This is a genomic window from Clostridium sp. DL-VIII (assembly GCF_000230835.1).
GTDB lineage: Bacteria > Bacillota > Clostridia > Clostridiales > Clostridiaceae > Clostridium.
In genome coordinates this window covers 5,178,507-5,293,849 of the sequence record NZ_CM001240.1, presented here as the reverse complement: position 1 = coordinate 5,293,849, position 115,343 = coordinate 5,178,507, and the positions used below count along the sequence as shown (strand labels likewise).

Below are 115,343 nucleotides of genomic sequence, written 5' to 3'. Positions count from 1 at the left end.
AAAGAAAAATGAAGTTTTTTATATATGTAGAATTGAGAATAAAGGTGAATGTCATCTCAATAATTCTAATACAGATACATATAAAATCACAAGCTTAGACGAAATGATTACATTTAAACTTGATGACAGTAAGTATATCCAAGGCATAAAAAAAATACTTTCAGAAGGTTTTGAGGTAATACTCATAAATGAGGATAATATAATTGATGAATTAAAACTTATTGAAACAGATTTGTTAATAACAGATAGCTATTTTGTAAATGAAACGTATTTTGAAGAAACAAAGAAAATATTTAAGAAAACAGCTTACATAGATGATATAAATAAGTATTATTTCAATGTAGATTTTTTAATAAATCAGAATAGTGATGCTGAAGATTTTGATTATAAGACTAAAGATTACACAAAATTAATATTAGGAACAGATTACATATTGTTAAGAGATGAATTTAAAAATCTACCTAAAAAGCATATAAAGGAAAAAGCTTGTGATATAATGATCACTGTTGGAGGAGCTGATCCTGATAACATAACAGAAAATATTTTATCGTATATTGGTCAATTAGATTATGATTTTCATGTAGTAATTGGTCCTTCTTTTGGAGATATACCTTTTGCTGAAAAATATAAAAATGATAATATAAAATTCTATTATAATGCTAATATGCGTGAAATAATGCAAAAGTGTGATATAGCTATTTCAGCTTGTGGAAGCACCTTATATGAATTATCAGCAAGCGGAGTCCCGACTCTTGGTTTGATTATTGCTGATAATCAAAATGGAATTGCGAGTAAATTAAATGATCTAGAGATAATAAAAAGCTTAGGCTGGTATGATAAAATTAAGAAAAATGATTTAATAAATAACTTAAATAACTTTTCTAATAATTATAAACTAAGAAGTGCTTTAAGCGAAAAAGCATCTAAATTAGTTGATGGTAAAGGTGCAGAAAGAATAGCGAAAATATTATGTGAAGGAATTTAAATTTACGATATAATATTAATTTTAAAGGAGACAAGAGATGAATATATTAGTAACTGGCGGAGCAGGATTTATAGGAAGATGGGTTGTTAAGAGATTATTAGATGAAGGTCATAGAGTAGTTGCTTTAGATAATTTATCAAATGGACAAATTGAAAATATAGAAGAATTTAAGGAAAGAGATTTCAAATTTATAAAAGGTGATATAAAAAATGAAGCAGATCTAGAAGAAACATTTAAAGAAAAGTACGATATCATATATCATATGGGAGCTTCTATAAACGTGCAGGATAGTATAGATGATCCTAAAACTACTTTTTATAATGATACCGTAGGGACCTTTAATATTCTTGAAAGAGCAAAAGTTCAAATGTTTGGGAGAAATGCAAAAATGGAAGGGGAACAATGGGTATTAGATTCGAGTGAAAATACTCATCCATGTAAAGTAGTATTTATGAGTACATGTATGGTTTATGATATGGCTGGAGAAGAAGGAATTAGTGAGAGCCATTTAACTAAGCCTGTTTCACCATATGGCGGAAGTAAAATAGCAGCTGAAAACATGGTGCTTTCATACTATAATGCATACAAGCTTCCAACTGTTGTTATAAGACCTTTTAATACATATGGACCATTTCAAAAAACTGGTGGAGAAGGTGGCGTAGTAGCCATATTTATTAACAATTCTCTAGATGAAAAAGATATAAATATATATGGAACTGGAGAGCAGACTAGGGATTTATTATATGTAAAAGATTGTGCAAGATTTGTAGTAGAATCAGGTTATAATGATAAAGTAAATGGTGAAATTGTTAATGCTGGAACAGGAAGAGATGTAACTATTAATGAACTTGCTGAAATAATAGCTGATAACAGAGTGAAAATAAATCACGTTAAGCATATCCACCCTCAAAGTGAAATAATGAAGTTAAAATGCGATTATACTAAGGCTAAGGAACTTATTGGATGGGAGCCTGAATATACTTTAGAAGAAGGAATTAAAGAAACAGAAGAGTGGATAAGGGATATAAAGAGAAAATAATAATAATTATGTAGAAAAATAAATGTGAAACTAAAATTTCACATTTATTTTTGCCTTAAATATGGTAAAATATACTTATGTTTCTTTATAGATAATATTGTATATTATTGCAATATTATCTATAGATAAGCTTAATAACCATAGAAGAGGTAGTAAACATGATTATTAATCACAACATAAATGGAATTATTGCAAATAATAGAGCTAAGGAAGCAGGAAAAAAGAAAGCAGATGCTATGGCAAAACTTTCATCAGGTCTTAGAATAAATTCAGCATCTGATGATGCTGCTGGTTCTTCTATCTCACAAAAAATGAAAGCTCAAATAAGAGGGCTTGAACAAGCAGAAAGAAATATTCAGGATGGAGTTTCTCTCACTCAAACAGCAGAAGCAGGCCTTGGCTCAATTCAAGATCCGAATCTTTTAAGGATGAGAGAACTTGCATTGCAAGCTTTAAATGGAACGCTAACTCAAGCAGATAGAATGAATATTCAAAATGAATTTGATAATATACAGGCTAGCATAGATGATATTGCTAATAATACTGAATTTAATACGATAAAGGTTTTATCTCCTCCGGATAGTGATAATTATATTCCACCAAAGTGGACTCCGGGTACAGCTGATATAGTATTTATTATAGACAAAACTGGAAGTATGGGTGAGAAAATAAATCAAGTAGAAAGTAATATAGATGGATTTATAGATAAAATAACCCAGAATGGAATTGATGTAAATATGGGGTTAGTAACTTATGGAGATGTTAATCCATCTCAAGGTGGTGATTCGACTGTAAAAAATGATATGACATCTAATTTGGATACATTTAAAGAATATTTAAATTCTATAGTACCAAGCGGCGGAGGAGATGCGAATGAATCAGGTCTTGAGGGAATTGCAGATGCGGAAAATGGAGCTTTATCATATCCTTTAAGACCAGATTCTGCCAAACAATTTATTTTGGTAACCGATGCGTTTGTTCATGATAGTACAAGTGATGGAGGAGATGGGGAATCGACTTTGAATATAGATAATGTGGCGGCAGATCTTAAAAGTAAAGGGATTAAGCTTACAGTAATAAGTGAGGATTATACTAAATCACAGCTTGAAAGACTTTCTGATCCTACAGGTGGAGAGTACATTGATATAAACAGCAACTTTCAAAATCAATTAAGTGCATATGCAAGTAAAATATTAATTGATGCTGGCTGTAAAGAAGAGACTCAGATAGGTGAAATGCCAACATTAAAATTGCAAGTAGGTGCAAATTCTGGTGAGGAATTTAAAGTGAAGCTTTTTGATGCAAGAACACAAAAGTTAGGAATAAATGATATATCTGTTGATACTCCTGATAATGCTAAAAATGCACTTGATAAAATAGATGATGCAATGGAAATAGTATCCAAACAAAGAAGTAAGTTTGGCGCATATCAAAATGCGCTTGAGCATATAGGAAACAATGTTGGAAACTATGACAACAACATTACTTCAGCTGAATCAAGAATATCTGATGCAGATATGGCAAAAGAAATGATGGAAATGACAAAAAACAGTGTTATAGAACAATCAGCAGAGACAATGTCAAAACAATCAAATAACATGTCTCAAAGTATTATTGACTTAATGAGTAAATGGAATACAAAAGAATAAGATGCTGCTTTACATATAAAAAATAATTAGAAGTAGAGGTTAAACATGCTGAGTTTATGTATGATAGTTAAAGATGAAGAAGAAAATTTAAAAAAATGTTTATCTAAATTAACAACAATTGTAGATGAAATAATAATAGTTGATACAGGCTCTGCTGATAATACAAAAGATATAGCAAAGGTCTTTACAGATAAGATTTATGACTTTAAATGGTGCAATGATTTTTCAAAAGCTCGAAATTTTTCGGTATCTAAAGCATCGAATGACTGGATTTTAGTTTTAGATGCAGATGAATTTGTTATTGATTTTGATAAAAAGTACATAGAAGAATTTATAAAAAGTCATCTAAATGAAAAGAGAGTTGGCAGGATTAATAGAATAAATGCAATTGAAGATCTCAATGGGAATAAGAAGTACAGAGAAAAAATTAATCGACTTTTTAATAGAAAGTATTTTTACTATGAAGGTATAATTCATGAGCAGATTATAGCTTTAGATAGTGAAGATTATGAAACCGAGAGTTTAAATGTAACAGTGGAACATATTGGATATACGGAAGAGATTTTAAATAAAACTGATAAATTAAAAAGAAATATTGATTTGTTAGAAACTGCGGTAAAAAATGATTCGGAGGATCCATACCTGTACTTTCAGTTGGGTAAGTCTTATTATATGCTTAAGGATTACAGAAATTCAGCTTTGTATTTTGAAAAGGCTTTAACTTTTCAGTTGAATTTTAAGCTAGAGTATGTTGAAGATTTAATTGAAACATACGGCTATTCATTAATTAACGCTGGTAGATATTCGGATGCCATCAGTATAGAAAATTGTTTTGAAATGTATTCGAAATCAGCCGATTTCCATTTTCTTATGGGATTAATATATATGAATAATGCTATGTTCGAAAAGGCAGTAAATAGTTTTATTCAGTGTACTAAATTTGTAAATAGTAAAGTTGAGGGGTTAACAACTTATGCTGCTTATTATAATATAGGAGTTATATACGAGGTTCTTGGCTTTTCTGAAAAAGCTATAGGGTATTATAGAAAATGCGGAGATTATGAGCCGGCAAAAAATAGAATAAAATAGATAATTTTAATGATATCCTAAAGATATGTATTATACTTACGAAAATAAAATTAATGATAAGATTAAAGATTTCTTGAATAAATTTTAAGAAGCTAAAGAGAAAGGATTTGATTATATTATGGATATAGCTTTAATGTCAGTGCTTATGAATCAATCAGCTGTTCAAAATGCAGCCTCTATATCAGTTGTGAAACTTGCTATGAATAGCAGCACTGAAATGGCAACAACTCAAATTTCAGATATCATGAATAATAATATGGCTATTGATACAAGCAAGGGTACTAATATAGATGTAAGAGCTTAAATGATGATATAAAGGAGGTTTTATAAGGTGAGATTATCTCATAATATGTTTTCTCTAAGCATATATCAAGCTTACAAAAGTAGACTAAGTGAGAATGCTAAGGCTTTAAATAATGTGAGTACTGGAAGTAAGTTGAATTCTGCTAAAGATAACCCTGATAAAATAGGAAGAAATGAAACTTTGAAAATACAAGTATTAACTAATGATGCAGCTAGTAAAAATATTCAAGATGCAAATTCTATGATTCAAACTTTTGATGGCTCACTTCAGCAAATTAACGATAGCTTAAGCCGAATGAAAGAATTAGCTGTTAGCGCAGGTGCTGGAAGCTTATCAGATGACGATAAAAAAATTATTCAAAATGAGATTGATAGTATTAAAGCGGACATAAATGACATAGCAAATAATACGGAATTTAATGGAGTAAAATTAAATTCAACTAGTACATCACCATTAAATGAAAACCCTACAAAATTGGTAAAGACTGAGATTGGAAATATGGAAGGTGAGAGTGTAGAAATTCCATTTTTTGATGTGAGCTCATCTAATTTGGGAATTAGCGGTTTAGATATAAATGATGTTGGTGGTTCTATTAAAGCCGTAGATAATGCAACACAAATGGTAAGTAGAATAAGAAGCAAATATGGAGCATTACAGAGTAATTTAGAAGGAACAGTGGATTATTTAAGCAGTAAGGATATTGTTATTCAAAAAGCTCAAAGTACAATTGGAGATGCAGATATTGCTGAAGAAATAATGAATTATTCAAAAAGTCAAATATTAATTCAATCATCAATTGGATTAATAGCTCAAAGCAATAAATTCCCTCAAGATGCTTTGAATATATTAGGAAATGCCAGATAGTGTATAAATTAAAGGTAATTAAAAAAATGTTTAGTATGAATAGAAAAAAGTAAAAATGAAGTGATAGAATGAATATTTGCATAATCCAGACGGATTATGCAAATATTCATTTTTTTTCTATATGCTGTATAATAATAAAATTACAGCTAGCAGAGCTATATGCTAATTAAATATCTAGATGTAAAATGCGTAAAATTAATTTCAATATAATATATATATGTTGCAATAATAAAATTACATTTAGGATGTCTATCCGCTAAGTAAATATCTAAATGTTAAATGTAGAAAATCAATTGCAACATATATATATAAATAAAATGATGATTGCTGGAGCACATTGATGAATTATATCAAAATACATTGAATAATACTAATTATGAATTGTTTTTTGTTTCATATTTTATCAAAAAGATAATATTGATTTAAAAATAAATGTTATTTTTACATTAAAATAGTTTTTTTTTATAAAAATTTATAGATAAAAATATCTATTTATTTTATAATATAGAGTATAGTGAAAATAATAAGGTTTTATAAATAAAAATAAGATTAAAAAAAAGTAATACAAAAAAATGGTAATATTTTGTTTTACAAAGAGTAACTAATAATGTAAAATTAATAGTTATAAGGTATTTTTATTATATTTATGCAAAAAGTAAAGGGAAGGTAAGGGAGTGGGTTTATGGCAGTGCAGTTCATGGGTAATGATGATACATACAATTTAATTAAATTAGGAATTAATGCATCCAATGTTAGAGCCAAAGCAATTGCTAACAATATGGCGAATGTTAATACTAAGAATTACAAAAGATTCAATGTTGTATTTGAAGAAAATTTAAATAAAGATAATTCTTCAAGTTTAGAATTGAAGAAAACTAGAAAAGAACATATTTCTAATGGCGATGAGTCTCAAGATGGTATTTCAATTGAAAGAGATACTAGTACTAGCATGAGAAATGATGGGAATAATGTCGATTTAGATGTTGAAAAAGTTAATCAGGCAGCTAATACTTTAAAGTATAATGCTTTGATTACTGATATAAATAATAAATTTAATAATTTAAAAACTGTTATTAAGTAAAAAATGTAAGTATTTTATTAGGGTGGAAAAATTGAATTTAAGGGGGAAATATAAATGAATGCATTTAGTTCTATGCAAATAAGTGCAACAGGTCTTTCGGCAGAAAGATTAAGGATGGATACTATATCATCTAATATGGCAAATGCAAGTACCACAAGAAGTGCTGACGGTTCAGGCCCATATGTGAGGAAAGTAGCTGTATTTCAAGAAGCTCTTGATGCGAATAAGGATATGGCAGGGGTTAAGGCTGTGAAAATAGAAAAAGATCCATCACCACTAAGAAAGGTGTATGATCCAACTCATCCAGATGCGGATGCAGAAGGATACGTTACTATGCCAAACGTAAATGTATTAAATGAAATGGCAGATATGATGGTGGCAACAAGATCTTATGAGGCAAATGTAGATACGCTTAATGCGTTAAAAGGTATGTTTTCAAAAGCATTAGAAATTGGGAAATAGGGGGGATTAAGGCATGAGAATAGAGGATAAATTTGCACAAAATGAAATTTTGTTTAACAGCAAATTTGATAGTATTAGTAATAATAAAAATAAAGTCAAAGACGAAGAATCTGTTAGTTTTGGAGATGTTTTGGCAAAGACTCTAAATGACACTAATGATAAAATGATGCAAGCTGATTCAACTGCAACTAAATTTGTTAAGGGTGAAGATGTTGATGTTGATGATGTAATGATTAAGAATCAAGAAGCGAGTTTGAGTCTGCAATTTCTAACTCAGACAAGAGATAAATTATTAGACGGTTATAATCAATTGTCAAGGTTACAATTGTAGCAAGGTGAGGAGAGCTAAATAATGAAAAAACTTTTAGAAAAGATTAAGGGGCTTTTAGAAAAGTTTAAATCCCAGAACAGAAAGATAAAAATTGCCATTATAATAGCAGTGTTAGCGGTTATTATAGCAATTGGATGTGGGATTTTTTATTCTTCTTCTAATAAATACCAAGTTTTGTTTTCAAATCTTGATGAAGGAAATGCAAATACTGTAATTGATTATTTAAATAAAAATAAAATAGATGCAAAAGTCGATAATAATTCGAATACTATTATGGTGCCTCAAGATCAAGTTGATAAATTGAGACTAGCACTAGCTCCTAATCTTACAACACAAAGCCAGGGATTTGAACTTATGGATAGCGGAAATTCTTTTGGTATGACAGATGAAGAATTTAAGATTAAGAAGCAAAGAATGCAGCAGGGAGAATTGGAAAAGACTATAAAGAATTTTCCACAAATTCAGGATGCGAGAGTACATATTACGGAAGCACAGGATTCAGTATTTGCAAAGGACAAGCAGCCGGGTAAAGCTGCAGTTTATTTGAAGCTTAAGCAAGGTCAAACTATGAATGAAGACCAAGTTAAAGCTATAGTAGCTTTGGTGTCTGGAGCAACTGAAAATATTCCTAAAGAAAACATAGACGTTATTGATGACAAGATGAATTTATTAACAAAAGATATTAATAGTGATTCGACAGATGCGGTAAGTTCTAGTACTATATCAAAACAGCAGGATGCAGAAAAGGCTTATGAGGATAGGATGCAAAAGGCTATTATAGGTCTGCTCGAACCAGTTGTTGGTAAGGGAAAAGTAAAAGTATCGGTAAATGCAGATTTGGATTTTGATTCGAAACAAAAGACGCAAACAGTGGTTGATCCTAATAAGGTTATTGTAAGTCAGGAAAATTCTAAAGAAACAAATAGTGCAGGTACAGGTACAGATAGCCAGAGCCCTGTAGATAATAATATGAGTAATCAGATTTCTGGTAACACTACTAATAATTCAACTTCAAGTAAAGAAGATCAAAAAACCAACTATGATACAGGAAAAACGGAGTCGAAAGTTATTAGCGCTCCAGGAGAAGTTAAAAGGCTTACAGCATCAGTTATGATTGATGGAAATTTAGATGATGCAACTAGACAATCGCTTGAAACGCAGGTGGCTAATGCAATAGGACTTGATACACTTAGGGGAGATCAAGTTTCAGTGCTTGGAATGGCGTTTGATACAACTGCACAGGATCAAGCAAAGACAGAATTAGATGCAATGAATGCAGCAGAAGCAGCTGCAAGCAAGAATAGAATGATGGTTATTGCTGGCGTTCTAGGAGCAATAGTTTTAGCAGGAGCAATTGCAGGTGCAATAATTTTAATGAGAAGAAGAAGATCGAAGAGAGCGGAAGAAGAGCAAATATTAGATACATTAATAGATGATAGTATAATACCTAAGGAGCCGGATGCTTTTGAGTCGATAGAATTTGAGGCTAAAACTCAAAAATCTCATTTAGAGGATGAAATAAAGAAATATGCAACTGAAAAACCAGAACAAGTTGTAGAAATAATAAAGTCATGGTTGGCTGAGAGTGAGAGGTGATATGTAGATATGCCAAAGGAACAAAACCAATTAACAGGAGTGCATAAGGCTGCGATTCTATTTATAACACTTGGCCCAGAAGCCTCATCTGGTATATTGAAAAAATTGCCAGAAAGCGATATTCAAAAGATAACTTATGAAATTGCTAATATAACTTCTGTTACTTCGGAGCAAAGAGAAGAAATATTAAATGAATTTTTACAAATAAATAAGGCTAGAGATTACATAATTGAAGGTGGAATGGATTATGCTAAGACACTGCTTTCAAAAGCATTAGGAGCTCAAAGAGCTAGTGAAATATTGGAAAAGGTGTCTGAAGCTACAGCACAGTATAGACCTTTTTCAATTGCAAGGAAGGCAGATTCTCATCAATTATTAAATGTAATAATATCAGAACAGCCGCAGACAATAGCGCTTATATTATGTTATTTACAAGCAGATAAAGCTGCACAAGTAATGGCGGAATTACCAGAAGAGACACAAAGTGAAGTCGCTTATAGAATAGCAACTATGAATAACACATCTCCAATGGTAATTAAAGAAATAGAATCAGTGCTTGAAAGTAAATTATCTTCAGTGGTAAGAACTGAAATGACAAGCTTAGGTGGAGTAGAAACATTAGTTAATATCTTAAATGCAGTTGATAGAACAACTGAAAAGAATATTACTGAAGGTTTGGAAAGAGAAGATGCTGAACTTGCAGATAAAGTTAAGAGCTCCATGTTTGTATTTGAAGATATTGTTTCTCTTGATGATGTATCTATTCAAAGAATTCTTAGAGAAGTTGAGGCTTCAGATCTTGCGCTTGCGCTTAAAGGATGTTCTGATGAAGTTGCGAATTGTATTTATAGAAATCAATCTAAGAGAGCAGCTGCTGCATTAAAGGAAGATATGGAATTCTTAGGACCAGTAAGAATTACAGATGTTGAAAAAGCGCAACAAAAGATTGTTTCTGTTATTAGAAGGTTAGATGATGCTAATGAAATCATCATAGCAAGAGGTGGAGAAGATGCAATCATCGTATAGCTTAATAAAAAAGGGATTTGCAAAAGAGGGAAATAGCAAAGTTATTTCGACAGAATATGTTAGTAAGAAGACTGTATTAGAAGGCTTTGAGGAATTAAAAGAGGAAGAAAGCGAAGAAAAAGTACCTCAAATTGATCCAGAAGAACTTTTAAAAAAATATGAAGATATTGGTCAGAGAATAATAGAAGATGCAAAAAGAGAAAAGCAGGCAATAACTTTAAGAGCTCAGATGGAAGCTAACGCTGCTGAAAAAAGAGCTTATGAAAAAGGCTATGAGCAAGGGCTTAAAAATGGATATGATGACGGCTATAAAAAAGCCTATGATGAAACAATAGATTCGGCCAAAGCTGAAGCTGCTGAAATTGTAAATAAAGCTGAGATATTATTAAAATCAGCGCATGAAAATTATGAAAATTATTTAGAAGTAAAAAAAGTAGAAGTAGTAAAATTAGCATTAGAAATAGCAGAAAGCATTGTGCAAAAGGAATTAAGCAGAGATGATGCTATGAATGCAATTATTGAAGAAGCTTTTAAGATTTCAAAAGGAGAAGATAATGTTATTTTAAAGGTAAATTCGGTCCATGTAGAAGAATTAAAAGCTGAAGTTGAAAGATGGAAAGTATCTTATGGTATAAAGAACGAAATTTTTGTGATTACTGATGAATCTATTGAACCAGGAAATGCAGTTTTGGAAAAACCAAGCGGAATGGTAAAAGTGGGCATAGAAATCGGTATGGAACAGATACGAAAAGCGATACTAGGATAATTTATGCGATTTACAATTTGCAGTTTACACTTATGGAATAAGTTTCTACGAAGCTTATTAAAAGTAAATGATTTTAACATAATTGTTAATTGTACATTGTCAATTGTAAATTGCTATTGTAAAGGGGTAATTCTAAAATGCTTGATTTAGACTTGGATTTTAGTAGATTAATAAAAAAAGTAAATAATACTTCAACTATATATAGTGAGGGTATTGTTAAGAAAGTGATAGGTCTTACTATTGAAGTACAAGGCATTAAGGCATTTATTGGAGAGCTTTGTGTAATATACAACGAAAGAAATACTCCAATAAATTGCGAAGTTGTTGGATTTAAAGATGAATTTGTAATTTTAATGCCTCTTGATGAGCTTATAGGAATATCACCAGGTTGTAGAGTTGTACCGCAGCATAAACCATTAAGTGTTAGATGTTCAGATAAATTACTTGGGCACATAATTGATGGACTTGGAAAGCCGATTGATTGTGAAAGTATAGCGATGGATGGAGAAGAGTATCCTTTAGAAAATGATGCACCAGATCCTCTAAAGAGAAAAAGAATACAAGAAATAATGCCAACAGGGATAAGAGCTATAGATGGTTTTTTAACCTGTGGAGATGGGCAGAGAATTGGTATATTTGCAGGAAGTGGGGTTGGTAAAAGCACAACTCTCGGAATGATAGCAAGAGAAGCTAAGGCAGATGTAAATGTAATAGCTTTAATTGGAGAAAGAGGAAGAGAAGTAAGAGAATTTATAGAAAAAGATTTAGGACCGGAAGGTATGAAAAAATCTGTTGTAGTTTGTGCTACTTCAGATAAGCCTGCACTTATAAGAATCAAAGGAGCATTAACAGCGACTGCTATAGCAGAGTACTTTAGGGATAAAGGGAAAAAAGTGATTCTTATGATGGATTCAGTTACAAGATTTGCCATGGCTCAAAGAGAAGTTGGACTTGCAATAGGAGAACCACCAGCCACAAAAGGATATACTCCTTCGGTATTTGCAAAGCTTCCGAGGTTAATGGAAAGATCAGGAACATCAAGCGATGGATCTATAACTGCATTTTATACTGTACTTGTTGATGGTGATGATTTTAATGAACCAATAGCAGATGCTGTTAGAGGTATATTGGATGGGCATATAGTTTTATCTAGAGATTTAGCACATAAAAATCATTATCCAGCTATTGATATTTTAAATAGTGTCAGCAGACTTATGAGTCAAATAGCACCTAAAGAACATAAAGAAGCAGCATCAATTGCAAGAGATCTTTTAGCAACGTATAAGGACTCTGAAGACTTAATTAATATAGGCGCCTATGTTAAAGGAAGTAATAAAAAAATTGATATGGCTGTTAATTATAATGATCAGCTGAATAGTTTTTTATGTCAGGGAATTGATGAAAGATCAAGCTTTGAAGAAACAGAAAATATATTGTTGTCAATGTTTAGACAATAAGATTAGTACATAATTTGAAAAAAGTAAAATGTTGAAAAATGGTAATAAATTTTACGCTATGCGCATTGAGAAAAGAATTAAAGAAATCCAGAATAGATTTCATCCACAACTGTAAACTGTGCATTGTAAACTGTTAACTGATTAAGGAGGAGCTTCACTTTGGCTGAAAAATTTAGGTTTGGTTTAGAAAAACTTCTTGAAATGAGAATTGCAAAGGAAGAGGAAAGCAAAAGGTTATTTACTGAAAGTCAGAGAGAAAAAAATAAGATAGAGGAAAAGTTAGAAGAGCTTAACCAAAATTATCATAAATACAAGGGAATAACACCTCATGAAGATATAATATATCAAAAACTCAAAAGATATTATATTCAAGGAATTCAAAGTGGAATAAAGGCAACTGAAAAGGCTTTGTCTCTTAAAAATCAAGAAGTTGATAAGAGAAGAAGAGAATTAACAGTAAAGCAAATGGAAAGAAAGACGGTTCAAACATTAAAAGAGAAGAAATATACTGCATATGTAAAAGAGCAGGATAGAATAGAACAAATAAATTTAGATGAGTTAGCTCTTTACGCATATGTAAGAAATCAGGATGTTCAATAAATATTAATGAACTCATATTTAGTAAAATAGGGTATTTTACTTTTTGAAATTCAGTTAAGAAATTCTAATATAAGTTATTAATTGAACTTGAAAGGGGGTGAGAATAATGGGTATAAGTACAAATGCGTCAAATAATTATTCGGGAACTAGTAGTCTTGATATGTTTTCAACAAGTTATACATCAAGTGGCTTCTCCACTAAAGCCACTTATGACTCTAATTGGGGTTATAATGCAAAAGCAAGCAATAGACCTGATGACTTTAAAGAAATATTAAGTTCAAAGACTAATTCTAGAAGAGAAGATGATAATGAAAATGTAGATAGAATGAGTAGAACTGATGATGTGAATAAAGGTAGAGAGTCAAATGAAGTTACCAATAATGATGAGCTTGATGAATTAAAGAAAAAGCTTAAAGAATTAGAAGAGGATAGTAAATCTGACTCAGATTCTAAGGATAAGATAAAAGATGCATTAACAGAATTGTTAGATTTACTTTCAAAGCTAGGTATTAAGCAAGATGATTTAAAGTTAAATGGAAAAGTTAATTCAGATGCTCTAAAAAATCTTACAAATACTATTGATAAACTTACGAAATCCAATAGTAACTTAGATGACATTATGAGTAAAATAATGGAACTCTTAAAAGAAGATTCTGTAAAGGATAATTTAGATACTGATTCATTAAAATCAATACAAAAGCTTTTGGGGAATTTAAGTTCTAGTTTATCTGGTAATAATTCGAATGAGACAAAAGAAACTAAAAGTAATTTGAAAAATTTAATGTCGGAAATATCAAATATGCTGAATGACAAGCAAGGGCAAACTAAGAAGATTTTAACTCTTGAAGAGATGCTAAATAAAAATCATTCACAAAATAGCAATGAGGATTCAAGTAAAAATACAAGTGGAGAAGCTACGAAAGATAATAAGGCAGCTTCAAAAGAAGATAAATTTTTAAATTCACTACTTGATGATAAAAAAGATGATTCTTTAAACAAAATAAATTTGTTCGCATCAAGAAATTCTATAGTTCAAAATCAAGGAGTTGAAAATGTAAGAGGACTTTCGGTTAATAAGGCGACTTTTGTAGATGATTTAATACGGGATGTTAAATTCATGAGTTCAAATTCACTTAAAGAATTAACTGTAAAAGTAAATCCAGGTAATTTAGGAGAAATAACAATTAAATTAGTTCAGGAAGATGGTTTGATGAAAGCTGAACTAAAAGCCAATTCAAAGGAAACAACTGCTTTACTTTCACAAAATATAGCTGATATTAAAAAGCAGTTAAGCGAACAAAATATAAAAATGGCTGATGTAAATATCAATTTATATCAAGAAGATACTACATTCTTTACAGATCAAGGGTTTGGAAGACAACTTTCTGAAGAGCAAAGTAAAAACAATAATAGAACTAATGGTATGAATGAAGAAGATGCAACAATTGATGAAATATCAACAGCAGATAATGCTGAAAATGACAATAATTTAGACTTTTTTGCATAGGAGGTATTTATATGGCTGTATCAACAAATAATTCAGTTTCAGGTCAATACACAACTGACAGGGGAACGAAAATTGTAAAATCAAATACTGATTTTGATAAAAATTCTTTCTTAAAGATCTTGGCTGCTCAATTAAGTAATTTAGATCCGACCCAAAATCAAGATTCGAGTGCATATGTAGCTCAAATGGCTCAATTCGCATCATTAGAGCAAATGCAGAATTTAAATGGTACCATGTCTGACTATGCATATCAGCAAATGATTGGAAAGACGGTAACAATAAATTCGACAGATGATTCCGGGAAAAATCTTCAAGGATATGTAACAGGAATAATTAAGAAAGCTAGTGGAACTTATGCAGATATGATTGTTGGCGGAAAATCAGTGGAACTTGATGTATCTAATATAATAGGTGTTGTAGATGCTACAGACAGTAATACAGTAGCTAATAGCAGATCTGCACTAAATTCAGATTTCCTAGCTGCTTCGGCCTTAGCGCAAGGAAATGAAAATGTTGTTGTTGCAATATTGGATGACGATGGAAAGACTGTTACTGTAAAGGGAAAAGTAACTGGAGCTTATATAGATACAGTTTCTGGAGCCACAGTAAAAATAAAAGTTGCTACATTAGATGATGGTGGAAAGCCAACTGGAGAAACTAAGACCTACGATTATGGCGATATAGTAAGAGCAGGTAATTTATCAGATGATGATATGAATGTTGACTTAGGAAAGAATAGTAGTTCAGATTCGAGTGATTCTAAAGACGGTTCTGATGGTAAGGCGGCAGAATCTAGCAGTTCAGCTGATGATTCAAATGCTAATTCTGTTAACCAAAGTAGTTCTTCCAATGATAAATCTGTAAATACTATTGCAAGCAGTACTAATAGTTAAGCAAAGCGTTAGTAAAGAATAGGCTGAGAATGAGTTATAGGATTATTAATGGTCGAGCATATTCAGTAGGAAATATTAAACCAATTACAAGTTCATTAAATAATGTAGCTAAGACAACTAATAGTAAAGATGAAACAAGCTTTAAAAGTGTCCTTGAAGATCTTAAAAATAAAGATGAAGGATTTACTGTATCTAAACATGCAGCTATGCGATTAAATAATATAAATTTTACAGAAGAAGATATGAAAGAAATACAAAAGGGTTTTGAAATAGCAAAGGATAAAAATTCAAAAAATACAGTTATGTTATATAAGGATATAGCGTTAATTGCAAGTGTAGAAAATAAAACTTTAATAACAGCTGTAGAGAAAGATAGAGCAAAAGATAACATATTTACAAATGTAGATAGCGTAGTGATTTTATAGGCTGGACCTTAAAGCAGTTTGCAGTTTACAGTTTATAATTTACAGTTAAGGATAAAATTTTTTTAGAATTTTTTGAAGATGAAAATGTATAATTTTTATTCATTATTGTAAATTAGTAATTGTTAAATGTTGATTGGTAATCGGAAGCCTCAGCTTGCGGAATGACAGAAGCAAGTTAAATAAATGTATAATTAATATGTATAAATGGGAGGAACGTTTATGTTAAGATGTATGTATTCTGGAATAAGCGGAATGAAGGTTAATCAAACTAAATTAGATGTAATAGGTAACAATATTGCCAATGTTGGAACTACAGCATTTAAAGGGTCACAAGCTAGATTTACTGACATGCTTTATCAAAATGCTGGAGTTGCAACAGCGCCTACAAGTGTACTTGGAGGTACAAATTCTAAGCAGGTAGGTCTTGGAGCTAAACTTTCAAGTATTAATAAGTTAATGAGTCAAGGTAATGCGTTATCAACAGGAAGAGCTTTAGATGTATGCGTTGATGGAGAAGGATATTTAGTTGTTGCTAAAGGACCAGTAGATGGGACAATAGATACTACAGATGGTACAAGTACTGGTGGCGGTGCCGGCGGTGGAGGGACAACTACTAAGGAAATGTCAGAAACTTTGTATACTAGAGACGGGAATCTTACTTTAGATGAACAAGGAAATTTAGTAACAGCCGATGGACATAGGGTAATGGGCTATTACTTAACAGGGACATCCACAGGAACTAATCCTGCTAGTGCAACTGTAAGCGTGGATTATAGTACAGGTGAACCAGTAGTATCATATGTAGACTCAGATGCAGCTAATTTACATGCAACTGATACATCATTACATCCTTTAGCTATACCAGATAGTATAGAATATAATGGCAGTACGGAAAAGATAGCTTCATTTGAAATAGGTAAAGATGGTGTAATTACAGCAATTTTGGGAAATGGTAAAAGATCAGCAATAGGACAAATAGCTATGGCAGATTTTAAGAATCCAGAAGCTTTAAAAGATGTTGGCGGTAACATGAGTTTAGTATCTTCAAATTCAGGATCTGCAATTTATAAAACTGGTAAACTTGATGCTACAAGTACTTCAAGTACTACAGAGGATAATTCAGGGGGATTTGGAGATTTTGTTCAAGGAACTCTTGAAGCGTCAAATGTAGATTTAACAGAACAATTTACAGATATGATTACAGCAACAAGAAGTTTCCAAGCTGCATCAAAGATGATAAGCACAGGAGATGAAATTCTTCAAACTATTACGGGGTTAATAAGATAAAGTATGGACTAGAAAAATAAATGTAATTATAGAGCAAGTTGAGGGAAACTTCAGCTTGCCATAAATTACAATCTGCAAAATTTACTAGGGATAAGTTTTGCTATGCACAATGCACAATGCACAATTGAAGGGATTACCATTGTTGGAAAAGCATTATACTATAAAGAAAATGGAAATTATAATAAAATAAATTGTGTATTGTGAACTGTACAGATATTATTTAAAGGGGTGAGAATTTATGATAGACGTAACCGGAATGAATCATGAACATTTTGTATTGAATGCTGATCATATTGAAAAACTTGAGTCAGTACCAGAAACAATAATTACATTAACTAATGGGAAGAAGTATATAGTATTGGAAAGTATACAAGAAGTCAAAAATGCTGTTATAGAATATAAAAATAAGATTTTTACATTAAAATTATAAAGTACAATGAACAAAAAATGGGGAAAAGTACTTTTTATTTGTTGCGAATAGTGAGGAGTGATAATAATGGCTTTTGGAAGAAAAAAAGAAAAAGGCGAAGATTCAGAGAAAAGTAATAAGGGGATTATGGTGATTCTATTCATTTTAGGATTATTAGTAATAGGAGGAGCAGCCTTTGGTGGTGTGTATCTGTTTATGAAAACAAGCAAAACTGTAGATGCGCAAGAAGTTGTAGTAGAAAACACATATATGGATTTAAGTGAATTTACAGTAAACTTAGCGGATGAAGGTGGAAAGAGATATTTTAAAGGTGAATTATCCATAGGATATGATAAGAGTAAGACTAAATTAGGTGAAGAATTAACAGCAGATCAAGTAGTCGTAAGGGATGATATTATATTTTATTTTAAAAGTAAAAAGGCTGATTATATAAATAATGCAGCCAATAAGGATGAAATAAAGAAACAGCTTATGGAAGCAATTAATAAGGATTTAACAAAGGGCAAAATTACTGATGTAAGATTTAAGAGCATGATAGTTCAGTAGGTAAAAGAAGATGAATTTTGAATTTATAAAGATTATTGGACAGCTTATTTTAGCCTTAGGAATTACTTTCGGATTGATGTTTCTTTGTATCAGGGTAATGGGAACAAAAATTAACACCATGAACAATAATAAATATATTAAGGTAATTGAGAGAGTTCAAGTAACAAAAGAAAATGCAATTATAATAGTGCAGATAGGGAAAAAGGGATATGTAATGACTAGTACTGCAGGACATATGGAAAAGTTATCAGAACTATCAGAGGAAGAGATTAGTGATATTATAAAAGATAAAAAAAGGGCAGCAGAAGAAATGACCAAATATTATAGAGAGTTAGTATCAAAATCGAAGAAAAACTTTTCTGGCATAATAAAGAATATAAGATCGAAGGAAGAGAAACATGAAGAATAATAAAAGACGAGTTGCGTTGACTCTTATGATGGCCCTTGGCATTATGATGTTCTGCACCATAAATGCCTATGCTGCTCCAAGTAATACTGATTTACCCCAGTTAAATATTTCTCTAGGGAATGGGAACAGCACGCCTCAGGATTATGCATCGAGCATTAAGATATTAATATTTTTCACAATCATATCATTGTTACCTTCAATAGTAATAATGATGACATCATTTACCAGAATAGTAGTAGTATTTTCATTTCTTAAGAGTGCGATGGGAGTTCAGCAAGCTATTCCAAATCAAATTTTGACAGGACTAGCTATATTTTTAACTTTATTTATAATGCATCCTGTCTATAATGAAGTGAATACTAATGCAATTCAACCGTATTTAGATAATAAGATAACTCAGGAGGAGGCTTATACGGAAGCTTCAAAACCATTAAAGGAGTTTATGTTAAAGCAGACAAGACAAGAGGATTTGAAATTATTCCTTGATGTAAGTGGGGCTGATGAGGATAATGTGACAAGAGAAAATATACCATTTACCAGCTTAATTCCTGCTTTTTCAATAAGCGAATTAAAAACTGCATTTTTAATTGGATTTTTAATATACTTGCCATTTTTGGTTATTGATATGGTAATATCAAGTGTATTAATGTCAATGGGTATGTTTATGTTACCTCCTACCATGGTATCATTACCATTTAAACTAATTTTATTTGTTATGGTAGATGGATGGATGCTATTAACGAAGTCCTTGATACAGAGTTTTATGTGAGGTGAAATATTATGACACAAGCAATGCTTAACGCGGTTGTTAAAGAAACTATAATAACGGCAGCAAAAGTATCTGCACCTATTTTAATAGTAGTTCTTGTATTAGGCTTAGTTATAAGTATTATTCAGGCAACGACTCAGATACAAGAGCAAACACTAAGTTTTGTTCCTAAGTTAGTAGCAGCAGCAGTTGTCGGAATACTTTTAGGCAGCTGGATGCTTCAAACAATCATGTCTTTTACAACTAGAATTTTTGATTTAATTTCAAAGATTGTTACATAAGGAGGTAAACTACTATGGTGGATACGGCCTACTTTCTTGCTTTATTTTTAGTATTTTTACGGATAACTTCATATTTTATAACTGTAGGAGTATTTTTCCCAAGTGGAACACCTCAAATCATGCAAGGTACATTTTCGCTTATATTGGCATATGGAATCATATCTGGAGTAGATTATTCTAGTGTAAATGCTATAGATAGCGGATATATTCTAGCATTTTATGCTGTTAGTGAGGTACTGACTGGAGTTATATTAGGATATATAACTAATTTGGTTTTTCAAGCAGTAAGATTAGCTGGAGCATGGATGGATATTCATGCAGGATTTTCAATGGTATCTGTATTAGATCCGCAAAGTAATACTACATCAACTTTGCTTGGGAATTTTACATATTTTATTTCATTAGCATTTTTTTTTATAGTAGATGGCCATCATGTCATTATAAATATGCTTGTTGAAAGTACAAAGATAATACCTATTGGTAAAACCATTGTTTATCAAGAAACGTTAATGCAGGTGATGCAGACTATATTCAATTTTTTTGCACTAGGGATAGAGATAGCAATCCCAATAGTATTAATAATAGTATTAACTGATGTGTGTTTAGGATTGATTTCAAGGACAGTACCAACTATTCCAATTATGATTTTTGGTATGCCTATAAAAAACATGTTAGGTTTGATTACATTTATTATATTACTACCGCTTATGATGAAAATGGTAGGAACAGCTATATATAATCTGCCTAGTATTTTTAGAGATATAGTTAATTTGATACCAGCAGCTCCGCTAGTATTAATCTTTGCAAATGATGATAAAACGGAAGAAGCAACTCCAAAAAAGAAAAGCGAATCCAGAAAAAAAGGTCAGATAGCTAGAAGTAAGGATGTGTCAGTTGCAATAACAATGGTTGTGTGCACAATGTTAATATCTAGCTTATGGGGAATGTTAACTAACGGATTTAAAGACGTAATAATGTATTTTTTAAAATTTCCTATGCTGGAAGGATTTCAGATGGATACATTAAATAATATAGTGATTACTGTAATAATAAAGATAGCGAGTTATTTGCTGCCTTTTTCATTATCCATAATGGTTGGAGGAATTGTAGCAAGCTTACTGCAAACAGGATTCATAATAACGGCAGAGCCATTAAAACCTTCTTTAGGAAAGCTAAACCCTATATCAGGATTTAAGAATATATTTTCAAAAAGAAGCATAGTGGATTTATCTAAAAATATGGTTGTAATAATAATAGTAACAGTAATAGCATGTAACTATATTACAAAGAACTATCAAAACATATTAGGAATTTCAAATATATATTTACCTTCATTAAGTGATGAAGTGAAAAACTTAGTAGTGGGTATTTTTAAGCAAATATGTATAGTACTTGTTATTATTGCAGCTATAGATTATTTTTTACAATTCAGAATGCATAGTGAAGATATGAAAATGACAAAACAGGAAGTTAAAGATGAATATAAACAATCAGAAGGAGACCCTCAGCTTAAAGGAAAGATTAAGCAAAAGCAAAGGGAAATCGGAATGAGAAGAATGATGTCATCTGTTGCAGATGCTACTGTTGTAATAACAAACCCTACTCATTTAGCAATTGCTTTAAAGTATGAAGAGGGCGGGAATATGGAAGTTCCAAAGGTAGTAGCTAAAGGTGCTGATTATGTTGCTCTTAGAATAAAAAGCATTGCAAAAGAAAATGAGGTTCCGGTTATTGAGAATAAAGCACTTGCAAGATTAATGTATGACAGAGTAGAAATAGATGATGATATACCTAAAGATTTATATCAGGCAGTTGCTGAAATTTTAGTAGTTGTAATGAAGCTTAAGAAAAAGTAAAAATGGGAGGTTTAAGTTTTGGAGTTCGGTAATAAAAGGCTAAATGTAAAAGATAATTTAGACGTAGTAATATCATTTGCTGTAATTGCTATAGTTTTAATGATAATAATACCATTACCTAAACAAATGATTGATATACTTTTAGCATTAAATATAACAGTATCTATAGTTATAATTTTAATTACAATGTTTACAACCAGCGTGTTGCAGCTTTCAGTTTTTCCTACGTTATTGTTGGTTACAACATTGTTTAGACTAGCACTTAACATATCTTCAACAAGATTAATACTTACAGAAGCTGATGCAGGAACAATAATTCATGCTTTTGGTAACTTTGTAATAAGAGGAAACTATGTTGTTGGTATAGTAATATTTTTAATTATAGTTGTAATTCAATTTATGGTTATTACTAATGGTGCTGGAAGAGTATCAGAAGTATCGGCAAGATTTACACTTGATGCAATGCCAGGTAAACAAATGAGCATTGATGCGGATTTAAATTCTGGATTAATAGATGAGGCTGGCGCAAAGCAAAAAAGAAAAGATCTACAAGCTGAAGCTGATTTTTTTGGGGCTATGGATGGTGCGTCTAAATTTGTAAAGGGTGATGCTATAGCAGGGATTATAATTACAGTTATAAATATAATAGGCGGCATTATAATAGGTGTGCTTCAAAAAAACATGAGTGCAGCCGATGCAGCTCAGACATATACAATCTTAACTGTAGGAGATGGTCTTGTAAGCCAGGTACCAGCGCTTCTTATATCAACGGCTTCTGGTATTTTGGTTACACGTTCGAATAGTACAGAAAACCTTGGAGATACATTGTCTAAACAATTGACAGCATTTCCAATTGCAACAGGAATTGCAAGTGCTATAATGTTATTTTTGGGAATCATACCTAGTATGCCTAAAATTCCTTTCTTCGCAGCATCTTTAGCAATGGGGACATTAACTTATTTGCTGTATAAAGATGCAGCTGTCAAGGAAGCAGCAAGTTATGTATCTGAAGAAGAGGAAATTATTCAGGCAGAACGTAAGGAGCCAGAAAATGTTATGAATTTAGTCTCTGTTGAGCCAATGGAAGTTGAGATAGGTTATGGTCTTATACCACTTGCAGATGAAGCAACAGGCGGAGATTTACTTCAAAGAATTGCGTCTGTTAGAAGGCAGTGTGCTATAGAAATGGGAATTATAGTACAGCCTATAAGAATTAGGGATAATCTTCAACTCAAAACAAATGAGTACATAATAAAAATTAGAGGAACACTTATTGCTTCTTCAGAATTAATGCCAAGTATGTTATTATGCATGGACCCAACTGGAGAGAACTCGGATATACCTGGAATAAAAACAATTGAACCGACATTTGGACTTCCAGCAGTTTGGATTAATAAGGATCAAAGAGAAGAAGCAGAAATTAAAGGTTTAACTGTAGTTGACCCAACAACTGTTATGGTTACTCACTTGACAGAAACCATAAAGAGTCATTCTTATGAATTGCTCGGAAGGCAGGAAGTTAAACTTATTGTTGACAATGCAAAAGAAAAATACAGTGCAGTTGTTGAAGAACTCATACCAGACTTGTTGACAATTGGAGAGCTTCAAAAAGTATTACAAAATTTACTTAGAGAGAAAGTTCCTATTAAAGATATTGTTACCATAATGGAGTCGTTAGCAGATAATGCGAAAAATACTAGAGATTTAGAAGTTTTAACTGAGTATGTTAGATTCTCACTAGCCAGAACTATTTGCAACCAGGTAGTTGATGAAAATAGAGCAATTTCTGTTGTAACTTTAGATCCGAACTTAGAAGAAATTATAGCAAATAATACCCAAAAGTCAGTGCAGGGATCTTTCCCAACTGTAGATCCAGATACGACAACGAAAATACTTACAAGTATTAAAGATACTGTAGAGTCAGTATATTTTTATAATAATCAACCAATTATATTGGTTTCTCCAAATATAAGACCTGTGTTTAGAAAATTAATTGAAATGGTATTTCCTCATATAATGGTGATTTCATTAAATGAAGTGCCAAATGATGTTCAAATTAATAGTGAAGGAGTCGTAAGAATATAGATGATTATAAAAAAATATCTTGTAAAAAATATGAATGAAGGTCTGACTCGGATACGATATGAATTGGGAAAAGATGCTATTATAATAAGTCAGAGAAAAGTCAGGAGACCAGGAATTAAAGGCATGTTTTCTAAGAAGGTAATTGAAGTTACAGCAGCAGTTGAAAATTCTTCAAATGAAAATAAAGGCAATGCCAAACAAGAGAAAAGTTATAATAATAATGATGAAGAATTTCAAAACTCTTTAGAAAGTATAAAGAGACTAATGCAGGATGAAGTATTAGTTGCACCAAAGCCAGTTGAAGTTAAAGAAAGCATAAAACCAGCTGAAGGCTTAGCTGATAAAATATTAGAGCATAATTCTAATGTGGAAAAAGAAAGTATTCAAAATGGCAGAGAAGAGTATCAAGCAAATGGACGAGTAGGAAATTATATTAATAAATTAGATGATACCATTGAAGAAAAGACTGCTATAAAAAATACTAAAGAAGACATAAAAAATGAGGAAGCTAATATAGAAGCTATACACAAAGAGGTAAGTGAATTAAAGAATTTATTAAATAAAGTAATAAAGAGTTCTCCTTCTTATGAAGAAAGCTCTATAAGTTTTTCAAAGGATAGATTACATAAGTTAGATATCGATGAAGAATTTCAAGACGCTATTGTCAATATATTAGAGGAAAGTTCTGAAGAAGGTATTGATGAAACAGAAGCCCTAAGGGATATTTTTGAAAGAGATATTCTAATATCTAGGAAAAACTTAAATGGACGTGTTGTATTAGTTGGACCTACAGGGGTTGGGAAGACTACAACTATAGCAAAGCTTGCAGGAAGGCTTTCGCTTATTGAAAAGAAAAGAGTCGGGTTAATAACAGTAGATACATATAGAATCGGAGCTATAGAACAGTTAAAAACCTATGCTGAAATAATGAATATTCCTTTTAAAGTAGTAATTACTATGAAGGAAATGGAAGATGCAATTGAGCATATGAAAGATTGTGATGTTGTATTAATAGACACAACAGGAAGAAGCAGCAAGAATGCAATGCAAATTTCAGAACTCAGGGCTTTTGTTCAAAAAGCAAATCCTGATCATGTAAATATGGTAATAAGTGCAACAACTAAAAATAGTGATATAAAAGGTATATTGAAGGGTTATTCAGAACTTGAATATGATAATATTATAATAACGAAACTTGATGAAACCACTGTATATGGATCATTATATAATATAGTAAAGATTGCGAATAAACCGATTAGTTTTATAACTACAGGACAAAATGTACCTGATGATATAATGGTGCCAGAAAAAGAAGAAATTGCAAGTTTCATCCTAGGGGAGGAAATTCTATGCTAGATCAGGCAGAATCATTAAGAAAATTGATTAACAATGAGCAAGAAGAAAACAAACAAGTTTCTACTAAAATTATTACAGTAACATCAGGAAAAGGTGGAGTTGGTAAAAGTAATTTCGTTGTGAATTTAGCTATAACTCTTCAAAATAAAGGGAAAAAAGTATTGATTTTTGATGCAGATCTAGGGATGGGAAACGATGACGTACTAATGGGATTATATCCAAAACATAATATATTCGATATACTATTTACTGGCTTGGAAATTAAAGATATAATTATAGAAGGAACTAATGGAGTTCATTTAATTCCGGCTGGATCGGCTTTGACTAAAGCACAAGATTTAGAAGAAGATCAGAGAAAAATGTTCTTAGAAAAACTTGAGGCATTAGATGAGTATGACTATATTTTTATGGATACAGGTGCTGGAGTCAATAGGGATGTTTTATCTTTCGTAGCAGCCTCTGAGGAATTGATTATAGTAACTACTCCAGAACCTACATCATTAACAGATGGCTATAGTTTAATTAAAGCTACAGATCATTATAAGCTAAAAGATAAAGCAAAAATTGTTGTAAATAAGGCTTTTACTAAGGAAGAAGGCGAAGAAACCTTTAAAAAGTTTGACAGAGCAGTGAGCAGATTTTTAAAGATAAATATTGAGTATTTGGGAAGCATATTAGAAGATAAAAAGTTAGTGCAAAGCGTAAGACAACAAAAGCCTTTTGTTGTATTGTATCCGAATTGTGATGCAGCTAAGGATATTGAAAATATAGCTATGAGACTCATTGGACAAGATGTAAGTACTATGGATGGAGCAAAAGGGTTATTTAGAAGATTATTCAACATATTTTCGTAGGAGGAGTTAAAAGTGAATAATTTTAACTTAGAAGTAAATGATAAACTAGAAGTGGTGATGGGAGATAAAATATACAGGGCTTTAATAATAGATGTGCAGGAAGATTTTTTGAGAATAAATTTACCGGTGAATAATGGAGAGTATTTAATGCTTAATCCAAAAGAAGAGATTGAAATGAATTCGTACTTAGATGAGAATGGATGTTTTAATTTTTATTCTAAAATAATATCTAGAGGCAGGGAAGGAAATATAATATATTATGAAATATCCAAACCCTTTAATATAACTAAAATACAAAGAAGAAATTTCTTTAGAGTTAGTCTTGTTGATGAAGTAGAATACAAAATAATTACTAATGCTAAAGAAGAAGAGTTTGATAATATTCCTTATGAAAAGGGTCTTATGGTAGATCTAAGTGCTGGTGGATTAAAATTAAAGGGAAATGGAAAAATTGATGGGACGGATTTGATTTTAGTTAATTTCAAATTAAATTCAATTCAATTTGAAGTAAAGTGCGATATTGTAAGAATTGAGAATACAATGGATAAACAAAAATTATGCGGTCTAAGATTTTTAGATATAACAAATGCACAAAGTGAAAAAATTATTCAAGGTCTTTTTGAAATAGTGAGAAGACAAAGAGCAAATGCTTAAGTCTTTATAAATGGAAATAAGGCTTAAGGTATAGGCCATAATTATAGATGAGGGAAGTATATGGGGAGGGAATAGAATATGGAAGCGGTGGCCATGAAAGAGTTCGATGGAAAAGAGCAGATAATCCAGGAATATATTCCATTAGTAAAATATATTGCTTCAAGGGTTATGTTTGGAAAAAATAAGTATATGGAATATGAGGATTTAGTCAGCTATGGAATGATAGGACTTATGGATGCTTTAAATAAGTTTGATAATACTAAAGGAATGAAATTTTCATCATATGCATCAATAAGAATTAAGGGTGCAATGATAGATGAACTGAGAAAAAACAGGCCCATATCAAAAGGGGCCATGGACAAGTTAAATAGATATAATAAAGCTATTGACACCCTGCAGTTAGAGTTATTAAGAGAACCTACTAATATTGAAATAGCAGCACATTTGAAGATTTCTCTTAATGACGTTGCGGAAATTGAAAATTACATAAACTATATTTCAATGGTATCTCTGGAAAATGTGATTTTTTCAGATGATGAAGATGTAAATCTTATTGGAATAATAGAGGATAAAAATAGTCCAAGCCCTGATACATATTTGCAAGAAAAAGAACAATTAGAAATTTTAACGAAAGCAATAGATTTGCTTAAAGAGAAAGATAGAATCATATTGAATTTATATTACTATGAAGGGCTGACATTAAAGGAGATAGGCGTTGTGTTAAGTGTGTCTGAATCAAGGGTATGCCAGTTACATAGCAGGGCTATTATCAGCCTTAGGGAATGTATGAAAAAGCTGCATTATATGGACTAAATATTAATTGTATATAATAGTTTAACTTATGAATGACAAATATTTTCTATAAAATGAAAATAAGAGGTTAAATAGTTATAAGTTATGAATTATAACTCATGACTGACAAAGAGGTGTTTTATGCCAGTAATATTATTAATTATAGGTTTTGTTTTAGTAATTTATAATTATCGCGCTATTAAAAAAGACGAACGGACTAAAAAAGAAGATAGCAGTTTAAATACATCATTTCAAAGTGTATTACGAGATAATAAGGAAGAATTTAATGACTATAAAATGGAACTTGGAATATTAAGAAGAGATATAGCAGAGAGTTTAACTGAGTTGCAAGAAGAAATTGTTGATATAAAAAATAGTTTTTATGAACTTAAGAATTATAATAGATCATACGAAAATAAAGCAGAAGTAAAAAATAGCATAGATGAAGATTTAAGTGTTAATTCTAAAGCAGAAAATGAAGTAATGTCTGAAAATGATTATTTAGATAAAGATGATAGTGATAAGACTCAAAGAATTAAAGGTCTTTTAAAGGAAGGATTAACTGTAGAAGAAATATGTTATAAATTATCTGTGAGCAAGGGGGAAGTATTATTAGTAAAAGGTTTGTACAAAAAATAAAAAGTAATATTATATTTCTCATGGATAAAAAAATTTTATTTGGAATCGGTATAGGATTGATAATTGGAGTCGGATGTATGTTTTGGTATAAGTATACAGCAAACCTTTCAGATAGCCAAATAGAAGAAAAAGCTAGGGGATTAGGTATGATTTACGAAAATGAGAGTAAATCAATTATAAAAGGAGAGGATTAAAGTGATAAGAGGACTGTATACTTCTGTTTCAAGTCTAATAGCGCTTCAAAATGATCAAGAAGTAACGACTAATAATATAGCTAATGTTGATAATACAGGTTATAAAAAAAGAGCGCTTACCAAAAGCAGTTTTAATGATGTTATGATATCGAATAGACAGAAGCTTGTGGGAGATAAGTATGTTAGAAATAATATTGGCGATTTAAGTTTAGGAGTAAAGGTAAATGATGTAGATACAGTATTTACCCAAGGATCATTTAAAGCTACTGATAGTATGACAGATTTTGCAATAGATGGAAGGGGCTTTTTTGTAGCTCGAAACGGAAATAGAGAAGTCTATACAAGAGATGGAAATTTTAAAATAAATAATGAAGGTTATTTGATTACAAATGATGGAAGTGAAGTGCTGGGCATAAACAGTGCAACCGGAGAGAGAGAGCCAATATACATAGGTGATTCAAAATTCACTATAGATGGACAGAATAATATTAACATTGATGGGATTGGAACAACAGACAGGTTATTAACAGCGGATTTCCAAGATTATAAGAAGTTAGAACCACTTGGTGATAATTACATAACAACTGATAATCCGATTTATGATGCTAAAGTTAATGTTAGACAAAATTTTCTTGAAACATCTAATGTTGATCCTTCAGCAGAGTTGGTAAAACTTATGGAAATAAAGAGGCAATTTGAAACAAATCAGAAATTTGTTAAAATGCAGGATGAAACTGTTCAAAAGGCTGCAAATGAAATAGGACGTGTATAATAAGGGAAACTAAGGGGAGGAAAAAATTATGTTTAATATTTTTGCTATCGGAAAGAGTGGTATGTCAGCATATCAAGAAAAGCTTGATTATCTTTCAAATGATTTGGTAAATCAGCAAACAACAGGATATAAAAGTACAGATGTGGGTTTTAAAGATCTTTTAGCAGAATCCTTAAATAGAAGAGGAACTCCTCTTGTGAATGAAAAAGCTATAAGTGGTACAGGAGTTAAACTTGGTGTAAACTATGCGAATAATGAGCAAGGAAATTTGAAACAAACAGGTGAAAAGACTGATTTGGCTATTGATGGAGAAGGATATTTTGCAATTACTCAATCTGATGGAACTATAGCATATACAAGAGATGGTAATTTCAAAATAGATTCTAATGGAACTTTAGTTGATGCGAATGGTAAAAAAGTATATATTGAATATACAAATGGCTTTTCAGAGGGAAATCCTCAATTGGATAGTAAGAGTTTATCGATAGCAAAAGATGGAACTATATCAATGAATGTTGATGGACAACCAACTGATATAGGGACTATACCTGTTTTCACAGCAGTTGGCGATAAAAGTTTTATACCAATAGGAAATAGTTGTTTTATTCCAGCTTCAGATGCGCAAGTAACAATGAGTACTAATTATAATATTGAACAAGGTTTTTTAGAAGGATCGAATGTTGACCCAACTGAAGCGTTTTCAGATGTTATATTAACTCAGAGAGCTTTTCAACTAAGTTCGAAGGCAATAACAACTGCAGATGATATGTGGAGTATGATTAATAACATGAGATAATTTTATTTATTTGTAAGTAACAAGCCTTTATTCAGTGATGAGTGACTAGTTATGAGTTAAGGATGAAACTCAAAGGAAAGTCTAAGAGACCAAATACAAGATGCTCGCAGAGAATGTTCTGCTTACCAAATGCAAGATTTGGAGCATCACTTTTGGTCTCTCATTTTTTTCCGAATGGGATTTCTGAAATATATATTTTTGAAAGGCCTAAAAGATCTTCTTCCTAAACTTATAACTCATAACTTTTAATTCATAACTGGATAAGGCTTTTTTCGTTAACTTATAATTGTGAACTGTAAATTGTAAACTGTGTTCAATGGGGCTTTACATAAATAGGTTTTATAAGTACAATAAGTATGTGTGAATTATGATAATAAAATGTAGATTTATAGGAGGAATTGTTTTGGAAAATGTAGTTTATGTAACTGGACACAAAAATCCTGATTCAGATTCTATTTGTGCTGCATATGGCTATGCAGAATTTAAAAATAAGACTAGTGATCTTCCAGCTGTACCAGTAAGACTAGGAAATGTAAATCCAGAAACGCAATTTATTTTAGATTATTTTGGCGTTAAGGCCCCAAGATTATTAGAAACAGTTAAGCTTAAGGTGGAAGATTTAAACTTTGATACAATTAAGCCGATAAATGGAAATTACTCTTTAAGAATGGCATGGAACATTATGAGAGATAACCATATTAAATCTTTGCCTGTAGTAGATGATAAAGGTGGATTAATAGGAATTCTTTCAATTTCAAATTTAACATCAGCCTATATGGACATAGGAGATAATGACATTTTAGCAAAAAGTAAAACATCTATTGAAAATATTTTAGATACACTTTCTGCTACTAGCATATACATAAATGAAGCTTGCAAAGTATTTAATGGAAAAATCGTAGTATCAGCAATGCAGCCGGAAAGCTTAAAGGAAATCGTTGATGAAGGTGATATTGCAATTGTAGGAGATAGACCTGATGTACATGAAGCTTTAATTGATATAAAAACATCACTAATTATAATAACAGGTTCTCATAAACTTGCTGAAAACTTACTCTCAAAAGCTAAGGAGAATGGAGTCACTGTAATTAGCACACCACATGACTCATTTACAGCTTCAAGATTATTAATTCAAAGTATACCAGTAAGTTATGTTATGGCTACTAAAGATTTAATATCCTTTTCAAAGGATGAGTTAGCTGATGATATTAAGGATACTATGGCTGAAACTAGATATAATAGCTATCCAGTAGTTGATGAAGAGGGGAAAGTTATTGGAACTGTTTCAAGATATCATTTAATTTCAAACCACAAGAAAAAGGTTATTCAAGTAGATCATAATGAAAGAGGTCAATCTGTAGATGGATTAGAAGAAGCAGAAGTTCTTGAAATTATAGATCATCATAGAGTTGCTGATATTCAAACAAGCAATCCTATTTTCTTTAGAAATGAACCACTTGGAAGTTCATCAACTATAGTTGGTAAGAGCTATTTTGAACATAATATAACTCCATCTAAAGAAGTTGCAGGCTTATTATGTGGAGCTATAATATCAGATACTCTATTATTTAAGAGCCCAACTTGTACAGAACAAGATAAAGTTATATGTAGAAAACTTGCTGAAATCGCTGGAATATCAAGTCTAGAGGATTTTGCAAAGGAAATGTTTAAAGCAGGAACTTCATTAAAGGGAAAGAGTGTATCACAAATCTTTAATCAAGACTTTAAACCTTTTACAATGGGTGAGTCTAAAGTAGGAGTTGCTCAAGTTAACACAATGGATATTGAAGGATTTATGCCGTTAAAAGATGAGATGCTAAGCTTTATGAAGAGTGAAGCGGATAAAAAAGGGTATGATGTGGTAATGCTTCTTTTAACAGATATTTTAACTGAAGGTTCACAGGTACTAGTTGCAGGTGAAAGACAAGATTATGTTGAAAAAACATTTAATGTTGAATTAAAAGATTCAATGGCATTTTTACCAGGTGTGTTATCAAGAAAGAAACAAGTAATACCACCACTTACTAATGTAATTAATTCAATGAAATAGGTAATTCAGTCAAAAATTACGAGTTATAAGTTAAGAGTTTGGATTGAAAATTCTAAGACTTTTCGAAAAAAATCAAAATATTAATTATATATATTGCAATTAGCTTTCTACATTTTATATTCTAGTATTTATTTAGCTTACAGATGTTTTAAATGTAATTTTGTTATTTCAACATATATAGTATGAATTATATGCAATTTAATATATTGTTAAATAAGGTATCACAAAATATATGTCTGAGTATTTTGTGGTACCTTTTTTATCTTTAATTTGTCTCTTTAATTTATAACTAAAAAAACGTCATAACTTTTATAAAGGAAAATATATATAATTATATGAAGTTCTATATATAGGAGGAAAAGTTGTGATACAGGAAAAAGAGTTGACATCTGGTCTCAGTACGAAGGAAGCGGAAAAGAGAATTAAAGAATTTGGACTTAATGAATTGAAGCACCATAATAAGACTTCAGCAGTTAAAATATTCTTATCTCAATTTAATGATTTTATTGTGTGGGTATTAATAGCGTCTACAATAATTTCAGGGATTATAGGAGATAAAGCAGACGCAATAACTATACTTATAATAGTAGTTATTAATGCAGTACTAGGATTTGTTCAAGAGTTTAGAACAGAAAAGTCCCTAGAGGCATTGAAGGAATTAGCTGCTCCAACCTGCAAGGTATTAAGAGATTCAAGCATAAAGATAATTAATTCAATTTATTTGACAATAGGAGATATTGTAATTTTGGAAGCTGGAGATAGAATACCAGCAGATGGATTCTTTATTGAAAGTTCTGGAATAGTAGTTGATGAATCGTTACTAACTGGAGAATCGGTTGGTGTAAATAAAGAGTCCAGTAAATATGATACCATCACTAAGAAAACAAAAATAGAAAGTAATAAAGACAAAGATAAGAAAAAACTAAAGAAAAATAATGAAGGATTTATGGGGACTACTGTTGTAAAAGGAAAAGGCTTATTTAAGGTTGACTGTATAGGAATGAACACAGAAATGGGAAAGATAGCAGATTTAATTCAAAATATTGAAGAAGAAAAGTCTCCATTAAATAAGAGATTAGATTCATTAGGTAAAATATTAGTAATCATATGTGTCATAATATGTGCAATTGTCACTATAATGGGAATAATAAGAGGGAATGATATAACAGAAATGTTCTTGCTTGGAGTTAGTCTTGCAGTAGCAGCAATTCCAGAAGGCTTAGCAGCTATTGTCACAGTTTCATTAGCACTTGGGGTATCAAGAATGCTTAAGAAGAATGCACTTGTTAGGAAACTTCCTGCAGTAGAAACATTGGGCTGTACATCAATAATATGTTCTGATAAGACTGGAACTCTAACTCAAAATAAAATGACAGTAAAAGAAGTTTATTTAAATGGAAGAATTCATGAACTTGAAAGAGAAAAATTAAGTGATTATTCAAAGTTTATGAAGGCTCTTGTATATTGTAATGATTGTAATTACGACTTTACTAAAAAAAATATGAATGAAGCACTTCATGGAGATCCAACAGAAACAGCATTAATAAGTATGTTTTTTAACGATGTAAATAACTTAGAGAGTTTCGTAAATAATGCTGATAGAGTATTTGATATACCCTTTGATTCAACAAGAAAGATGATGTCAGTTGTAACGAAGGAAGGAGACAAAGAAACTTGTTACGTAAAAGGTGCTCCAGAAAGGGTAATAGAAAGGTGTAATTTCATATTAGAAAATAATAAGATTAAACCGTTCACATATCAAAAGAAAAAGCAAGTAATAGAATTTGTCATGGCAATGTCATCAAGAGCTTTAAGATGCATAGCAGCAGCATATAAAGAAGAAAATTTAAGTAAGGGAGATAATCTAGAGCAAAACTTGATTTTTATAGGTATAGCAGGGAGCATAGATCCTCCAAGGGAGGAAGCAAGGGATGCAGTTTTAAAATGTAAGCTTGCAGGAATAAAACCAGTTATGATAACAGGAGATCATCAAAATACTGCCCTTGCAATAGCTAAATCATTAAATATATGCAGTAGTGCAGAGCAGGTTATGACAGGTGAAGAAATAGAGGAAATAAGTGACTTAGAATTAGAAGAAAAGATAAAGAAGGTTAGAGTTTTTGCAAGAGTCTCACCTAATCATAAGTTAAGAATTGTAAGGGCCTTTAAGAAAAAAGGAAATATTGTTGCTATGACTGGAGATGGTGTAAATGATGCACCAGCTATTAAAGAGTCTGATATAGGAGTTGCAATGGGGATATCAGGTACGGATGTAACAAAAGAAGCATCTTCCATGATTTTAATGGATGATAATTTTTCTACCATAGTTTCAGCTGTAGAAGAAGGAAGAATAATATATGATAACATAAGAAAGTTCATTAGATATTTATTATCATGTAATCTTGGAGAGGTGCTCACAATGTTTTTGGCAACAGTATTCTATTTGCCAAATCCATTAAGCCCAATACAAATTCTACTTGTAAACTTAGCGACAGATGGACTTCCAGCTATAGCACTTGGAGTTGATCCACCAGAGCAGGATATAATGAGGCAGCCTCCAAGAGAGAAAAAAGAAAGTATATTTGCTAGAGGATTAGTTGAAAAAATAACTATTAGAGGGTCATTAATAGGATTATGTACACTATTGTCATTTATGGTAGGAAGATATTATAGGATGAATTTAGAAACCTGTAGAACAATAGCATTGTGTACACTAATAATGTCACAGCTTATACATGTATTTGAGTGTAGATCAGAAAGGCATTCAATATTCCAAATAAAATTACTTACAAATCCATATTTAGTAGCTGCTGTTTCAATATCAATGATATTAATGTGCTCTGTATTATATGTGCCATTCTTGCAAGAGATATTTCACACTGTAGCATTGTCGGTAAAGCAGTGGCTTATTGTAATATTCTTTTCTGGAATTATTGCATTGATCAATAGTGTTTATTTATTAATCAAGACAAAATAAAATAAATGTACAATTTGCAATTATCAATTTACAATTAAGGAACAAATTCCTACAGAATTTGAAAACATATATTCTAGAAATCCTTTTAGGATTTCATCCTTAATTGTACATTGTATATTGTTAATTGTACATTTAGTATTATCTTCTCATCATGTTTGTTGCTTGTTGACGTGATTTTCTTATTTGACTATGATCTATTGGTATTAAATCTTTTTTAGTTGTGAGATTTAGCAGGTTCATAATTTGAACTTCCTGTGAATTTTCTTTTTTACTTTCTCTATCACCCGTAACTCCCATAACTATAACTTTATTTCCTTGTTTTACAGGGATAAATTCAGGTTTTTTAAACCATCTATTCTTTTTGTACCAGCACTTAACAACTTTCTTACCAACTTCAGGCTTGATAACCATTTCAACCATTAATCTATTGAAGATAATGTAACTCTTCTCAATAAGTTTTGCAGATAAAACAGTTCCAGATATGCTTGTGAGTCTATCACCGTATTTTTCCATGTAAGCATTTTGAAAATAGTTACCAAATTTACCGCTTATTTTTTCTTTAAGACCCATAATAATTACTCCTTTACATAAAAATATCGCCAATAACGCTATTATTTTTAAAATACTTTATTATTATACCATATGTTGATTAGAATTAGATAGTTTTTTAAATATATTCTATATGTAAAAGTAAATTTAGATTATAATAGATAATATGAAATTGTAAGAAATAAGGCATATGAAAATAAATAACAGTCCGGCAAATAGACTTGCTATTTACTTGATTGTGCCTAATATGAGGTGGCTACGTAAATGAAAAATCAAATATTACATGTAGATATGGATGCTTTTTTTGCTTCTGTTGAGCAAAGAGACAATCCAGAACTTAAAGGTAAACCAGTTATCGTTGGTGGTGTAAGTGAAAGAGGGGTTGTATCTACGTGCTCTTATGAAGCGAGGAAGTTTGGAGTACATTCAGCTATGCCAATGTTTATGGCTAGAGAAAAATGTCCAAATGGAATTTTTGTATCAGGGAGATATGGCAGATATTCTAAGGTTTCTCAAGAAATATTTAAGATATTAAATGAAGTAACACCATTAGTGGAACCAGTATCTATTGATGAAGGCTTCTTAGATTTATCAGAAGGAAAGATCAAGGATGGAATGGAAGCTGCAAGATATATAAAAAATAGAGTTTTTAAGGAAATTGGATTAACTATATCTGTTGGAATATCCTATAATAAGTTTTTGGCAAAGCTCGCTTCAGATTGGAATAAACCAAATGGAATTAAGGAAATAAGTAAAGAAATGATTCCAGATATACTTTTTCCTCTTCCAATATCTCAAATTCATGGTCTAGGAAAAGTATCAGCAGCTAAATTAAATAACATGGGCATTTATTATATAAAGGATTTATATAATATGCCTAAAGAATTTTACATCGAATATTTCGGAAAAAATGGAATGGATATATATGATAGAATTAGAGGAATTGATAATAGAAAAGTTGAAATTGTGCGTGAAAGAAAATCTGTTGGAAAAGAAACGACACTAAAATTTGACACGAAAAATAAAGAAGAGCTCATTGAATACATAAAGGAATTTTCTTTTGAGATAGAGGAAATTTTAAATAGAAAAAATATTCTTGGAAAGACTGTAACTTTGAAGTTTAAGACTAAGAATTTTGAAAATCATACAAGAAGTAAAACTCTAAATAATTATATTGGAAATCAAAAAGAAATTTTTAAAGTTGCAGAAGAATTATTAGAAAGTGAAGAACTAAATGAAGAAGTAAGATTAATAGGAGTCAGCATATCCTCATTTAAAGAGCAAGAAATGGAGCAGATAAGCCTTTTCTAGTGTCAAGTTGATGTATATAAATCTGCATTTACTGCTTGTCATGAACTTGTTTTAGGAGCATGCAGAAATGGATGCATGCTCCAATTTAGAAACTTACAGCGAAAATTTCATAAGGCACATGGAAATAAATAACCTTGCAAGCGGACTTGTTATTTATTTGATAGTGCCTAAGTCCTGTGGAATAAAAATGTATGTTATTTCGGCAAGTTAGCACCACATAAGAGTCTAGGCTAAAGTGCGTATTCAACTATAGCTCTTAAAACACCATGTTCTATATTGCTTGCAGCTATATATTTTCCATGTTTTTTCATATCTTCAGGAGAATTCTCCATTACAAAGCTATATTCTGCTTGTTCAAGCATTTCTATATCATTATAGTAATCTCCGAAAGCCATAGTTTCCTCTCTGGATATATCGTCAGCTTCCATTAAATTTTTTAACGCAAGCCCTTTATTTACACCGTTATTTGAGATATCAATCCAGATATCTCCAGAACCTACTACATTTAATTTATCGTCAAATTTAGGTTTAAAGATGTTATTCAAATTTTCAAAAGAATTATTTAAATTGCAAATAGTAACTTTAATTATATCATCAGTAACATTTGCTAAGTTATCTACACGTTCTATGTTTGTATAATATTTTTTTATTTCGGCTAAATGTTCTTCAGAACAATCCTCTATGTAAGCACAATTTGCTGCACATAAGACAACAGCATTTCCTTCGATAGCTTTTGCAGAATTAAGTACTTCTGTAACAAGATTTTTATCGATAGCACTTTCATATATTATTTTATTATTATCCACAACTAAAGCTCCATTTTCACATATGAAAGATAAATGTCTTCCAACAGGTCCAAAGTTTGTTTGTAATGTGTAATAAGGTCTTCCACTGGCAATAACTAATTTTATATTTTTAGCGTTTAAGCGATTTAGTATTTCGGTAAAGCCTTCTGGTAAATGACCATTTTCATCTAATAATGTTCCATCCATATCTGTTGCAATTAATCTAATCATAAGAACTCCTTTCAATACTTTAATTTTAAAATATATCATTTTTAATAATACCATATATACATAATCAAATCAAAAACTTGATTTATCACAAACTGTAAACTGTTAACTGATAAAAGCTCTTGGTTTAAATTAAAAATAAAATATGGTACTATAAGAAATGGATAGGAATAATTTATAGTGGTAATTGTATTATATAAAACTATATATAAAAAAATAAAACGAGGTGATTTGATGAAATATGCATTAGATGTACATACTCACACAATAGCTAGTGGGCATGCTTACTCCACTTTAATGGAAAATGCTAAAGCAGCATCAGAAAAAGGAATTAAGGTACTTGGAACTACAGAACATGGAATTACAATGCCACATTCTCCACATATTTGGTATTTTAATAATTACAAAGTTTTACCTAGAGAAATGTATGGCGTTATTATGCTATATGGTACAGAAGCTAATATAATCGATTATGATGGGAATTTAGATATGGATGATCTTACACTAGGTAAGCTAGACATTGTAATTGGAAGCATACATGACGAGGTCTATAAGGTCGGGAGTATTGAAGAAAATACAAGAGCCTTTATAAATGTTATAAAGAGTGGAAAGGTAGATATAATAGGACATTTAGGAAATCCAGAAGTTCCAGTTGATTTTGAAAAGATAATAAAATGTGCCATTGAAAATCATGTTTTAATTGAAATTAATAATAGTTCATTTACAACATCTAGAATAGGAAGCTTAAGCAATTGTACCAAGATAGCATCATTATGCAAAAAACATAATGCTGAGCTAATAATAAATAGTGATGCACACTTTTGCACAAAGATAGGAGAATTTTCAGAAGCAGTAAATATGTTAGAATCTATAGAATTCCCAGAAGAACTCATAATAAATAAGGATCCAAATGAATTGTTACTTAGATTAAAGAAAAAAGGAAAGTTAAAAGATCTAGATATAAAATAGATAGTTTAAACTTATTCATAACTTTTAACTCATAATGGATTAAAGATTTTTCTACATTAACTTATTAAAAAATATCCTTTGCAAGTTTACATGTGGATATCTAGATATTGAAATATGTTGAAAAATGAATCGATAATTATCAAGGAATGAAAATTATCGATTCATTTTTTAATATTTAATTGTAAACTTCTTCTCATTTTCTATTAAATCAATTCTGCTTAGGTCAAGATCTTCAATTCTAGAAAAATTGTTACCAGCTTTTATGGCGGAAATAAATGAAAGAACATTTTTTTCTAAACCTTGTATTTCAATTTCTACAGCTCCATCCATAAGGTTCTTACACCAGCCAGTTAAATTTAGCTTATAAGCTGTAAGCTCTGCAAAATAGCGAAAACCAACGCCTTGTACTCGTCCTTTAGCAATTATTAAATATCTAAGCATATGTATTCCTCCAAATATAAATAGAGTTTTATTTAGTAAATGCGATTACAGCAATTATTATTTTTAATTATAGCATAATATAAGGAAAACATAATAAAATAATAAAAGTATTTGAAATTTTCAGAAAATTTAGTATACTATTCATAGTGAGTTATAATCATGAAATAAATCACAAGATATGGAGGCATTGAGATGATTGAGAGAAGTGTAGTATTAATTAAGCCAGACGGGGTAGAAAGGAATATAATAGGCAATATTTTAAGCTGTTATGAAGATAATGGATTAAAAATAGTGGAATTAAAATTAATGAAAGCTACAAAAGAAATTGCTGAAAGGCATTATTCTCAACACAAAGGAAAAGATTTTTATGAAGAGCTTATAACATTCATTACTAGAGGTCCTTTATGTGCGATGATACTAAAAGGAGAAGATGCAGTAGCTAAGATCCGTAAGATCAATGGAGCAACAAGTCCAAGTGATGCGGAAGAAGGAACTATAAGACATAGATATGCTAGAAGCAAAACAGAAAATTGCGTTCATGCCTCTGATAATATTGAAAGCGCTAATGAAGAAATGAAGCTTTGGTTTTCAGAAGTAAAAAATATAGATGAACTATTAAATTATTAAACATATTTAAAATTATAAATTACTATAAGTTAACTTATAGTAATTTATAATTTCTGAACATAATTAAGGCACATGAAAATAAATAACAGGGCCAAAGCTGACATGGATATTTTTCATTAGGCAAGGAGGCAAAATCCCTTCATAGCGGGCCTATTATGAATTTTGCTGACGAAGGATTATGTAAAATAGGCTGGCAGATGGGCTTGTTATTTTTTTGATTGTGCCTAAAGAAAGTTAATGCTTAAAAATTACTATCATTAGTAGTTTTTTTGATCTGCCCGCAAAACTCAAATACAGGTATTGATATATAAACTATGTTATAATATTAATAAGGGAATAACTTGTTAGAGGTGGGAGTTGATGAAATTAAAAAAAGCTAGTATTATAAGTGGAATAACTCTAATTTGCCTTCTTATAGCTGTAGGCATAATACTTTACAATTTTATTGGACCAGGTGCAAAGGATATTAAGGCTTCTAAAGAATTTATGGCCAAGTTGTACTTGATAAATGCAGTAAGTACTGAACAAAATTTAAATTCTATAAAATATAAAAGAAATAGAATAGTAAATAACCAAGATGAATTAATTTATAGGAGTATAGTTACTAAAAATTTTGGGATTGATTTAGATAAAAATAATAATGTAATAGGCTTTGCAAAAAAAGAAATACCAATTAATGAAACTAAAATTAACATACAAGATGCAAAGAATTTAGCAGAAGAATACTTAAAGAACATTTATGATGATAATATAGTATTAAAGTCAATCAAGAATGATGACGATTCGAAAAGTTTACCATATTATTCGTTTATATATACAAAAGAGAAAAATGGATATCCATTTTATTTTGATGAAATAAAAGTGAATATTGACAAGGAAACTGGTTTTTTAGATGGATATTCTAACTCCACAATGCAGAGGGAATGTAAAGAACCTGTAATAAACATTTCTGATACAGAAGCGAAGAAGATAGCTATAGATGCCTTCGATAATTATAATAAAGAAGGTGCTGCTAGGGCGGAAACCAATTTAGTTTATGCAGATAATAAGATGGACAAGGGCGCAAGTCCGGTATATGAAGTTTGCTATATAATAACTGTAGATGGTAAAAATGATAAAGATGACAATGTGAGTTGGAAAGTATTTGTGAGTTCTGAAAATGGAAATGTATTAAATATATTAAAAGACGGAGCAGAGAAAAAAGTAATAGCAAATTAGGCACAATGGGAGATTTGGATATGTTATTTATTTTCATGTGCTTTAAAGATAAAAAGATGATAATCAAATGAATGATTATCATCTTTTTTATAGGTTATCTTCTATCTTTATTAAAATTGTGCCTAATTTCTTGTTGGAATTGGAGGTGCACCATTAGCATTGGTACTGCCAGGTCCAGCAGAATTATGAGTATTGTTGTTGCTATTTGCAATACTATCATTACCATTACTATTATTAATATCATTACCATTGCTATTGCCATTTTTGCCTTGCAATGGAGAGGTGTCCTTAGCATTAGGAGGCACAAGTGCATTATTATTAGTTTCAGATTGAACTTTCTTATCATCATCTGTTGTAATATCTTTAGCATCAGGTGGTGGAAGCTGGCTATTTAATATACTCGAATTAGGAGTAGCATGTATTTGACAAGTAGTTGTCGGCTCAGTTCCATCAATGAATAATTCACTATAAACCCTATTACCTCTAATATCTTGGCTGCAGAATAGGGTAGGGAGGTCTCCAGAATCCTTACAAACATCAACACTTTTTATACCATCAGGTTTATCTATATCTTTTATAGGTAAATTCTCATGGGCTTTAGCCATTAATTTTCCCCATACAACAGCGCAGCCGCTTGAGCTGCCAAGAAGTTTAGTAGGTTTATCATATCCAATCCAAACGGAAGCAGATAAATAAGGGGAAAGTCCAGCAAACCATAAATCTGTTGAATTAGAAGTAGTACCAGTTTTACCAGCAACAGGCATATCGCTAAATCTTGCACCAGTAGCATTATATTCATTTACTGGTCCTTTTAACATGTCATATAAAATATATGCTGCCTGAGGTGAAAAGACTTTAGTTTCTTTAGGTTTAGTATTATCAAGTATTGTTTTACCAGAAGAATCAACAACTTTAGTATATAATATAGGTTTTGTATATGTTCCGTTATTACCAAAGGAACCATAAGCAGCTGCTAAAATAGAAGTATTGCCTCCATCCCTATCGTTAGGATTGTTATTAAACTGGCCTAAGGCAAGAGCTGCAATTGATGTTTTTGATGCAGAATTGTATTTTAAGCCTAATTTTTCCCCATATTCAATACCTGTTTTTAACCCGACTTTATCTTCAGTGAGTACTGCAGCTGTATTTTTTGAATGAGTAAGAGCGTCTCTTGAAGTCATTAGCCCATCATATTCATTAGGAGAATTTAATGGATTATAAGGTTCACCACTTGTACCATACTTTTTCCCGATTGCTTCAGGGATTGGAGCATCATTTACAGTTGTAGCTGCAGTTATAATTTTTTTATCAATACCAGGGCCATAAACAGTTAATGGTTTTGTTGAAGAACCAATTGGACGTAAATCATCATATGCTCTATTAAGTGATTGAGGCTGCTGTTTACCTCTGCCACCAACCATTGCAAGAACATGACCAGTTCTATAGTCCATTATAGTTGCCGATGCTTGAAGTAAAGGGACACCATCCTTATCGTAGGTTTCCTTATTGCTAATTCCTAAATTTTTATAATCATTTAAAGTTGACTGAGTAAAATCTTGAAGATTTCTATCCATTGTTGTATATATCTTAAGACCGCCATTAACTATTAATTTTGATACTTCGTCGTCTGAATAATTATATTTTTCCTTTAAGTCCTCTTTAACTTGATCCACAGCAGGATATACAAACCATTCATAATTTAAGCGATAATCTTTTTTGCTCGACTTAAATACTAAGCCTCCATTTTTTACATCATTAACAGCTTTAGAATACTCCGAATTATCTATATATCCAAGTTTATTCATCTGTTCTAAAACAGTTAGAGTTCTATTAATATATGGTGTAGGATCTTTCATATTACTTTCTGTATAAGCCATGTAATAAGTTGGAGCTTGTGTAACACCTGCGATATAGGCACATTCAATTAATGATAAATCAGAAGCACTTTTACCAAAGTAGTATAAAGCTGCAGCCTCAACTCCATACTCATGACCACCTAAAGGAATCGTATTTAAATAAGCTGTTAATATTTGATCTTTAGTCAAATTATCTTCTAGATTGATTGCTAAATAAGCTTCTCTTATTTTTCTTTCAAGGGTAACGTCATTGGTTAAAATTGTATTTTTTAATAATTGCTGCGTTATTGTAGAAGCGCCGTGTAACCCTTTTTGTCCAGTTATCATTCTTTTTACATCTAGATAGGCGGAACTTGCAATTCTTTGAATATCTATTCCATTGTGTTTATAGAATCTCTCATCCTCAATAGACACAAAGGCATTTTTTAAATTAGCAGGAATTTTACTTGAATCTATAACATAACGTTCTTCATCTGTTTGAATATTGTCCATAAAGTCTCCATTACTATCATATATGCTTGAAGGTTGATTTAATGATAATACAGCTTCAACATTTAGTGGTGGAGTAGTCTTTATAACAGCAAATGCATAACCTGCACCTACTATCATAATTGCTAGGAAACAAAATAGTAAACCAAATAATATGCCCTTAAATAATGTTTTAGTTTTCTTTGGCTTTTTTGATTTTTTATGATTAGTGGGCTTTTCAGATCTTTTGCTTTTTGGAGTACTATTCGTCCTTTTTGCTTTATCGTTAATTGCCATTTTATCCTCCTAAAAAAATATAAGGTTAATTATTTAATAATATTTCATACCATTATAGCATAATTATAGTATTATTAAATATAGAACTCAATATAAAGGTGTTAATGATGCAATATTATACCAAACGTAAGGGTCATAAGTATATATCATTTATAGTGGTAATTATTTTCATAATTGTCGTTTTTAATGTAACAATAGTATTTTTTGACGAAAGAGTTATGCCTTCAGTAATTGAAATAGCCACAATGATGGCGAAGTCTCAAACCTTGAATATAATAAATGAAAAAAGTGTTGAGATTCTGTCACAGGATTTTAAATATGATGAAATGGTGAAAATACAAAAAAATAGTGAAGGAAATATAATTTTAGTTCAAGCTGATACTGTGAAATTAAATTATATCGCAGCAAAACTAGCCACTGAATGCAATACCGCACTAAGTAATATGGAAAATTCTCCTGTAAAAGTTCCATTAGGCTGGATGAGCGGTAAGAGTGCATTTTTTAGTCTAGGACCGAAAATAACCGTAGAAATAGAACCTATTGGAAATATAAGTACGAGTTATGAATCAAAATTTGAAAGTGCTGGAATAAATCAAACTAGACATAAGATATATTTAAATGTTATGGCTAAAATAAGATTAAAGTTACCACTTAGGAATCAGGATGTTGATGTAACAACACAAATTCCAGTATCAGATACAATAATCGTCGGAAAGATCCCAAATACAACCCTAGGCTTGCCAGATAATACAGTTAAAAATTAAAAGCTATGAGTCCGGGGGAAAAGGTCTTTAAGCTTTAAAAAAACAAAAAATGTTTTTAAAATCCCCCTAAAAAGGAAAAGTGAGAATCCAAAAGTGATGCTCAAAGTCTTGCATTTGATCAGCAGAACTTTCTCTACGAGCATCTTTTATTTGGATTCTCAAACTTTCTTTTTGAATTTCATCATTTAACTCTTAAGTTATAATTCATAACGTATGGCTTGATTAACTTTCCCAATTAAATACATAAGGTACATTTCTATAGAAATCACCGTAGTTTAATCCATATCCTACTACAAATACATCTTCTATTTCAAAACAGCAATAATCAGGCTTGATATCTATCTTTCTTCTTGATGGTTTATCAAGAAGAACACAAGTTTTTACAGAAGCTGGATTTAAGCTCTTTACGTGATTGTAAACAAAATCCATTGTAATTCCAGTATCAACAATATCGTCGACTATAAGAACATCCCATCCTTTAATATCATCAGAAATATCTTGAACTACTTTAACAGATCCAGAAGAAGTTTCACTATGACCATAACTAGAGGTAGTCATAAAGCCTATTTTAGTATTTAAATCTATGGCTCTAACTAAATCAGCAGCATATACAAAACTCCCACGAAGTAAAGATAGAACATAAAGGTTTTTACCTTTATAATCTTCAGTAATAATTTTACCCAATTCCTTTATTCTAGAATTGATTTGTTCTTCAGAAAAAAGAATGTTTCGTTTCTTATCTTCCATTTGTTTAAAAACTCCTTTTATATTTATTAAATTATTATAATTCGATTAACTTATTAGGCACATGAAAAATTTGGAGCATAGAATCAAGTCTAATATTTACAAAAATTCTTTGCATATGTAAAGTTAATCTAAAAAGTTTCACAAAAATATGTTCCTAATTATTATATTATACATTGTCAATTATCAATTGTATAAGTTATAATTAATGAATTAATAGTATAAAATTATATGAAAATTGTCAAGATAGGGACATAGAAGAAGTTGAGAGTTATGAGCTATGAGTTAAGGTAGAAAAGCTGTTGGATTTTCTTAAGATAGATAATGTTTTTAGAAATCCTAAAGGGATTTTGTTCTTAATTTACAACTTATCATTCATAGCTTGTCACTAATTAAAAGATGTCCCATGGCTTATGTGAGGTGTTTATTATGATATATGGAAATATTGAAGGTATTAGAAAATCAATATTGGATGAATTAGAGAGTATTTATTCCATTAGAAATTTAAAAGATGAAGTATGTAATATAGAAATCTTAAATATAATTTCAAAAATATCTAGCCTAATTGAAAGAGAAGTAAGTATAGGAATAAATAGAAAAGGTAATGTTACTTCAGTAGCTATTGGAGATTCTACATCAGTTGAAATTCCTCTAATAGATATTGAAGAAAAAAGGTTGGCAGGAGTCAGGGTGATTCATACTCATCCAAATGGATACTGCAATCTTTCAGCTTTGGATTTAACAGCTCTTTTAAAGTTAAAATTAGATGCAATTATATCAGTTGCTGTAATAGATGGAAATATAGTGGATTTTTCTTTAGGGATGCTTGCTTTATATAATAATAAATTGGAAACTGAAGAAAAAAGCAATCTTTCACTAGAAGAGATTTTATCTATAAATATATTGGATAGGATAAGATTTATAGAAAATTTAATTAAAACAAATGATGTTATAGAGGAAACAGAAGAAAAAGCAATTTTGGTAGGCTCTGATACTAAGGAAAGTTTAGAAGAATTGAGTGAACTTACAGAAGCTTGTAACATACCAGTATTAAAAACAGTGTTTCAAAGCAGAAATAAAGTTGATGCAGCATATTTTATAGGTAGAGGTAAAGTGTTAGAAATTGCATCTATGAGGCAGGTAGAAAGAGCTAATGTAATAATATTCGATGATGAACTTTCAGGCTCTCAAGTTAGGAATTTAGAGGCAGCAATAGGTGCTAAAGTAATTGATAGAACTACATTGATTTTAGAAATATTTGCAACAAGAGCTAAAACTAAAGAAGCAAAAATACAAGTTGAATTAGCTCAGTTAAAATATAGACTAGGAAGACTGCAGGGATTAGGTACTATACTATCTAGAACTGGTGGAGGAATAGGAACTAGAGGTCCTGGAGAAAAGAAACTTGAAACTGATAGACGTCATATAATGGAGACAATATATGATTTAAAGGATGAGCTTAAAAAAATAAAGAAAACCAGAGATGTCCAAAGAGAAAAAAGAAATAAGGAGAATATCCCTAAAGTATCTTTAGTTGGTTACACTAATGCAGGAAAATCTACCTTAAGAAATGCTCTTTGCGATTTAGCTGCGAAAAAAGAAAATAAAACGAAAGAAAAAGTATTTGAAGCAAATATGCTTTTTGCAACCCTAGATACTACAACAAGAGCAATAACCTTAAGTAAAAAAGGCGTAATAACTCTTACAGATACAGTTGGATTTGTAAGAAAGTTACCTCATGACTTAGTAGAAGCTTTTAAGTCTACATTAGAAGAAGTGATTTTTTCAGATCTTTTATGTCATGTAATAGATGCATCTTCAGATAGTGCGATAGATCAATATAGGGTTGTAAATGAAGTGCTAAGTGAGCTTGGTGCTATAAATAAGGAAACAATATTAGTATTAAATAAAATAGATATGGCAACAGAAGAACAAATAACAGCTCTAAAAGAAATAATAGAAAATCATGAAGTAATAGAGATTTCAGCTAAAGAAAAAATCAATTTAGAAGAACTTCTAAATCTAATAGAGGAGAAACTACCTTATAACTATAGAAAAGTAGAATACCTAATACCATATGAAAAGAGTGATGTTTCATCATATTTACATAGAAATGGAAGAGTATTAGAAGAAGAATATAAGGATAATGGAACCTACATGGTCGTTGAAGTGGATGATGAGGTTTATAACAAGACCGTAGAGCATGTTGTGAAAGAATAATAAGACATTTTAATTAATATATTATATATAAGTATTAATTAAGGAATGCATAGTCATGGGCAGAAGAAAATCCAAACGTGGTACTAAGAAAAGCAATTCAAAAAAAAACAATTTAAACAAGAATAGAGCAAATAGTAATGAAACTAGCTCTTTTCATGAACAAGAAAGTAAGCAAAAAACAAGTTTTGATGAAATTGCTGAAATTTTTTTAGGTAGTAATACAGAGCAAAAAGAAAGTAGTGCAAAATCAACTGGAAGTAAAGCTAAAGCAAGTACTGCTGAAAATAATACATCAGAGGCTTCTGGTAATAATGAAGATGCGTCTAAAGGTAATTATTCAGAGAGCGATAAAGCTTATGAAGAAATGAAAGCAAGACAGCAGGAGCTTTTGAATAATATCAAAAATTTAAGTGAAGCTATAGTAGCTATGACTTTAATTAGGGATAACATTGCATCGCTTAAAATTGAAGTATTAAGTAATATTTATTTTACTAGAGAAGTAAGGCCACTAATCGATGCTGTAAATCTTATTGCTTTTGCATCCTCTAATATGTCAATTGTTGCACAAAATCTTAATATTAATGCATCAGGAGATAGAAAAGAAGTTAAAGATGCCTTCAAATTATGCTATAAAATGAATGATGAAATAGGTGATATGCTGGGTGTCCTAACTAGAAGGATAAAATTGTATGTTGCACAGTTAAATAATATGGATAGAAACTGCCCTCCATTTAGTTTTGATGAAGATTCTCGAGATTAATTATTTTGAGAATCTTTATTTAATTTATGAGAAAGATTTATAGATTAATAAAATGTTATTAAAGCAGGAATTCTTTAAATAAGTTCTTGTTTCAGTTATAATGATAATAAGTTTTACTAAGATGCCCTTGCGGTAATTTAAAATGATAGATAATTATTACCTTAGGCGAAAAAAGGTGGAGATAAGATGGCAAAATCCATATTAGATTATCAGAAAGCTTCTGAGAAATTAATTAATACATTAAAAGGCAACAAAAAAGTATTAGCTATATTTGCATTTGGAAGCATAATTAGTGGAGATCTTTGGGAAGAATCTGATATAGATCTATTTGTTGTGTATAAAGATGTGTTTGAAGAAGTGAGAGATATATATTCAGAAATACTAGGTGTACCAGTACATATGAAAGTATTAAATAAAGATAAATTTTTGGAGTCATATGAAAGCAATGGTAATAAAGGACTTATAAGAAACTTACTCCTATCTTCAAAGATAATTTTTTCTAGAGACGATGAAATTGAAAGCATTTTTAATAAGGCAAAATATAGTTTAGATAAATATAGAGAAACTTGGAATCTTGTGTATTTGGGTAATGCTATAAAAGATATAAGGGTGACTAAAAAGTATCTACAAAATGATAATACATTTACATCCTATGAGGTATTAATTAGAACATTAGACAGTTTTGCAAAATTGTATTTAAACCTAAATGGATATAGTGTAAGTAAAGATTCTGTGAAAATGGCTACAAATTTAAATAATAAATTTAATATAATAATTGAAAATTTATTTAATAATAAATGTACAAAAGAAAGTATACAGGAAACTGTAGATTATATAGAAAATTTTTTAGATGAAAACATAAATGAGGCGTCTAAATCTTTATTAGATTATTTATTTGAGAAAAATATGTTTTTAAGTTCATATGAAATAAAAAATAGTGATTTATTCAAAGAATTTAACATAAAAATTGAAGATATATTGAAGGAATTATACAAGCGAAAATTGGTAGCAAAAGAGACTAAGAAGTTGGAATTACCATGCAATGAAAAGCTAGTAAGTGAAAATGTATATTCATATAAGATTTATAATTAAGGCACATTGTTAGTATAAGGGGAAGTTTATGAATATTTATAAAGATTTTAAGTTCAAAGATGAAGAGGTACCTAAGTATATTCAAATAGCTAATTATATAAAGAATTTAATTGATAAAAGAAAAATTAAAGATGGAGATAAACTCCCAACCATAAGAGAATTATCAAAAACGTTAGGCGTAAATAATGTCACAATAGTAAGTGCTTATAATAAATTAAAGGCTGAGGGATATGCCTATCAAAAAGTAGGAAGCGGAAGCTTTGCTAAAAGAAAAGAAGTTGCTTCGAATTTAAGAAGAGAATATTCAAATACGTTAAAAAAATTATCTTTAGGGGATTTAAATGAGATAATTGATTTTACAGGTGAAACCACAAAGGAAGTACTGTTTCCAATAGATGATTTGAAATATATTATAAATGAAGTTCTAGAAAGAGATGGAGCGAACGCGCTTTTATCAGATAATAGAAATGGATATACGGATCTTATATATACCATAAATAGAGCTTTTTGGAATAACAAATTAAATATTGAAGACATAATAATTGTATCAGGTGCACAACAAGGAATTGATATTGCATCAAAAGGAATATTGAATATAAATGATAATATAATAGTTGAAAAGCCAACTTATGTTGGAGCGTTATCAGTATTTAAGTGGAGAAAAGTTAATTTATTTGAGGTACCAGTTGAAGAAGATGGAATAAACTTAAATAAATTTGAAAAAATACTTCAAAAGAACGAAATAAAATGTTTCTTTACAATGAGTTATTTTCAAAATCCTACAGGTATAAGTTACAGTTTGGAAAAGAAAAAGAGAATTTTAGATCTTGCAGAAATTTATGATTTTTACATAATAGAAGATGATTATTTATCTGAGCTTATATATGAAAAATCTTTAGAATATGTACCTTTTAAATGGCTCGATAAGAATGATAGAGTTATTTATATAAAAAGTTTTTCAAAAATATTTCTTCCTGGAATAAGGCTAGGGTATTTAGTGGCACCAACAATATTTAGAGAAACGCTTCAAAGTTCAAAACATAATACAGATATAACAACCTCAAGTTTAATGCAAAGGGCATTAGAATTATACATTTCAAGTGAAAAGTGGAAAACAAATATTAAAAATTTAAATGATGAATATATAGAACGATATAAACTTGTGAAATCTATATTGGAAAAAGATTTTAAAGATATATTAACATATGAAGATCCAAGAGGTGGATTAAATTTTTATGTAACACTAAAAGAAAATTTTATGATAAGCACAACAGAACTTTTCATGCGATTGAGAAAAAGAAAAGTATATATTACTCCTGGAGCAATCTTTTTTACATCACAAAGCGATGGACAAGATTCTTTTAGAATATCTTTCTATCAAACGGATAAAGAAAAAATAGAAAGCGGCATGAGAATGCTTAGAGAAGAAATAATTTCTGTAAAGAATGATTGATTATCAAAGTTATGGAATTAAATTGATAAACTCAAGTATAATTTAATATAGTAAGGCACAATCAAATAAATAACAAGTCTATTTGTCAGCCTATTTTCCATTAGAGGAAGCTCGACTTGCTACGATTGCTGAGTACTCACAGAGTAAGCGACCATCATCAAATCATAGATTTGAGATGTCTGCTTAACCGATTCACACCAAATCATAGATTTGGGTTCTCTGCTCATCGGCAAATTGACCTAATAGGCCCACTATGAGGTAAATTTACCTCCTTGCCTGATGCAAAATATTCAAGACAACCTTAGACCTGTTATTTATTTTCATGTGCCTAACTAAAATTGCAAAGGAGCTGGATAGAGATGTCTTACATTACAATAAGAGATTTTGGAGAAGATAGATTTGAAGAAAAAAAATCAGAATTTATTGGATATGCAAAAAGAGTAGAAAGTGAAGATGAAGCTAAGGCTTTTATAAATGAGATAAAGAATAAGCATAAGCAAGCGAGACATAATTGTTCAGCTTATATTATAGGGGAAAATATGAATATTCAAAGATACTCTGATGACGGGGAGCCTCAAGGAACAGCAGGAATACCGATTCTAGAAGTAATGAAAAAAAGCAGAGTGACAGATTGCGCTGTTGTTGTAACAAGATACTTTGGCGGGATACTTCTAGGTACAGGAGGACTAACTAGGGCGTATACAAAAGGGGCAAGCATAGCAATAAAAGCAGCAGGAATTGTTGAAAAGGTTGGAGGACTAAAATTAAGCTTTGAAATGGAGTATGACTTATTTGGAAAGGTACAGTATCTTTGCGGACAGAATTCATGGCATATAGAAGATACTGAATACAGTGATAAGGTAATTGTTCATATATTAGCAGAAAAAGCAATTGCAGAAAATATTGAAAATGAAGTTGTGGAAATAACAAATGGAAAAATAATAGTTCGAAAAAGTGAAGAAGGTATCTATTTTAAAGAGGGAAACAGACTATATTTAAGCATATAAATAAACAAAATTTTGAAGCTAGAGTTTAAGTGGTATCTTACCGAAATCATAAATATTGTTGTTTCGAAAAACTATGAAAATATCACTGAAGGTTCTAAGTTAAAGGTTGCATCTATTTTAGCATGCTCCCATTTTCAATGTGACAAGCTAAAATAGAACAACCTTTAACTAAGAACCTTTAACAGTTCATTTTCAAATGTTTTCTGCACAAAAATATTTATGATTTCTAGTGAAGATATCCGCTTAAAATTTAGCAAGCATGTAAAATAATATTTATATATATTGCAATAATTTTATATTTTAAGAAATCCTCTAAAGAAAAGTGCGAAAAAATTTTCAAAAATATATGTGATTTTTAAGATTAAAGCATATATCCTATATAGAAATTATATTTATGTAGGGGTGTGTTAAAAATGAGGGAAAGAAAATTTGTTAAATTAAGAGTTGATATGCATGAAGATACTAAATTTAAGATAATAGATAGAATGGAGCAGAGAGACCTTATTCATTATATTTGGATAAGGCTCATTGCTTTGGCTGGAAAGGTTAATTTAGGGGGCGAATTATTTTTATCTAGGAATATTCCCTATACACTAGAAACTTTGTCCATAGAATTTAATAGGGAAGTTTCACAGGTGGAGCTTGCCATAAAAACTTTTATAAAGTTAGAAATGGTTGAGCTTACTGAAGACAACATATACAGAGTTAAAAACTTTGCAAAACATCAAAATATTAAGATAGAGGAAAAAGTTAAAAGAGAAGATAAAATTGACTTAAACTCTAAAATTTCTGAGGATAAACCTTCAAACAATACAGCACAGAATGAAAAGCAATTAAAAGATAACTCTGAAGCAGCAGTAGATTTAAATGATAAGGTTATTCCATTAAATAATAGCAATGCAGAAGAAAGCACGAAGGCTAAGAATAATCTAAATATGATAAATAATATTGGAAATTCTAGTGGTAATAGTTTCATAAACCATGATGTTTCTAAGGAAGTTATAACCGATAAGGTTTTGAATATGAATAATGGGAATAAAATTAATTGTATTGATAAAACTGTTAATGATTCTAAGACCTGTATGAAAGGCATTCTTGCAGGAAAACAGGAGTTCAATGTTTCAAGAACTGGAGAAAAAAATATAAATAAGGGTAAGCGGAAAAACAATATAGCCACAAATGAGATTAATAGTGTCGAAGATGATAATGAAGAAGTGATAGAATTACAAAGTGGTGAAATAACGTGTGGTAAAGGGGAACAGATTATAAGTAGTTTTAGTTTTTGATTTATCGCGATGTAATTGTTAACTTATGAAAATTGTGGTATAATAGCTGTTGGATTTTTGTATTGAAAAATAATTAATTATATTGTAAATTTATATAAGTGCATGCTTAAAAACCATACTATATATTGTAATAGCGATTCTACAATAATGAATTTAAGAAATCCTATAAGAATTTTAATTGTGATTGCTAAATAGTATAATGTTAAGTGTTAATTGTAACTTGTAGGTTTATATTACGAATTATTTCTTAAAATAGAGTAAGGAGGAAAACACATGTCAGGACACTCAAAATGGCATAACATTCAAGCAAAAAAAGGCAAGACAGATGCAAAAAGAGGTAAGATTTTTACTAAGATAGGTAAAGAAATTGTGATGGCTGTTAAGAATGGTGGAGCTAATCAAGATACAAATGCAAAATTAAGAGATGTAGTTGCAAAAGCGAAGGCAGCAAACATGCCTAATGATACTATTTCAAAAGCAATAAAAAAAGCATCTGGTGAATTATCATCAGTTAATTATGAAAATATAGTTTATGAAGGTTATGGTCCTAACGGAGTAGCTGTAATAGTAGAAACTCTTACTGATAATAAAAATAGATCTGCTGGAAATGTAAGAAGTGCATTTACAAAAGGCGGCGGAAATATGGGAACAACAGGATGTGTATCTTTCATGTTCCAAGAAAAGGGAGAAATCGTCATTGAAAAAGTTGATAAAGATGAAGAAGAAATGATGATGATGGCTTTAGATGCAGGAGCAGAAGATTTTTCAGCTGATGAAGATGAAGTGTTTGTAGTAACAACTGCACCAGAAGATTTCGGACAGGTGAGAGAAGCATTAGAAGCACAAGGTGTTGAATTCTTAGAGGCTTCAGTTAAGATGATTCCTGATACATACACAGCAATAGATGAAGCAGATGCTAAGAAATTCCAAAAGATGTTAGACTTACTTGATGATGATGACGATGTTCAAGATGTTTATCATAATGCTGAATTCCCTGAAGGATGGGATGAATAATAGCTGAAACTATTGATACAACTTGGTTTTGGGAGTTTGAGAAAAATTGTAAAAACTAATATTGATTACGATGTACATTCAATTTTACATGATTTGATTGATGTATGTTGTATTTTAGAAACCATTTTCTATCTTAATTAGATGGGAGATGGTTTTTTTTTGTTGTCAAAAGATATTTTAGAGGGATTATAGGGAATTATGAAATGTTTTAGAGCATTCTTCAAATTTGCAGCAAATGAAGAAATAGTAGAAAATAATCCAATGCTAAATATATGTCGGTTAAGAGATACAAAAACACTAATTCATTCATTTACAGATAAAATAAGTATCTAATTGTATGTTAAAAAAAAGAGTGCTATACTTTTCATATAGGGTACTGAAGTACTTTGCTCGAAGATTTCTGGAATATATCTAAGTAATCTTCAGATCATTGACTGGATCAGTCTTGGCCGCTGTTTCAGCAAAAGGGATATGTAAAATTAACTATAGATGATGTGGCTAACTCATGCTGCAAAAGCAAATAAAAACGCTATTTACCGACGCTGGACTTTAAAAGGCAATCTTATTTTTGTTGCAATAGGCCGATAAGCACCATTCATAAACTTGAATATAGAATATATTTTTACAGTGAAAAAATTACAGAAAATTTCAAAATTCTCTTTGGAAAATTCTCATTACAAGGAATAAAATAGGCTGATGTATGTGAGAAAGTTAAAGTCTTCGTTAATTTAAGCTATAACTTTGACTGTGGAAGAGAAAATTTATTGAAGCAGCTCGGAGGTACAAAAGTGCAAAAGAAGATATTAGTTGTAGATGATGATAAAGATATAGTAAAACTTATAACAAAGAGTTTAAGCTATGAGGGATTTGAAATTATTTCGGCATATTCTGGGAAAGAAGCCTTATATGTATTGAAAGAAAATAACATTGATTTTATCATTCTTGATATAATGATGCCTGATATGGATGGCCTTGATGTCTGTAGAAGCATCAGAAAATCGTATAATACTCCAATTCTGTTTTTAAGCGCCCGGGATAAGGATATTGATAAAATCGTTGGGCTCGAAATAGGGGCAGATGATTACATGACAAAGCCCTTTAGTATTCAGGAGCTTAATTCCAGGATAAGGGCCAACTTCAGGAAAGTTGACAGGATGTTTAAAGAATGGAATGAACTTAGTCCTAATAGAGAAAGGAATGATTCTCCTCTCATTTTGAATGATAAGACCTTTGAAGCATTTCTAAATAACAAAAAGCTTAACTTATCAACAAAGGAATTTCAAATATTGTCAATGCTCATGCATAACCCCAATAATGTATTGACTCGTGAGCGGATATATGAATATGTCTGGGGAGATGAATACGGGGAATTAAATACTGTAACGGTTCATATAAAAAATATCCGTAAGAAATTTGGCCCTGAATATGACTTTATTAAAACAATTTGGGGAATTGGATATAAGTACAAGGAAAGAGAGTGATAGTATGAAATTGAAAATAAAGCTTCCTTTACTGTTCCTAGTTATGTTTATAGTTTTTATGGCTTCAATTGGAATCTATTTAAAGTTTATCTTTGCAGAATATTCACCTATATCTAGTTCGTTACTAGATCCCTCATATATAGTATTACTCCTTCCTATATTTGCTATTGCCTGTTTCATCTTTATTATTTTAATTATGTATATCCATTTTTGTATAGAGGAACCAATAGGACTGCTTAATGCCAGATTAGAAAGAATAAATATTGTGCATCCATTGCCGCCACTTGCTCTAAGAAGTAATGATGAAATTGGAGACCTTTATAATCACTTTAATAATATGGAAAAGAGGCTCCAACTAGCACACAAAGAGCAAATGGATATGATTGCTGCCATTGCTCATGATCTAAAAGCACCATTAACATCTATTAATGGTTTTGCTGAACTGTTAGCTATGCAAAAGGGTATCTCAGAAAATGAAAAGCAGGAATATTATGAGTTGATTCAAAAAAAGTCAAAATATATGGCTGAACTCATCAATGACTTTGTAAGCTTCACCAAAGAGAAACTTAATTTAGAATCCATGACCGTGAAACCCATTAATGCATCAAAATTATTTGAAAACATTGCCCTAGAATATGAACATGAGCTATCAGGACTTGACTATGAGCTTATTTACAAACATTTATTCACGGAAAATATGATGCTTATGGTTAATGAGATTATGATAGGTCGGGTCTTTGGTAATTTATTCAGTAATGTTGTAAGATATGGAGGGAAAAATGAGCTGAAAGTGTATATGACTGGATACTCACAAGGGTCTTATGCTTATTTTGAAATTGAGGATAATGGGATTGGAGTACCGGATAAGGATATATCTTCACTATTCCTTAAATTTTTCACTGTGGATAAATCCAGGCAAATTGAAAATGGTGGGATAGGACTTGGGCTCGCAAGCTGTAAATCAATTATTGAATATCATGGTGGAGAAATTTATGCATATTCTTCTGATTATGGCGGTTTGGGTATAAAGTTTAGCCTTCCACTTGCACAACACTAATTTTATTTTTCTAAAATGAATTAAAGGACACTGTTGGCTGAAAGTATAGAACACCGGCAGTGGCTTTTTTGCTTCTTAGCGCTTTATAATTTTTTACATTCTCTTTATAAAAATTTATTTTCCTTTTAGGACAGCTTTATTTTTATATCGTAAAATTTACTTGTAGCTTAAAAACCACAAGTAAATTGATAGGAGGAAATGATATGGTAGAGAATCAAGTTTGTGGCCCTGAAATAGATCGATGCTACTATTTCGAAACATACACTCTTATGCTTAATAAGAGAATGAATGAAGTAATAAATATAACTAGAGAAGGAGGATACTGCAATGTCAATTGAATTCAGCCGTTGGCCAAATAACTATATGATGTCATATCAAGTAACTAAAGCTCTAGGCTTGGCAAGTCTTGGTGCTGCTGACGTCACCGAGATTTATGAAGCATGCAAAAAAATAGATCCAAATGATAAGGAAACATGGCATAGGGAATGGCTCATAACAGCAGATGCTTTGGAAAGGCATGGTAAGGAGGCAGAAGCGGTTGGAAACTGGTATACAGCACGTAACTGTTACATTCGTGCTTGCAATTACCACCGAATCGCTGAATATGCTGTGATGGATAATGATGCCGAGAAACTTCGTATATTTAGGAAAGTAAATGAACTCTTTGAAGCTGCTGGAAAGTACTTTGATGTAAAACCAGAGAAAATCCAAGTAGATTATGAGGATGTCAAGTTGGATGGGTACTTTTTCTCACCTCCTTGGATAAAAGGTCCGAAGCCCACAATTTTGGCCCTCAATGGTGGTGATGAGTGGTCAATTGAGAACTATTTCTGGTTAGGACCTGCCTTTATTTCGTGTGGATATAACTTTATGGTCTATGATCAGCCTGGAACTGGTCTTTCAATGTACGAAAAGGGAAAGGGCAGAAGAGCTGACAGCGAGGCTTTTCATTCAAGAGCAATCGACTTTCTTCTAACTAGACCGGAAGTGGATCCTAACAAGATTATTGTTCATGGTGAGAGCTTTGCTGCATACGACTCCCTTAGATTTGCTTCCTTCGATCACAGGATTGCTGCAGTCATCTCTGATGGAGGTACCCACGCATTCGACTGGGAAGCAATGCTAAAATGGATGCCACCAAGTTTAGCTGCTCACGGCATGAGAATCTTGGGTGCAAAAAGCTTGGATGACTTTGCTGAAAATCCTCGTTTTGCCTACAATCTTGAGGGTGTGCTTCACCAGATAGAATGCCCACTTCTTGTGATGCACGGTGCGGAAGAGATATTGGTTCAGCCCAATCCGCTAACACAAGCTCTTAAAAATTACGAGCAGGCTGGTTCGAAAAACAAGACGTTCTTCGCCATAGAGGATAGAAGACTTGGCGGATTAGAACACTGCCAGGTAGACAACATAAATGTGCTGCATGAGGTAGTACTGAATTGGCTTTGTTCTATTGGTCTTGGACCTTCTGCACCTAGACCAAGTGATTTCTAGGAAATTTTTAAGTCAATTAGAAGGTGGAGCTTATGAAACTTACATTTATACAGGTTGAACCGTGCTTGTTAGAAAGCATATAGGGAGACATTTTAATTTAAGGATACGGAAGCTATTAATGATAGAATTGGGAAATTTGCAATAAAAAAGGAAGAAGTTGTATTAAGGCTTTCGACAGAAGCTAAGTTTTCTGGAGTGTAAGTTGGGATATATTAGCAAATTAAAAAATATAATCAAATATATATAATTTGGTATAAAAGGAATACTTAAGGTAATATGAGCTTTGAGTATTCCTTTTCCTATTTGACAAGAATTCCAAGTAATATACAATTGAGATATAAATAAAATATGAGGAATAGGTAATTTAAAATGAAAAAGAAGCTGTATTATGAAATATTTATAACTATTTTATCACTATTAGCCTCTGTGGTGATTTTAGTCGAATTAACATTAGAGCTGCCTGATAATATTGCTTATATATTAGACACTTTAGATAATATTGTTTTGGTTGTTTTTATATTTGATTACGTAGTAAGGTTGATTTTAAGTGAAAATAAACTTAGTTTTATAAAAAATAATAAAATTGATCTTATATCAATAATACCATTTAATGGTATATTTCAATCTTTAAGAATATTTAGAGTTGCAAGAGTATTAAAATTAGCAAAGTTAACTAGATTGGGTAAACTAGTAAACTTTGTAGTATTAATATACAAATTTAAGAGTAGAGCAGATAGATTTTTAAAAACCAATAATTTTGAATACATATTAATAATAACTATTGTAACTATTTTTTTGGGTGCATATGGATTATCAGTTACAGAAGATAAAACATTTCTGGATTCTCTCTGGTGGAGCTTCGTAACAGCGACAACTGTAGGATATGGAGATATAAGTCCAAGAACCACAGCAGGCAGAATTATAGCTTCGATATTAATGCTAGTAGGAATAGGCTTTGTAGGTATGCTAACAGGAACTATATCAACTTATTTTTTGACAGGTAATAAAAATAATAAATCATATAGAGGAGAAATTATTGAAACAATTCAAGAAAAATTAAATGACTTTGAGTCACTAAGTAAAGAAGATTTAGAAGATATGCATAAAGTATTACTAAGCTTGAAAGAGCAAGAATAAAAACGGCATGTAGTTTAACAAAATAGAATGTTTTAAGCATCTAAAGTTATTTGAATATTTCTATGAAAATAAAGGGATTATTGCCAATGTGTAGAAGTTTAAATATAACAATATTAAAGTTCTATGAGAGGTGGTAGTTGTAATATATGAATATGGAAGCAGGCAGTTTACTTTTAGCTTGGATTATGCCTTTAGCTATATTTGCATTTTGGGGTCTAGGTTTTTATGCACTTATTTTAGTAATTAAAGCATTAAAAATATATATTGATAAAAATTCTTAGGAGAGAATTATATAAAAATTGTACTAATTAATACTTTTATGTGGGGATGAGATGTGTAATGTTATTCAAATTAATTAGTAACGTAAGAATAATTTCAAAAACTACACAAAAAGAAGAATGTATTGTAAAGAGTTGCGAGATATCTTTTCATCCGTATAAAGATTTTAGTTGTGTAAAGGAAGGCATGAGTAAAATTGAATTTAAGCTAGATAATTATACTTTTATTAATTTATCTAACTTAGAAATAGAAAAAATAGATTTTAATTATTGTAATATCGACCATTTAAATCCATACACAGTTGAATTTGATGCACTAATAGAAATAAATAATACATTACATTTATATAAAGGTTTCTTTGAAAGAGTTTTATTAAACCATAAATATGATACATTAAATGAAAATAATACATTAATTAAATTAAAAAATTCTGGTAAATCAAGATTATTCTTAAATGAACTAGTACAAAAAGAAAACTAATAAGTAAAATTTACATTTGATGCTATAAAATAAACATGCTTATATATTATCAATGAATTTAAAATATAGTATATACTTATACCGAAAATTAGACAATCATGGTATAATATAGTTGATATAAAATCAAAAGGAAGTGCATGGTAATGAAATTAAAAACAATAGCATTAACAATAGCTTGTACTAGTATGCTCATAGCGTTGCCAGTTAGTACAAGTGCTGAGTGTAGACAAGATAATGATGTATGGCAACAAGTTGGACAAGAATTACATAATCCTAATACAAATCTTAATGATTATAAATTCAACTCCAATGATGGAAATGTATATGGCAACTTGACTATAATTAATATAAATGATACTACTGGTTCAGCAGTAAGCATATCTTTTAACAATACAACGGCATCGGCAGTAACCATTCCTATCGATGTAACTACAGATTCAGCAATTAGTATGCCGCTTGATACTACTACAGCTCCAGAAGTAGATTTCACACTTGATAATATTCCTAATTTTGATTATATTGCAAATCAATATAATGAAGAAGAAAATAAAATTGATGATATGATGCAAGATATTAATAACAAAGTTAATAAACAATTTGATGAGATGCAAAAACAAGAAGAGAGAATTTTAAAGTTTATGTATAGATAAAGACATTTAAGGCTTAGAAAAATATTTCTAGGTCTTTTTTTTTGTGTGTCAATTATGGGAACTTACTAATGGGTGAAAGCCCGTAATGGGGACTGATAGTGCAAACCATTATCTTAAGACAAGGTGTTCAGCGTTATGTGGAATCTGAAGGAAGAAGCCTTGGTGTGAGGTATACGAATTGCATTTGGTACTAGTAGATTACTTGAAGAAGTTCTAAAAAATAAATATAACCTGTCGAATTTATTAATATCGAAAGTGTTTTTTCTTTCAAAATTATTGCTTTTTTTACCTTTTAATGATAATATGGACATATAAATACATAAATTTACATAATCATACACGGATTGGGAACTGTGAGGGATTCTCTCTATTTGGGCATCTGGAGGATTCTTAGTTAATGATGCAACCCGCCAATCAAAACTAATTACAAACAAAAATTAATTAGTTTTGATTGTTTTTTTTTCTTATAACGTGACAATTAGCAAGGATTAACAAGATAATATCAGTTATTGTTCATGGATATTCCTTTTATACAGAGACTTTTATAAATTAATTATATGAAATGATAAAAAATAAATAAATAGAATGTAGAATTTGCAAAATTATTATGTGAGGGAGAGAATATGGTATGAATACAAACAATGAAATTATAAAGGCGATAAATAATAGTTTATTAAAAAACTTAGAGTTTGAATTTATTGCTAAGTTAGAAGATTTAACATTATCTGATATTGATGATATCGAAAAGATGTCTAATGTAAATAATAAATATAATTTGACATATCAAATAATAGATAATATCTATATAAAGATTTATTACTCTCTTCAATCGGTATGTTAAAATGAGGTGCAAATATGGAGTACACAATTAAAATTACACTAAGAAAGATAGAGAAAAATGGAGAGGATAATAGCAAGGATAGTAAGGATACTAATAAAAAATAGAATAAATTTGTAGTAAGCATATCTTTTGACAATACAACGGCATCGGTTGTAACCATTCTTATAGATGTAACTACAGATTCAATAATTAGTCTGCCACTTGATGCTACTACATAAAAAAGAAATGACTTAAATTTAGGGAAATAAGTCATTTCTATTCCATATTATTTATCATAAAATAAAAAATATGTTAAAAGAATTACAATGTTATTATATAAAGAAATTGTTACAGTATTGTGTCAACATAATTAATTTACAGACATTTTATTGAATATTTCAAGGAAAATAATTAAAACAAGCCTTTCAGCATATCTATAAACTGGATTAGATGATGTGCTAGGGTCAATGGAAAAATTAAGATGAGATAAAGCTTCATAAGGTAAAGGAGACGTGAATTAAAAATGTGTTTCATTGATATTTTGATATCAATACTTCAAAGTATGTTATTTGTTTTTGTAATAAGTTATTGTTTAGATATAAATAAATTATTAGATATAAAAAAGGTTATGTGTATAATCATGCTTACAGTTAATGGATTTGCTATTCCATATGTATTTGGAAATACTTCTATTTGCATATTTGCTACACATATAGTATCTATAGCTATAATATCATTATTATTTAGAAATGAGTACAATAAAGCTATTATTGGATACAGCTTAATATATTCAATACTGGCTGTATGGTTATTTGTATTTGGTAATTTAGTATATGGAATATTTAATACAAATGATTTGTTTACTGAATATATTAATATAATAAATATAATTCTTCTTTATATATCACAATTAGTTCTAATGATTTTGTGTTTGAAATTTATAAATAATATTAAGCAGATATATGAGATTTTATCCCATGAAAATATATCAATTAGTTATGGAATTATATTAGGCTTTCTTCCAGATTTTCTAATTTCTTTACATTTGATTTCTTACGATAAAGATAATGCAATATTGAGCGATGGTGTATTTGCAGCTTTATTTATTTTTTTGGGATTTATTATCGTAATCTTTGGCAAAACATCATTAAAAGCTAAAGAGATATCTGGACTAAATAGAATTTTATCAAGCAAAAATAAAGAATTAAAGAGTATTAAAAACAACTATGGCTTACAAATGGTCTCGTTATATGAGTTAGTAGATATGGAGAAATATAACGGGGCAGCCTGGCTTTTGAAAAGTATTATAAATCAGAATAATCCAAATGGAACTGATGACAGTTTAGAGCAAGCTTCTTTGCTTTCACTTGCAACTAAACATGCTGTTGGAGAAGGCATGAATGTTATAGTTGAAGACAGTGCAAATTTCAAATTGGTTACAATAGATGAAATGGAATTGTATAGAATAATAATTAACATTACTAATAATGCAATAAGAGCAATGAACAAGGGTGGTACTTTAGTAGCAAAATCATTTCAAGATTTAAGTAATATAGTAATAACAATAGAAAACGATGGTGAAAAGATTCCGGAAGAAATTATTTATGAAATTTTTAATTCTGGTTTTACTACTAAGAGTAATAATGGCGAAAATCACGGGTATGGGTTATGTATAACAAAAGAATTAATTGAAAAGCACGGTGGTAAGATATCAGTTGAGAGTGATGATAATATAACTAAATTTACAATTAAGTTACCATTTAAGGAAGAGGTATAATTTTAATGTTTTCTTATTGAGGCAAGAGCATAGAGATAGATTATTTTCTGATTACCTTGCAAAAGAGTATAGAATTAAAGCAAAAATTTAATCTATGATTATGAAATAAAAGCAAAATAGATATTAAACAATAATATTTATTAATAAGTATTGATTGTGTATTAATGGTATGTTAAAATTATAGTAATCTAATATTAATATATATTCCTAAGTAAAGTTAGTAAACAAACTTTATTCAAACATTCCAAGAATAAGAGTAATAGGCAGTAGAAATATTGTTTATTACTCTTATTTTTGCATCTATAGATTTAATTGTGGAATTTAGCTTGAAATTTTATTTGGTGATAATTCATAGCGTTACGTAAAATAAAGGATAACTTGATAAGGGGGAACAAGTTATCCTGAAAACTGATTTATATATTATATTTCATATAAAAACAATTCATATAAATTGTTTATGATATTATTATAAACGGTATTTGTTACAACATTATGTCTAAAATATTAATTTAATATAAAAACTATTTCAAGAAAAGAAATAGTTAAATTTAATGTATTATATAAATTAACTTAAAACTTTATATATGCTATTTATATATAATTATGAGACCATGAATACTATATTAATACGACTGCGCGCTTCATCGTTAGGTTGTTGAATTCTTGACTGATTTGAAACCTGGCCAGTTTGAGTTCCAAGATCCAAGAGAATAACTCAATTGAGTAAAATAATGGATATTGACAATTTTAGTGAAAATATTATATGTTGTATATAGTAAAATATACAAAAATTGTTTTATGTAACATTAGGGAGGAATAATATGTCAAGGATAGACACGCTAATTAATGATATGGATATAAGTAATGTATCAGATATACATATTACATCAGGATTACGACCGATGGTAAGGATAGATGGAAATTTAGTGAATGTTTTTGAAAGAAGTATTCCCCATGAGGCTGTGGAGGAATGCATTAAAGAGTTAATACCAGAAAGTTATAATTATTTCTTAGAAAATGGTGAAATAGACTTTAAGTATAATAGAAAAGGTATTGGTAATTTCAGAGTAAATGCTTATAAGTGCAGGGAAGGATATTCTATATGTCTTAGAGTAATTAAAGAGACTATACCTAAACTAAAAGATTTAACAATGGCTCCTGCTCTTAAAAAATTCACGGAATTAAGTGATGGACTAGTGTTAGTTACTGGACCAACAGGATCAGGGAAAAGTACTACTCTTGCAGCAATGGTTAATGAAATAAATATGAGTAAAGAAAAACATATAATAACTTTAGAAGAACCAATTGAATATATATATGAGAACAATAGATCTATGGTAAACCAAAGAGAAATTGGGCAGGACACTAAGAGTTATGCAGATGGATTAAGAGCAGCACTTAGACAAGACCCAGATGTTATATTAGTTGGAGAAATGAGAGATCCAGAAACAATAGAAATAGCTTTAAGGGCAGCCCAAACTGGACATTTAGTTTTTTCGACTTTACATAACATGGGGGCAGCTAACAGTATATATAGAATTATAAACTCTTTTGAAGCTGGACATCAAAATGAAGTGAAGATTCAGTTATCGTCGCTATTAAAGGGAGTTGTTTCTCAAATTTTATTACCTAATGCATCGGGAGTAGGTAGAGTTGCAGCAATGGAAATAATGGTGTGTACTCCTAGCATAAGAAATTTAATTAGAGAAGGAAACTATGAACAAATAAATAGCTTCATTCAAATGGGTTCTAAGTTTGGAATGCAGACAATAGAGATGGATTTAAGAAGGCTTGTAAATGACAATTTTATATCCAGACAAGAGTATGAAAAGTGGGTACAAAATGATAGGTAGATATAATATATAAGTTTGAGTTAAATTTTAGTAAAAATCTATAGAAATTATGGAATGATTAGATATAATATGGTAATATGTAAATAAATTATATTTTATATATAATTATAAAATATAATTTATAAGAAATTGCTATAATATTGGTAAATATATATAAAATTAAATAATTATTGAAATTTGTAAATATTATTATTTATAAGAAATCAATATGGAAACAATGATTCATATATTTATTTTGGGCACTTTATATATGAGGAGTTAGTAGTGCAACCGGCCTTTGTTTTTTATTAAGGTCGGTATTTTTTTGCGCAAAAGTGGAAGTAAGCATTTAAAGAGATATTATTTATTGATAAATAATATTTAAATTCAAAACAATATCAAAAATATTGAAAAAATGTAATTTAAAGTATAAAATATAAATATGAAAATATTACATAATATTTTAAAAAATGGTAAAAAGGAGAGGTGATAGATTGGAAGTTGTCTTCATAGCTGTTTTAGGATTGGTTATAGGAAGTTTTTTGAATGTATGTATTTATAGAATCCCGATGGAACAATCAATTGCGTTTCCACCGTCACATTGTACAAACTGTAATCACAAATTAATGTCTTTAGATTTGATTCCGGTAATCAGCTATCTTTTTCTTGGAGGAAAGTGTAGATATTGCAAGGAGAAAATATCAGTAAGATATCCTCTTATAGAAATTCTTAATGCAGTATTATATTTACTAATATATTTTAAATTTGGATTAACCTTAATTACATTAAAGTATTGCATATTAGCATCAATTTTAATTGTAATTGGAATGATAGATTATGATACTCAATTTGTTTATACAAGTACAACACTTTTTGGTGGCATTATGGCATGTGTATTTATAATAATTCAAGCTGTTGTTTATAAAAATGGAATTCTTGACTTGATTTTAGGTGGAGCAATAGGATTCGTCATCATAGGTTTAATAGTATTTTTAACTAAAGGAATGGGTGAAGGTGATATTGAAATAGCAGCTATTTGTGGATTATTCCTAGGAGTTAAAGGGATTTTAATTGGATTATTTTTAGCAATAATAATAGGTGGGGGCATAGGAATAGTTATATTATTACTAAAATTAAAAAAAGCAAAGGAAAAGATAGCGTTTGGGCCATTTATAGCAGTTGGAAGTTTGATTTCTATGCTGTGGGGCGTTGAAATATTAAAAAGTTATTGGAGTTTTTTTGAGTAAAATGTAACATAATATTCACTTTCTTAACACTTACATGATTGAAAAATATTAGAAAAAATTTCAACTTATAAACATTAGGAAAAAAATTTTGTAAATAGAAAAGAAAGGTACGACCCAAAATGGCAACTGAAAAAAGAAGATTGGGAAATATTCTGGTAAATGCAGGCAAAATTACAGGATATCAACTACAAGAAGCGTTAAAATCTCAGAAAGCCTTAGGTAAGAAGCTTGGAGAAATATTAGTAGAAAGTAAGATAATCACAGAAGAAGACATAATAGAGGCAATAGAGCAGCAAACAGGAATTAAAAAAGTAGATTTAAATTTGATAAATTTTGATAGAAAAGCAATAACGTTAATACCACAAAATTTATGCGACAAATATATCTTAATTCCTTTTGGTTTTGATAATAATAGAATTAAAATTGCTCTCGCAGATCCATTAAACATTTTCGCAATTGATGATGTTGCAATATCTACAGGGTTTGAAATAGAATCCTTTATCTCTAAAAAAGACGATATTAAAAAATTTATAGGTATATACTATAGCAGTCAACAAGTTAATAATGCAGCCATGCAACTTTCTAAAGAAAGCACTAAAACAAGCAAAAGCATTAAAGCAGTAGATGAAATGAATGAAGTTAATAGTGCACCAGTTGTAAAGATGGTTGATTACCTTTTTAAGAATTCAATAGAGATGAAAACATCTGATATTCATATAGAACCATTTGAGCATGAAATAAGAATAAGATATAGAATAGACGGAAAGCTCCAAACGGTAAATACTCTAGGAATAGAAAGTTTGGGACCGCTAGTTACAAGAATAAAGATACTTGCAGGACTTAATATAGCAGAAAAAAGAATACCACAAGACGGAAGAATAATGGTTAATGTTGATGGTATGGAAATAGACCTTAGAGTTTCTATACTTCCAGTAGTTAATGGTGAAAAGATTGTTATAAGAATTCTAAATACAGGAGGATCTGTATTAGATAAAAAACAACTGGGAATGAGTGATGATAATATAAATAAATTGAATAGAATAGTATCAAATCCTCATGGAATAATTTTGGTTACAGGACCAACAGGAAGTGGAAAATCTACAACTCTATATTCTATATTAAATGAATTGAACTCTAGCAGTGTAAATATAATCACAGTAGAAGATCCGGTTGAATATACAATGAATGGAATAAATCAAGTAAGTGTTAATGAAAAAGCAGGATTAACATTTGCAAGTGGACTTAGAAGTATACTAAGACAAGACCCAGATATAATCATGATAGGAGAAATTAGAGATGAAGAAACCGCAGAAATAGCAACCAGAGCAGCAATTACAGGTCATTTAGTTTTAAGCACTCTTCATACTAATGATGCACCGTCATCCATAGCAAGACTTGTAGATATGGGAGTTAAACCATATTTAGTTTCTACTTCTGTTGTTGGGGTAATGGCTCAAAGATTAGTTAGAAAAATATGCAATAACTGCAAAAAAGAATACGAAGCTAGTGAATATGAAAAAGAAATTTTAGGACAAGATGTAAATGAGCCGTTAATTTTGTATAAGGGCAAAGGCTGTGGCTATTGCAATCAAACTGGATATTTAGGGAGAATTGGAATTTATGAAATTATGGAAATGACAAGAAAACATAGAGAAGCCATAAATTCGGGTGCAAATTCAGATATCATAAGAGATATTTCAATAGAAAATGGAATGAAAACTTTGGAAAGCGAATGTAAAGATCTGGTATTGCAAGGAATGACAACTATTGAAGAACTTTCAACAATAGCAACTTTATCAATTGACATTTGAAAAGAGGTGAGGGACATTGGGAAAATTTAAATATAGAGTTATGAACTCAGATGGGGAAAAAGTAGAAGGAACTTATGAGGCAAATTCTAAAAATGAGGTTATAGACTTTATTTCAGGTAATGGATATTATCCTTTAATGGTTGAGGAAATAACAGAAAGTGCTAGTATAAAAATAAAGTTTAATAAGAAAGTGAAAATTAAAGATATATCAATATTTTGTAGGCAATTTTACACTATGCTAAATGCAGGAGTACCAATTTTGGCATGTTTAGAGATATTATCGGATCAAGTAGAAAATCAAAAATTAAAGGAAACAATAAAAGCGGTAAATGAAGACGTTGAAAAAGGTGAAGTATTATCAGATTCCATGAGAAAACATCTAGATGTATTTCCAGAATTATTAATTTCTTTAGTAGCATCAGGAGAAGCAAGTGGTAACTTAGATGCAATAATGTTTAGAATGTCAACTCATTATGAAAAAGAAAATAAAATTAATAATAAAGTAAAAAGTGCAATGATTTATCCAATAATATTAAGTTTCGTAGCAGTTATAGCAGTTATATTTATATTAACTTATGTAATGCCAACATTTACTCAAATATTTGAAGATACTGGTACAAGCTTGCCTTGGAGTACTAAACTTTTACTTGGAGCAAGTAGTGGCATAAAAAACAACCTTATCTTTATCATAATATTTGTAATATTACTTACATTCGGACTTAATATATTTTTGAAGAGTGATAATGGAATATTGTTTACAAGCAATTTAAAATTAAAATTGCCTTTGTTAAAAAAGCTTAATCAAATGATTATAGTATCAAGATTTACTAGAACATTGTCTACGTTGATAGCAAGTGGATTACCACTTATAGATTCAATAGAAATTGTTTCAAATGTCGTAGGAAATAAAGTTGCTGAAGCTGCACTACTTAAGATAAAAGATAATGTAATGAGAGGGGAAAGCTTATATTCATCAATGAAAGAAAGTGAAGTTTTTCCGTCAATGTTATATTCAATGGTAAAAATAGGAGAAGAGACAGGTTCACTAGATGATATATTAAATAAAACAGCAGATTTTTATGATGAAGAATTAGAATCAATTATTCAATCTTCAGTAGCAATGATTGAACCAATTTTAATAATTGTCATGGGGATTGTACTTGGATTTATGATTATATCAATAATGTTACCAATGTTTGATAGTTACACTAAAATTCAATAAAATTGTTGATAATGCATAATGTGAGATCCAGAGTGCATTAAAATATATGAAATTTAGGAGGGTTAAAAATGAATTCATTACTAAACAAAAGGAAAAATGAATTACAAACAAATAAAAAGAAAGGATTTACGTTAGTAGAACTTATTATAGTTATTGCGATTATTGCAATATTAGTAGCATTAGCTATTCCTAAGTTTGGAGCTGTTATAGAAAATTCTAATGAAAAAGCAGATCAAGCAACAGCTAAGAATATTGCTACAATAGTAGCACAAGAAATAGCTAATGGAACAGCGCTTACTCCAGGACCAGTTACAACTGATGATGATGATGTGATAGGATCTAAACTAGATGGAACTAAAACACCAAAAGCTAAAAAGGCTGGAGAGGCAACAACTTTTACTTATGCAGTTGATGCTACTACAGGTAATATTACTGTAAGTTATACAAATGGGAAGGAAGTATATCCAGACTACGCAGCTGGCTCTAAGTAATTCATAATAAGGAATCAATCAAAACCATCTAAAATTCACGTGTAAGATTTAGTCTTACACGTGAAACTTAATCAATTAAAATGTATTTGGAGGGCTATATGAATATTAAAAATAAGAAAGATGATACAAAAGGAAATAAAAAAAAATTAGATATCAGAAATTTGTTAAACATGGATATAAGAGATTTGAAAATAAAGTTTTCAAAAAAAATAACTGTGCAAAACAACTTTGGTAGATACGAGAAAAAAAGAAAAATTATAGCCTTCGATATAGGAAGTTTTAATATAAAAATAGTAGTTGGGATGTACTATAAAAATGATTTAACTATAGATAAATATATTGTAATACCAACTCCAAAAGATGCAATCGTAGATGGAGAAATTAAAAAAGAAGAAGAACTAGTAATTAGATTAAGGAAAGCCTTAAATGAAAATGTAATAAAAGCAAAAGATGCAATTTGTACTACTAATTCTACTTTAATTATAAATAGGGAAATTATAATTCCCAAAGTAGAAGAGGAAGAAATGAATACAGTTGTAAGATATGAAATTCAACAATATCTACCTATAAATTTAGATGATTATGTATTACAAGTTACTATATTAAATGAAGAAGAAATAGGTGGAGTAGAAAAGCTTAATGTACGTGTTATAGCATACCCAGAAAAAATAGCTAGGGAATATTATAACTTTTTGACAAAGTTAGATTTAAAACCTTATGTTTTAGATGTTAATTATAATGCAGTAAATAAATTTATTAATATGACAGAAATGAATAATAAATACGAATATAATTCAAGAGATTCAGTTGCTTTTATTGATATGGGAGCGAGCTTTATCGATGTTAATATATATAGAAATGGACAATTAGATTTTACCAGAATAATAAAAGCTGGTGGAAATGATATTAATAATTTTTTTTATGAAATCAATGGATCAAAATTTGAAGAAATAGAAGAACTAAAATTAGAAAGAGTAGATTTATTAGATGAAGAAGATTCCATAAATATAGAAGTTAAACATATTGTAGATGAATGGATAGACAAGATAGAAAAGATAATTCAATTTTATAAAAATAAGAGTGTAGATAATAATATTGAGAGAATTCTTATTTTTGGTGGTTGTTCAAAACTAAGGGGTTTTGAGACATATATGACAAATAAAATAGGAATAAATACAAAGAGAATAAAAGGAATTTCTAGAATGACCTTTAAGTTTGATGATGATAATAAACCTGTTGATGATTTTATCAATGTCATTGGATCAGTCATAAGACTTTAATAGGGGGAAGTAGTTATGAAAGATTTAAATTTTTTTGAACCTTACCAAGGAAAGAAGAAAGAAAAAACTAATGCGAAAATTTATATTTATGGAGCTATGGGAATAGTAGGAGTATTAATAGTTATAACATTAACTATTAATACTGTTAGTATAATAATGTTAAATAGGAGTATAGAAGATTATAATAAAAAATTATCGAATTCACAAACACAACAGGAACTAAAAGAAGCCGAAGATATAAATAAGCAAATAACTACATTAAAACAATATGATAGCGCTTTGACTGATGTTGCAGTATCTGTTAAGGAAAGAGATAATGTCTCTGATACATTATTAAATGATATAAGCTCAACAGTACCAAGCGAAGTTTCATTTAAGAATTTAGATATAGAAAATAATACAGTATCTATAAAAGGCGTATCAACGAATAGAACCGCAGTTGCAGAATTAAAACATAATTTAAGTGAGTTATCAAATATGCAAGATGTTTATGTAAACTCAATAGATAATTCAAGTGCAGTAGAAGGAGAATACTCCTTTGATATAAAATGCGTGTTAAAGGATGTTGAGTAATATGAAGATAAGTAATAAAGAAAAAATAATGTTATATATTTTAGGAATTATACTAATAGGTTTTGGATATTACAACTTTGTGTACTCTGTTCAAATAAATAAAATTCAAGAAAAAACTAAACAAAAAAATGAACTTGAGCAAAAGTATACTACTACAATGAATACAATAAATTCGATTGAAGATAGAAGAAGTGATGTGAAAATATTAAAAGCAAAAATAAGTGATGAATCATTGCCTTTTTATCCGACAATAAGCGAGGAACATATAATATTAGAATTAGATACATTGTTAAAAGATAGCGGATTAGATGGAGGAATTAAGTTTAATCCTATAGTGTCTGACAGTGTAGAAAGTGTAGATAAAAAAAATCAAACATTAGCTGAAAGTTCATTACAAGGAATAGTCGATCAATATAATAGTGCAGCTGGAGGCATAGATGAAGGCAACAATACAAATGAAAAATCAAATCAGAATAATAATGTAAGTTCAGGAAATTCTAACAAAAGCGAAGCTAGCAGTAATACTAAGGATTCCAATAATGATGATAAAACAAGTACTACCAGTAATAATTCTAATCCCAATAACTCAAATACAAGTAATACAAACAACTCGAATGCAAATACTTCAAAGAATTCAAAAGACCAAAAGAAAAATACAGTACAATATGTTAAATTTGAAGTGAATTTTGAAGGAAGCTTCGATGGCTTAAATAAATTATTAAATACGATTGGAAAAAATGAAAAGAAAATAGTAGTAAATTCAATAAAAATAAATGAAGATACTTTGGATACAGTAAAAGGAACAATTAACCTTGAAATTTATGCTATTCCTAAAATTAATGATGAACTAGAAAGTTATTTAAAATGGGATTTAGCTAATACTTATGGAAAGAGTGTACCATTTAGTACAGGCGCAGCAAGTGGAATTGTAGAAGAAAAAAAAGATACTAGTGATTTTGCAGTTTCAGTAAAATCTATAAATTCTGATTTACCAACAATAATGATGGGTAAGACAAATGATGATTTAAGAACAACTTATGTTTATGCAGATAGTAATTCAGAGGAACAAGCAGAAATAGTATTTACTCAAAATGGAGATAAATACTATTATAAATATAAAACCTCAAAAGGAACATACCCAGCTAACTATGAAGGCCTTGGAGCGGAGTTTACGACAACGTCAAAAAATATAGTTTTGAATATTTCAAGTGAAAACAGAATAACTTCAAATGATAAGTCTGAACTTAAGTTAAAGATAATAAATAAGACGGATAAGCTGGTAAATGTAGATATAAGCGGAGATGATTCAGCAGATCCGCGGGTAACAGTTGAAGGTGATGGAAGTAATATAAGCGTTAATCAAAAGTAGGTGAGGACTTATAAAAAGAAATTCCAAAAAACATGAAGGGTTTACTTTGCTAGAGGTAATAATAAGTATGACCATTATAGCAATAATTTCAATTGGTATATATAATGGGTACGTATTACTTATAAGACAGACCAAAGTTGGACAAGAGAAACAAATGGCGGCTATAACAGGGAAAAGAATTATTGAAGAATTTAAGAATGTTAATAGTATTAATGATGAAAATGGAGAAGTAACATTACAACAAGATGATAAAGAGATAGTATTGAATAAAGCAACAGATGATTCTCACTATGAAAAAACTCTGCATTTAGATAATGATTTTAATATTTGCGCTGATCAGAATAGCAATAATTATTCATATATTCAGGAAATCACACTAACATCAACTAAGAATTCAGATAATGAGGGTATAAATATAGATAAGAATAATAATTCTAGTGGTTTAAGTAATGCAAATACATTAGAAGATCATTTATATTTGAGTAAAAGCGGAATGACAATATATATAAATGATGATATTAGTAATAAGGCAATTGAAAGCCAAGGTAATAATATAAGATTATATATATATTTAAAAACTAATGATGATAATAAAAAGGTTATGACTATTAAGGGTTATCAAGGAAATACTCTCTTAGAAAAAGAATTAGGAACTGTTTTAGATGAATCAACTAATAAAGAAAATGTAATAAATTTGTATATTAATTTTAACAATTATAGTACTAATAGTACTAGCTCTGATCTGAAAAACTTTGAAATATATATAAGTAATAAAAATGAAGAAGAAAATTCTGAAACCAATATGTATCTACAAAAGTCCAATAATTTAAATGTAAATTTAAGTTTTGATGAGGGTCATGCATATATATATAATAATCAAGCAGAAGACGGTAATAAAATTGGGGGATTATATGATATAGAAGTTAAAATAAAGAAAAAGGATAGCGAAGATTATATATTCACAGGATATTCAAATCAAAATATAAATATAAATTACATAAACAAGGGGTGAGAATGGTGAGAAGAAAAAAAGAGGGATCTAGTTTAATATATGTAATTATCATATTTATGTTTGTAACTACTGTATCAACAGCCATGTTATCGATGATATCTGCCAATTATAAATCTAGAGTAATTGAAAATAAAAGAATAGAAAACTTATATGGTTCAGATTCTGGAATAGATGTTGCCTATAATATAATTGGGAAAACATTTGATGCAGCAACCAAGTATGGATATTATAGGGTAAAAACTCTTACAGATGCAACAATAACAGATAAATCAAAGTGTACCTATGCAGAAGAATATGCAAAATTTAATACTGATATTAATGATCTAAATGCAAGAATTAATGAGTTGAAAGAAGAAAATAATGCAGATAATACCACTAAAGCAACAATACAAGATAACAATACAAAAATAGACCAATTTAATGAATTAATAGAAGATGATAAAAACTTCATGAAAGTTTTATTAAATGAAGAATTTAAAAGTGGATTTAAGGCATTCTTTGATGATAATGATAGTAAGCTGAATGATGATTTCAAGCTTAAAAATTCCGTTCAAAATAAACAATATGTTTATCAAGTTAGTAGCTTGAATAGTATGCAGACAACAATGGTTAAATATGAGGCAAATAATGATGTTGATAAACAAGCAGCCTTAGTTGCAGATATTTCAACACCATATAATACAAACGGAAATGATACTCTTAATTATGGAATAGAATCGTCTACAGATGGGCATACACAAACTATACAATTCACTAAAACTGCTGATAAAGCTTATACTGTAAAAATAACATCTGACTTTGAATCTAAAAATGCTCCTATTAGTGTTGATAATAATAATAGAACAATACAAGCAAATTATGTAATTAAAATTCCAAATTATGATGATATATTCTTTGGTAATGGTACTTCAAATGATAAATATTTAGCTTTGCAAGATAGAGGACTTACAGTTAAGGGAAATATGAATGTTGATAATGTTAGGAAACTTACTGTTAGTGGAGATGCGTTTGTAGAAGGAGAATACCCGAACGTAAATGAAAGTGACAATGATAGAACTTATGAAAAATATAGCGGTGGGATAAAGATAAATAACAGCAATAACATTGAATTTAAAAAAGATGTTATTACTAGAAATACATTTAATATTCAAGATTACACAACTGCAATTGTTGATGGTAATTTATATGCAAGAAATGCTTACATTGGCAATATTGTGGACGGAGATAATGGATTTGCAGAAGACTCAAAGTTAGATATCAATACTGCTGGAGCGGGAAAAGTTATTTTAGACAATGACTTAACAGTAAAGGCTAAAGATTCAGAAGTAAATATGAATGATTTTTATGGAATTAATGATAAAAATATAAAATATAAAGATTCAAATGGAATAGAACATACTGGAAAAATTGATGACATTACTAAATCTTCTAGCAGTATCATAATTAATGGATACAAGGGAGGGAGTTCTGATTCAAAAGTAAGTATAAGTAATTCAGCTTACATTATGGGGACAGCACATATTGCTACAGACAATAATTATCAAACTGGAGAATCTGGAGCTGTTAAAGGAAATTATATAGCATACTCAGTTCTAGATCCTAATAATACATCTGAGAAATTTAGTTATCATGATCCATTGTATCTCTTAGATGAAGATAATGTCTTTAATAAAGCAAAACATTTTAAAGAGTACTGGGATAAACGAGGAAATGCTGATACTGGAGGTATAATCTGGCCAAGCAATACAGATAATATATATTCTGTAGGAGCTCTAGTATATACAGATGGTGAAAACACTTTTGTAAAAGAACCAAATTATTCTCTATCATTAGAACATGCGGGATTAACCTATAATGATAGTGGAGAAATATGTAAAAAGAGAATTGATTTTGCGAGTAAAGTATATAAATTTGGTCAGCCAGCTGAAATAGGAGAATATAATCAGTCAGTATTAACAGATTTTGATTCATTAGTAAATTTTAATTCAATATCTGAATATCAGGATTTAGGTGATAATGAGAGAACAATATTAAATCCAGATAAAGATATAACAATAGTTTTGAAAAATAAAGATATAGATGACAATAGAGAATATGAAGATTCAGATGGAAAGATAATTGAATCAAGTAAACTTAGAATTGTTAAGGCTAATAGTAATAATGAGATAAATGCAGTGATTGCTACAAAAGGTAATGTAATTATTGATGGTGATGTTATATTAAATGGAACCCTAATCTGCACAGGAAATTTAAACATTAGCGGAAATGATGAAGTGAACATTAATTATGATTCAGATGTAATATCGAGATTGCAATCTCAAAATAAAGGTCTATTTAAAGATGTATTTGGTGGAATGATAGTTAATAATGATGAAACTTCAATTTTAAATAAATCAGAAGATGAAATATTAGATAGTAAGTATGATATAAATAAATTCTTAGAATCAAAATTATGGAAGCTTACGAAATAGTCGAGGTGGGACTGAATGATTAAAAAGAAAAAAAACGGATTTACTTTAATGGAAATGATAATTGTACTAGCAATAATAATAATTGTTTTAGTTATTACAACGTCTATATTTATTACTGGGAATAAGGTTTTTTCTGAATCAGATGCAAAATCCACTTTGCAAATAGAAGCTAAAGATATTCAAGAAGAGCTGACTAAAGTTGGTATACAAAGTGTAAATATCACTGACATAGAGATAGATGGTATTGATGGAAATGATGAAGGACAATATGTGGATAAAGAATATTCAGAGCTAGATTCTAGTAAAATAAATGGAATTGAAATGCAAGGTTATGATAGGGATAGTGTATATTCAAATGATGGTACAGTGAGCAATGAAAAATATTATAATATCATATATGAAGATGGAGAACTAAAAATTGTATATGATAATGGAGAGTATAAAATACTTTCAAAACATGTTAACAGCTTTAGGATAGTACCTCAAGACATTAATAAGAGTTTTGCAGAGTCATCTTCAATTCAATTTAATATTAATTTACATGAAGAAAAAGCATTTAGTAAGGTTAATTATCCTATTAGCGTTAAGATTACTTTTAGGAATAAAAATAAATAAAGAAAGGAGGAGAAAATTTGGAGAAAATAAGAAATAAAAAAAATTATTTAAAAAAATTAAGCATACTAATATGTTTTATATTATTAATTACATTAATAAATATTGGTTCAAAAAACGTAAATGCAACTGATGATATAGTAGCAAGTGAACCAACATTTAAAATAGAAATGAATCCTGTTATGCCGAATCCTGCTATGGTTGGCGAAGATGTTACCGTTAGTGGAAAAATAATACCACAACCTTTTGAAAATGATATTCCTAAAAAGGAAATCGTTTTGGTTTTAGATGTATCTGGAAGTATGGATGAAAGAGCACTATGTACAAATCCAAGAGTAAGGCATAAAGTAGAGCAAGGGGAGTGGGAGTGGAGTTGGTCAAAGTTTAAATTTGTATGGGTAGACACTAGTTATTATATAGATGATTATTGTGAAGAACATAATAAAGCTGGTGAGCATCAGGTTACTAGTGGAAATACTAAAATAGAACAATTAAAAATTGCTGCTGATAATTTTATTGATAAAATGAAAAGTGTGCAGAATTTAGAAATAGCAATAGTAGCATATTCAAGTAATGCTACTATAAAGACATATAATTCGACTAATAGCTTCTTAAGTTCAAATCAAGATAAAGATTTAAAGGCAATTATTGATGGATTAAAGGCAGATGGTGGCACCAATACAGGAGAGGGGTTAAGAAAAGCTGAATATTTGTTAGAAAAGAATAGTGATGAAAATGCGAATAAGGATATTATTTTTATGTCAGACGGGCTCCCTACTTTTTATTCTGTAAAAAATAATAATTATTATACCAATATTGATAATAGCGATCCTAAATATGCTGGAAAAGGTAGTGATTATGATGAGGATGCAAAAGAATATGCAACTCAAATAGGCAATAAAATTAGAGATACCAAAAAACCTAATGTATTTTCAATAGGATATGGTTTGGGTAATGAAAGTAGCACTGGAAATACTACGATGCAAGAAATTCATGAATCGATGGGTGGAGCTACAGATAATGGAACGTTTTATGCCACAGATGTAGGAGCAATAGATGGAGTTTTTAGTAAAATAGCTGATAATATATTAGAGAGTTATACTATTACTAATGTAAAAATAAATTTAAACTTTGATTCTAATTTTACTTTAAATGTTGGAGGAAACGTAGTAAATATAAACAATATAAAATATACTCTTACATCTCAAGCTAATGGAAAAGTTAGATATGAAGCATCAGAGATACCGTTTGAATTTACAATTAAAGGTAATATTCCGAATATTTATGATAATATGTTTGAAAATTCTAAATTATCTGTTCCATGGAATGGAAGCATTAAAAATACGGATATACCTAAAACAAGTATAACCATAAAGAGTAGTGGATTGCCAGATATAGAAGCGGAGAAAAAAAGTCTAGAATCTGAACCTTATCAAGTAGGAAAAGACATTAATGTAACTTACACAATTACTCCCAAAAGTTTTGATTTTCAAGGTAGCGATGATGATTCAAAACCTAAAGATGTAGTTATTTTATTAGATGTATCTAATTCTATGAATAGGGATGGATTGTTTGCAAGTATTAAACAAGCTATAAGTGATAAAATATTTCATGATAATGAACTTCAAACGTGTAAGAGTCGGTACTCAGTAATAACTTATAGTGATGATGCAGTGTATAATAAATTAGATGAAAATGATGCGGATATAAAAGAAAAGTGTAATAGTGAATCAAATTATTCAGACCTAATGAGGCAAAAAGTTCTTGATAAAATAAATGTATCTGATTCCAGTAGTCGAAATGTATCAAAGGCGTTAAAGTTAGCACAAGATATTTTAGATAATGGAAGAAATGAACCTGCTACTAGTCAGATTGATATAAACCGTGGTACTGGAAGTAAAAATATAATAATTATAGGTGGGGGAAGTATAACAGATGAAGGTAGTAGTTCGTTAATAACTGAGATAAATAATATTAAGAATAAAAATTATAATATAATTACTTTAAATGTTGGACAAGTTATTAGCGAAGATGAGGAACCTAATAATAATTTAAAAAATCTTCATTACAGTTTAATAAATAAACAAGAAAGTAATTCGGAAAACTTATTAGAAAAAGAAAATAATAATTATTACATTAATGTAAACTATGGAAAATTTGATATAAGTGATCCGCATAAACTTTTTGAGGATTCTAATAATATAAATTCTAATAATACTATAGAAGACCCCATAATGCCCCAAATAGCAAGTAAATTAAAAAGTGGAATGAAGCAATCATATACATTCAATGCAAAACTTAAATTTAACAAGGGAGAAAAATTTGACATTGTTTCAGGACTTAACACATGTTCTGATGGAAATTATAATGTTGAAACAAATGAATTTAGTGTGGTATACACATTGAAAAATGGAACTTATAGCGCTGAACCATTTGATATATCATTCAAAATAAAACCAAATGAAACTGGAACATTAGAGTTTGGAAATCCAGGATTTATTTCGTATACTAATTTAGAAAATGAATTAACTGGAAATAATATCAATCCTTTTAGTATTACAGTAGGCTCAGAGTTGAAAATTTTAAATTATGGATTATATGAAGGTGTGAAAAACAACATACCCAATATAGATAATCGAGGAAGTTTCAATATTGTTAGAGGTTCATCTTTGAGAATAGGGGCAACTCTCTTGGGATCTATAAGTAGTCAGGATGATGCAAATTTAGAAATACCTCAAGGTGTAGAGATAAACGGAGAAATTGAAGTTTTTAAATATGATAGTATTGGAACTTTTGCAAAAATTGGAACAATGACTCAATCCGATATTAAAAACAGCAAAGTAATATATAAATATACCAGTAATGGTGCTAATGTGAGTACTAACGAAAAAATATTAATACTATATAATGAGAAATTGCCAACAGATTCTACAGAAAATCAATATATAAATACTTTATTGGTACCAGGAGATAGTAGGAATATTACAATGAATATACCTGATAAATCTCCAGATTTATTTTAGTAATGGATTTTACGCTGATAAGTCCGAGTGTGCGAAAAATAAAATCATCGGTTGTACTGGTAGAAAAACAATTAACTATAAGAGTATATTTATACTGAAGTTTAGACAGGAAGTAACTTGTAATAAAGAGTGTGTAGGAGATATAAGTATTTATGAATTACAGAAAGAATATGAGTAGAATTAAAGAAAAACTTAATTCACAAGTAAAATTTAATTTATATACTTCAAAAATAGATCTTAATAAATTAATAAAATATGCTGAAGCACAGTATATTTTATTAGCCGGCTCGGTTATATTTTTTATAGCTTATATTTGCTTCAGAAATTTAGGTACATTTCCAATTAATAATTGGGATGAGGCAAGACATGGTATAAGTGGATATGAGATGATAAAGAACAATCAGTATATAATTAATACATATGCTTATGAAAAAGATTATTGGAATTTAAAACCTCCATTAAGTTTTTGGATAATAGCTTTATGTATTAAAAGCTTTGGAGTATCTATGTTCTCTATAAGGTTTTATTCAGCTATATCATTATTAATATTAACAACATTGATTGGAATATTTGTTTTAAAAAGATATGGAAAAATAGAATCTCTAGTATCATTATTAAGCTTCTCTGCATCTACTCAATTATATGTAAAACATGTAGGAAGACATGCGGATGCAGATGCTTTATTTATATTACTTTTTACAATATCTATGATATCAATGTTATATATAAAGGATAATAAAAAATTTTTATATATAAGTGGGTTATCATTTGGGCTTGCGTTTCTTACAAAAAGTTTTCATTCATTTTTACTTGTAATTATAGGGGGATTATTTATATTGTTTACTGGTGAAATAAAAAGAATCAAACAAAAAGAATGGTTTCTTTTTATTCTTTCATTTTCAGTACCGATAGGCTTATGGGTTATAGCTAGAATTAGAAGCGATGGATTTTTTTTCTTTAAAGAAATGATTAAATATGATTTGTTAGAAAGGACTATGGAAGGCGTAGAAAATAATACTCCAGGATTCTTTTATTATTTCCAATATTTCTTTGTTGGAACAGGTTCAAGTTTAAGAGTTGTTCTTATTATAATAATTATGCTGGGGTTAAGTTTAAACTTTAAGAAGTTAAAAAAAGACGAATCTATAGCATATATATTGTGGATATTTATACCATTAATTATCTATACTATTTCAAAAACTAAATTAGATTGGTACATAATGCCAATATATATACCAATAATAATAGTTGCGTCAACAATGTTTGGGAATATAATAAGATCTGTGAAATTAAGTAGAATTTTTAAAATATTCCTTGTTTTGTTGTTTATAAGTGTAGTAATTATACATGGTATGTATATGATTAACTTTGTTGAAAATCCACCAGGTAATGATTTACAGGCTTTTATTATGAATGACTTATCAAATAAAAATGAAATCCAAGGGGAAGATGCATATATTGATTATGGTATTGGAAAATTGGAACAGAGTGTAGTAATGGCAGCAGAAATAAGTGCAGATTTAAAATGTAAAGAAGGTGGAGTTGAAGGATTCTTAGAAAATAATCATCAAGGTATTTTGATTATAAATTCTACTATGTATAAAATACATAAAGAAGAATTAAAAAAGTTTAATTTAATATTACAAAATGAAGAATATTATGTTATAGCTAAAACCTAATTTAGTATATAGTATTAAAAGCATAAAAAGATTTAAATGTTGATATATGACGTTCATATTTTGATTTTAATAAGTTTTATTTAAAGCAATAATTTATATAGTGTAGTAGTAATTTATAAATTATAAAATACGGCAAGGGTAATTTTAATAAAATCTTAATTTTACTTTTTTTATTAATACGATATAATAACATATGATAAACAACTTAATAAAATGTAAATGTTATATTTGCATATGGGAGGAAACAAATGAATATAATAGATATATTTTTACATCTTGATAAGTATTTAGCAGCTGTTGTTGGAAATTATGGAGTTGAAACGTATTTAATGTTATTTATTATAATTTTCTTAGAAACAGGATTAGTGATAACACCATTTTTGCCTGGAGATTCTTTAATTTTTGCGGCAGCAGCATTAGCAGCAGAGGGAGCGCTCAATATATATATGCTCATAGGAATTTTGATGATTGCAGCGATTCTTGGAGATACATCAAATTACGAAATTGGAAGGCTCTTTGGTCATAAAATCTTAAAAAGCGGAAGATTCATAAAACAAGAACATCTTGACAAAACCAATAAATTCTACGAGAAATATGGTGGGAAAACCATAATTTTTGCTAGGTTTATACCTATTGTAAGAACAATTGCTCCGTTTGTGGCAGGAATAGGTGAAATGAGTTATAAGAAATTTATTTCATTTAATGCAATTGGAGGCGTTCTGTGGGTATTAGTTGTGTCAGCTTTAGGATACTTTTTCGGAAGCATTCCAATAGTTAAAAATAACTTTGAATTGGTGATAATTGCAATAATATTAATTTCAATATTGCCGATAATAATTGAATTTATTAGAAGTAAAGCAAAAAAAACTGATGAAGTTATGTAGTATTTCAATTGACTAGTAGAAAAGTAAGGCACATGAAAATAAATAACGAGTCCAAAATAGCCTTGCAAGCGGACTTATTATTTATTTGATAGTGCCTACTAATAAGAATATAGCATGAAATAAAAATAGACCAGCATACTGGTCTATTTTTATTTATATATTTTAATTAAATGCATTATAAATTGCAGTAATTCCCTTTTCAAAATCATCATTTTCAATACCGACTAAAATATTCATTTCACTAGAACCTTGATCAATCATTCTTATATTTACTTTGGCATCTGAAAGAGCTGTGAAGATTTTTGCAGCAGTTCCCATTTGTTTAGCCATTCCACGTCCAACAGTTGCAATCATAGCCAAGTTTGGATGAACTTCTATTGTATCTGGAGTACAAGTCCTTTTAATTTCGTCTATTACAGCATCCTTTTTATGTTTTAGCTGTGAATCTGAAATAACGAGACATACTGTATCAATTCCAGAAGGCATATTTTCAAAAGAAATATTGTGCTGTTCAAGAATTGATAATAGCTTTCTACAAAAACCAAGTTCTGAATTCATTGAAGCTTTAGCTATTGAGATTACTGTAAAATCTTTTTTGCCTGCAATACCAGTTACAGTAGTTGGGTTAGTTGAAATATCACAATCCTTAACTATAAAAGTACCTTCGTCCTGTGGACTATTTGTGTTCTTAATATTTATTGGAATTCCAATCTCTCTTACTGGGAATATAGCATCTTCATGAAGTACTGAAGCCCCCATATAAGATAATTCTCTCAGTTCTGAATAAGTTATTCTGCTTATTGGCTTCGGATTTTTAATTATTCTAGGATCTGCCATCAAAAAGCCAGATACATCTGTCCAGTTTTCATAAAGGTCAGCACTTACACTTGCAGCAACCAATGCGCCTGTTACGTCTGAGCCGCCCCTTGAAAATGTTATTATATTGCCATCACAATCTGCCCCATAAAATCCTGGAATTACAGCTTTAGATATTTTTGATAGTTTGGCATTAAGAGCAGAGTTTGTAGCCTCAGCATCTAGTGAACCATCTGTATCAAAAACCATAACATCTTTAGCATCGACAAATTCAAAATTTAAATAATTAGCAAGTATTAGTCCGTTTAGGTATTCGCCCCTGCTTGCAGCATAATCACTTGAAGCCCCTTCTTCAAGATCTTTTTTTACAATATCTAAATGTTTTTCGATATCAAAATCTAAGTTCAAATCTTTAACAATACCACAATATCTGTCTTTTATGTGATTGAAAACATCATCAAAAGCTATTCCCGTAGAAACATGGGCGTGGCAAAGGTATAAAAGGTCAGTTATCTTTGAATCTTTAGAATTTCTTTTACCAGGTGCTGAAGGAATTACATATTTTCTTTCATTATTAGAAAATATTATATCCTTAACCTTTTTGAATTGATTAGCGTCTGCTAGTGAGCTTCCACCAAATTTTGTTACAATTGTGTTCATAATCATAGCCCCCATATTTTTATGTTTTTTTATAAATTTACACATAAGATTGTAGCAATTTATCTAAAAATGTTCAAGTTAATTATTGAGAATACTTTAGGAACATGAAAATATACTGGCAAACGGACCTACTATTTATTTGATTGTGCCTTAATTCAAATACTAATACTTAATAATGTATAATTGTAAGCAAAAAAATGCATAATAAATATTGGATGGAACTAATAATAAAAAAAGAATATAGAATGCCTTTAAAATATGTGAAAAAAAATTAACATTATTCATGAAGTGATTTTACAGTTTGATTGACATGGTTAAATTTGATTTGTATAATGAAGATATAAATTTAGATAACTTTTGACAACGGAGTCATGGAATGAATAATTCGCAGTGATTTCGTTTATTTTTTTGCTATAAAATATTTTGCCTTATATGCAGAAAAGTTGTAACTTAAAGATTTCCAATTTATAATCATTTTATTTAAATAATAAAGAAAATGATATTTATTTCTTTATTATTTAAAGTTTTTGATATAAAAATATTTATTTTTTTAAAAAATCACTTGATTTGAAGTAAATATTATTATATAATTTCATTATTAAAAGAATTGAGCAAAGGCGTTCAATAGATGGTATATATCTCTATTGTGCGCTTTTTTTTAAGAAAAGGGGGGAGTGTAAATGGCAAAATACACAAAGGAAGATGTCATTAACTTAGTAAGAGAAAATGGAGTGAAATTCATAAGGCTTCAATTTACTGATATTTTCGGCACATTAAAAAATGTAGCAATTACTGATAAGCAATTAGAAAAGGCACTAAATAATGAGTGCATGTTTGATGGATCATCTATTGATGGTTTTGTTAGAATTGAAGAATCAGATATGAATCTAAGACCTAACTTAGACAGCTTTGTAATTTTTCCATGGAGACCACAACAAGGTAAGGTTGCAAGATTAATTTGTGACATCTACAGACCAGATGGAACACCATTTGAAGGAGATCCAAGATATATCTTAAAGAAAGCTGTAGCAGAAGCAGCTGAGCTTGGATATTCAATGAATGTTGGACCAGAATGTGAATTTTTCTTGTTTGAAACAGATGAAAATGGAAATGCAACAACTAACACTCAAGATAAAGGCGGATATTTTGATCTAGCACCTACTGATCTAGGAGAAAATGCTAGGCGTGATATGACTTTAGCTTTAGAAGAAATGGGATTTGAAATTGAAGCTTCTCATCATGAAGTTGCTGAAGGTCAAAATGAAATTGACTTTAAGTATGGAGATGCTTTAACTACAGCTGATAACATTATGACTTTTAAGTTAGTTGTTAAATCTATTGCTCAAAGACATGGACTACATGCATCATTTATGCCTAAACCAATCTTTGGAATCAATGGTTCAGGAATGCACGTTAATATGTCATTATTCAAAGATGGAAAGAATGCTTTCGTTGATGAAAATGATAAAAATGGATTAAGTAAAGTGGCCTATCAATTTATTGCTGGTTTATTAAAGAATGTTAAGGGGCTTGCAGCAGTAACTAATCCACTAGTTAATTCATATAAGAGATTGGTACCAGGATATGAAGCACCAGTTTACTTAGCTTGGTCTTGCAAAAACAGAACTGCATTAATAAGAGTGCCAGCTGCAAGAGGCGCTGGAACAAGGGTAGAGCTTAGATGTCCAGATCCAAGTTCTAATCCATACTTAGTATTAGCGGTACTTCTACAAGCTGGTTTAGATGGAATTAAGAATAATTTAACACCACCAGATGAAATAGAAGCAAACATTTTCGCTATGACTGATGATGAAAGAAAAGCTAATGGAATTGATAATCTACCAAACAATTTATATGAAGCAGTTAAGTTTATGGAAGAAAGTGAATTAGCTAAGACAGCTTTAGGAGAACATATTTACGCTAACTATATTTCTGGAAAAGCTGCTGAATGGGATGATTACAGAACCAAAGTGCATGATTGGGAAATAGAGAACTATCTTAATAAATATTAATCTAGTGATATTGAGTTACTAATTTAAGGTGGGGATTGCGATGGCTCAAAATGGAAAACTTATTATAGCGCTAAGCAATATTGAGACTGCAAAGAAATTAAAGAGTTTACTAATACAAGAAGGCTATGAAATACTAGCGTTGTGTACCTCAGGAAATGAATTAATTAGATTAGTTATGCAATATTCCCCAGACCTAGTCTTAGTTGGATATAAATTTAAAGATATGAGTTTACTAGATGTTTATGAAAATTTAGTGGATTATACTAGCTTTTTAGCTATTGTAAATGAACCATATAAATCATTTATAGAGGAAGATACCGATATATATTGTATTGGCACTAAAATTTCTAATGTACTACTGACTAATGCTATTGATCTAATATTTCAAAGCAAAAAGAGAATTAAGAAGCTAAGAGCACAAGTAGAAAAATTAGAGCATACTTTAGAAGACAGAAAGCTTATAGAAAAGGCTAAAGGTCATCTTATGGCAACGTCGGGACTTACAGAAAATGAAGCATTTAGATATATGCAGAAGATAAGTATGGATTCTGGGAAAAGGATGAAAGATATTGCTAGTTTAATATTGAGTGAAGCAGAATAATTTGTAAATTACTGTAAAGATGCGGGTAACTATATCGTAAAAGGATATTTTTACTCGTTGTTTTACTATAAATGAGTATTTGGAACATATTTTAAGTAAAACCAATTATATGCACCTATTTGATTTAAAACAAAGGAATAATGTGCAAATAAATATATTATTACAGGGGGAATTGAAATGGAAAATAATAATCCAAATGCACAAGGGCTATATAATCCATGTTTTGAACATGATGCTTGTGGAATTGGGACAATAGTTAACATTGATGGTGAAAAATCTCATGATATACTATCAGACTGCCTAACTATACTTGAAAAATTAGAACATAGAGGTGGGACAGGCGCTGATGAGCATACAGGAGATGGAGCAGGAGTATTATTCAACATACCTCACAAATTCTTTGAAGAAGAATTGAAAGCAAAGGGGTTAACTCTTGGTAATGAAGGCGACTATGCAGTTGCAATGGTATTTTTACCACAGGAAGAGAAGGCAAGAAAAGAAGCTATGAGCCTTTTTGAAGATATATGTAAAGATGAGAATTTTGAACTGATTGGGTGGAGAGAAGTTCAAACAAATTCTTCAATACTTGGAAAAGCATCTTTAGAAGCTATGCCTGCAATAATGCAAGCTTTTGTAAAGAGACCTAATGGCATAAAACCAGGAAAAGATTTTGAAAGAAATTTATATATTGTTAGAAGAAATATAGAGAAGAGAGCAGGATGGATAAGTAAATTCTTAAATGAGACTTTTTATATTGCATCTTTCTCATCAAAAACAATTGTGTATAAAGGAATGCTTTTATCTACACAACTTAGAGAATTCTATAAGGATTTAGACGATGAAAGAGTTGAAACCTCTTTAGCATTAGTACATTCAAGATATAGTACTAATACATTCCCAAGCTGGGAAAGAGCGCATCCAAACAGATTTATGATTCATAATGGTGAAATAAATACACTCCGTGGAAATGTAAATAAGGTTTATTCTAGAGAAACAAATGTAAAATCTAGAGCGCTTGGAAAAGATTTAAACAGAGTATTACCTATTATAAATAAAGAAGGATCAGACTCTGCGATCTTTGACAATAACTTAGAATTCTTATATATGAATGGTATGGATTTAACTAGAGCAGTTATGATGGCAATTCCAGAACCATGGTATAAGAGTAAGACTATGAGTAAAGAAAAGAAAGCTTTTTATGAATATAACGCTACACTAATGGAACCATGGGATGGTCCAGCAGCTATCGTATTTACAGATGGTGAAAAAGTTGGTGCAGTTTTAGATAGAAATGGTCTAAGACCGTCAAGATATTATATTACTAAAGATAGAAGATTAATTCTTTCTTCAGAAGTTGGCGCTTTAGATGTGCCTCCTGAAATTGTAGAAAAGAAAGATAGATTAAAACCAGGTAGAATGCTTCTTGTAGATACAGTTAAGAAAGAAGTTATAGATGATGAACAATTAAAGCAGGAATATGCAGCTGAGCATCCATATGGAGAATGGTTAAAGGAAAATTTAGTTACATTAGACAAAATAAAAGATAGCAAAAAGCTTAGAATTGAGTATGACAGGGAAACTAGAAAGAGATTAGAAAAGACATTTGGATATACATACGAGGAAGTTAAGACAACTATGCTTCCAATGGCTGAAAGCGGAGCAGAACCACTTGCAGCAATGGGGGTAGATGTTCCACTTGCAGTATTATCTAAAGAATCTCAACCACTATTTAACTATTTTAAGCAATTATTTGCACAAGTAACTAATCCGCCTATAGATGCAATTAGAGAAGAAATAATAACAGCTTCTAATGTTTATTTAGGACCAGAAGGAAATATATTAGAAGACAAGCCTTCCAATTGTGAAATGTTAAAGCTTGATTCACCAATATTAAATGATGAAGAATTAGCTAAAATAAAAACACTTAATGACGGAAATTTAAAAGCAAAAGTTATAGATATCGTATTTGATAAAGGTAGTTCTTTAGAAAATGCCTTAGATGAAATGTTTGAAAAAGCGCAGGATGCATATGAAAAAGGATATACTGTATTAGTATTATCTGATAGAAATGTATGCGAAGCTAAAGTGCCTATTCCATCATTGCTTGCAGTGTCGGCACTTCATCAATATATGGTTAAAAAAGGGACAAGAACATCTGTTGGAATAGTATTAGAAAGTGGAGAACCAAGAGAAATTCATCATTTTGCTACATTGATTGGATTTGGTGCATCTGCTGTAAATCCATATATGGCTTATGAATCTTTAAGAGGACTAATTGAAGAAAAATTACTTGATGTAGAATATGATAAGGCTGTTTATAATTACAACAAAGCTGTACTTAAAGGAATAATTAAGATTCTTTCTAAAATGGGTATTTCTACAATACAATCTTATCAAGGAGCTCAAATATTTGAAGCTATAGGTATTGGAAAAGAAGTTATTGATAAATACTTCACTAATACTATAAGCAGAATTGATGGAATTGGACTAAAAGAAATACAAAAAGAAGCAGAAATAAATCATGAAAAAGGCTTTAGAGAGAAGACTTATGCAGCTGACTTTTCATTAGATTCACCTGGATATGAAAAATTAAGATCTGGTGAAGGAAATCAAGAGAAGCATTTATATAACCCATTAACTATTCATAAGCTTCAAGAAGCAACAAGAACAGGAAATTATGAATTATTTAAGGAATGTACTTCATTAATAGATGATGAAAAAGCTGAAATAACCTTAAGAGGATTATTAGATTTCAATTATAATTCTAATGAAATTCCTCTAGATGAAGTTGAACCAGTATCAGAAATAGTTAAGAGATTTAAAACAGGAGCTATGTCTTATGGATCAATTTCTAAGGAAGCTCATGAAGCTCTAGCTATTGCAATGAACAGAATTGGCGGAAAGTCTAATACTGGTGAAGGTGGAGAAGATAAAGACAGATGGACAGTAGATAAAAACGGAGATTCAAGAAGATCTTCAATAAAACAAGTTGCATCTGGTAGATTTGGAGTAACTTCAGAATACTTAGTAAATGCTGATGAACTTCAAATAAAACTTGCACAAGGAGCAAAACCAGGGGAAGGTGGACAATTACCTGGAACTAAGGTATATCCATGGATTGCTAAGACTAGACATTCAACTACAGGAGTTGGGCTTATATCACCACCACCACATCATGATATATATTCAATAGAAGATTTAGCACAATTAATTTATGACTTAAAGAATGCAAACACTGGTGCTAGAGTATCTGTTAAACTAGTTTCTGAATGTGGAGTTGGAACTGTTGCTGCTGGAGTTGCTAAAGGTGGAGCAGAAGTAATATTAATTTCAGGATATGATGGAGGAACTGGTGCATCACCAAAGAACTCAATTAAAAATGCAGGTCTTCCTTGGGAGCTTGGACTAGCTGAAGCTCATCAAACTTTATTACTTAATGATTTAAGAGAAAGAGTTAGAGTTGAAGTTGATGGTAAATTAATGAGTGGAAGAGATGTTGCTATTGCAGCACTTCTTGGAGCAGAAGAATTTGGATTTGCAACTGCACCTCTTGTAGCACTTGGCTGTGTTATGATGAGAGTTTGTAATTTAGATACATGCCCAGTTGGTGTGGCAACTCAAAATGAAGAGCTTAGAAAGAGATTTAAAGGAAAACCAGAATATGTTGTTAACTTTATGTACTTTATAGCTGAAGAACTTAGAGAAATCATGGCTAAGCTTGGATTTAGAAAACTCGATGAAATGATTGGTAGAGTAGATAAGCTTAAGCAAAAAGAGAGTGCTCACGGCTGGAAAGCTAAGAGTATTGATTTAAGCTCTATACTTTATACTCCAGATAAGTATAAAGGTAAAGTTGTTAAATTTGATCAAACTAAGAAGTATGATTTTAAGTTACATAAAGTAATGGACGAAAAATTATTCTTAGATAAATGTAAGGAAGCTATAACTGAAGGTAAAAAGACAGACTTAGAAGTTGATATAACTAATACTGATAGAACTCTTGGAACTATTTTAGGTTCTGAGGTAACTAAAGTACATGGTACAGAAGGATTACCAGAAGATACTATTACTATTAAGTGTAATGGTGCAGCAGGTCAAAGTTTTGGTTCATTCATTCCAAAGGGATTAACTTTTGAAATTGAAGGAGATGCTAATGACTACTTTGGTAAGGGATTATCAGGTGGTAAACTTATTGTATATCCTCCAAAGAAATCGACTTTTGTAGCTGAAGATAACATCTTAATAGGAAATGTTGCTTTATATGGTGCGACTTCAGGAAAAGTATTTATAAATGGTATTGCAGGTGAAAGATTCTGTGTAAGAAATTCAGGTGCAACAGCAGTTGTTGAAGGTGTTGGAGCTCATGGATTAGAATACATGACTGGTGGAAAAGTTGTTGTTTTAGGTAAAACAGGTATTAACTTTGCAGCAGGTATGAGTGGTGGAGTTGCTTATATATATGAAGAAGATCCAAACTTTAGAATTAACTTAAATGAAGAAATGATTTTATTAGAAGAGTTAGATATAGACGATGAAGAAGAATTAAAGAGCTTAATTGAAGAACATGTGAAAGTTACAGGCTCTCCTAAAGGAAATAAGATATTATATAACTTTGAAACAGAAAAATCTAAATTCCACAAGATAATTCCAAAGGATTATAAGAGAGTTTTAGAAACTGTTGAGAAGTACAAAAATCTTGGATGTGATGAGGATGAAGCATTAATAAAAACATTCCAAGAAATTAAAGGAAATTAGGAGGGATAGACGAATGGGTAAACCAACTGGATTTTTAGAGTATGATAGAGAAGTAGGCAAAAACAGAGAACCAAAGGAAAGATTACAAGATTATAACGAATTTCATACAAGACTTCCTTTAGATAAACAATGTATCCAAGGTGCTAGATGTATGGATTGTGGCGTTCCGTTTTGTCAATCAGGAGTATTATTTTCAGGCATGGTATCAGGATGTCCACTTCACAACCTAATTCCTGAATGGAATGACCTAGTATATAAGGGAAAATGGGATTTAGCTTACGAAAGATTAAATAAGACTAATCCATTTCCTGAATTTACAGGAAGAGTATGTCCAGCACCATGTGAAGCTGGATGTACAGCAGGATTAAATGGTCCTTCAGTTACTATAAAAGAAAATGAAAGAGCTATAATTGATACAGCTTTTGATAATGGAATAGTTAAGGCAAATTCACCTTTAAAGAGAACAGGGAAGAAGGTTGCTGTAATAGGTTCAGGTCCAGCAGGGCTTGCAGCAGCAAATACATTAAATAAATGTGGTCATAAGGTTACTGTATTTGAAAGAAGTGACAGGCCAGGTGGATTATTAATGTATGGAATTCCTAACATGAAGCTTGATAAGGAAGTTATTTTAAGAAGAATAAATCTTATGGCAGAAGAAGGTGTTAGATTTGTAACTAATGCAAATGTAGGTGAAAACTATAATGCTAAGGAAATCTTAGATGAATATGATGCTGTAGTTCTTGCTACAGGAGCATCACAGCCTAGAGATCTTGTAGCAGAAGGAAGAAATGACGTTAAAGGCATTCATTTTGCTGTAGATTTCTTAAAAGCTAATACTAAGAGCCTTTTAGATTCAAAGCATGCAGATAATAATTATATATCTGCAGAAGGTAAGAATGTAATTGTAATTGGTGGTGGAGATACAGGTACAGACTGCGTTGGAACTTCACTTAGACATGGATGTAAGTCATTAGTTCAATTTGAAATAATGGGTGAGCCTTCTAAGGAAAGAGCTGCAAATAATCCATGGCCAGAATGGCCTAAGATTCTTAAGGTCGATTATGGACAAGAAGAATTTATAGATTTGTATGGCAGAGATCCTAGAGAATATCTAACAACAGTTACGGCTATCCATGCTGATAAAGATGGAAATCTTGAAAGTGTTGATACTGTAAAAGTAGAATGGAAAAAAGACGAAAATGGAAGATTTGGACCAGTGCCAGTTAAAGGATCAGAGAAGACTTACCAGGCAGAACTAGTATTACTTGCAATGGGATTCACAGGTTCACAAAGTTATATTAAGGAAGCATTTGGAGTTGAATCAGATGCAAGAACTAATATAAAAGCATCAAATGAAGACTTTGAAACTAATATTCCTAAAGTGTTTGCAACAGGTGATGCAAGACGTGGACAATCATTAGTTGTAACAGCAATAAGTGAAGGAATACAAGCAGGAATAGCTGTTAATGAATTCTTAAGAAAATAGAATTAGGCACATGAAAATAATAAGAGTAATCCCCCTAGAAATTCTAGGGGGATTTTATTGTGCAGGAAATTATAGGATTTTTTCAGTCAAGAAAGACCATGAATAAGGAAGTAAAAATATTTTAATTGTTAATTATAAAGTAGATTATATGTTTCTATATTATGGAAAGGTATCATAATATATTATAAGTATATAAAAGATGTATATGTAAAGAGGAATATCTTAAAGAAAAGAATGGAGGAAAGTAATGAAAATTCTAAAGTGCAATAATAAGTTAATAAAATCTTTATTAAAAATAGGAGGTCTTTTTTTAGCTTTCTATATAACGCTAAACATACTGTCTGATATTTTTTTTATGATCTATAAAGCAGTTATTTTAGCTGTAAATCCAGAATTTGCAGTTAATAATGCTCTGTATGCAAATTATTTGAATAAACAGCTTTCAAGTATTAGCAGTTTTCCATCTGTGTGTTTAATATTAATTCAATGTATTTGTATGATATTTTATGTTATTCTATTTTGGGGAATATTTGAAAGGAAGAGTATCAAAGATATAGGTCTTACTAAGACAAAAGGCAGTTTGAGTGATTTATGCTTTGGAGTAATTATAGGTGCAATGTCATTTATAATAGTTGCTCTTGTACTTATATGTACTAAGTCAGTAAAATTACAAAGTGGCTTGAGTAAGACAAGTATTTTATACCCATTAATTATACAACTAATTATTTTTATTTTTGTTGGAATAAGTGAAGAACTTTTTTCTAGAGGATATTGTATGAATATTTTAAAAGAAGGCCGAAAGTCTTGGTTTATTCCGATTATAGTTTCATCTGTGATTTTTTCGTTGTTACATTCAATGAATCAAGGTATAAGTCTCTTAGCGTATATTAATTTGTTCTTATTTGCAGTTTTTATGGCAGGAATATATATTAAGACTAAAAACTTATGGATGTGTATAGGCTATCATACAGCGTGGAACTATTTTCAAGGTCCTATTTTCGGATTTTCAGTAAGTGGTGCTGAGACAGATTCTTTATACAATATAAGAGTGATAAGTTCTAATATAATTAATGGAGGGAGTTTTGGGCCGGAAGGTGGATTAGTAGTTACAATGGTGCTTGTAATTAGTATATTTATAACCTATAAGTTTTCATCTCATAGGTAAGAGATAATTTTATTTTATACATTGTAAATTATACAGTCTTAAGGTATAATTGTAACCGATTAAGAAAGTTTTTTTATTCTTTAGGAATTTATAATAAAGTCAAAGCTGTGGATAACTTATTCAAAAGGTCAATTAAGTAGGTTCGGTGTGTCAAAAAGAATAAAAAATAAATTAGTTTTGCCTATAATGTTTTTTACGCATAGTATTCTACTTTGATAAGAGAAAATCACTACATATGTGATAAAAATTAAGTAATACAGAGGTTTAAGTATGATGAATGGAAATATAAAAAGATATATATATATTGGCGTCAGCGTTTTCATAGTATTTTTTGTGTTATCAATAATATTAAAAATGCTTCCATGGCTTTTATTAGTTGGAATTATAGGATATATAGTTATGAAAATTGTTGGATTTGTAAAGAAAAAGAGTAAAAATAATAAAGTAAAGAATAATAAAGATAATAACGATAATTACCAGAGTTATGAACAATCAACTGATGACTACACTAATGGAGAAGTTATAGACGTTGAATTTGAAGATGTAGGAAATAAGGCACAATCAAAAAAATAACAAGTCTATCTGCCAGATTTGGAGTTGTTATTTCTTTTCATGTGCCTAAGAAAACTGATATTTTATTAATTAATATTTTCTGATTAAAAATATACAATAAAGGTAAATAATGAATAATTGTGGAAAATGTGCAATTTATGTTTATAATAATAAAATATTAGTCGAAATAAAATTTCAGTATTGAACAACCCTTAACAATATAGTATAATTAACATATGATATATTTAAAGCTATGTTAGCTTTTATGTATTGATGAAAAAAACTTGGTTTAGTATTAATTGAATAAAATTTTAGCAATGGAGCTAGAGAATATTGTTTTAATAATATATCTTTGGCTTTTTATTTTTTTATATGCATTTTATTCCAAATTTTCATATGAAAGGAAAATAACTGCTGTTTTATTCTATATTTCTTGTTGACAATATAATATTTATATTCTAAAATTTTTATAAAATTATTAATTTAAAAATGTGCAAAAAGCAATTTAAACAATAAATTGTATATCTGAAAGGGGATCTTATTAATGAACAAAATTAATGAAATTTTTGCTTCAAATGTATTCAGCGATGCTGTAATGAAAGAACGTCTTCCAAAGGCTACTTATAAAGCTTTAAAAAAGACAATTGAAAAAGGAACTTCTCTTGATCCAGAAGTTGCAGATGTTGTTGCTGCTGCAATGAGAGATTGGGCTGTTGAAAAAGGGGCGACTCATTTTACTCACTGGTTCCAACCAATGACTGGAATCACTGCTGAAAAACATGATTCTTTCATAAGTCCAACTGCTGATGGAAAAGTTATATTAGAATTCTCAGGTAAGGAATTAATTAAAGGTGAACCTGATGCATCATCATTCCCTTCTGGAGGACTCCGAGCTACTTTTGAAGCTAGAGGATATACTGCATGGGATTGTACTTCACCAGCATTTATCAAGGATGGTTCATTATGTATACCTACTGCATTCTGTTCTTATAATGGAGAAGCTTTAGATAAGAAAACTCCATTATTACGTTCAATGGAAGCTTTAGATAAACAAGCCCTACGTGTTTTAAGAGTACTAGGTAATACTACTACTCAAAAAGTTATTACAACAGTAGGTCCGGAGCAAGAATATTTCTTAATTGATAAGAAAATGTATGATGCTCGTAAAGACCTTATATTAACAGGAAGAACATTATTCGGAGCAAAACCTTCAAAAGGACAAGAACTTGAAGATCATTACTTCGGAACAATAAAAGAAAGAGTTTCTGATTTCATGAAAGAAGTAGATGAAGAACTTTGGAAGCTTGGAATATTAGCTAAAACTAAGCATAATGAAGTTGCACCTGCTCAACATGAATTAGCTCCTATATTTAGTACAACTAATATATCAACTGATCATAACCAATTGACAATGGAAGTAATGAAGAAAGTTGCAGAAAAACATGGCTTATATTGCTTACTTCATGAAAAACCATTTGCTGGGGTAAATGGATCAGGAAAGCACAATAACTGGTCAATGGGAACTAATGATGGAATGAATCTTCTTGAACCAGGTAAATCTCCACATGATAATAAACAATTCCTTTTATTCCTTTGTGCTGTAATAAAAGCTGTTGATGAGTATCCAGATTTATTAAGAGTATCAGCTGCTAATGCTGGAAATGATCATAGATTAGGTGCAAACGAAGCTCCACCAGCTATAATCTCTATATTCTTAGGAGATCAATTAGAAGATGTATTAGAACAAATTGAAAAGGGTCCTGCTACAAGTTCTAAATCTGCAAGTGAGTTAACTATTGGAGTAAATACATTACCTCCACTTCCTAAGGATGCAACTGATAGAAACAGAACTTCTCCATTTGCATTTACTGGAAACAAGTTTGAATTTAGAATGGTTCCATCATCAGCATCAATTGCTGGATGTAACTTCGTTTTAAATACAATAGTTGCTGAAACTTTATCTGAAATTGCAGATAAATTAGAAAGTGCTACTGATTTAGATGCAGAAATCCAAACAATCTTAACTGATATTGTTAAGAACCATAAGAAAGTAATCTTTAATGGTAATGGATATTCAGATGAATGGGTTGCTGAAGCTGAAAGAAGAGGACTTCCAAACATAAAGTCTACAGTAGAATCAGCTAAAGCTATGATTTCTGAAAAGAATCAAGCAGTACTTGAAAAACATGGAGTATTAACTAAAGTAGAAGCAACATCTCGTTATGAAATTACTCTTGAAAACTACAACAAGACTATAAATATAGAAGCGTTAACAACACTTGAAATGGCAAAACGTCAAATTATACCTGCTGTAATTAAGTTTGCTACAAGTCTTGCAACATCAATAAATACAATTAAGGCTACTGGAGTTAGTGCTGATATATCAGTTCAAACAGAATTATTAACTGAAGTTTCAACATTAACAGCTTCATTAAATAAAAATGTAGCTCTTCTTGAAAAATTAGTTGAAAAGGCTGATAATTTCGAAGGTGATATCTTCGATTTAGGAATGTTGTACAGATACGAAGTATTTGAGCAAATGAATACTTTAAGAGCAGATGCTGATAAGCTAGAAACTCTAGTAGATAAAGAATTCTGGCCACTTCCAACTTATAGCGATATGTTATTCAACGTTTAATTGACATATAGTAATATAAAATAAAAAATAGGGTACTTCAGAAATGAGGTACCCTATTTTTTTATATTACATAAGACTATAATAAAATCAAATTTGTGAGCAGTGTGCTCATTGCGGATATAACATATATCATATATAAAGTTATTATCTAACTAGAGTTTAATACCATAAAAAGAATAAAAATGTTGCTGCTTATTATTTTATTGCTATTAATATATATCAGAAAGCTTTATCAATAGAGGCTGTTAAATTCATAATAATTTTACCGATTTGCTCTCTTTGAGTTATAGGTAACATATGCCTTTCATTTGGAAATATAATAAGCTCAGAGCCTTTTATATGTCTATTAAGATATTCCGAATATTCTACAAGTGTTAATATTTCATCTTCTCCAGTAATTATAATAGTAGGGACATTTATATCTTTTAAACAATATTCAACATTCACCATTTCATCTATTAAAAAGTCTTCTATGATTGTTTCAGGGGGGCCGATATAGCTTATAGCTTCTATAGCTAAAGGGTCATTTGGATTACCAGTGCATTCAATTAAATAATTCATATCTATTATTCCAGCATGAATTTTTTCCATAAAAGTTTTATCAAGTTTATAAAAATTTGCTGTAGAACTAATAATTACACTTCCTTTTATATCTGGAAGTTTTTTTGATAAAACCGATAACGCAAGTGTTCCACCTAGGGAGTGTCCTATTAGGATTACATTTTTTAGATCTTTTACAAAGCTATATATAGAATTAATATAGTTATCTACAGTATAGCCAGTATCATCAGAACCGCCATGTCCAGGCAAGTCCAGTAAGTAACAATCATATTCGTTTGTTTGATCTGCAAGTGCACGTAAAAAACGTTTATCACAGCCAGAACCATGAATATAAACTAAATTTATATCACTTTTTTTGCTTCCATTTAATAATTCGAATTCTAAGTCATCTTTTTTAAAAATCATTTTAATGCCTCCTAAAAAATATAGTTATTTAAATTTATTCTATCATACATAAAATTACAATTACACCGCAATAAAACCTCGAGCCATAGGGAATTAACTTCCGTAAAAGCAAGAGTTAATCGGCTTGTTGAATGCTATTTACTATATTTCGTAATACATAATTAAAGAAATTTAACATAATTTAACATTGGCGTTACCATAATGGCTAATACACTTTACAATAGATTTGTATAATAAAATAACAAAAACACTATATATGCATTGCAATTTGCAATTAGCAATTTTTGAAGGAATCCTTATAAGAAAAGTGAGGGTCAAAATCTTTCATTTGGTCTCTCTACCTTTTTCTTTGAGCTTCAACTATAATTGGTCACAGACTACGAATAAAGGGCATCAATTGTACATTGTAAATTTCAACATATACATTATAAAAAATTGGAGGTAGAAAAATGAAGCATTACAATATTAAAATTAAGGATATAGCTGTCTATTATCCTTATAATGTGGTTGGAAATGAACATTTTATTGAACATTTTGAAGCTATTAATGTAGACGTAAATGGATTAATGACTCATCTAGGAAGAGAACAAAGATATCTAGCAGATGAAGAGGAAACCTCTCTTACAATGGCTTTTGAAGCTTGTAGCAAAGTTTTGCGCTATTCTAACGTTAGTGCGGAAAGTATTGATATGATAATATTATCTTCAGAAACACCCGAATACACTTCTCCAAGTAATGCCTTAAAATTAAATAATATGCTGGGAGCTAAAAATGCTCATATAGTTTATGACATAAATAATAATTGTATTGGTATGCTTACAGCGTTGGATCTAGCAAGTACATATGCTAAAATCAAAAAAAATATTAAAAATATTTTGGTAGTTGGAACTTTGTTGATAAGTTCAGTTGTAAATAAAAATGACCCAGTTACATATTCTAATTTTGGAGATTCAGCAGCGGCTGTATTATTAGAAGCTATTGAAGAAGATAAGGAAAGTGGTTTTATTGATTCGAATTTTTTTACAGATTCAAGTTATCATGATTCAATTGTTATGCCAGCGTGCGGCTATTCAAAAATCTATGACGATAAGATTAGTGAAGAAAGCAAAAGATGGAGCTGGAATCCATTTGATTTTAGTTTTTTAGCTGAAAAATGGAGTGAATTAATTTTAGAGTTAGTAAGCAAAAACGATCTTAAAGCAGCAGATATAGATCATTTTGTATTTTCCCAATTTTCAAAGCCTGATGCTATTAAAACTTTAGAAATATTAAATGTTGATAGTGAAAATTTTTCATATGTTGGCGATGAATTTGGATATACTGGAACTACCAGTCCAATTTTCGGTTTAAGAAATGCTATAAGATTAGGAAAAGTTAAAGAAGGAGCAAAGGTTATCCTTTGCTCTGTTGGTGCAGGGTATACAATGAGTTGTTTATTATACAAATTCTAATATCATATATAAAAAAAGACGATCTATATTATGCAAAACGGAGTGTGAAGGATGAATAGTAATAAAGTTATCAGTATAAAAAATATTATTGTTGTAATTTCATTAATAGGATCAATAGCAACAAGGATAATACTCAATTTTCTATTTAAAGTGCCAGCAGAGGCAAGTATTTCATTGGGGTTAGCAGGATTAATAACATTACCTATTTTGGGGATATTTATATGGAAGAAGGTTAATCCTAAAATTACTATGTGTGGTGCATGTGTGTCAATGATAATATATATAGTTATTATGATGACTACAAATCCTAATTTATCGAACTATTGTATCATTTTTTATGCAATGTTTGTAGCAGTTCTTTATGAAGATATTAGAGCAATAATGATTATGGGAGTAAGTGGTTTATTTTTAATTATATCTCTCTTTCTCAGATACAAAGATACAGTATTTAGTGGAATGGATACTATGCAGAATTTACCGTTTTTAGTCTTGTATATAGTATTAGGTGTAATAATGTTCTGTATTTTAGGATATTTAAGTAAAAGCACATATAATAAGTTAGAAAATTCAATGATTGAAAGCGAAGAAAATAAAAAGAAGAATGAAAGACTTTTAGAAAAAACAAAAATAAATTCAATTGAATTGAACAGCAATAATAATGACATAAAAGTCAGTATTGAAGCTACTAGTGAGGCGTCAAAGCAAATGCTTAAGGCGAGTGACCAGGTTGCTAGCAATGTTATGAATGAAGTCACTGGAGTTAATGAAATAAAAACACATATTAATCATGGTGTAAATGAAATTACTGAGATTAAGAAATCAAGTAAAGAAGTTACAGAATTATCAAATCTAACAAACGAGATAGTGACAAAAGGTGTAGGAAAAGTAGAAATGTTAAATGCTAAAGTGTCAAATATTAATGTTAATATAGAAAAAGTAGTTAAATCAATGGGATCTCTTTCAGAGATGAATGACGAGATAAGCAATATTTTGGTAACTTTAAATGGAATCACAGAACAAACAAATCTATTATCGTTAAATGCATCAATTGAAGCTGCAAGAGCAGGGGAAGCAGGTAAAGGGTTTGCAGTTGTAGCAGAAGAAGTAAAAACTTTAGCTAGCAGTTCACAAGAATTCACTAAACAGATAGATAATCTATTAGGACAATTTTCAGAAATAATTAAGACAGTTACAGTTGAAGTTGCAAATGAAAAAGAAGCAATACAAACCTGTGATAGTTTCTCTAAAGAGGTAAGTGAATTATTTATCACAATAAGAGAAAATTCAAATAATATTCTAGAAAAATCAACTGTTGTTGATAGCAAAACAAATGCTTCAGAGAGTTATTTAAATGAAACATTAAGTGAAATGAATAATTTAAGTGATGACGTAGAGAATGTAGCAGCATTCATGGAAGAAATCTTAGCGAGTATTAATGATTTGACAAGCAATATTCAAGAAATATCAAAAAGGTATAAAAATATTGACGTTATAACAAATGACATGAACCAAATTATAAGTGAATTATAGTATTATACAAGCTAAGATTTTCGGGGGATAATTTAGCTTGTAAGGTTAAAAAAATAATTTTTCATTTTTTACAATTTTGAGGTTAAAAGTACAATTGCCTTATATTGATGAGTATAGGTTTATAGGAATGAAATAGTTATAAAAACTTTGGTACTATTTGGTGTGGAAGCTGTGTTATTGATAAAAAACAGGCAATACTGTATAATTATTTTTATAAATATAAGCAATATAGGAGGCAATAAGTATGGATAAGATTAAAATGTCAAATCCAATCGTTGAAATGGATGGAGATGAAATGACAAGAATAGTTTGGGGTGCAATAAAAGAGGAATTATTAAATCCATTTATTGAATTAAATACAGAATATTATGATCTTGGGCTAGAGTATAGAAATGAAACTAATGATCAAGTTACTGTAGATGCAGCAGAAGCAATTAAGAAATATAAGGTAGGCGTAAAATGTGCAACTATTACACCTAATGCAGCAAGAGTTAAAGAATATAATTTAAAAGAAATGTGGAAAAGTCCTAATGGTACTATTAGAGCAATACTAGATGGAACTGTATTTAGAGTACCAATTGTGGTTGATTGCGTAAAGCCGTACGTTAGATCATGGAATAAACCAATTACAATAGCAAGACATGCTTATGGGGATATATATAAGGCCGTAGAAATGAAGGTTGAAGGTAAAGCTAAATGTGAGCTTGTAGTTACTTCTGAAAATGGTGAAGAAAAGAGAGCCTTAATACATAACTTTTCTGATGAAGGCGTTGTTATGGGAATGCATAATTTAAATAAATCAATAGAAAGCTTTGCAAGAAGCTGTTTTAATTTTGCATTAGATGTTAAACAGGATTTATGGTTTGCAAGTAAAGATACAATTTCAAAGACATATGATCACACTTTTAAGGATATATTTCAAGAATTATTTGAGAATGAGTATAAGGTAAAATTTGAAGAAGTAGGAATAAGTTATAAATATACATTAATAGATGCAGCTGTAGCTAATATAATGAAATGCAGCGGAGGAATAGTTTGGGCATGCAAGAATTATGATGGAGATGTAATGAGTGATATGCTTGCGGCTGCATTTGGATCAATTGCCATGATGTCTTCAGTATTAGTTTCACCAGAAGGAAATTATGAATATGAAGCTGCTCATGGAACAGTACAGGATCAATATTATAATCATTTGAAAGGTGAGGAGACTTCAACTAATTCTGTAGCAACGATATTTGCATGGACAGGTGCCTTAAGAAAACGAGGAGAGCTGGATGAAAACAGTGCGCTAATCAATTTTGCAGATAAATTGGAAAAGGCTTCAATTAAGACTATTGAAGATGGAAAGATGACTGGTGATTTAGCTGCACTTGCAGAACATGAAAGTATTCAAAAGTTAAATACCTTTGACTTCATTAAAGCTGTTAGAAAGACATTAGAAGAAATGCTTTAGTTACAATCAAATAAATAAAAAATAGATTTTATGATTGATAGAATATACATTAAGTTGAAAAAATTAATGTATATTCTATTTTTTGTTATCAAGTAAAATTATATTGCTTGTTAACAATTTTGAAATAAATAAGGAAAATAAAATTAATAGTTTAAAATAAAACGTTGTCATGTAATAAAAATGCATTTATTATAAAAATCAATGAAAATCATTTTCAATTGCCTAAAAACGTGATATTATAATTATAGAAAAAGGAATAAAAATCATTATCAATTGAAGGTGATTTTTATTAGTTCAATAAATATAATATATATTATCTTAATTTTATTTAATAAATAATTTTTACGGAATTATAAGAGATGATAAAATAAACTAAAATTTGAGGAGGGAAATCATATGCCATTAATATTAGCCACTAAAGGTAATGAAATGAATATTAAAAGAATTACTGGAAATGATGAGACAAAAAGATTCCTAAATAGCCTGGGTTTTGTTGTTGGAGAAACAATTAAAATTATATCTGAACTTGGAGGAAACCTTATAATAAATGTTAAAGAGAGCAGAGTTGCATTAGATAAAGGCATGGCGAGCAGAATAATAGTTTAGGAGGATTAGTTAAATGAGCACATTAAAGGAAATAAAATGTGGACAAACTGTTAAAGTTAAAAAGGTTGATGGCTTAGGAGCAGTCCGTAGACGTATTATGGATATGGGAGTTACAAGAGGTTGCGAAGTATATGTACGTAAGGTGGCTCCACTTGGAGATCCAATAGAAGTAACAATCAGAGGATATGAATTATCACTTAGAAAAGCAGATGCTGAAATGATAATAGTAGAGTGATTTACCTAAGTATAAAGTCAGAAAAAGAATGAAGTAAAATATTCTAAAGTAATATAGAAAAGTTAAGGAAATTCTGAAAGAATTTCACCATAAATCGTAAACTGAAGAAGTGGGGGAATAAAAATGTCAATAAAAATAGGTTTGGCAGGTAATCCGAACTGCGGAAAGACTACTATGTTTAATGAACTTACAGGTTCATCGCAATATGTTGGTAATTGGCCTGGAGTAACAGTTGAAAAAAAAGGTGGTAAATTAAGAGGATACAAAGAAGTTGAAATTGTTGATTTACCAGGAGTTTATTCATTATCTCCGTATACACTTGAAGAAGTGGTAACACGTAATTTTATGATAAATGATAAACCAGATGCAGTAATTAATATAGTTGATGCATCTAATATTGAGAGAAACTTATATTTAACAACGCAAATATTAGAACTCGGAATTCCAACAGTTGTAGCTCTTAATATGATGGACATAGTAGAAAAGAATGGAGATAAGATAGATATTAATAAGTTATCAAAATTTCTTGGGTGTCCAGTTGTCGAAACTTCAGCATTGAAGAAAGATGGGATTAAGGCAGCAGCTGAAAAAGCAATAGAAGTTGCAAAAGCAAAAAAGAAACCAGCATTTGTGTTAGATTATTCTGATGAATCTAGGAAGGCATTTGAAGAAATTGAAAGAATTATTATAAATAAGATTAAAATTGAAAACATAGAAAAGCACTGGCTTGCAATTAAACTTTTTGAGCGTGATGAAAATGTAATTGAAAGGTTAAATGTTTCAAAAAGCATTTTAGAAGAAGTAGAATCAATAATACAAAAATATGAAACTGAGTTAGATGATGATAGTGAAAGTATAGTAACAGGGGATAGATATGGATTCATAGGAAAAGTAGTTTCTGATGCTGTTAAAAAGAACAGTAAGGGAAAAGAAAACACATCGGATAAAATAGATAGAGTTGTTACTAATAGATTTTTAGGGCTTCCAATTTTTGTTATTATTATGTTTGCAGTATATTATATATCAGTTATGGTGGGAAGAAGTGGAACAGATTGGATAACTGATACATTATTTGGTGATATAATTCAAAATAATGTAACAAACTGGATGGTAAGTGCAAATGTTGCTGACTGGATGCAAGGCCTAGTGATAGATGGAATAATTAATGGTGTTGGAACAGTACTTAGTTTTATTCCACAAATAATACTTTTATTCTTGTTCTTATCAGTCCTTGAAGATTGTGGATATATGGCGCGTGTGGCATTTATAATGGATAGAATTTTCCGTAAGTTTGGTCTTTCAGGAAAAGCTTTCATTCCAATGTTAATTAGTTCAGGTTGTGGAGTTCCTGGTATAATGGCAACTCGTACAATGGAAAATGATAGAGATAGAAAAATGACAATAATGTTAACAACTTTTATTCCTTGTAACGCGAAACTACCTGTTATAGCATTAATTGCATCAGCATTTTTCAATGATGCACAGTGGGTTGCAGCATCAGCGTATTTCTTGGGTATGATAATGGTTATCATTGGCGGTATTATATTGAAGAAAACTAGATTATTTTCAGGAGATGCTTCACCATTTGTTATGGAGCTTCCTCAATATCATATACCAAGTGCAAAAAGTGTTTTTATGCATATGTGGGATAGAGCAACAGCATATGCAAAAAAAGCAGGAACAATCATTCTTGCTTCTTGTATAGCAATATGGTTTTTACAATCCTTTAATTGGTCTTTAGAAATGGTAGATGCAGATAACAGTATTTTAGCAAGCATCGGAAATGTGATAGCTCCTATTTTTGCGCCTCTTGGTTTTGGTAATTGGCAAGCTACAGTTTCAACTGTTACTGGACTTATAGCTAAAGAAAATTTAGTTGGAACTTTTGGAGTTTTATTTGGAATATCAGATGCATCGGAAGCAGATCCAGCGTTAGTTAATAATATTAGTATAATGTTTACAGCAGCAGGTGGATTTGCATTTATGGCATTTAATTTACTTTGCGCTCCTTGCTTTGCAGCAATTGGTGCAATAAGACGTGAAATGGGAAACTGGAAATGGACATTTATAACTCTAGCTTTCCAAACAGGAACTGCTTATCTGGTTGCACTTATTGTTAATCAGGTTGGAAGCTTTTTACTCGGAACTGGAAGCTTGATTGGAGCTATTATTTCAATAGCTATAGCTGTAGTAGTAGTTTTAATTCTAGTTTGGACAGGGAAAAGAGATTCAAAAGAAAAGTTAACCAGCAATGAATTGAGTTATATAAAATAGAAAGATGAATTGACTTGATATTATTTAATGATTATGTAATAGAATATAGATAAACAAGTTATATTTAAAGGAGGGGTATATATGATAGCAACAATTATATTAGCCGGTGTTATATTTGGTTTTGTGGCATATGTAATGGGAAAACAAATTAAAAAAGCTAAAAATGGAGAAAGTGGATGTGGCTGTGGTTGCTCAGGATGCTCTTCAGCAAGTGCATGCCATGGAATAAAGATTGAGAAAAAATAGGATTAAGATTATATATAACTAATTAAAATAAGCAATAAGTTGTATTCAGATTTCTAAGAAATCCAGATGGCACATTCTAAAATTAAAAGTTGTGATTCTAGAATAATGAAGCTATCAGATTGTAGTAAGAAATCATATACAGCAGTTGCTTATTTTTTCTGTATATATGCACAAATGATATTTTTACTAAAACATCTGGGGGTGAAATTAATGATTGATGAACTAAATATTAGATTGAATAATACTGCAAAAAGAAAATTAATAAGTAAGATACTAATCTTGATAATTTTATTAATTTGTATTTTGATTTTAATTAATTATATGTATTATTATGGAGATTTAGTGATAGATATAGATGTTACTTTTTTGTTAATATTTAGTATTTTTGTTGCGATTTCAGGATTAAAGAAGACAAGAGAGTTAAAAATGTTAAATAAAACTATTATGGGAATGAAAAGTGGAAATTTTACAGAGATAGATAAAAAATATTTAAAAGATAGATCAGGGACTGGAGAAATAGGCGGACTGCTAAATACTATGATAATTAGATTTAGTAAAATGTCAGAGGAGGTTAAGAGAAATTCTGAAGATATAGATGCTCAGTCTATTGGGCTGACATATATTTCAGAAGATATTTTAGATTTAACTAATTCTATATCTAAATCCACCGATATAGTTACTGATGCTAGTAAAAATCAAAGCAAAAATGTATCTAATATTGTGGGACAATTATTGCAATTTGGAGAATATATAAAAGAAGTAAATAACAATGCTATAAATATAGATGAATTAGCAAATGAAATTGGTGGAAAATCCAGAAACACAAATGAAGATTTAAAAGAGGTATCTTTAATAATTGGAAATCTTAATAATAATTTTAGTAGTTTCGCTGAAGCTTTGCATGTGATGACAGAGGATATAAAAAACATAAATGAAATGACCGAATTAATAAAAAACATTTCTGAGCAAACTAATCTTTTAGCTTTAAATGCTGCAATTGAAGCTGCTAGAGCAGGAGAAGCTGGTCAGGGATTTAGTGTAGTTGCAAGTGAAATAAGAAAGCTTGCAGAGATGAGCCAAGCTTCTTCAAATAAAATACATAGTATAGTAAGCAACATATCAAAAAATATTTACATAATAAATAAAGGAACATCAGTAATAGATAATGATATAATTGAACAAAACAATGCGGTTAATAAAACCATAAATGTGTTTAATGAAATTTCAGAAGTAATTAATGTCATAATACCTAAAGTACGAGAAATAGTAGAGGCATTTAACAATGTAAATAATGAAAAGGAAACTATATTAACAGGAATTAAAGAAATAGAATCAATGTCTCAAGAAATAGTACTAACTACAGAGGAAATTTCTGATAAGGCTAAGGAGTTGAATTCTATGGGAGATGAAGTAACAGGTGCAGCTGATAATTTAAAAAAGTCTATAAACAGTATGGAATTTGAAACGTTAGTGTAGAAAAATATTATTGATAATAAAAAGAAGATAATAGCTAAAGAAACAAGCTAATTGCTATTCAAATCAGCTATTGCTTTGATGTGGTCGTAATAGTAAAAGCCAAATACTCGGGACTATAGATAATCTTGTGTTAATAGCAAATTTATTATTTAAATATTACTGGAAATATTACTTTCCAGTAATATTTTTTTATACATAAAAGTATAGAATTTTTTTAGATAAGAAAACTCATTAAATCAGGAATTAAAAAAGTTCAATATGTAAGTTATCAATTAATTTTATGAAAATAATTAGAAATATTTTAGAAAATGAGGTAAAATAATTAATATTATTAGTAAATTACAAAGTATACAATCACATTGTTTGAAAAGAATATAAAATTGAAATTTAAGGAGTGGAGTTATATTAATATAAATTTTTTAGGTGGAGCATTAGAAGTTGGAGGCAGTTCTATTTTAGTTAAAATTAATAATAAAAATATTCTACTGGATGCAGGAATAAGACAAAGTGCAAGTAAAGATAGTGTCCCTAATTTTAGAGCCATACAAAATTATGGCGGTTTAGATGCAATAATTATAAGCCATGCACATTTAGATCATATTGGATGTCTTCCTATCATAAGCAAAGAATATCCAGAAGCTAAAATATATATGAATAATATGACTAAAGATCTGGTAAGAGTTTTATTATATGACAGTTTAAAAATTATGAATAATAGAGATGCTGAAATCCCTTTATATGCAGAAGGTGATGTAGTAAGTACTTTAAACAGGATTTTTACAATAAATTACGAAGTGAAATTTCCTATATTTGAAGATATTCATATAACCTTCTATAATGCAGGTCATATAGCAGGGGCAAGTTGTGTTTATATTCAAAGTAAGGAAGGCGCTTTATTTTATTCGGGTGATTTTTCAGTGTTTTCTCAGAGAACCGTTGAAGGTACAAAGCTGCCCAGATTACGACCAGATGTGGCTATTTTAGAATCTACTTACGGAGATAAACTTCATTCTAATCGTGAAATTGAGGAGAAGGCTTTAATTGATATAGTAAATGAATGTTCAGAAAACAATGGAAAAATGATAATTCCAGCGTTTGCTTTAGGAAGAGCCCAGGAGGTTATATTAATATTAAAGGGTGCCATAAATAAAGGAAGCTTAAAAAAAATTAAAATATATGTAGACGGAATGGTACGGGACGTAAACAGGGTTTATAAAAATAATCCTCTATATCTTAGAAATTCTCTTGGGAAAAAAGTTTTACGTGGAGTGGAACCTTTTTATGATGAAAATATAATTGAAGTTAAACAGACAGATAATAGACAGGATATATTAGAGCAAAAAGAACCTGTAGTCATCATATCAAGTTCAGGAATGCTTACTGGTGGACCAAGTACTTTTTATGCTGAGAAAATAGCACCAATGGAAAATGGATATATTGTAATAACAGGATATCAAGATGAAGAATCACCAGGAAGAAAAGTTTTAGAACTTATGGAAACCGATGAAGAAAGTGATAGATATTTAAATATAAATGGACTTAATATTCCAGTTAAGTGCAAGGTTAAAAAAATAGGGTTATCTGCTCATTCGGATAAAAATGAAATAAAGGGAGTTATAGAAAGAATATCTGCGAGAAATATAATTTTAGTTCATGGAAATGAAGAGGTGGTAAGGAGTCTAGGAAAGGAAATCTCAAACGAGTTCATAGGAAGAACATTTACACCTGGATGTGGAGAAGAAATAAATATAGATATTAGAAATCCTAGAAAACAATTAGAGAAAAGTTTTTTACACATTTTTAAAAGAAAAGATAAGTTATGTGAAGAAAACGTTGGTGAGTTGTGGAAATTTATTCATGATAATTATGATAGCAGACTTTTTACTATCGAAGAACTGATATACTTATGGAGTGGTGAAAAGAGTTTTGGAATCAAAGAAAATTTAAGGATTGATAATTCATTCGAAGTTGAAAAAAATAATGAGTTTCAGAATTTTAAACAGATAATTATAAATAGCGTATATTTTGAAAATGATTTAAAAAGATTGTTTTTATTCAAAGCATGTACAGAGGATGAAGTAAAGAAAGCCTTAAAACCTAAAGAGCTTACTATGCAGGATTTGATAAATATTATAGAAGAAAAATTCAAAGGCTTTGAATATAAAAAAATCAGCATGTTAGAAGAAAAAAGAGAAATCATATTAAATTTTGATTTTCCACAAGGAGTTAAAGCTTCTATTAATGAAATTATGAAAGAATTTTATAATGAAACTAGCTGGAATATAAAATTAAATGAAAAAATTAATAATAATGCAGCTGATTTACTAATAAAGAAGTTGATTGATCCTAAAAAGATTAAAAAGATATCTTTCTATCCGGAAAAGTTTGTGGTTCAGGTATTTTTAAATGGAAAGTATATTGGAGATAACAAGGAAAGAGAAATATTTAAAGAAAAAACAGGATGGGATCTTTTTCTTGTTGATGAGGAAACTTCTTTAAACAGTAACATAGAAGCAGATAAGTTGTTTTTTGAGGTAAAAGATATTGAAGAAGTGGAACAAAATATAGCTTTAAGCATGATTGATAAAGCATTTGAAGGAGAAGAAATAAAACCTTATAAAAAAAGCATAAAAAATAATGGAAATAAAAAGTATATTGAACTTGTATTTATATCGCCTAAAATCGGACAGAAATTTGAAGAGAAATTAGGACACATTTCTAAGGAAACAGGCTGGAGTATTGCAATCTCTGATAAAGTAAATCAAAATGAATTATTTAATATTGCAAAACTCTTATGCGAAAAAAACAATATTATTCTAAAGAAAAATCCATCATATAATCCAGGAAAAATGACTGTCGTATTAAATGTTGTAAGCGGAGAAGAGGGATTTGAAAATGCTAAGTATGAGTTTGAAAAGACTACAGGCTGCCTGCTTTTAATGCAAAATTAAGAAGATGAAATTAATAATTGAGGCGTAAATAAAGTAAATAGAATTAGATCAGCTATATTTTATACAGCTGGTCTAATTTATTTATATGGGTCAGTTATTAATGTTTATAAAATAGCTTTATAGAAATTAGATTATTAATGCAGAGATTTATAATAAATATAAATAATAATTAATTATAGTAATTCATATTTATTATAAATAATAATTAATTATAGTCATTCTTATCATTTCATCATTAAAATTTGCGTAAGAATGAGGTTTTGAAGAATCAAATACTATTGAATCACCTGGGGTTAAAACATAATCTATATTATCTATATTTAGAGATAATTTTCCATTATAAACAACTATATATTCTTGGGTTTTTTCACCATGAGAGTTTGATTCATATTTACTATTACCATCTAATTCTACACTGAATAATTCGAAGTTCCTATCTGTAGTGCATTTAAAGTAACAATAAACTCTATAATTTTTATCAAGTGATTCAAATTCAATAGATTCTTCTTTTGTAATTAAAAGGTCAGTTTTTATTGGCTCATCAATAAGCGTTGTGTATGGAATTTTTAGCCCGCTTGCAATTTTCCATATGGTATTTATAGTTGGATTGGATTCACCACGTTCAATTTGCCCAAGCATTACTTTACTGACACCACATATTTCAGAAAGTTTGCCTAAGCTTAATTGTCTTTCACTTCTTAATCTTTTTAAATTTCCAGCAATGATATTATTTAAATTCATATTTTCACTCCTTGACAAGCATAATGTGCAAAAGTATTATATAAATTATAACGTACGATTTATATAATATATAGTACAATTTTAGCAATAAATAATCAAGGGGGCATTTTATGGAATTGGAGAAAGCACAAGATAATTATTTAAAAATGAAGAAGAAAAATAATACTTATTATTTTATTCAAGGGGTTAAGGACTGCATACCAACTCTTTTGGGATATCTAAGTATAGGAATTACTTGTGGTATTTTATCTAAATCTTGTGGATTAACACTATGGCAGGCAATGGGAATGAGTGCCTTTGTATATGGAGGCTCATCGCAATTTATAGCTTCAAGCATGATTTTATCCGTAGTATCAGTACCAAGTATAGTATCCACAATTTTTCTTGTTAATTTTAGGCATCTATTTTTAAGTGCATCAATTGCACCGTATTTTAAAAAAAATTCGATTTTAAAGAATCTTTTTATTGGTGCACTTTTAACAGATGAAACTTTTGGAGTTGCATCTGCTAAAGGACTTAAGAATAAAAAAATCAATAATTTCTGGATGGTTGGTTTAAATATTATTGCATATATAAACTGGGTTATAGCTACTGGTATAGGAGTCCTTATAGGGAGTGTTATTCCGGACTATAAGATTTTTGGCTTGGATTTTGCACTTACAGCCATGTTTATAGGACTATTGATTTCTGCTATAAAAGGAAATTTAAAAGTAAAAAAAGTAATTGTGATAATTATAACATCAGTTATCGTATTAATTGTTAGCACGCAGGTTGTATCTACAAGCGTAGGCGTTATATTATCAGCAATTATTGGAGCATTAGTTGGGGTGGTGATTAAGGAATGAATACTTATGTATGGAGTGTTATAATTGGAGGATGCGTTGTAACTGTACTTCCAAGAGTTCTACCGATAACTATACTATCAAAAATGAAGTTAAATAAGAGAGTTGAAGAGTTCTTAACATATATTCCAATATCAATATTGACTGCTTTAATAGCGGTAGAGTTATTTACAGCTGATAATAAATTTGCGATTAAAGGGCATTCTCTTGAAATTTTAGCAGCATTACCTGTTATATTAGTAGCAATTAAGAAAAACAATTTACTTTTAACTGTAATTGTTGGGGTAGTTTCGATTGCAGTTTTGAGGTTTATCATATAAGTTGATTATAATTGAGGCTTAAGTTATTTTATAGTTGTTATGATTTATGTGTAAAATTAAGGATCAAATTATATAATGCTATTGACTTTGGTATAAGGAGATAGTTTATAATTAGATTGTAAGATGAATATATTTTTTGGCGAGGATGTCATAATTAGTTGACTTCCTCGCTATTTATTTTTTATAAATAAAAATTAAAGGATCAAGCGTTAAAAAATTAATTATATATAATTATGAATTAAATCATGAGAAATTCCATGAAGTTATATTAGATATTATTATTAACATTTAGAATTAAGTTTAAATATTTATTTTCGTGTGCCTAAAAGAAAGAAGGGGATAATGGTGAGCAAAATTAGAGTAACGGCAAAAACAAAAATATGTTTGAAAAATACTATAGTATTTTCTGTTTTGATTAGCACCTTTGCGCAAATATACATATATCCCTTCAATAGCAGATTTGTTTTAGGCATTGGTGTAATTGTAATTGGGCTTGTATTTTCTACTGTTGAAAATATATATCCACTAGGAGTAGGAGTGATAGCAGGAGTACTGACAGCGTTTATGAGAAGTATAGGATCTTCCATATACTCTTATAACTATTCAACAGAAGTAATAATGCAATTCATTCCGGCAGCTATTTTCTATATTTCTTATGGAATTTTAGACACATTGTTTCCATTATATAAAAAGAATAAATCTATACCATATTTATATTTATCTTTAGTATGTTTTGATGTAATTGGAAATTTCATGGAGATAATTATTAGAAATATGATTTCATTAGAAACTATTAAGATTATAATAATAACAGCGCTTATACGTGCTTCGGTTCAATGTCTTGCTTTCTTAATATATAATTATCAAAAACTATATATTAAGAAAGCAGAACATCAAAAACGTTATGCAGAATTAAACTTAATGGTTTCAAGGATATATGCTGAAACATTCTATTTGCAGAAGTCTACTAATGATTTAAATAATGTAATGAAGGAAGCTTATAATCTATACGAAATAACCAAAGGCACCTCTGAATTTTCAACTAAAGCATTAAAGGTAGCACAAAACGCTCATGAAATTCGCAAAAATAATGATCGTGTGCTTAGAGGGATTAATCAATTAGTAGAAAATGTTGAGAAGACAGAATACATGTCTATTTCAGAAATTTTTTCAATAATATCGGATAATACAAAAAGGCAGATAGAAAGTATTAACAAAAGCATTTATATTGAATTTAAACTTGAAAAAGATCATCATACTAAGAGATATTATGATATATTTGCCATTTTAAATAATTTAATTATTAATGCAATTGAAGCGTGTAAGGACAATAATGTAATTAAAGTGACTGGAGAAATATTAGAAAAAGATTTGCTGCTTATGGTTTCAGATGATGGAGCAGGTATTGAAAAAGAAGTATTACCATATATATTTAATGTTGGTTTTTCAACTAAGTTTAATAAGGATACTGGAGCTATGTCCACAGGGATAGGGTTATGTCATGTGAAAAATCTTATAGAGGATTTGGAAGGAACTATAGAGGTGAAAAGTGATATTATGAGAGGAACAAAATTCATAGTTAGAATACCAACTTGTAATTTGCAAGTATAGACAAGCTATAAACAAACCATAAAAATATATTTAGGAATGCAATGTAGGGAATCTTTTAGAATAAGGGGGCTATTTTATGGAAACAACATTTATAATTATCGATGATGATATAGCAATATGTAAAATTTTAGAGCAGACAATTATAAAAAATCAATTAGGAAGAGTGCTATCAATATTGACCACAGGTAAAGATGCAAAAGATACTGTTTTAAAGTTAAATCCTGATATTGTACTGATTGATTTGCTTTTACCAGAGGTGGATGGTATTGAAATTGTAAGAAATACTGTTAACAATGGTTATAAAGGTAAGATTATAATGTTATCTCAGGTTGAAGAGGGTGAAATGATTTCAAATGCTTATAAAAGTGGAATACTTTTCTATCTAAATAAACCAATTAATATGATTGAAACTATAAGTGTAATAAATAATGTAAGAAAGCAAGTTGAATTAGAGAAATCTATTTCTATGATAAAAAGTGTAATCTTTCCAGAGAAGACTTTTTCAAATAAAGAAATAAAAAAAGGATTTGAATATTCTTCAGAAGAAAAACTGCTTAATATATTTTCAGATATAAATATTATAGGAGCAGCTGGAGTGGATGAGTTAAAGCTTGTAATATTACATATAGTCTATAAAAAGAAGGTAAATCCTTCAAAGCCATATCAACTTAAAGAAATATATATGGAAGTCGCAAGAGAATTATATGGTGATGCATTAGCAGCAATTAATTGTAAAGCAATGGAACAACGTATTAGGAGAACTATTACTAAAGCAATGACTTCAGTAGCAAGTTTAGGAGCAGATGATATAAATAATAGTATATACAAGGAATATGCAGCTTCTCTTTTTGAAATTAAACAGGTTAAACAGGAAATGAAGCATGTAAAACATCCATCCTTTAGCCAGGGAAAAATAAATACGAAAAAGTTTATTGAAGGTATATTAGTTAAAGTAGTAAATTAAAACATACAAAAACTACAAAAAACTACAGAAAACACAAAATATGAAAATTCGTTGACTGTAATAAGTTTTAACTATATAATTTTACTCAAGATTTAGAATAAGCGACGGAGCTTTGGTATAACTACCAAGGCTCTTTTTTTATATAGATATTAAACATGTAAATTAGGCTTATGTGGTAACTTGCCGAAATCATATACATTTTTATTCCACAGGACTCATGAAATTTTCGCTGGAAAGTTCTAAATGTAAGCTTGTATCCATTTCTTGCTTATTTGATTATAATGGAAATTTAAGATTAACTGAGCATTTAAAGGAAATTTGTGAAAACTAAAGGGGGGCAATAAATGATTAAATTAGAGAATCTAGTTAAGAACTTTGGAGAGGTTCATGTTCTAAAAGAT

Annotated in this window: 102 protein-coding genes, 1 pseudogene and 2 riboswitches (2 of these 105 cut by a window edge); of the genes and pseudogenes, 94 read left to right on the top strand and 9 right to left on the bottom strand. The window is 29.9% G+C overall.

What is annotated here, in order from left to right:
* The 35 genes from pseG to CDLVIII_RS24105 form a co-directional block, all read left to right on the top strand.
* A protein-coding gene (pseG, locus tag CDLVIII_RS24270) for a UDP-2,4-diacetamido-2,4,6-trideoxy-beta-L-altropyranose hydrolase (protein ID WP_009172133.1) crosses the window boundary here: on the top strand, positions 1–985 show its 3' portion. It extends 86 nt beyond the left edge of the window; 985 of the gene's 1,071 nt are visible here — the last part of the coding sequence; the start codon falls outside the window, past its left edge; the stop codon is at positions 983–985.
* Between the two features lie 37 nt (positions 986–1,022).
* Positions 1,023–2,024: an SDR family NAD(P)-dependent oxidoreductase gene (locus CDLVIII_RS24265; protein WP_009172132.1), complete on the top strand. Its 1,002-nt coding sequence runs from the start codon at positions 1,023–1,025 to the stop codon at positions 2,022–2,024.
* Between the two features lie 158 nt (positions 2,025–2,182).
* The gene (locus CDLVIII_RS24260) at positions 2,183–3,673 is read left to right on the top strand and encodes a flagellin (protein ID WP_009172131.1); all 1,491 of its coding nucleotides are present in this window, start codon (positions 2,183–2,185) and stop codon (positions 3,671–3,673) included.
* A 45-nt stretch (positions 3,674–3,718) separates the two neighbouring features.
* Complete coding sequence (locus CDLVIII_RS24255; RefSeq protein ID WP_009172130.1) at positions 3,719–4,762, top strand: glycosyltransferase family 2 protein; 1,044 nt, start codon at positions 3,719–3,721, stop codon at positions 4,760–4,762.
* A 118-nt stretch (positions 4,763–4,880) separates the two neighbouring features.
* The gene (locus tag CDLVIII_RS24250) at positions 4,881–5,066 is read left to right on the top strand and encodes a YjfB family protein (protein WP_009172129.1); all 186 of its coding nucleotides are present in this window, start codon (positions 4,881–4,883) and stop codon (positions 5,064–5,066) included.
* Between the two features lie 27 nt (positions 5,067–5,093).
* Positions 5,094–5,930 carry a flagellin gene (locus CDLVIII_RS24245; RefSeq protein ID WP_009172128.1) on the top strand — a complete coding sequence of 279 codons (837 nt, stop codon included), beginning with the start codon at positions 5,094–5,096 and terminating at the stop codon, positions 5,928–5,930.
* 682 nt (positions 5,931–6,612) lie between these two features.
* Positions 6,613–7,011: a flagellar basal body rod protein FlgB gene (gene flgB / locus CDLVIII_RS24240; RefSeq protein WP_009172127.1), complete on the top strand. Its 399-nt coding sequence runs from the start codon at positions 6,613–6,615 to the stop codon at positions 7,009–7,011.
* Positions 7,012–7,065: 54 nt separating this feature from the next.
* Positions 7,066–7,473, top strand: coding sequence for a flagellar basal body rod protein FlgC (gene flgC, locus CDLVIII_RS24235; RefSeq protein WP_009172126.1), 408 nt, complete (start codon positions 7,066–7,068; stop codon positions 7,471–7,473).
* A 13-nt stretch (positions 7,474–7,486) separates the two neighbouring features.
* Positions 7,487–7,804: a flagellar hook-basal body complex protein FliE gene (fliE, locus tag CDLVIII_RS24230; RefSeq protein ID WP_009172125.1), complete on the top strand. Its 318-nt coding sequence runs from the start codon at positions 7,487–7,489 to the stop codon at positions 7,802–7,804.
* 21 nt (positions 7,805–7,825) lie between these two features.
* Positions 7,826–9,400: a flagellar basal-body MS-ring/collar protein FliF gene (gene fliF, locus CDLVIII_RS24225; protein ID WP_009172124.1), complete on the top strand. Its 1,575-nt coding sequence runs from the start codon at positions 7,826–7,828 to the stop codon at positions 9,398–9,400.
* A gap of 9 nt (positions 9,401–9,409) precedes the next feature.
* Positions 9,410–10,426 (top strand): flagellar motor switch protein FliG, encoded by a 1,017-nt coding sequence (gene fliG / locus CDLVIII_RS24220; protein ID WP_009172123.1) that lies wholly within the window; start codon positions 9,410–9,412, stop codon positions 10,424–10,426.
* A complete protein-coding gene (locus CDLVIII_RS24215; RefSeq protein WP_009172122.1) occupies positions 10,410–11,192 on the top strand; it encodes a FliH/SctL family protein in 783 nt (260 codons plus the stop codon). The genes fliG and CDLVIII_RS24215 overlap by 17 nt, the downstream gene beginning before the upstream one ends.
* Positions 11,193–11,329: 137 nt before the next feature.
* Entirely contained in the window at positions 11,330–12,649 is a 1,320-nt protein-coding gene (gene fliI, locus CDLVIII_RS24210; protein WP_009172121.1) for a flagellar protein export ATPase FliI, read from the top strand.
* A 159-nt stretch (positions 12,650–12,808) separates the two neighbouring features.
* Complete coding sequence (gene fliJ, locus CDLVIII_RS24205) at positions 12,809–13,249, top strand: flagellar export protein FliJ (RefSeq protein ID WP_009172120.1); 441 nt, start codon at positions 12,809–12,811, stop codon at positions 13,247–13,249.
* 106 nt (positions 13,250–13,355) lie between these two features.
* Positions 13,356–14,756, top strand: a complete 1,401-nt coding sequence (locus CDLVIII_RS24200) for a flagellar hook-length control protein FliK (protein WP_009172119.1) — start codon at positions 13,356–13,358, stop codon at positions 14,754–14,756.
* A gap of 11 nt (positions 14,757–14,767) precedes the next feature.
* Positions 14,768–15,649: a flagellar hook capping FlgD N-terminal domain-containing protein gene (locus tag CDLVIII_RS24195; RefSeq protein WP_009172118.1), complete on the top strand. Its 882-nt coding sequence runs from the start codon at positions 14,768–14,770 to the stop codon at positions 15,647–15,649.
* A gap of 29 nt (positions 15,650–15,678) precedes the next feature.
* Positions 15,679–16,074 (top strand): TIGR02530 family flagellar biosynthesis protein, encoded by a 396-nt coding sequence (locus CDLVIII_RS24190; protein WP_009172117.1) that lies wholly within the window; start codon positions 15,679–15,681, stop codon positions 16,072–16,074.
* A gap of 219 nt (positions 16,075–16,293) precedes the next feature.
* Positions 16,294–17,361, top strand: a complete 1,068-nt coding sequence (locus CDLVIII_RS24185) for a flagellar hook-basal body complex protein (protein ID WP_009172116.1) — start codon at positions 16,294–16,296, stop codon at positions 17,359–17,361.
* Between the two features lie 238 nt (positions 17,362–17,599).
* Entirely contained in the window at positions 17,600–17,791 is a 192-nt protein-coding gene (locus tag CDLVIII_RS24180; protein WP_009172115.1) for a flagellar FlbD family protein, read from the top strand.
* Positions 17,792–17,857: 66 nt separating this feature from the next.
* Positions 17,858–18,337, top strand: a complete 480-nt coding sequence (locus CDLVIII_RS24175) for a flagellar basal body-associated FliL family protein (RefSeq protein ID WP_009172114.1) — start codon at positions 17,858–17,860, stop codon at positions 18,335–18,337.
* 10 nt (positions 18,338–18,347) lie between these two features.
* Positions 18,348–18,746, top strand: a complete 399-nt coding sequence (locus CDLVIII_RS24170; protein ID WP_009172113.1) for a flagellar biosynthetic protein FliO — start codon at positions 18,348–18,350, stop codon at positions 18,744–18,746.
* Entirely contained in the window at positions 18,736–19,515 is a 780-nt protein-coding gene (gene fliP / locus CDLVIII_RS24165; RefSeq protein WP_009172112.1) for a flagellar type III secretion system pore protein FliP, read from the top strand. Before CDLVIII_RS24170 ends, fliP begins: the two co-directional genes overlap by 11 nt.
* Before the next feature lie 11 nt (positions 19,516–19,526).
* The gene (gene fliQ, locus CDLVIII_RS24160; protein WP_009172111.1) at positions 19,527–19,796 is read left to right on the top strand and encodes a flagellar biosynthesis protein FliQ; all 270 of its coding nucleotides are present in this window, start codon (positions 19,527–19,529) and stop codon (positions 19,794–19,796) included.
* A gap of 14 nt (positions 19,797–19,810) precedes the next feature.
* Entirely contained in the window at positions 19,811–21,652 is a 1,842-nt protein-coding gene (locus CDLVIII_RS24155; protein WP_009172110.1) for a fused FliR family export protein/FlhB family type III secretion system protein, read from the top strand.
* A gap of 18 nt (positions 21,653–21,670) precedes the next feature.
* Positions 21,671–23,737, top strand: a complete 2,067-nt coding sequence (gene flhA, locus CDLVIII_RS24150; RefSeq protein WP_009172109.1) for a flagellar biosynthesis protein FlhA — start codon at positions 21,671–21,673, stop codon at positions 23,735–23,737.
* Entirely contained in the window at positions 23,738–25,093 is a 1,356-nt protein-coding gene (gene flhF / locus CDLVIII_RS24145; RefSeq protein ID WP_009172108.1) for a flagellar biosynthesis protein FlhF, read from the top strand.
* The gene (locus CDLVIII_RS24140) at positions 25,087–25,947 is read left to right on the top strand and encodes a MinD/ParA family protein (protein ID WP_009172107.1); all 861 of its coding nucleotides are present in this window, start codon (positions 25,087–25,089) and stop codon (positions 25,945–25,947) included. The genes flhF and CDLVIII_RS24140 overlap by 7 nt, the downstream gene beginning before the upstream one ends.
* 12 nt (positions 25,948–25,959) lie before the next feature.
* Positions 25,960–26,601 (top strand): PilZ domain-containing protein, encoded by a 642-nt coding sequence (locus tag CDLVIII_RS24135; RefSeq protein ID WP_009172106.1) that lies wholly within the window; start codon positions 25,960–25,962, stop codon positions 26,599–26,601.
* Between the two features lie 78 nt (positions 26,602–26,679).
* On the top strand, positions 26,680–27,414 hold the full coding sequence (locus tag CDLVIII_RS24130) for a FliA/WhiG family RNA polymerase sigma factor (protein ID WP_009172105.1): 735 nt from the start codon (positions 26,680–26,682) through the stop codon (positions 27,412–27,414).
* A 120-nt stretch (positions 27,415–27,534) separates the two neighbouring features.
* Entirely contained in the window at positions 27,535–28,032 is a 498-nt protein-coding gene (locus tag CDLVIII_RS24125; protein ID WP_009172104.1) for a hypothetical protein, read from the top strand.
* 20 nt (positions 28,033–28,052) lie between these two features.
* Positions 28,053–28,226, top strand: coding sequence for a hypothetical protein (locus tag CDLVIII_RS31625; RefSeq protein WP_009172103.1), 174 nt, complete (start codon positions 28,053–28,055; stop codon positions 28,224–28,226).
* 1 nt (position 28,227) lies between these two features.
* Positions 28,228–28,998 carry a flagellar hook-basal body complex protein gene (locus CDLVIII_RS24120; protein ID WP_009172102.1) on the top strand — a complete coding sequence of 257 codons (771 nt, stop codon included), beginning with the start codon at positions 28,228–28,230 and terminating at the stop codon, positions 28,996–28,998.
* Between the two features lie 28 nt (positions 28,999–29,026).
* A complete protein-coding gene (locus CDLVIII_RS24115; RefSeq protein ID WP_009172101.1) occupies positions 29,027–29,794 on the top strand; it encodes a flagellar hook-basal body complex protein in 768 nt (255 codons plus the stop codon).
* A gap of 403 nt (positions 29,795–30,197) precedes the next feature.
* Entirely contained in the window at positions 30,198–31,844 is a 1,647-nt protein-coding gene (locus tag CDLVIII_RS24110; RefSeq protein ID WP_009172100.1) for a putative manganese-dependent inorganic diphosphatase, read from the top strand.
* Positions 31,845–32,208: 364 nt separating this feature from the next.
* On the top strand, positions 32,209–34,821 hold the full coding sequence (locus tag CDLVIII_RS24105) for a cation-translocating P-type ATPase (protein ID WP_009172099.1): 2,613 nt from the start codon (positions 32,209–32,211) through the stop codon (positions 34,819–34,821).
* A 138-nt stretch (positions 34,822–34,959) separates the two neighbouring features.
* On the opposite strand, the gene CDLVIII_RS24100 is transcribed toward CDLVIII_RS24105, so the two are convergent.
* The gene (locus tag CDLVIII_RS24100; RefSeq protein WP_009172098.1) at positions 34,960–35,391 is read right to left on the bottom strand and encodes a hypothetical protein; all 432 of its coding nucleotides are present in this window, start codon (positions 35,389–35,391) and stop codon (positions 34,960–34,962) included.
* Between the two features lie 243 nt (positions 35,392–35,634).
* Between CDLVIII_RS24100 and CDLVIII_RS24095 the strand changes: the two genes are divergently transcribed.
* Positions 35,635–36,681, top strand: a complete 1,047-nt coding sequence (locus CDLVIII_RS24095; protein ID WP_009172097.1) for a DNA polymerase IV — start codon at positions 35,635–35,637, stop codon at positions 36,679–36,681.
* 67 nt (positions 36,682–36,748) lie between these two features.
* The gene (locus CDLVIII_RS31620; RefSeq protein ID WP_186005525.1) at positions 36,749–36,892 is read left to right on the top strand and encodes a hypothetical protein; all 144 of its coding nucleotides are present in this window, start codon (positions 36,749–36,751) and stop codon (positions 36,890–36,892) included.
* Positions 36,893–36,911: 19 nt separating this feature from the next.
* On the opposite strand, the gene CDLVIII_RS24090 is transcribed toward CDLVIII_RS31620, so the two are convergent.
* Positions 36,912–37,697 carry a Cof-type HAD-IIB family hydrolase gene (locus CDLVIII_RS24090; RefSeq protein ID WP_009172096.1) on the bottom strand — a complete coding sequence of 262 codons (786 nt, stop codon included), beginning with the start codon at positions 37,695–37,697 and terminating at the stop codon, positions 36,912–36,914.
* 231 nt (positions 37,698–37,928) lie between these two features.
* Between CDLVIII_RS24090 and CDLVIII_RS24085 the strand changes: the two genes are divergently transcribed.
* Entirely contained in the window at positions 37,929–38,663 is a 735-nt protein-coding gene (locus tag CDLVIII_RS24085) for a phosphatase (protein ID WP_035301914.1), read from the top strand.
* 168 nt (positions 38,664–38,831) lie between these two features.
* Here CDLVIII_RS24085 and CDLVIII_RS24080 read toward each other — a convergent pair whose 3' ends face one another.
* A complete protein-coding gene (locus CDLVIII_RS24080) occupies positions 38,832–39,104 on the bottom strand; it encodes an acylphosphatase (protein WP_009172094.1) in 273 nt (90 codons plus the stop codon).
* A 192-nt stretch (positions 39,105–39,296) separates the two neighbouring features.
* Here CDLVIII_RS24080 and ndk point away from each other — a divergent pair, with 192 nt between their 5' ends.
* The gene (gene ndk, locus CDLVIII_RS24075) at positions 39,297–39,731 is read left to right on the top strand and encodes a nucleoside-diphosphate kinase (protein WP_009172093.1); all 435 of its coding nucleotides are present in this window, start codon (positions 39,297–39,299) and stop codon (positions 39,729–39,731) included.
* Positions 39,732–40,091: 360 nt separating this feature from the next.
* Positions 40,092–40,949, top strand: coding sequence for a YcdB/YcdC domain-containing protein (locus tag CDLVIII_RS24070; protein ID WP_009172092.1), 858 nt, complete (start codon positions 40,092–40,094; stop codon positions 40,947–40,949).
* A gap of 122 nt (positions 40,950–41,071) precedes the next feature.
* Here CDLVIII_RS24070 and CDLVIII_RS24065 read toward each other — a convergent pair whose 3' ends face one another.
* Positions 41,072–43,570, bottom strand: a complete 2,499-nt coding sequence (locus CDLVIII_RS24065; RefSeq protein ID WP_009172091.1) for a PBP1A family penicillin-binding protein — start codon at positions 43,568–43,570, stop codon at positions 41,072–41,074.
* Positions 43,571–43,677: 107 nt separating this feature from the next.
* Here CDLVIII_RS24065 and yunB point away from each other — a divergent pair, with 107 nt between their 5' ends.
* The gene (gene yunB / locus CDLVIII_RS24060) at positions 43,678–44,334 is read left to right on the top strand and encodes a sporulation protein YunB (protein WP_035301912.1); all 657 of its coding nucleotides are present in this window, start codon (positions 43,678–43,680) and stop codon (positions 44,332–44,334) included.
* Between the two features lie 222 nt (positions 44,335–44,556).
* Here the strand turns inward: yunB and hpt are convergent, their stop codons facing one another.
* Complete coding sequence (gene hpt / locus CDLVIII_RS24055) at positions 44,557–45,081, bottom strand: hypoxanthine phosphoribosyltransferase (RefSeq protein WP_009172089.1); 525 nt, start codon at positions 45,079–45,081, stop codon at positions 44,557–44,559.
* Between the two features lie 426 nt (positions 45,082–45,507).
* Here hpt and hflX point away from each other — a divergent pair, with 426 nt between their 5' ends.
* From hflX to CDLVIII_RS23975, 18 genes are all read left to right on the top strand, one after another.
* The gene (hflX, locus tag CDLVIII_RS24050; RefSeq protein ID WP_009172088.1) at positions 45,508–47,298 is read left to right on the top strand and encodes a GTPase HflX; all 1,791 of its coding nucleotides are present in this window, start codon (positions 45,508–45,510) and stop codon (positions 47,296–47,298) included.
* Between the two features lie 55 nt (positions 47,299–47,353).
* Positions 47,354–48,058 carry a hypothetical protein gene (locus tag CDLVIII_RS24045; RefSeq protein WP_009172087.1) on the top strand — a complete coding sequence of 235 codons (705 nt, stop codon included), beginning with the start codon at positions 47,354–47,356 and terminating at the stop codon, positions 48,056–48,058.
* A 186-nt stretch (positions 48,059–48,244) separates the two neighbouring features.
* Positions 48,245–49,150, top strand: a complete 906-nt coding sequence (locus CDLVIII_RS24040; RefSeq protein ID WP_009172086.1) for a nucleotidyltransferase domain-containing protein — start codon at positions 48,245–48,247, stop codon at positions 49,148–49,150.
* A gap of 28 nt (positions 49,151–49,178) precedes the next feature.
* Entirely contained in the window at positions 49,179–50,603 is a 1,425-nt protein-coding gene (locus CDLVIII_RS24035; RefSeq protein WP_009172085.1) for a PLP-dependent aminotransferase family protein, read from the top strand.
* A 359-nt stretch (positions 50,604–50,962) separates the two neighbouring features.
* Positions 50,963–51,610, top strand: a complete 648-nt coding sequence (locus CDLVIII_RS24030; RefSeq protein WP_009172084.1) for a YigZ family protein — start codon at positions 50,963–50,965, stop codon at positions 51,608–51,610.
* Between the two features lie 413 nt (positions 51,611–52,023).
* Positions 52,024–52,896 (top strand): phage replisome organizer N-terminal domain-containing protein, encoded by an 873-nt coding sequence (locus CDLVIII_RS24025; protein ID WP_009172083.1) that lies wholly within the window; start codon positions 52,024–52,026, stop codon positions 52,894–52,896.
* 273 nt (positions 52,897–53,169) lie between these two features.
* Positions 53,170–53,910 carry a YebC/PmpR family DNA-binding transcriptional regulator gene (locus CDLVIII_RS24020; protein WP_009172082.1) on the top strand — a complete coding sequence of 247 codons (741 nt, stop codon included), beginning with the start codon at positions 53,170–53,172 and terminating at the stop codon, positions 53,908–53,910.
* A 198-nt stretch (positions 53,911–54,108) separates the two neighbouring features.
* The gene (locus CDLVIII_RS32685) at positions 54,109–54,243 is read left to right on the top strand and encodes a hypothetical protein (RefSeq protein ID WP_009172081.1); all 135 of its coding nucleotides are present in this window, start codon (positions 54,109–54,111) and stop codon (positions 54,241–54,243) included.
* A 455-nt stretch (positions 54,244–54,698) separates the two neighbouring features.
* Positions 54,699–55,391 (top strand): response regulator transcription factor, encoded by a 693-nt coding sequence (locus CDLVIII_RS24015; RefSeq protein ID WP_009172080.1) that lies wholly within the window; start codon positions 54,699–54,701, stop codon positions 55,389–55,391.
* Positions 55,392–55,395: 4 nt separating this feature from the next.
* On the top strand, positions 55,396–56,448 hold the full coding sequence (locus tag CDLVIII_RS24010) for a HAMP domain-containing sensor histidine kinase (RefSeq protein WP_035301910.1): 1,053 nt from the start codon (positions 55,396–55,398) through the stop codon (positions 56,446–56,448).
* A gap of 203 nt (positions 56,449–56,651) precedes the next feature.
* Positions 56,652–56,786: a hypothetical protein gene (locus CDLVIII_RS24005; protein ID WP_009172078.1), complete on the top strand. Its 135-nt coding sequence runs from the start codon at positions 56,652–56,654 to the stop codon at positions 56,784–56,786.
* Positions 56,776–57,942, top strand: coding sequence for an alpha/beta hydrolase (locus CDLVIII_RS24000; protein ID WP_009172077.1), 1,167 nt, complete (start codon positions 56,776–56,778; stop codon positions 57,940–57,942). The genes CDLVIII_RS24005 and CDLVIII_RS24000 overlap by 11 nt, the downstream gene beginning before the upstream one ends.
* A 369-nt stretch (positions 57,943–58,311) precedes the next feature.
* The gene (locus CDLVIII_RS23995; protein ID WP_009172076.1) at positions 58,312–59,079 is read left to right on the top strand and encodes an ion transporter; all 768 of its coding nucleotides are present in this window, start codon (positions 58,312–58,314) and stop codon (positions 59,077–59,079) included.
* Between the two features lie 146 nt (positions 59,080–59,225).
* On the top strand, positions 59,226–59,360 hold the full coding sequence (locus tag CDLVIII_RS32680; RefSeq protein WP_009172075.1) for a hypothetical protein: 135 nt from the start codon (positions 59,226–59,228) through the stop codon (positions 59,358–59,360).
* Between the two features lie 58 nt (positions 59,361–59,418).
* Positions 59,419–59,838, top strand: a complete 420-nt coding sequence (locus CDLVIII_RS23990; protein ID WP_009172074.1) for a hypothetical protein — start codon at positions 59,419–59,421, stop codon at positions 59,836–59,838.
* Positions 59,839–59,981: 143 nt separating this feature from the next.
* Positions 59,982–60,488 carry a hypothetical protein gene (locus CDLVIII_RS23985; RefSeq protein ID WP_035301909.1) on the top strand — a complete coding sequence of 169 codons (507 nt, stop codon included), beginning with the start codon at positions 59,982–59,984 and terminating at the stop codon, positions 60,486–60,488.
* Positions 60,489–60,825: 337 nt separating this feature from the next.
* Positions 60,826–60,909: riboswitch (cyclic di-GMP riboswitch) on the top strand.
* Positions 60,910–61,116: 207 nt separating this feature from the next.
* Positions 61,117–61,329, top strand: a complete 213-nt coding sequence (locus CDLVIII_RS23980; RefSeq protein ID WP_009172072.1) for a hypothetical protein — start codon at positions 61,117–61,119, stop codon at positions 61,327–61,329.
* A 502-nt stretch (positions 61,330–61,831) separates the two neighbouring features.
* Positions 61,832–63,085: an ATP-binding protein gene (locus CDLVIII_RS23975; protein ID WP_009172070.1), complete on the top strand. Its 1,254-nt coding sequence runs from the start codon at positions 61,832–61,834 to the stop codon at positions 63,083–63,085.
* A 604-nt stretch (positions 63,086–63,689) separates the two neighbouring features.
* Here the strand turns inward: CDLVIII_RS23975 and CDLVIII_RS32350 are convergent.
* A pseudogene (locus tag CDLVIII_RS32350) lies at positions 63,690–63,812 on the bottom strand (MFS transporter); the annotation flags it as partial.
* Between the two features lie 94 nt (positions 63,813–63,906).
* Here CDLVIII_RS32350 and CDLVIII_RS23970 point away from each other — a divergent pair.
* The 14 genes from CDLVIII_RS23970 (at position 63,907) to CDLVIII_RS23905 (ending at position 82,591) form a co-directional block, all read left to right on the top strand.
* A complete protein-coding gene (locus CDLVIII_RS23970; RefSeq protein WP_009172069.1) occupies positions 63,907–64,938 on the top strand; it encodes a PilT/PilU family type 4a pilus ATPase in 1,032 nt (343 codons plus the stop codon).
* 201 nt (positions 64,939–65,139) lie between these two features.
* Positions 65,140–65,221, top strand: a riboswitch (cyclic di-GMP riboswitch).
* A gap of 190 nt (positions 65,222–65,411) precedes the next feature.
* On the top strand, positions 65,412–66,164 hold the full coding sequence (locus CDLVIII_RS23965) for an A24 family peptidase (protein WP_009172068.1): 753 nt from the start codon (positions 65,412–65,414) through the stop codon (positions 66,162–66,164).
* Positions 66,165–66,283: 119 nt separating this feature from the next.
* Positions 66,284–67,975 carry a GspE/PulE family protein gene (locus CDLVIII_RS23960; RefSeq protein ID WP_009172067.1) on the top strand — a complete coding sequence of 564 codons (1,692 nt, stop codon included), beginning with the start codon at positions 66,284–66,286 and terminating at the stop codon, positions 67,973–67,975.
* 16 nt (positions 67,976–67,991) lie between these two features.
* On the top strand, positions 67,992–69,197 hold the full coding sequence (locus tag CDLVIII_RS23955) for a type II secretion system F family protein (RefSeq protein WP_009172066.1): 1,206 nt from the start codon (positions 67,992–67,994) through the stop codon (positions 69,195–69,197).
* Positions 69,198–69,265: 68 nt separating this feature from the next.
* Positions 69,266–69,688 carry a prepilin-type N-terminal cleavage/methylation domain-containing protein gene (locus tag CDLVIII_RS30265; protein WP_009172065.1) on the top strand — a complete coding sequence of 141 codons (423 nt, stop codon included), beginning with the start codon at positions 69,266–69,268 and terminating at the stop codon, positions 69,686–69,688.
* 98 nt (positions 69,689–69,786) lie between these two features.
* Positions 69,787–70,968 (top strand): type IV pilus assembly protein PilM, encoded by a 1,182-nt coding sequence (gene pilM, locus CDLVIII_RS23945; RefSeq protein WP_009172064.1) that lies wholly within the window; start codon positions 69,787–69,789, stop codon positions 70,966–70,968.
* Between the two features lie 15 nt (positions 70,969–70,983).
* On the top strand, positions 70,984–71,541 hold the full coding sequence (locus CDLVIII_RS23940) for a PilN domain-containing protein (RefSeq protein ID WP_009172063.1): 558 nt from the start codon (positions 70,984–70,986) through the stop codon (positions 71,539–71,541).
* 1 nt (position 71,542) lies between these two features.
* A complete protein-coding gene (locus CDLVIII_RS23935; protein ID WP_009172062.1) occupies positions 71,543–72,910 on the top strand; it encodes a hypothetical protein in 1,368 nt (455 codons plus the stop codon).
* A 46-nt stretch (positions 72,911–72,956) separates the two neighbouring features.
* Positions 72,957–73,922, top strand: coding sequence for a hypothetical protein (locus tag CDLVIII_RS23930; protein ID WP_186005524.1), 966 nt, complete (start codon positions 72,957–72,959; stop codon positions 73,920–73,922).
* 2 nt (positions 73,923–73,924) lie between these two features.
* Positions 73,925–76,393: a hypothetical protein gene (locus CDLVIII_RS23925; RefSeq protein ID WP_009172060.1), complete on the top strand. Its 2,469-nt coding sequence runs from the start codon at positions 73,925–73,927 to the stop codon at positions 76,391–76,393.
* A 15-nt stretch (positions 76,394–76,408) separates the two neighbouring features.
* On the top strand, positions 76,409–77,008 hold the full coding sequence (locus CDLVIII_RS23920; protein WP_009172059.1) for a prepilin-type N-terminal cleavage/methylation domain-containing protein: 600 nt from the start codon (positions 76,409–76,411) through the stop codon (positions 77,006–77,008).
* Between the two features lie 17 nt (positions 77,009–77,025).
* On the top strand, positions 77,026–80,028 hold the full coding sequence (locus CDLVIII_RS29475) for a VWA domain-containing protein (protein ID WP_009172058.1): 3,003 nt from the start codon (positions 77,026–77,028) through the stop codon (positions 80,026–80,028).
* A 152-nt stretch (positions 80,029–80,180) separates the two neighbouring features.
* The gene (locus CDLVIII_RS23910) at positions 80,181–81,707 is read left to right on the top strand and encodes a glycosyltransferase family 39 protein (RefSeq protein WP_009172057.1); all 1,527 of its coding nucleotides are present in this window, start codon (positions 80,181–80,183) and stop codon (positions 81,705–81,707) included.
* 248 nt (positions 81,708–81,955) lie between these two features.
* On the top strand, positions 81,956–82,591 hold the full coding sequence (locus CDLVIII_RS23905; protein WP_009172056.1) for a DedA family protein: 636 nt from the start codon (positions 81,956–81,958) through the stop codon (positions 82,589–82,591).
* A 162-nt stretch (positions 82,592–82,753) separates the two neighbouring features.
* Here CDLVIII_RS23905 and CDLVIII_RS23900 read toward each other — a convergent pair whose 3' ends face one another.
* The gene (locus tag CDLVIII_RS23900) at positions 82,754–84,067 is read right to left on the bottom strand and encodes an aspartate kinase (protein WP_009172055.1); all 1,314 of its coding nucleotides are present in this window, start codon (positions 84,065–84,067) and stop codon (positions 82,754–82,756) included.
* Positions 84,068–84,747: 680 nt separating this feature from the next.
* On the opposite strand from CDLVIII_RS23900, the gene glnA reads away from it, so the two are divergent.
* From glnA to CDLVIII_RS23865, 7 genes are all read left to right on the top strand, one after another.
* Positions 84,748–86,079, top strand: a complete 1,332-nt coding sequence (gene glnA, locus CDLVIII_RS23895) for a type I glutamate--ammonia ligase (RefSeq protein ID WP_009172054.1) — start codon at positions 84,748–84,750, stop codon at positions 86,077–86,079.
* Positions 86,080–86,119: 40 nt separating this feature from the next.
* Positions 86,120–86,680, top strand: coding sequence for an ANTAR domain-containing protein (locus CDLVIII_RS23890; RefSeq protein WP_009172053.1), 561 nt, complete (start codon positions 86,120–86,122; stop codon positions 86,678–86,680).
* A 177-nt stretch (positions 86,681–86,857) separates the two neighbouring features.
* Positions 86,858–91,435 (top strand): glutamate synthase large subunit, encoded by a 4,578-nt coding sequence (gene gltB / locus CDLVIII_RS23885; RefSeq protein ID WP_009172052.1) that lies wholly within the window; start codon positions 86,858–86,860, stop codon positions 91,433–91,435.
* Positions 91,436–91,448: 13 nt separating this feature from the next.
* Positions 91,449–92,921 (top strand): glutamate synthase subunit beta, encoded by a 1,473-nt coding sequence (locus CDLVIII_RS23880; RefSeq protein WP_009172051.1) that lies wholly within the window; start codon positions 91,449–91,451, stop codon positions 92,919–92,921.
* 247 nt (positions 92,922–93,168) lie between these two features.
* Positions 93,169–94,086, top strand: coding sequence for a CPBP family intramembrane glutamic endopeptidase (locus tag CDLVIII_RS23875; RefSeq protein WP_009172050.1), 918 nt, complete (start codon positions 93,169–93,171; stop codon positions 94,084–94,086).
* Positions 94,087–94,356: 270 nt separating this feature from the next.
* Entirely contained in the window at positions 94,357–94,659 is a 303-nt protein-coding gene (locus CDLVIII_RS23870) for a hypothetical protein (protein ID WP_009172049.1), read from the top strand.
* Between the two features lie 523 nt (positions 94,660–95,182).
* Positions 95,183–97,276, top strand: a complete 2,094-nt coding sequence (locus CDLVIII_RS23865) for a glutamine synthetase III (protein WP_009172048.1) — start codon at positions 95,183–95,185, stop codon at positions 97,274–97,276.
* A gap of 219 nt (positions 97,277–97,495) precedes the next feature.
* Here the strand turns inward: CDLVIII_RS23865 and CDLVIII_RS23860 are convergent, their stop codons facing one another.
* A complete protein-coding gene (locus tag CDLVIII_RS23860; RefSeq protein ID WP_009172047.1) occupies positions 97,496–98,242 on the bottom strand; it encodes an alpha/beta hydrolase in 747 nt (248 codons plus the stop codon).
* Positions 98,243–98,691: 449 nt separating this feature from the next.
* Here CDLVIII_RS23860 and CDLVIII_RS23855 point away from each other — a divergent pair, with 449 nt between their 5' ends.
* The 9 genes from CDLVIII_RS23855 (at position 98,692) to CDLVIII_RS23820 (ending at position 110,464) form a co-directional block, all read left to right on the top strand.
* The gene (locus CDLVIII_RS23855) at positions 98,692–99,693 is read left to right on the top strand and encodes a ketoacyl-ACP synthase III (protein ID WP_009172046.1); all 1,002 of its coding nucleotides are present in this window, start codon (positions 98,692–98,694) and stop codon (positions 99,691–99,693) included.
* A gap of 51 nt (positions 99,694–99,744) precedes the next feature.
* Positions 99,745–101,223: a methyl-accepting chemotaxis protein gene (locus tag CDLVIII_RS23850; protein ID WP_009172045.1), complete on the top strand. Its 1,479-nt coding sequence runs from the start codon at positions 99,745–99,747 to the stop codon at positions 101,221–101,223.
* 244 nt (positions 101,224–101,467) lie between these two features.
* Positions 101,468–102,676 (top strand): NADP-dependent isocitrate dehydrogenase, encoded by a 1,209-nt coding sequence (locus CDLVIII_RS23845; protein ID WP_009172044.1) that lies wholly within the window; start codon positions 101,468–101,470, stop codon positions 102,674–102,676.
* Positions 102,677–103,072: 396 nt separating this feature from the next.
* Entirely contained in the window at positions 103,073–103,282 is a 210-nt protein-coding gene (locus CDLVIII_RS23840; protein WP_009172043.1) for a FeoA family protein, read from the top strand.
* 13 nt (positions 103,283–103,295) lie between these two features.
* Positions 103,296–103,517, top strand: coding sequence for a ferrous iron transport protein A (locus CDLVIII_RS23835; RefSeq protein ID WP_009172042.1), 222 nt, complete (start codon positions 103,296–103,298; stop codon positions 103,515–103,517).
* 123 nt (positions 103,518–103,640) lie between these two features.
* Entirely contained in the window at positions 103,641–105,791 is a 2,151-nt protein-coding gene (gene feoB / locus CDLVIII_RS23830) for a ferrous iron transport protein B (RefSeq protein ID WP_009172041.1), read from the top strand.
* An 81-nt stretch (positions 105,792–105,872) separates the two neighbouring features.
* Positions 105,873–106,037: a FeoB-associated Cys-rich membrane protein gene (locus CDLVIII_RS30260; protein ID WP_009172040.1), complete on the top strand. Its 165-nt coding sequence runs from the start codon at positions 105,873–105,875 to the stop codon at positions 106,035–106,037.
* A gap of 210 nt (positions 106,038–106,247) precedes the next feature.
* Complete coding sequence (locus CDLVIII_RS23825) at positions 106,248–107,513, top strand: methyl-accepting chemotaxis protein (RefSeq protein WP_009172039.1); 1,266 nt, start codon at positions 106,248–106,250, stop codon at positions 107,511–107,513.
* A 380-nt stretch (positions 107,514–107,893) separates the two neighbouring features.
* Positions 107,894–110,464, top strand: a complete 2,571-nt coding sequence (locus CDLVIII_RS23820; protein ID WP_242835798.1) for an MBL fold metallo-hydrolase — start codon at positions 107,894–107,896, stop codon at positions 110,462–110,464.
* 192 nt (positions 110,465–110,656) lie between these two features.
* On the opposite strand, the gene CDLVIII_RS23815 is transcribed toward CDLVIII_RS23820, so the two are convergent.
* A complete protein-coding gene (locus CDLVIII_RS23815) occupies positions 110,657–111,205 on the bottom strand; it encodes a helix-turn-helix domain-containing protein (RefSeq protein ID WP_009172037.1) in 549 nt (182 codons plus the stop codon).
* A gap of 110 nt (positions 111,206–111,315) precedes the next feature.
* Between CDLVIII_RS23815 and CDLVIII_RS23810 the strand changes: the two genes are divergently transcribed.
* The 5 genes from CDLVIII_RS23810 to CDLVIII_RS23790 all read left to right on the top strand — a co-directional run.
* The gene (locus CDLVIII_RS23810; protein ID WP_009172036.1) at positions 111,316–112,050 is read left to right on the top strand and encodes an AzlC family ABC transporter permease; all 735 of its coding nucleotides are present in this window, start codon (positions 111,316–111,318) and stop codon (positions 112,048–112,050) included.
* The gene (locus tag CDLVIII_RS23805; RefSeq protein ID WP_009172035.1) at positions 112,047–112,367 is read left to right on the top strand and encodes an AzlD domain-containing protein; all 321 of its coding nucleotides are present in this window, start codon (positions 112,047–112,049) and stop codon (positions 112,365–112,367) included. The genes CDLVIII_RS23810 and CDLVIII_RS23805 overlap by 4 nt, the downstream gene beginning before the upstream one ends.
* 342 nt (positions 112,368–112,709) lie before the next feature.
* Positions 112,710–113,978 carry an ATP-binding protein gene (locus tag CDLVIII_RS23800; RefSeq protein WP_009172034.1) on the top strand — a complete coding sequence of 423 codons (1,269 nt, stop codon included), beginning with the start codon at positions 112,710–112,712 and terminating at the stop codon, positions 113,976–113,978.
* A gap of 76 nt (positions 113,979–114,054) precedes the next feature.
* Positions 114,055–114,942, top strand: a complete 888-nt coding sequence (locus CDLVIII_RS23795; RefSeq protein WP_009172033.1) for a response regulator — start codon at positions 114,055–114,057, stop codon at positions 114,940–114,942.
* 344 nt (positions 114,943–115,286) lie between these two features.
* Positions 115,287–115,343 carry the beginning of an amino acid ABC transporter ATP-binding protein gene (locus CDLVIII_RS23790; RefSeq protein WP_009172032.1) on the top strand. The gene runs 666 nt beyond the window's last position, so only the first 57 of its 723 coding nucleotides appear in the window; its start codon is at positions 115,287–115,289; its stop codon lies off the right edge, out of view.

Excerpts from the sequence above, each read along its gene's own strand:
- CDLVIII_RS24265 (WP_009172132.1), top strand. The coding sequence starts at position 1,023 with ATGAATATATTAGTAACTGGCGGAGCAGGATTTATAGGAAGATGGGTT.
- CDLVIII_RS24260 (WP_009172131.1), top strand. The coding sequence starts at position 2,183 with ATGATTATTAATCACAACATAAATGGAATTATTGCAAATAATAGAGCT.
- CDLVIII_RS24255 (WP_009172130.1), top strand. The coding sequence starts at position 3,719 with ATGCTGAGTTTATGTATGATAGTTAAAGATGAAGAAGAAAATTTAAAA.
- CDLVIII_RS24250 (WP_009172129.1), top strand. The coding sequence starts at position 4,881 with ATGGATATAGCTTTAATGTCAGTGCTTATGAATCAATCAGCTGTTCAA.
- flgB (WP_009172127.1), top strand. The coding sequence starts at position 6,613 with ATGGCAGTGCAGTTCATGGGTAATGATGATACATACAATTTAATTAAA.
- flgC (WP_009172126.1), top strand. The coding sequence starts at position 7,066 with ATGAATGCATTTAGTTCTATGCAAATAAGTGCAACAGGTCTTTCGGCA.
- fliE (WP_009172125.1), top strand. The coding sequence starts at position 7,487 with ATGAGAATAGAGGATAAATTTGCACAAAATGAAATTTTGTTTAACAGC.
- fliF (WP_009172124.1), top strand. The coding sequence starts at position 7,826 with ATGAAAAAACTTTTAGAAAAGATTAAGGGGCTTTTAGAAAAGTTTAAA.
- fliG (WP_009172123.1), top strand. The coding sequence starts at position 9,410 with ATGCCAAAGGAACAAAACCAATTAACAGGAGTGCATAAGGCTGCGATT.
- CDLVIII_RS24215 (WP_009172122.1), top strand. The coding sequence starts at position 10,410 with ATGCAATCATCGTATAGCTTAATAAAAAAGGGATTTGCAAAAGAGGGA.
- fliI (WP_009172121.1), top strand. The coding sequence starts at position 11,330 with ATGCTTGATTTAGACTTGGATTTTAGTAGATTAATAAAAAAAGTAAAT.
- CDLVIII_RS24200 (WP_009172119.1), top strand. The coding sequence starts at position 13,356 with ATGGGTATAAGTACAAATGCGTCAAATAATTATTCGGGAACTAGTAGT.
- CDLVIII_RS24195 (WP_009172118.1), top strand. The coding sequence starts at position 14,768 with ATGGCTGTATCAACAAATAATTCAGTTTCAGGTCAATACACAACTGAC.
- CDLVIII_RS24190 (WP_009172117.1), top strand. The coding sequence starts at position 15,679 with ATGAGTTATAGGATTATTAATGGTCGAGCATATTCAGTAGGAAATATT.
- CDLVIII_RS24185 (WP_009172116.1), top strand. The coding sequence starts at position 16,294 with ATGTTAAGATGTATGTATTCTGGAATAAGCGGAATGAAGGTTAATCAA.
- CDLVIII_RS24180 (WP_009172115.1), top strand. The coding sequence starts at position 17,600 with ATGATAGACGTAACCGGAATGAATCATGAACATTTTGTATTGAATGCT.
- CDLVIII_RS24175 (WP_009172114.1), top strand. The coding sequence starts at position 17,858 with ATGGCTTTTGGAAGAAAAAAAGAAAAAGGCGAAGATTCAGAGAAAAGT.
- CDLVIII_RS24170 (WP_009172113.1), top strand. The coding sequence starts at position 18,348 with ATGAATTTTGAATTTATAAAGATTATTGGACAGCTTATTTTAGCCTTA.
- fliP (WP_009172112.1), top strand. The coding sequence starts at position 18,736 with ATGAAGAATAATAAAAGACGAGTTGCGTTGACTCTTATGATGGCCCTT.
- fliQ (WP_009172111.1), top strand. The coding sequence starts at position 19,527 with ATGACACAAGCAATGCTTAACGCGGTTGTTAAAGAAACTATAATAACG.
- CDLVIII_RS24155 (WP_009172110.1), top strand. The coding sequence starts at position 19,811 with ATGGTGGATACGGCCTACTTTCTTGCTTTATTTTTAGTATTTTTACGG.
- flhF (WP_009172108.1), top strand. The coding sequence starts at position 23,738 with ATGATTATAAAAAAATATCTTGTAAAAAATATGAATGAAGGTCTGACT.
- CDLVIII_RS24140 (WP_009172107.1), top strand. The coding sequence starts at position 25,087 with ATGCTAGATCAGGCAGAATCATTAAGAAAATTGATTAACAATGAGCAA.
- CDLVIII_RS24130 (WP_009172105.1), top strand. The coding sequence starts at position 26,680 with ATGGAAGCGGTGGCCATGAAAGAGTTCGATGGAAAAGAGCAGATAATC.
- CDLVIII_RS24125 (WP_009172104.1), top strand. The coding sequence starts at position 27,535 with ATGCCAGTAATATTATTAATTATAGGTTTTGTTTTAGTAATTTATAAT.
- CDLVIII_RS31625 (WP_009172103.1), top strand. The coding sequence starts at position 28,053 with ATGGATAAAAAAATTTTATTTGGAATCGGTATAGGATTGATAATTGGA.
- CDLVIII_RS24115 (WP_009172101.1), top strand. The coding sequence starts at position 29,027 with ATGTTTAATATTTTTGCTATCGGAAAGAGTGGTATGTCAGCATATCAA.
- CDLVIII_RS24100 (WP_009172098.1), bottom strand. The coding sequence starts at position 35,391 with ATGGGTCTTAAAGAAAAAATAAGCGGTAAATTTGGTAACTATTTTCAA.
- CDLVIII_RS24095 (WP_009172097.1), top strand. The coding sequence starts at position 35,635 with ATGAAAAATCAAATATTACATGTAGATATGGATGCTTTTTTTGCTTCT.
- CDLVIII_RS31620 (WP_186005525.1), top strand. The coding sequence starts at position 36,749 with ATGGATGCATGCTCCAATTTAGAAACTTACAGCGAAAATTTCATAAGG.
- CDLVIII_RS24090 (WP_009172096.1), bottom strand. The coding sequence starts at position 37,697 with ATGATTAGATTAATTGCAACAGATATGGATGGAACATTATTAGATGAA.
- CDLVIII_RS24085 (WP_035301914.1), top strand. The coding sequence starts at position 37,929 with ATGAAATATGCATTAGATGTACATACTCACACAATAGCTAGTGGGCAT.
- CDLVIII_RS24080 (WP_009172094.1), bottom strand. The coding sequence starts at position 39,104 with ATGCTTAGATATTTAATAATTGCTAAAGGACGAGTACAAGGCGTTGGT.
- ndk (WP_009172093.1), top strand. The coding sequence starts at position 39,297 with ATGATTGAGAGAAGTGTAGTATTAATTAAGCCAGACGGGGTAGAAAGG.
- CDLVIII_RS24070 (WP_009172092.1), top strand. The coding sequence starts at position 40,092 with ATGAAATTAAAAAAAGCTAGTATTATAAGTGGAATAACTCTAATTTGC.
- CDLVIII_RS24065 (WP_009172091.1), bottom strand. The coding sequence starts at position 43,570 with ATGGCAATTAACGATAAAGCAAAAAGGACGAATAGTACTCCAAAAAGC.
- yunB (WP_035301912.1), top strand. The coding sequence starts at position 43,678 with ATGCAATATTATACCAAACGTAAGGGTCATAAGTATATATCATTTATA.
- hpt (WP_009172089.1), bottom strand. The coding sequence starts at position 45,081 with ATGGAAGATAAGAAACGAAACATTCTTTTTTCTGAAGAACAAATCAAT.
- hflX (WP_009172088.1), top strand. The coding sequence starts at position 45,508 with ATGATATATGGAAATATTGAAGGTATTAGAAAATCAATATTGGATGAA.
- CDLVIII_RS24045 (WP_009172087.1), top strand. The coding sequence starts at position 47,354 with ATGGGCAGAAGAAAATCCAAACGTGGTACTAAGAAAAGCAATTCAAAA.
- CDLVIII_RS24040 (WP_009172086.1), top strand. The coding sequence starts at position 48,245 with ATGGCAAAATCCATATTAGATTATCAGAAAGCTTCTGAGAAATTAATT.
- CDLVIII_RS24035 (WP_009172085.1), top strand. The coding sequence starts at position 49,179 with ATGAATATTTATAAAGATTTTAAGTTCAAAGATGAAGAGGTACCTAAG.
- CDLVIII_RS24030 (WP_009172084.1), top strand. The coding sequence starts at position 50,963 with ATGTCTTACATTACAATAAGAGATTTTGGAGAAGATAGATTTGAAGAA.
- CDLVIII_RS24025 (WP_009172083.1), top strand. The coding sequence starts at position 52,024 with ATGAGGGAAAGAAAATTTGTTAAATTAAGAGTTGATATGCATGAAGAT.
- CDLVIII_RS24020 (WP_009172082.1), top strand. The coding sequence starts at position 53,170 with ATGTCAGGACACTCAAAATGGCATAACATTCAAGCAAAAAAAGGCAAG.
- CDLVIII_RS32685 (WP_009172081.1), top strand. The coding sequence starts at position 54,109 with ATGAAATGTTTTAGAGCATTCTTCAAATTTGCAGCAAATGAAGAAATA.
- CDLVIII_RS24010 (WP_035301910.1), top strand. The coding sequence starts at position 55,396 with ATGAAATTGAAAATAAAGCTTCCTTTACTGTTCCTAGTTATGTTTATA.
- CDLVIII_RS24005 (WP_009172078.1), top strand. The coding sequence starts at position 56,652 with ATGGTAGAGAATCAAGTTTGTGGCCCTGAAATAGATCGATGCTACTAT.
- CDLVIII_RS24000 (WP_009172077.1), top strand. The coding sequence starts at position 56,776 with ATGTCAATTGAATTCAGCCGTTGGCCAAATAACTATATGATGTCATAT.
- CDLVIII_RS23995 (WP_009172076.1), top strand. The coding sequence starts at position 58,312 with ATGAAAAAGAAGCTGTATTATGAAATATTTATAACTATTTTATCACTA.
- CDLVIII_RS32680 (WP_009172075.1), top strand. The coding sequence starts at position 59,226 with ATGAATATGGAAGCAGGCAGTTTACTTTTAGCTTGGATTATGCCTTTA.
- CDLVIII_RS23990 (WP_009172074.1), top strand. The coding sequence starts at position 59,419 with ATGTTATTCAAATTAATTAGTAACGTAAGAATAATTTCAAAAACTACA.
- CDLVIII_RS23985 (WP_035301909.1), top strand. The coding sequence starts at position 59,982 with ATGAAATTAAAAACAATAGCATTAACAATAGCTTGTACTAGTATGCTC.
- CDLVIII_RS23980 (WP_009172072.1), top strand. The coding sequence starts at position 61,117 with ATGAATACAAACAATGAAATTATAAAGGCGATAAATAATAGTTTATTA.
- CDLVIII_RS23975 (WP_009172070.1), top strand. The coding sequence starts at position 61,832 with ATGTGTTTCATTGATATTTTGATATCAATACTTCAAAGTATGTTATTT.
- CDLVIII_RS23970 (WP_009172069.1), top strand. The coding sequence starts at position 63,907 with ATGTCAAGGATAGACACGCTAATTAATGATATGGATATAAGTAATGTA.
- CDLVIII_RS23960 (WP_009172067.1), top strand. The coding sequence starts at position 66,284 with ATGGCAACTGAAAAAAGAAGATTGGGAAATATTCTGGTAAATGCAGGC.
- CDLVIII_RS30265 (WP_009172065.1), top strand. The coding sequence starts at position 69,266 with ATGAATTCATTACTAAACAAAAGGAAAAATGAATTACAAACAAATAAA.
- pilM (WP_009172064.1), top strand. The coding sequence starts at position 69,787 with ATGAATATTAAAAATAAGAAAGATGATACAAAAGGAAATAAAAAAAAA.
- CDLVIII_RS23940 (WP_009172063.1), top strand. The coding sequence starts at position 70,984 with ATGAAAGATTTAAATTTTTTTGAACCTTACCAAGGAAAGAAGAAAGAA.
- CDLVIII_RS23935 (WP_009172062.1), top strand. The coding sequence starts at position 71,543 with ATGAAGATAAGTAATAAAGAAAAAATAATGTTATATATTTTAGGAATT.
- CDLVIII_RS23925 (WP_009172060.1), top strand. The coding sequence starts at position 73,925 with ATGGTGAGAAGAAAAAAAGAGGGATCTAGTTTAATATATGTAATTATC.
- CDLVIII_RS23920 (WP_009172059.1), top strand. The coding sequence starts at position 76,409 with ATGATTAAAAAGAAAAAAAACGGATTTACTTTAATGGAAATGATAATT.
- CDLVIII_RS23910 (WP_009172057.1), top strand. The coding sequence starts at position 80,181 with ATGAATTACAGAAAGAATATGAGTAGAATTAAAGAAAAACTTAATTCA.
- CDLVIII_RS23905 (WP_009172056.1), top strand. The coding sequence starts at position 81,956 with ATGAATATAATAGATATATTTTTACATCTTGATAAGTATTTAGCAGCT.
- CDLVIII_RS23900 (WP_009172055.1), bottom strand. The coding sequence starts at position 84,067 with ATGAACACAATTGTAACAAAATTTGGTGGAAGCTCACTAGCAGACGCT.
- glnA (WP_009172054.1), top strand. The coding sequence starts at position 84,748 with ATGGCAAAATACACAAAGGAAGATGTCATTAACTTAGTAAGAGAAAAT.
- CDLVIII_RS23890 (WP_009172053.1), top strand. The coding sequence starts at position 86,120 with ATGGCTCAAAATGGAAAACTTATTATAGCGCTAAGCAATATTGAGACT.
- gltB (WP_009172052.1), top strand. The coding sequence starts at position 86,858 with ATGGAAAATAATAATCCAAATGCACAAGGGCTATATAATCCATGTTTT.
- CDLVIII_RS23880 (WP_009172051.1), top strand. The coding sequence starts at position 91,449 with ATGGGTAAACCAACTGGATTTTTAGAGTATGATAGAGAAGTAGGCAAA.
- CDLVIII_RS23875 (WP_009172050.1), top strand. The coding sequence starts at position 93,169 with ATGAAAATTCTAAAGTGCAATAATAAGTTAATAAAATCTTTATTAAAA.
- CDLVIII_RS23870 (WP_009172049.1), top strand. The coding sequence starts at position 94,357 with ATGATGAATGGAAATATAAAAAGATATATATATATTGGCGTCAGCGTT.
- CDLVIII_RS23865 (WP_009172048.1), top strand. The coding sequence starts at position 95,183 with ATGAACAAAATTAATGAAATTTTTGCTTCAAATGTATTCAGCGATGCT.
- CDLVIII_RS23860 (WP_009172047.1), bottom strand. The coding sequence starts at position 98,242 with ATGATTTTTAAAAAAGATGACTTAGAATTCGAATTATTAAATGGAAGC.
- CDLVIII_RS23855 (WP_009172046.1), top strand. The coding sequence starts at position 98,692 with ATGAAGCATTACAATATTAAAATTAAGGATATAGCTGTCTATTATCCT.
- CDLVIII_RS23850 (WP_009172045.1), top strand. The coding sequence starts at position 99,745 with ATGAATAGTAATAAAGTTATCAGTATAAAAAATATTATTGTTGTAATT.
- CDLVIII_RS23845 (WP_009172044.1), top strand. The coding sequence starts at position 101,468 with ATGGATAAGATTAAAATGTCAAATCCAATCGTTGAAATGGATGGAGAT.
- CDLVIII_RS23840 (WP_009172043.1), top strand. The coding sequence starts at position 103,073 with ATGCCATTAATATTAGCCACTAAAGGTAATGAAATGAATATTAAAAGA.
- CDLVIII_RS23835 (WP_009172042.1), top strand. The coding sequence starts at position 103,296 with ATGAGCACATTAAAGGAAATAAAATGTGGACAAACTGTTAAAGTTAAA.
- feoB (WP_009172041.1), top strand. The coding sequence starts at position 103,641 with ATGTCAATAAAAATAGGTTTGGCAGGTAATCCGAACTGCGGAAAGACT.
- CDLVIII_RS30260 (WP_009172040.1), top strand. The coding sequence starts at position 105,873 with ATGATAGCAACAATTATATTAGCCGGTGTTATATTTGGTTTTGTGGCA.
- CDLVIII_RS23825 (WP_009172039.1), top strand. The coding sequence starts at position 106,248 with ATGATTGATGAACTAAATATTAGATTGAATAATACTGCAAAAAGAAAA.
- CDLVIII_RS23815 (WP_009172037.1), bottom strand. The coding sequence starts at position 111,205 with ATGAATTTAAATAATATCATTGCTGGAAATTTAAAAAGATTAAGAAGT.
- CDLVIII_RS23810 (WP_009172036.1), top strand. The coding sequence starts at position 111,316 with ATGGAATTGGAGAAAGCACAAGATAATTATTTAAAAATGAAGAAGAAA.
- CDLVIII_RS23805 (WP_009172035.1), top strand. The coding sequence starts at position 112,047 with ATGAATACTTATGTATGGAGTGTTATAATTGGAGGATGCGTTGTAACT.
- CDLVIII_RS23800 (WP_009172034.1), top strand. The coding sequence starts at position 112,710 with ATGGTGAGCAAAATTAGAGTAACGGCAAAAACAAAAATATGTTTGAAA.
- CDLVIII_RS23795 (WP_009172033.1), top strand. The coding sequence starts at position 114,055 with ATGGAAACAACATTTATAATTATCGATGATGATATAGCAATATGTAAA.